The organism is Rhizobium beringeri (assembly GCF_004306515.1).
Taxonomy (GTDB): Bacteria; Pseudomonadota; Alphaproteobacteria; order Rhizobiales; family Rhizobiaceae; genus Rhizobium; species Rhizobium beringeri.
In genome coordinates, this window is record NZ_SILG01000001.1 from 1,435,077 (window position 1) to 1,547,711 (window position 112,635).

General features: G+C 60.5%; 112 protein-coding genes, 1 tRNA gene and 3 pseudogenes (1 of these 116 cut by a window edge). 59 read left to right on the top strand and 57 right to left on the bottom strand.

Annotated features, from left to right (window positions below):
* The 7 genes from secY to ELH03_RS07380 form a co-directional block, all read left to right on the top strand.
* A protein-coding gene (gene secY, locus ELH03_RS07350; RefSeq protein ID WP_018241644.1) for a preprotein translocase subunit SecY crosses the window boundary here: on the top strand, nt 1-7 show its 3' end. The gene continues 1,334 nt to the left of window position 1, outside the view; the window shows 7 of its 1,341 coding nt (coding positions 1,335-1,341); the start codon falls outside the window, past its left edge; the stop codon is at nt 5-7.
* The gene (locus tag ELH03_RS07355; protein WP_017963910.1) at nt 4-654 is read left to right on the top strand and encodes an adenylate kinase; all 651 of its coding nucleotides are present in this window, start codon (nt 4-6) and stop codon (nt 652-654) included. The genes secY and ELH03_RS07355 overlap by 4 nt, the downstream gene beginning before the upstream one ends.
* A 222-nt stretch (nt 655-876) precedes the next feature.
* The gene (gene rpsM, locus ELH03_RS07360; protein ID WP_003573772.1) at nt 877-1,245 is read left to right on the top strand and encodes a 30S ribosomal protein S13; all 369 of its coding nucleotides are present in this window, start codon (nt 877-879) and stop codon (nt 1,243-1,245) included.
* 133 nt (nt 1,246-1,378) lie between these two features.
* The gene (gene rpsK, locus ELH03_RS07365) at nt 1,379-1,768 is read left to right on the top strand and encodes a 30S ribosomal protein S11 (protein ID WP_003547577.1); all 390 of its coding nucleotides are present in this window, start codon (nt 1,379-1,381) and stop codon (nt 1,766-1,768) included.
* A gap of 97 nt (nt 1,769-1,865) precedes the next feature.
* A complete protein-coding gene (locus tag ELH03_RS07370) occupies nt 1,866-2,876 on the top strand; it encodes a DNA-directed RNA polymerase subunit alpha (RefSeq protein ID WP_003547579.1) in 1,011 nt (336 codons plus the stop codon).
* A gap of 123 nt (nt 2,877-2,999) precedes the next feature.
* Nucleotides 3,000-3,422 (top strand): 50S ribosomal protein L17, encoded by a 423-nt coding sequence (gene rplQ / locus ELH03_RS07375; RefSeq protein WP_003558556.1) that lies wholly within the window; start codon nt 3,000-3,002, stop codon nt 3,420-3,422.
* Nucleotides 3,423-3,505: 83 nt separating this feature from the next.
* Complete coding sequence (locus ELH03_RS07380; protein WP_128405223.1) at nt 3,506-3,925, top strand: ribosomal maturation YjgA family protein; 420 nt, start codon at nt 3,506-3,508, stop codon at nt 3,923-3,925.
* Nucleotides 3,926-4,034: 109 nt separating this feature from the next.
* On the opposite strand, the gene msrQ is transcribed toward ELH03_RS07380, so the two are convergent.
* Both msrQ and msrP read right to left on the bottom strand, forming a co-directional pair.
* The gene (msrQ, locus tag ELH03_RS07385; RefSeq protein ID WP_115156938.1) at nt 4,035-4,691 is read right to left on the bottom strand and encodes a protein-methionine-sulfoxide reductase heme-binding subunit MsrQ; all 657 of its coding nucleotides are present in this window, start codon (nt 4,689-4,691) and stop codon (nt 4,035-4,037) included.
* A complete protein-coding gene (gene msrP, locus ELH03_RS07390) occupies nt 4,691-5,638 on the bottom strand; it encodes a protein-methionine-sulfoxide reductase catalytic subunit MsrP (RefSeq protein WP_128405225.1) in 948 nt (315 codons plus the stop codon). The genes msrQ and msrP overlap by 1 nt, the downstream gene beginning before the upstream one ends.
* A 335-nt stretch (nt 5,639-5,973) precedes the next feature.
* Between msrP and ilvD the strand changes: the two genes are divergently transcribed.
* On the top strand, nt 5,974-7,812 hold the full coding sequence (gene ilvD / locus ELH03_RS07395; RefSeq protein ID WP_128411707.1) for a dihydroxy-acid dehydratase: 1,839 nt from the start codon (nt 5,974-5,976) through the stop codon (nt 7,810-7,812).
* Nucleotides 7,813-7,982: 170 nt separating this feature from the next.
* Here ilvD and ELH03_RS07400 read toward each other — a convergent pair whose 3' ends face one another.
* Nucleotides 7,983-8,336 carry a lysozyme inhibitor LprI family protein gene (locus ELH03_RS07400; RefSeq protein WP_130658783.1) on the bottom strand — a complete coding sequence of 118 codons (354 nt, stop codon included), beginning with the start codon at nt 8,334-8,336 and terminating at the stop codon, nt 7,983-7,985.
* Between the two features lie 23 nt (nt 8,337-8,359).
* On the bottom strand, nt 8,360-8,740 hold the full coding sequence (locus ELH03_RS07405; protein ID WP_128411705.1) for a YkvA family protein: 381 nt from the start codon (nt 8,738-8,740) through the stop codon (nt 8,360-8,362).
* A gap of 256 nt (nt 8,741-8,996) precedes the next feature.
* Here ELH03_RS07405 and ELH03_RS07410 point away from each other — a divergent pair, with 256 nt between their 5' ends.
* Both ELH03_RS07410 and ELH03_RS07415 read left to right on the top strand, forming a co-directional pair.
* Nucleotides 8,997-10,400: a DegQ family serine endoprotease gene (locus ELH03_RS07410; protein WP_130658785.1), complete on the top strand. Its 1,404-nt coding sequence runs from the start codon at nt 8,997-8,999 to the stop codon at nt 10,398-10,400.
* The gene (locus ELH03_RS07415) at nt 10,397-11,713 is read left to right on the top strand and encodes a replication-associated recombination protein A (protein ID WP_130766212.1); all 1,317 of its coding nucleotides are present in this window, start codon (nt 10,397-10,399) and stop codon (nt 11,711-11,713) included. Before ELH03_RS07410 ends, ELH03_RS07415 begins: the two co-directional genes overlap by 4 nt.
* Nucleotides 11,714-11,727: 14 nt before the next feature.
* Here ELH03_RS07415 and ELH03_RS07420 read toward each other — a convergent pair whose 3' ends face one another.
* The 5 genes and pseudogenes from ELH03_RS07420 to ELH03_RS37310 form a co-directional block, all read right to left on the bottom strand.
* Complete coding sequence (locus ELH03_RS07420) at nt 11,728-12,036, bottom strand: DUF1883 domain-containing protein (protein WP_130658787.1); 309 nt, start codon at nt 12,034-12,036, stop codon at nt 11,728-11,730.
* Nucleotides 12,037-12,168: 132 nt separating this feature from the next.
* Nucleotides 12,169-12,431, bottom strand: a pseudogene (locus ELH03_RS37865) (hypothetical protein).
* Nucleotides 12,432-12,457: 26 nt separating this feature from the next.
* Nucleotides 12,458-12,664, bottom strand: a complete 207-nt coding sequence (locus ELH03_RS07430; RefSeq protein ID WP_128405203.1) for a hypothetical protein — start codon at nt 12,662-12,664, stop codon at nt 12,458-12,460.
* 35 nt (nt 12,665-12,699) lie between these two features.
* Nucleotides 12,700-13,674 carry a 4-hydroxy-tetrahydrodipicolinate synthase gene (gene dapA / locus ELH03_RS07435; RefSeq protein WP_130766213.1) on the bottom strand — a complete coding sequence of 325 codons (975 nt, stop codon included), beginning with the start codon at nt 13,672-13,674 and terminating at the stop codon, nt 12,700-12,702.
* 7 nt (nt 13,675-13,681) lie between these two features.
* Nucleotides 13,682-13,828, bottom strand: a complete 147-nt coding sequence (locus tag ELH03_RS37310) for a hypothetical protein (RefSeq protein ID WP_164902198.1) — start codon at nt 13,826-13,828, stop codon at nt 13,682-13,684.
* A 147-nt stretch (nt 13,829-13,975) separates the two neighbouring features.
* On the opposite strand from ELH03_RS37310, the gene ELH03_RS07440 reads away from it, so the two are divergent.
* Complete coding sequence (locus ELH03_RS07440; protein WP_197729986.1) at nt 13,976-14,971, top strand: alpha/beta fold hydrolase; 996 nt, start codon at nt 13,976-13,978, stop codon at nt 14,969-14,971.
* A gap of 42 nt (nt 14,972-15,013) precedes the next feature.
* Here ELH03_RS07440 and ELH03_RS07445 read toward each other — a convergent pair whose 3' ends face one another.
* Entirely contained in the window at nt 15,014-16,018 is a 1,005-nt protein-coding gene (locus tag ELH03_RS07445; protein ID WP_128410342.1) for a ketopantoate reductase family protein, read from the bottom strand.
* Nucleotides 16,019-16,166: 148 nt separating this feature from the next.
* Nucleotides 16,167-17,018: an oxidoreductase gene (locus tag ELH03_RS07450; protein ID WP_128405199.1), complete on the bottom strand. Its 852-nt coding sequence runs from the start codon at nt 17,016-17,018 to the stop codon at nt 16,167-16,169.
* Between the two features lie 126 nt (nt 17,019-17,144).
* Here ELH03_RS07450 and ELH03_RS07455 point away from each other — a divergent pair, with 126 nt between their 5' ends.
* The gene (locus tag ELH03_RS07455) at nt 17,145-18,032 is read left to right on the top strand and encodes a LysR family transcriptional regulator (RefSeq protein WP_128405198.1); all 888 of its coding nucleotides are present in this window, start codon (nt 17,145-17,147) and stop codon (nt 18,030-18,032) included.
* A gap of 169 nt (nt 18,033-18,201) precedes the next feature.
* Entirely contained in the window at nt 18,202-19,176 is a 975-nt protein-coding gene (locus ELH03_RS07460) for an alpha/beta hydrolase (RefSeq protein ID WP_197729783.1), read from the top strand.
* A 40-nt stretch (nt 19,177-19,216) separates the two neighbouring features.
* On the opposite strand, the gene ELH03_RS07465 is transcribed toward ELH03_RS07460, so the two are convergent.
* From ELH03_RS07465 to ELH03_RS07475, 3 genes are all read right to left on the bottom strand, one after another.
* Nucleotides 19,217-19,834, bottom strand: a complete 618-nt coding sequence (locus ELH03_RS07465) for a carboxymuconolactone decarboxylase family protein (RefSeq protein ID WP_018072637.1) — start codon at nt 19,832-19,834, stop codon at nt 19,217-19,219.
* Nucleotides 19,835-19,897: 63 nt separating this feature from the next.
* Nucleotides 19,898-21,433 carry a sensor histidine kinase gene (locus tag ELH03_RS07470; protein WP_128405205.1) on the bottom strand — a complete coding sequence of 512 codons (1,536 nt, stop codon included), beginning with the start codon at nt 21,431-21,433 and terminating at the stop codon, nt 19,898-19,900.
* Between the two features lie 159 nt (nt 21,434-21,592).
* Nucleotides 21,593-23,560, bottom strand: a complete 1,968-nt coding sequence (locus ELH03_RS07475) for a helix-turn-helix domain-containing protein (protein WP_128405541.1) — start codon at nt 23,558-23,560, stop codon at nt 21,593-21,595.
* A 117-nt stretch (nt 23,561-23,677) separates the two neighbouring features.
* On the opposite strand from ELH03_RS07475, the gene ELH03_RS07480 reads away from it, so the two are divergent.
* Nucleotides 23,678-24,922, top strand: a complete 1,245-nt coding sequence (locus ELH03_RS07480) for an MFS transporter (RefSeq protein ID WP_128405542.1) — start codon at nt 23,678-23,680, stop codon at nt 24,920-24,922.
* The gene (locus ELH03_RS07485) at nt 24,919-26,310 is read left to right on the top strand and encodes an amidohydrolase (RefSeq protein ID WP_128405543.1); all 1,392 of its coding nucleotides are present in this window, start codon (nt 24,919-24,921) and stop codon (nt 26,308-26,310) included. Before ELH03_RS07480 ends, ELH03_RS07485 begins: the two co-directional genes overlap by 4 nt.
* 66 nt (nt 26,311-26,376) lie before the next feature.
* On the opposite strand, the gene ELH03_RS07490 is transcribed toward ELH03_RS07485, so the two are convergent.
* Both ELH03_RS07490 and ELH03_RS07495 read right to left on the bottom strand, forming a co-directional pair.
* Complete coding sequence (locus ELH03_RS07490; protein WP_128405544.1) at nt 26,377-26,781, bottom strand: Imm6 family immunity protein; 405 nt, start codon at nt 26,779-26,781, stop codon at nt 26,377-26,379.
* Between the two features lie 37 nt (nt 26,782-26,818).
* Nucleotides 26,819-27,010 (bottom strand): hypothetical protein, encoded by a 192-nt coding sequence (locus ELH03_RS07495; protein WP_128405545.1) that lies wholly within the window; start codon nt 27,008-27,010, stop codon nt 26,819-26,821.
* A 165-nt stretch (nt 27,011-27,175) separates the two neighbouring features.
* Between ELH03_RS07495 and ELH03_RS07500 the strand changes: the two genes are divergently transcribed.
* The 12 genes from ELH03_RS07500 (at nt 27,176) to ELH03_RS07555 (ending at nt 43,229) form a co-directional block, all read left to right on the top strand.
* Nucleotides 27,176-28,225, top strand: coding sequence for a LacI family DNA-binding transcriptional regulator (locus ELH03_RS07500; RefSeq protein ID WP_128410348.1), 1,050 nt, complete (start codon nt 27,176-27,178; stop codon nt 28,223-28,225).
* 5 nt (nt 28,226-28,230) lie between these two features.
* Complete coding sequence (locus ELH03_RS07505; RefSeq protein ID WP_128410349.1) at nt 28,231-29,844, top strand: acyl CoA:acetate/3-ketoacid CoA transferase; 1,614 nt, start codon at nt 28,231-28,233, stop codon at nt 29,842-29,844.
* Nucleotides 29,837-30,616 (top strand): enoyl-CoA hydratase/isomerase family protein, encoded by a 780-nt coding sequence (locus tag ELH03_RS07510; protein WP_128405548.1) that lies wholly within the window; start codon nt 29,837-29,839, stop codon nt 30,614-30,616. The genes ELH03_RS07505 and ELH03_RS07510 overlap by 8 nt, the downstream gene beginning before the upstream one ends.
* Entirely contained in the window at nt 30,616-32,136 is a 1,521-nt protein-coding gene (locus ELH03_RS07515) for an aldehyde dehydrogenase family protein (protein WP_128405549.1), read from the top strand. Before ELH03_RS07510 ends, ELH03_RS07515 begins: the two co-directional genes overlap by 1 nt.
* Nucleotides 32,137-32,324: 188 nt before the next feature.
* Complete coding sequence (locus ELH03_RS07520; protein WP_128410350.1) at nt 32,325-33,587, top strand: ABC transporter substrate-binding protein; 1,263 nt, start codon at nt 32,325-32,327, stop codon at nt 33,585-33,587.
* A gap of 124 nt (nt 33,588-33,711) precedes the next feature.
* Nucleotides 33,712-34,665, top strand: a complete 954-nt coding sequence (locus ELH03_RS07525; RefSeq protein ID WP_128412889.1) for a carbohydrate ABC transporter permease — start codon at nt 33,712-33,714, stop codon at nt 34,663-34,665.
* Entirely contained in the window at nt 34,662-35,606 is a 945-nt protein-coding gene (locus tag ELH03_RS07530) for a carbohydrate ABC transporter permease (RefSeq protein ID WP_128412896.1), read from the top strand. The genes ELH03_RS07525 and ELH03_RS07530 overlap by 4 nt, the downstream gene beginning before the upstream one ends.
* A 3-nt stretch (nt 35,607-35,609) precedes the next feature.
* On the top strand, nt 35,610-36,725 hold the full coding sequence (locus ELH03_RS07535; protein WP_130806664.1) for an ABC transporter ATP-binding protein: 1,116 nt from the start codon (nt 35,610-35,612) through the stop codon (nt 36,723-36,725).
* Between the two features lie 15 nt (nt 36,726-36,740).
* On the top strand, nt 36,741-38,246 hold the full coding sequence (locus ELH03_RS07540) for a GMC oxidoreductase (protein WP_128403050.1): 1,506 nt from the start codon (nt 36,741-36,743) through the stop codon (nt 38,244-38,246).
* A 42-nt stretch (nt 38,247-38,288) separates the two neighbouring features.
* Nucleotides 38,289-39,944, top strand: a complete 1,656-nt coding sequence (locus tag ELH03_RS07545; RefSeq protein WP_128403049.1) for a GMC family oxidoreductase — start codon at nt 38,289-38,291, stop codon at nt 39,942-39,944.
* 24 nt (nt 39,945-39,968) lie between these two features.
* Nucleotides 39,969-41,138, top strand: a complete 1,170-nt coding sequence (locus tag ELH03_RS07550; RefSeq protein WP_128412153.1) for a Gfo/Idh/MocA family protein — start codon at nt 39,969-39,971, stop codon at nt 41,136-41,138.
* 6 nt (nt 41,139-41,144) lie between these two features.
* Nucleotides 41,145-43,229, top strand: a complete 2,085-nt coding sequence (locus ELH03_RS07555; RefSeq protein WP_128412152.1) for an FAD-dependent oxidoreductase — start codon at nt 41,145-41,147, stop codon at nt 43,227-43,229.
* Between the two features lie 47 nt (nt 43,230-43,276).
* Here the strand turns inward: ELH03_RS07555 and ELH03_RS07560 are convergent, their stop codons facing one another.
* The 3 genes from ELH03_RS07560 to ELH03_RS07575 form a co-directional block, all read right to left on the bottom strand.
* Nucleotides 43,277-43,459 (bottom strand): hypothetical protein, encoded by a 183-nt coding sequence (locus tag ELH03_RS07560; protein WP_128412151.1) that lies wholly within the window; start codon nt 43,457-43,459, stop codon nt 43,277-43,279.
* Nucleotides 43,460-43,556: 97 nt separating this feature from the next.
* A complete protein-coding gene (gene xth, locus ELH03_RS07565) occupies nt 43,557-44,351 on the bottom strand; it encodes an exodeoxyribonuclease III (RefSeq protein ID WP_128403045.1) in 795 nt (264 codons plus the stop codon).
* Nucleotides 44,352-44,518: 167 nt separating this feature from the next.
* The gene (locus ELH03_RS07575) at nt 44,519-45,007 is read right to left on the bottom strand and encodes a hypothetical protein (RefSeq protein ID WP_128403044.1); all 489 of its coding nucleotides are present in this window, start codon (nt 45,005-45,007) and stop codon (nt 44,519-44,521) included.
* A gap of 287 nt (nt 45,008-45,294) precedes the next feature.
* On the opposite strand from ELH03_RS07575, the gene ELH03_RS07580 reads away from it, so the two are divergent.
* Complete coding sequence (locus tag ELH03_RS07580; RefSeq protein WP_128403043.1) at nt 45,295-45,819, top strand: hypothetical protein; 525 nt, start codon at nt 45,295-45,297, stop codon at nt 45,817-45,819.
* 27 nt (nt 45,820-45,846) lie between these two features.
* Here the strand turns inward: ELH03_RS07580 and ELH03_RS07585 are convergent, their stop codons facing one another.
* The 3 genes from ELH03_RS07585 to ELH03_RS37315 form a co-directional block, all read right to left on the bottom strand.
* A complete protein-coding gene (locus tag ELH03_RS07585) occupies nt 45,847-46,470 on the bottom strand; it encodes a response regulator (RefSeq protein ID WP_128403042.1) in 624 nt (207 codons plus the stop codon).
* A 2-nt stretch (nt 46,471-46,472) separates the two neighbouring features.
* On the bottom strand, nt 46,473-47,861 hold the full coding sequence (locus ELH03_RS07590; RefSeq protein ID WP_128412150.1) for a sensor histidine kinase: 1,389 nt from the start codon (nt 47,859-47,861) through the stop codon (nt 46,473-46,475).
* Between the two features lie 63 nt (nt 47,862-47,924).
* Nucleotides 47,925-48,101 carry a hypothetical protein gene (locus tag ELH03_RS37315; protein WP_164902643.1) on the bottom strand — a complete coding sequence of 59 codons (177 nt, stop codon included), beginning with the start codon at nt 48,099-48,101 and terminating at the stop codon, nt 47,925-47,927.
* 165 nt (nt 48,102-48,266) lie between these two features.
* On the opposite strand from ELH03_RS37315, the gene ELH03_RS07595 reads away from it, so the two are divergent.
* The gene (locus ELH03_RS07595) at nt 48,267-49,118 is read left to right on the top strand and encodes a class I SAM-dependent methyltransferase (protein WP_128412156.1); all 852 of its coding nucleotides are present in this window, start codon (nt 48,267-48,269) and stop codon (nt 49,116-49,118) included.
* Between the two features lie 63 nt (nt 49,119-49,181).
* On the opposite strand, the gene ELH03_RS07600 is transcribed toward ELH03_RS07595, so the two are convergent.
* On the bottom strand, nt 49,182-49,475 hold the full coding sequence (locus ELH03_RS07600; RefSeq protein WP_128403040.1) for a hypothetical protein: 294 nt from the start codon (nt 49,473-49,475) through the stop codon (nt 49,182-49,184).
* Between the two features lie 197 nt (nt 49,476-49,672).
* Between ELH03_RS07600 and ELH03_RS07605 the strand changes: the two genes are divergently transcribed.
* The 5 genes from ELH03_RS07605 (at nt 49,673) to ELH03_RS07620 (ending at nt 52,352) form a co-directional block, all read left to right on the top strand.
* Complete coding sequence (locus ELH03_RS07605; RefSeq protein ID WP_128403039.1) at nt 49,673-50,071, top strand: DUF1236 domain-containing protein; 399 nt, start codon at nt 49,673-49,675, stop codon at nt 50,069-50,071.
* A gap of 162 nt (nt 50,072-50,233) precedes the next feature.
* Nucleotides 50,234-50,401, top strand: a complete 168-nt coding sequence (locus ELH03_RS37320; RefSeq protein ID WP_164902642.1) for a hypothetical protein — start codon at nt 50,234-50,236, stop codon at nt 50,399-50,401.
* Nucleotides 50,398-50,979, top strand: coding sequence for a BA14K family protein (locus ELH03_RS07610; protein ID WP_128403038.1), 582 nt, complete (start codon nt 50,398-50,400; stop codon nt 50,977-50,979). The genes ELH03_RS37320 and ELH03_RS07610 overlap by 4 nt, the downstream gene beginning before the upstream one ends.
* Before the next feature lie 112 nt (nt 50,980-51,091).
* On the top strand, nt 51,092-51,406 hold the full coding sequence (locus tag ELH03_RS07615; protein WP_128403037.1) for a hypothetical protein: 315 nt from the start codon (nt 51,092-51,094) through the stop codon (nt 51,404-51,406).
* A 61-nt stretch (nt 51,407-51,467) separates the two neighbouring features.
* Nucleotides 51,468-52,352, top strand: coding sequence for a hypothetical protein (locus tag ELH03_RS07620; RefSeq protein WP_128412148.1), 885 nt, complete (start codon nt 51,468-51,470; stop codon nt 52,350-52,352).
* A gap of 30 nt (nt 52,353-52,382) precedes the next feature.
* Here ELH03_RS07620 and ELH03_RS07625 read toward each other — a convergent pair whose 3' ends face one another.
* Nucleotides 52,383-53,276, bottom strand: coding sequence for a LysR family transcriptional regulator (locus tag ELH03_RS07625; RefSeq protein WP_128403035.1), 894 nt, complete (start codon nt 53,274-53,276; stop codon nt 52,383-52,385).
* A 159-nt stretch (nt 53,277-53,435) separates the two neighbouring features.
* Here ELH03_RS07625 and ELH03_RS07630 point away from each other — a divergent pair, with 159 nt between their 5' ends.
* Nucleotides 53,436-54,449 (top strand): L,D-transpeptidase family protein, encoded by a 1,014-nt coding sequence (locus tag ELH03_RS07630; RefSeq protein WP_128403051.1) that lies wholly within the window; start codon nt 53,436-53,438, stop codon nt 54,447-54,449.
* Nucleotides 54,450-54,480: 31 nt separating this feature from the next.
* Here the strand turns inward: ELH03_RS07630 and ELH03_RS07635 are convergent, their stop codons facing one another.
* Entirely contained in the window at nt 54,481-55,272 is a 792-nt protein-coding gene (locus tag ELH03_RS07635) for a phenylalanine 4-monooxygenase (RefSeq protein WP_018241701.1), read from the bottom strand.
* Nucleotides 55,273-55,395: 123 nt separating this feature from the next.
* On the opposite strand from ELH03_RS07635, the gene ELH03_RS07640 reads away from it, so the two are divergent.
* Entirely contained in the window at nt 55,396-55,857 is a 462-nt protein-coding gene (locus ELH03_RS07640) for an Lrp/AsnC family transcriptional regulator (RefSeq protein ID WP_128412147.1), read from the top strand.
* A gap of 38 nt (nt 55,858-55,895) precedes the next feature.
* Here ELH03_RS07640 and ELH03_RS07645 read toward each other — a convergent pair whose 3' ends face one another.
* The gene (locus ELH03_RS07645) at nt 55,896-56,375 is read right to left on the bottom strand and encodes an Lrp/AsnC family transcriptional regulator (RefSeq protein ID WP_128403033.1); all 480 of its coding nucleotides are present in this window, start codon (nt 56,373-56,375) and stop codon (nt 55,896-55,898) included.
* Between the two features lie 129 nt (nt 56,376-56,504).
* Between ELH03_RS07645 and hppD the strand changes: the two genes are divergently transcribed.
* From hppD to ELH03_RS38620, 6 genes and pseudogenes are all read left to right on the top strand, one after another.
* Nucleotides 56,505-57,614: a 4-hydroxyphenylpyruvate dioxygenase gene (gene hppD, locus ELH03_RS07650; protein ID WP_128412146.1), complete on the top strand. Its 1,110-nt coding sequence runs from the start codon at nt 56,505-56,507 to the stop codon at nt 57,612-57,614.
* A 66-nt stretch (nt 57,615-57,680) separates the two neighbouring features.
* A complete protein-coding gene (gene hmgA, locus ELH03_RS07655; protein WP_128403031.1) occupies nt 57,681-59,042 on the top strand; it encodes a homogentisate 1,2-dioxygenase in 1,362 nt (453 codons plus the stop codon).
* 40 nt (nt 59,043-59,082) lie between these two features.
* Nucleotides 59,083-60,108: a fumarylacetoacetate hydrolase family protein gene (locus tag ELH03_RS07660; RefSeq protein WP_128412145.1), complete on the top strand. Its 1,026-nt coding sequence runs from the start codon at nt 59,083-59,085 to the stop codon at nt 60,106-60,108.
* On the top strand, nt 60,105-60,737 hold the full coding sequence (gene maiA / locus ELH03_RS07665; RefSeq protein ID WP_128403029.1) for a maleylacetoacetate isomerase: 633 nt from the start codon (nt 60,105-60,107) through the stop codon (nt 60,735-60,737). The genes ELH03_RS07660 and maiA overlap by 4 nt, the downstream gene beginning before the upstream one ends.
* A 64-nt stretch (nt 60,738-60,801) precedes the next feature.
* Nucleotides 60,802-61,014 (top strand): annotated as a pseudogene (locus tag ELH03_RS07670) (hypothetical protein); the annotation flags it as partial.
* Between the two features lie 81 nt (nt 61,015-61,095).
* A pseudogene (locus ELH03_RS38620) lies at nt 61,096-62,364 on the top strand (patatin-like phospholipase family protein).
* Nucleotides 62,365-62,625: 261 nt separating this feature from the next.
* Here the strand turns inward: ELH03_RS38620 and ELH03_RS07680 are convergent.
* Nucleotides 62,626-66,441 carry a vitamin B12-dependent ribonucleotide reductase gene (locus ELH03_RS07680; protein ID WP_128403028.1) on the bottom strand — a complete coding sequence of 1,272 codons (3,816 nt, stop codon included), beginning with the start codon at nt 66,439-66,441 and terminating at the stop codon, nt 62,626-62,628.
* A gap of 121 nt (nt 66,442-66,562) precedes the next feature.
* Between ELH03_RS07680 and ELH03_RS37325 the strand changes: the two genes are divergently transcribed.
* Nucleotides 66,563-66,844, top strand: coding sequence for a hypothetical protein (locus ELH03_RS37325; RefSeq protein WP_164902102.1), 282 nt, complete (start codon nt 66,563-66,565; stop codon nt 66,842-66,844).
* Nucleotides 66,845-67,135: 291 nt separating this feature from the next.
* Here the strand turns inward: ELH03_RS37325 and ELH03_RS07690 are convergent, their stop codons facing one another.
* The 4 genes from ELH03_RS07690 to ELH03_RS07705 all read right to left on the bottom strand — a co-directional run bounded on the left by ELH03_RS07690 (nt 67,136) and on the right by ELH03_RS07705 (nt 70,426).
* Complete coding sequence (locus ELH03_RS07690; RefSeq protein WP_128412144.1) at nt 67,136-67,726, bottom strand: hypothetical protein; 591 nt, start codon at nt 67,724-67,726, stop codon at nt 67,136-67,138.
* Between the two features lie 296 nt (nt 67,727-68,022).
* Nucleotides 68,023-68,517 (bottom strand): xanthine phosphoribosyltransferase, encoded by a 495-nt coding sequence (gene gpt / locus ELH03_RS07695; protein ID WP_128403025.1) that lies wholly within the window; start codon nt 68,515-68,517, stop codon nt 68,023-68,025.
* A 181-nt stretch (nt 68,518-68,698) separates the two neighbouring features.
* The gene (locus tag ELH03_RS07700; protein WP_128403024.1) at nt 68,699-69,541 is read right to left on the bottom strand and encodes a universal stress protein; all 843 of its coding nucleotides are present in this window, start codon (nt 69,539-69,541) and stop codon (nt 68,699-68,701) included.
* Between the two features lie 108 nt (nt 69,542-69,649).
* A complete protein-coding gene (locus ELH03_RS07705; protein WP_128412143.1) occupies nt 69,650-70,426 on the bottom strand; it encodes a competence/damage-inducible protein A in 777 nt (258 codons plus the stop codon).
* Between the two features lie 300 nt (nt 70,427-70,726).
* Between ELH03_RS07705 and wrbA the strand changes: the two genes are divergently transcribed.
* Nucleotides 70,727-71,323, top strand: a complete 597-nt coding sequence (gene wrbA / locus ELH03_RS07710) for an NAD(P)H:quinone oxidoreductase type IV (RefSeq protein WP_017993703.1) — start codon at nt 70,727-70,729, stop codon at nt 71,321-71,323.
* Between the two features lie 217 nt (nt 71,324-71,540).
* Nucleotides 71,541-71,625 (top strand) — tRNA-Leu (locus ELH03_RS07715).
* Between the two features lie 288 nt (nt 71,626-71,913).
* Here ELH03_RS07715 and ELH03_RS07720 read toward each other — a convergent pair.
* The gene (locus ELH03_RS07720; RefSeq protein ID WP_128403022.1) at nt 71,914-72,348 is read right to left on the bottom strand and encodes a VanZ family protein; all 435 of its coding nucleotides are present in this window, start codon (nt 72,346-72,348) and stop codon (nt 71,914-71,916) included.
* 137 nt (nt 72,349-72,485) lie between these two features.
* Between ELH03_RS07720 and ilvA the strand changes: the two genes are divergently transcribed.
* The 4 genes from ilvA (at nt 72,486) to ELH03_RS07740 (ending at nt 77,139) form a co-directional block, all read left to right on the top strand.
* Nucleotides 72,486-73,736, top strand: coding sequence for a threonine ammonia-lyase (gene ilvA / locus ELH03_RS07725; protein ID WP_128412142.1), 1,251 nt, complete (start codon nt 72,486-72,488; stop codon nt 73,734-73,736).
* Nucleotides 73,737-73,773: 37 nt separating this feature from the next.
* Entirely contained in the window at nt 73,774-74,100 is a 327-nt protein-coding gene (locus tag ELH03_RS07730) for an HlyU family transcriptional regulator (RefSeq protein ID WP_128403020.1), read from the top strand.
* 236 nt (nt 74,101-74,336) lie between these two features.
* Nucleotides 74,337-75,608 (top strand): GGDEF domain-containing protein, encoded by a 1,272-nt coding sequence (locus ELH03_RS07735; protein WP_128403019.1) that lies wholly within the window; start codon nt 74,337-74,339, stop codon nt 75,606-75,608.
* A 337-nt stretch (nt 75,609-75,945) separates the two neighbouring features.
* Nucleotides 75,946-77,139 (top strand): MFS transporter, encoded by a 1,194-nt coding sequence (locus ELH03_RS07740; protein ID WP_128403018.1) that lies wholly within the window; start codon nt 75,946-75,948, stop codon nt 77,137-77,139.
* A 76-nt stretch (nt 77,140-77,215) separates the two neighbouring features.
* On the opposite strand, the gene ELH03_RS07745 is transcribed toward ELH03_RS07740, so the two are convergent.
* Entirely contained in the window at nt 77,216-77,992 is a 777-nt protein-coding gene (locus tag ELH03_RS07745; protein ID WP_128403017.1) for an SDR family oxidoreductase, read from the bottom strand.
* A gap of 108 nt (nt 77,993-78,100) precedes the next feature.
* Between ELH03_RS07745 and ELH03_RS07750 the strand changes: the two genes are divergently transcribed.
* Nucleotides 78,101-78,676 (top strand): TetR/AcrR family transcriptional regulator, encoded by a 576-nt coding sequence (locus ELH03_RS07750; protein ID WP_128403016.1) that lies wholly within the window; start codon nt 78,101-78,103, stop codon nt 78,674-78,676.
* A 48-nt stretch (nt 78,677-78,724) separates the two neighbouring features.
* On the opposite strand, the gene ELH03_RS07755 is transcribed toward ELH03_RS07750, so the two are convergent.
* Nucleotides 78,725-79,339, bottom strand: a complete 615-nt coding sequence (locus ELH03_RS07755; protein ID WP_128412141.1) for an FMN-dependent NADH-azoreductase — start codon at nt 79,337-79,339, stop codon at nt 78,725-78,727.
* Nucleotides 79,340-79,478: 139 nt separating this feature from the next.
* Between ELH03_RS07755 and ELH03_RS07760 the strand changes: the two genes are divergently transcribed.
* On the top strand, nt 79,479-80,447 hold the full coding sequence (locus ELH03_RS07760; RefSeq protein ID WP_128403014.1) for a LysR family transcriptional regulator: 969 nt from the start codon (nt 79,479-79,481) through the stop codon (nt 80,445-80,447).
* Between the two features lie 41 nt (nt 80,448-80,488).
* On the opposite strand, the gene ELH03_RS07765 is transcribed toward ELH03_RS07760, so the two are convergent.
* The 4 genes from ELH03_RS07765 to ELH03_RS07785 form a co-directional block, all read right to left on the bottom strand.
* On the bottom strand, nt 80,489-82,477 hold the full coding sequence (locus tag ELH03_RS07765; protein WP_128412140.1) for a bifunctional 2',3'-cyclic-nucleotide 2'-phosphodiesterase/3'-nucleotidase: 1,989 nt from the start codon (nt 82,475-82,477) through the stop codon (nt 80,489-80,491).
* Nucleotides 82,478-82,734: 257 nt separating this feature from the next.
* On the bottom strand, nt 82,735-83,139 hold the full coding sequence (locus tag ELH03_RS07775) for a PilZ domain-containing protein (RefSeq protein ID WP_128403012.1): 405 nt from the start codon (nt 83,137-83,139) through the stop codon (nt 82,735-82,737).
* A gap of 85 nt (nt 83,140-83,224) precedes the next feature.
* Entirely contained in the window at nt 83,225-84,106 is an 882-nt protein-coding gene (locus ELH03_RS07780; RefSeq protein WP_128403011.1) for a DMT family transporter, read from the bottom strand.
* Between the two features lie 72 nt (nt 84,107-84,178).
* Entirely contained in the window at nt 84,179-84,640 is a 462-nt protein-coding gene (locus tag ELH03_RS07785) for an Lrp/AsnC family transcriptional regulator (protein WP_018241729.1), read from the bottom strand.
* A 156-nt stretch (nt 84,641-84,796) separates the two neighbouring features.
* Here ELH03_RS07785 and ald point away from each other — a divergent pair, with 156 nt between their 5' ends.
* Nucleotides 84,797-85,915: an alanine dehydrogenase gene (gene ald, locus ELH03_RS07790; protein WP_130806666.1), complete on the top strand. Its 1,119-nt coding sequence runs from the start codon at nt 84,797-84,799 to the stop codon at nt 85,913-85,915.
* A gap of 16 nt (nt 85,916-85,931) precedes the next feature.
* Here ald and ELH03_RS07795 read toward each other — a convergent pair whose 3' ends face one another.
* Together ELH03_RS07795 and ELH03_RS07800 are read right to left on the bottom strand one after the other, a co-directional pair.
* Nucleotides 85,932-86,435: a DUF1203 domain-containing protein gene (locus ELH03_RS07795; RefSeq protein ID WP_128403010.1), complete on the bottom strand. Its 504-nt coding sequence runs from the start codon at nt 86,433-86,435 to the stop codon at nt 85,932-85,934.
* Nucleotides 86,436-86,709: 274 nt separating this feature from the next.
* Nucleotides 86,710-87,777 (bottom strand): IS110 family RNA-guided transposase, encoded by a 1,068-nt coding sequence (locus tag ELH03_RS07800; RefSeq protein ID WP_130806668.1) that lies wholly within the window; start codon nt 87,775-87,777, stop codon nt 86,710-86,712.
* 206 nt (nt 87,778-87,983) lie between these two features.
* On the opposite strand from ELH03_RS07800, the gene ELH03_RS37330 reads away from it, so the two are divergent.
* Nucleotides 87,984-88,220, top strand: a complete 237-nt coding sequence (locus tag ELH03_RS37330) for a hypothetical protein (RefSeq protein WP_164902161.1) — start codon at nt 87,984-87,986, stop codon at nt 88,218-88,220.
* A gap of 30 nt (nt 88,221-88,250) precedes the next feature.
* Here the strand turns inward: ELH03_RS37330 and ELH03_RS07805 are convergent, their stop codons facing one another.
* From ELH03_RS07805 to ELH03_RS07820, 4 genes are read right to left on the bottom strand one after another with little or no spacing between them, the layout of a single operon-like run.
* Nucleotides 88,251-88,811, bottom strand: a complete 561-nt coding sequence (locus ELH03_RS07805; RefSeq protein WP_017963991.1) for a GNAT family N-acetyltransferase — start codon at nt 88,809-88,811, stop codon at nt 88,251-88,253.
* 5 nt (nt 88,812-88,816) lie between these two features.
* Nucleotides 88,817-89,686 carry a 3-mercaptopyruvate sulfurtransferase gene (sseA, locus tag ELH03_RS07810; RefSeq protein ID WP_128404503.1) on the bottom strand — a complete coding sequence of 290 codons (870 nt, stop codon included), beginning with the start codon at nt 89,684-89,686 and terminating at the stop codon, nt 88,817-88,819.
* An 18-nt stretch (nt 89,687-89,704) separates the two neighbouring features.
* Nucleotides 89,705-90,442, bottom strand: a complete 738-nt coding sequence (locus ELH03_RS07815; RefSeq protein WP_128404504.1) for an alanyl-tRNA editing protein — start codon at nt 90,440-90,442, stop codon at nt 89,705-89,707.
* Between the two features lie 6 nt (nt 90,443-90,448).
* Complete coding sequence (locus ELH03_RS07820) at nt 90,449-91,486, bottom strand: cysteine synthase A (RefSeq protein ID WP_128404505.1); 1,038 nt, start codon at nt 91,484-91,486, stop codon at nt 90,449-90,451.
* 226 nt (nt 91,487-91,712) lie between these two features.
* Here ELH03_RS07820 and ELH03_RS07825 point away from each other — a divergent pair, with 226 nt between their 5' ends.
* Together ELH03_RS07825 and ELH03_RS07830 are read left to right on the top strand one after the other, a co-directional pair.
* Nucleotides 91,713-92,372: a ChrR family anti-sigma-E factor gene (locus ELH03_RS07825; RefSeq protein ID WP_197727725.1), complete on the top strand. Its 660-nt coding sequence runs from the start codon at nt 91,713-91,715 to the stop codon at nt 92,370-92,372.
* Nucleotides 92,373-92,471: 99 nt separating this feature from the next.
* Nucleotides 92,472-93,305 carry an SDR family NAD(P)-dependent oxidoreductase gene (locus tag ELH03_RS07830; RefSeq protein WP_128410335.1) on the top strand — a complete coding sequence of 278 codons (834 nt, stop codon included), beginning with the start codon at nt 92,472-92,474 and terminating at the stop codon, nt 93,303-93,305.
* Here the strand turns inward: ELH03_RS07830 and ELH03_RS07835 are convergent, their stop codons facing one another.
* The 5 genes from ELH03_RS07835 to ELH03_RS07855 form a co-directional block, all read right to left on the bottom strand.
* Entirely contained in the window at nt 93,306-94,565 is a 1,260-nt protein-coding gene (locus ELH03_RS07835) for an SAM-dependent methyltransferase (RefSeq protein WP_128404507.1), read from the bottom strand.
* A 96-nt stretch (nt 94,566-94,661) separates the two neighbouring features.
* Nucleotides 94,662-95,513, bottom strand: coding sequence for a DUF1365 domain-containing protein (locus tag ELH03_RS07840; RefSeq protein WP_128410334.1), 852 nt, complete (start codon nt 95,511-95,513; stop codon nt 94,662-94,664).
* Nucleotides 95,510-96,841: an NAD(P)/FAD-dependent oxidoreductase gene (locus ELH03_RS07845; protein ID WP_128410333.1), complete on the bottom strand. Its 1,332-nt coding sequence runs from the start codon at nt 96,839-96,841 to the stop codon at nt 95,510-95,512. The genes ELH03_RS07840 and ELH03_RS07845 overlap by 4 nt, the downstream gene beginning before the upstream one ends.
* Complete coding sequence (locus ELH03_RS07850) at nt 96,838-98,289, bottom strand: cryptochrome/photolyase family protein (protein WP_128410332.1); 1,452 nt, start codon at nt 98,287-98,289, stop codon at nt 96,838-96,840. Before ELH03_RS07850 ends, ELH03_RS07845 begins: the two co-directional genes overlap by 4 nt.
* 152 nt (nt 98,290-98,441) lie before the next feature.
* A complete protein-coding gene (locus ELH03_RS07855) occupies nt 98,442-98,759 on the bottom strand; it encodes a hypothetical protein (RefSeq protein ID WP_128410331.1) in 318 nt (105 codons plus the stop codon).
* Nucleotides 98,760-98,972: 213 nt separating this feature from the next.
* On the opposite strand from ELH03_RS07855, the gene ELH03_RS07860 reads away from it, so the two are divergent.
* Both ELH03_RS07860 and ELH03_RS07865 read left to right on the top strand, forming a co-directional pair.
* Nucleotides 98,973-99,290 carry a hypothetical protein gene (locus tag ELH03_RS07860; protein ID WP_128410330.1) on the top strand — a complete coding sequence of 106 codons (318 nt, stop codon included), beginning with the start codon at nt 98,973-98,975 and terminating at the stop codon, nt 99,288-99,290.
* Between the two features lie 118 nt (nt 99,291-99,408).
* Entirely contained in the window at nt 99,409-100,086 is a 678-nt protein-coding gene (locus ELH03_RS07865; protein ID WP_128410329.1) for an HAD family hydrolase, read from the top strand.
* Nucleotides 100,087-100,123: 37 nt separating this feature from the next.
* Here ELH03_RS07865 and ELH03_RS07870 read toward each other — a convergent pair whose 3' ends face one another.
* The 8 genes from ELH03_RS07870 to ELH03_RS07905 form a co-directional block, all read right to left on the bottom strand.
* Nucleotides 100,124-102,781 carry a nitrate reductase gene (locus ELH03_RS07870; RefSeq protein ID WP_130766216.1) on the bottom strand — a complete coding sequence of 886 codons (2,658 nt, stop codon included), beginning with the start codon at nt 102,779-102,781 and terminating at the stop codon, nt 100,124-100,126.
* Entirely contained in the window at nt 102,782-103,117 is a 336-nt protein-coding gene (gene nirD, locus ELH03_RS07875; protein ID WP_128404515.1) for a nitrite reductase small subunit NirD, read from the bottom strand. It abuts the gene before it with no gap.
* 4 nt (nt 103,118-103,121) lie between these two features.
* Nucleotides 103,122-105,572, bottom strand: a complete 2,451-nt coding sequence (nirB, locus tag ELH03_RS07880; protein ID WP_130658829.1) for a nitrite reductase large subunit NirB — start codon at nt 105,570-105,572, stop codon at nt 103,122-103,124.
* 16 nt (nt 105,573-105,588) lie between these two features.
* A complete protein-coding gene (locus ELH03_RS07885; protein ID WP_128404517.1) occupies nt 105,589-106,857 on the bottom strand; it encodes an MFS transporter in 1,269 nt (422 codons plus the stop codon).
* A 481-nt stretch (nt 106,858-107,338) separates the two neighbouring features.
* A complete protein-coding gene (locus tag ELH03_RS07890; RefSeq protein ID WP_197727726.1) occupies nt 107,339-108,619 on the bottom strand; it encodes a CmpA/NrtA family ABC transporter substrate-binding protein in 1,281 nt (426 codons plus the stop codon).
* Nucleotides 108,620-108,653: 34 nt separating this feature from the next.
* Entirely contained in the window at nt 108,654-109,241 is a 588-nt protein-coding gene (locus ELH03_RS07895; protein ID WP_018241751.1) for an ANTAR domain-containing response regulator, read from the bottom strand.
* A gap of 172 nt (nt 109,242-109,413) precedes the next feature.
* The gene (locus ELH03_RS07900) at nt 109,414-110,043 is read right to left on the bottom strand and encodes a glutathione S-transferase family protein (RefSeq protein ID WP_128404518.1); all 630 of its coding nucleotides are present in this window, start codon (nt 110,041-110,043) and stop codon (nt 109,414-109,416) included.
* A 7-nt stretch (nt 110,044-110,050) separates the two neighbouring features.
* Complete coding sequence (locus ELH03_RS07905) at nt 110,051-110,416, bottom strand: ArsR/SmtB family transcription factor (protein WP_128404519.1); 366 nt, start codon at nt 110,414-110,416, stop codon at nt 110,051-110,053.
* A gap of 219 nt (nt 110,417-110,635) precedes the next feature.
* Here ELH03_RS07905 and ELH03_RS07910 point away from each other — a divergent pair, with 219 nt between their 5' ends.
* A complete protein-coding gene (locus ELH03_RS07910) occupies nt 110,636-111,478 on the top strand; it encodes an ABC transporter substrate-binding protein (protein ID WP_128410326.1) in 843 nt (280 codons plus the stop codon).
* A 15-nt stretch (nt 111,479-111,493) separates the two neighbouring features.
* Complete coding sequence (locus ELH03_RS07915) at nt 111,494-112,624, top strand: LLM class flavin-dependent oxidoreductase (RefSeq protein WP_128404521.1); 1,131 nt, start codon at nt 111,494-111,496, stop codon at nt 112,622-112,624.
* Nucleotides 112,625-112,635 lie beyond the last annotated feature (11 nt).

Sequence of the window (112,635 nt, forward strand, 5' to 3'; positions counted from 1 at the left end):
GCGATGAGACTTATCCTTTTGGGGCCGCCGGGCGCGGGTAAGGGAACCCAGGCCCAGCGGATCGTGGAAAAGCACGGCATTCCGCAGCTTTCCACGGGGGACATGCTGCGTGCAGCGGTTAACGCCGGCACGGATGTCGGCAAGCGCGCGAAGGCGGTTATGGACGCCGGCAAGCTCGTCTCGGATGAGATCGTCATTGCCATCGTTTCAGAGCGCATCGATCAACCCGATTGCGCCAACGGCTTCATTCTCGACGGCTTCCCCAGGACGCTCGTCCAGGCTGATGCCACCGAGGCGATGCTGAAGGCAAAGGGTCTCGGCCTCTCTGTCGTCATTGAATTTCGTGTCGATGATGACGAGTTGATCCGACGTGTTGCCGGTCGCTACTCCTGTGCACAGTGTGGCAGCGTCTATCACGATACCGATAAGGTTCCGGCTGCTGAGGGCGTCTGCGACAAGTGCGGTTCGACGCACTTCAAGCGCCGTCCCGATGACACCCCGGAGACCATGACGGCTCGGCTGCAGGTCTACTACAAGGAAACCTCGCCGCTGATCGGCTATTACCATGCCAAGGGCAAGCTCAAGTCCGTGGACGGCATGGCAGAGATCGATCAGGTGACGGCCGAGGTCGAAAGCATTCTTTCCAAGCTTTAAGGCTTTGAAAATAAACTTGGCGGAACGGTTGCTTTTCAGCAGTGATTCCGCTAAACACCGCGCCAACTCGCGACATTCCATGCGATCGGCGCGGATTTCCCAGGGAAGTCCGGGTGCGGTCGTTTTGACATGTTACGGACGTAAATCTGAACGGGCGGTTCTCAAGAGCCGCATAACGAAGCCCACTTGCCGGATGGCAACTGGAATGCAAGGAGAACAGGCGTGGCACGTATCGCTGGCGTCAACATCCCGACTGCGAAGCGCGTTGTTATCGCGCTGACCTACATTCACGGGATCGGTCCGAAATTCGCACAGGAAATCGTCGAAAAGGTCGGTATCCCGGCCGAACGTCGTGTGCATCAGCTGACGGACGCAGAAGTCCTTCAGATCCGCGAAGCCATCGACCGCGACTATCAGGTTGAAGGCGATCTTCGTCGTGATACCGCGATGAACATCAAGCGTCTGATGGACCTCGGCTGCTACCGCGGCCTGCGTCATCGCCGCGGCCTTCCGGTTCGCGGTCAGCGCACGCACACCAATGCCCGCACCCGCAAGGGTCCGGCAAAGGCAATCGCTGGCAAGAAGAAGTAATTTCCGGGAAACCGGGGTGGGGAGGCTGGCGGTCTGCGCCGGCCTCTTTTGAGTTTGGAGCGGGACCATATAGGCGCCGTTCCGGTGTAGCCGCTGGCATTACGGCGGTGAAGAGATCAACGAAAGGAATACCATGGCTAAGGAAGCCGTCCGCGTTCGCCGTCGCGAGCGCAAGAACATCTCGTCGGGTGTCGCTCACGTCAACTCGACCTTCAACAACACGATGATCACCATCACCGACGCGCAGGGCAATGCGATCGCCTGGTCGTCGGCTGGCGCCAAGGGCTTCAAGGGCTCGCGCAAGTCGACCCCGTTCGCCGCCCAGATCGCTGCCGAAGACTGCGCCAAGAAGGCCCAGGAGCACGGCATGAAGTCGCTGGAAGTCGAAGTTTGCGGTCCGGGTTCGGGTCGTGAATCGGCTCTGCGCGCGCTCCAGGCTGCAGGTTTCATGATCACGTCCATCCGCGACGTGACCCCGATCCCGCACAATGGCTGCCGTCCGCGCAAGAAGCGCCGCGTCTGATCATCGCTCTCGTCACCGGTGAGCGCCTTCGCGCTCCCGGTGGTTTTCAAGCTCGGTTGCCACGATTGGATGGTGGCAACGAACGGAAGGCAAACTCATGATTCAGAAGAACTGGCAGGAACTGATCAAGCCGAATAAGGTGGAGTTCTCTTCGAGCTCGCGCACCAGGGCGACGCTTGTTGCCGAACCGCTGGAGCGCGGCTTCGGCCTCACCCTCGGCAACGCGCTTCGTCGCGTTCTGCTCTCCTCGCTGCGCGGTGCTGCCGTCACGGCGGTGCAGATCGACGGCGTGCTGCATGAATTCTCCTCGATTCCGGGCGTCCGCGAAGACGTGACGGACATCGTGCTCAACATCAAGGAAATCGCCATCAAGATGGATGGCGACGACGCAAAGCGCATGGTCGTGCGTAAGCAGGGCCCTGGCGTTGTCACGGCTGGCGACATTCAGACGGTCGGCGATATCGAAATCCTCAACCCCGAGCATGTCATCTGCACGCTCGACGAGGGTGCCGAGATCCGCATGGAATTCACCGTCAACAACGGCAAGGGCTACGTTCCGGCCGAACGCAATCGTGCGGAAGATGCTCCGATCGGTCTCATCCCGGTCGACAGCCTCTATTCGCCGGTCAAGAAGGTGTCCTACAAGGTTGAAAATACCCGCGAAGGACAGGTTCTCGACTACGACAAGCTGAACATGACCATCGAAACCGATGGCTCGATCACCGGCGAAGACGCCGTCGCTTTTGCGGCGCGCATTCTCCAGGATCAGCTTGGCGTCTTCGTCAACTTCGACGAGCCGCAGAAGGAAACCGAAGAGGAAGCAGTCACCGAACTCGCTTTCAACCCGGCTCTCCTGAAGAAGGTGGACGAACTCGAACTGTCGGTCCGTTCGGCAAACTGCCTGAAGAACGACAACATCGTCTACATCGGCGACCTCATTCAGAAGACCGAAGCAGAAATGCTCCGCACACCGAATTTTGGTCGCAAGTCGCTGAACGAAATCAAGGAAGTTCTCGCTTCCATGGGCCTGCACCTCGGCATGGAAGTGCCGGCATGGCCGCCCGAGAACATCGAAGATCTCGCCAAGCGTTACGAAGACCAATACTGAGAAAACAAAAGGCAGGCTCTTTCGGCTGCCTTTCCCCGTCAAACAGCAGGCCGATCGCCTGCATGTGCCAGGAAACGGCAGGCCCACTTAGCGTAAGGGCACCTGCATTAAAGGAGAATAGCAATGCGCCATGGTAAAGCCGGCCGCAAGCTGAATAGAACTGCAAGCCACCGCAAGGCGATGTTCGCCAACATGGCGGCTTCGCTGATTACCCACGAGCAGATCGTCACGACCCTGCCGAAGGCCAAGGAAATCCGTCCGATCGTCGAGAAGCTCGTCACCCTCGGCAAGCGCGGCGACCTGCACGCTCGCCGTCAGGCGATCTCGCAGATCCGCGATGCCGCTGTCGTCTCGAAGCTGTTCGACACGATCGCAACGCGCTACGCCACCCGCAACGGCGGCTACCTGCGCATCATGAAGGCCGGCTTCCGCCAAGGCGACAATGCCGCCATGGCTGTGATCGAATTCGTGGACCGCGATGCCTATGCCAAGGGCGCAGCCGACAAGGCCCGCGTCGCTGCCGAAGAGCAGGCTGTCGCCGCTTAATCTTCCGCTCCGGCGGAAACAGAACAGCCGGGCTGCAAAGCCCGGCTGTTTTTGTTTCTGATATAGTGACGGGACCGGCTCCATTGCGCAAAATCATTCAGACTCGCTCTCCGCAGCTCCTTCGTCTGGCCGCCCTGTTTCTCGTTATCGTTCTCGGGCTGGTGCTCCGCAGATTTGGCTATGCGGCCGATCTGCCTTTTATCGTCGTCAAATATGGTGGATCGGCACTCTGGGGAGCGATGGTCTATCTGCTCGTGGCGCTCTTTGTCGTGAGGTCACGGCCGGCAGCAATTGCTGTCACGGCGCTGTTCATAGCGATCTCAGTGGAATTGTTCCGGCTTTATCACACGCCCTGGCTCGACGCCTTTCGGCTGACTACGGCGGGCGCCCTGCTGCTTGGCCGGGTATTTTCGCTTTGGAACATGCTGGCTTATGCAATCGGCATAGCTGCGGCCTGCGCCTTCGATCCCGCACGTCGGGCTGCATTGCGTGCTCGCCGCTAGAGCGCCGCGCGTCTTTTCAGACGCGCTAAGGACGCTCTATCACTTTGAATCTGCGCATAACCCCGAAAATCGATTCCGATTTTCGGGGTTATGCGCTAAACCTGCCGTCTCACGAAACAGACGCTACTGCGCGATTGCGCGTCCGCCCTTTGCCCTTCTGCCTGTTGCGTGCGATCGGCCGGTAGGAGCGGTAGAGGATGAGCGCGATGATCAGCCCGACATAGATATATTGCTCGAGGTCGAGGATCTTGGTCGAGAGCGCGAAGTGCAACGCCCCGCAGGCGGCGATGATATAGACGAGGCGATGTAGCCAGATCCAGTTCTTGCCGAGGCGGCGGATCGAGAGATTGTTGGATGTCAGCGCCAGCGGAATGAGCATCGCAAGCCCGGCCATGCCGAACATGATGAAGGGGCGCTTCAGTACGTCGTTGATGACGGCGGAAATATCCATCGCCTGGTCAAGCACCATGTAGACGGTGAAATGCATCAGCGCGTAGTAGAAAGTCAGCAGGCCAAGCGCGCGGCGATAGCGCAGATAGTTCCAGCCGAAGAGCTCACGGGCAGGGGAAACGGCAAGGGTCAGGATTAGGAAACGGATCGTCCAGATGCCGAGGAAGAGCTCGAAGGTCTTGACTGGATCGGCGCCGAGCTGATCGGTCGCTCCGAGATAGAAAGTCCAGGCCGCAGGCACGAGCCCGACGACATAAAGCAGCCAGACGGAGGCGGGTTGCCAGCGCTTCGGGATGGCGAGCGACAGTTCCGCCATCAGAAATTCGCCTTCAGGTCCATGCCGGCATAAAGGCTTGCCACCTCGTCGGCATAACCGTTGAAGGGCAGGGTGGGGTGGCGGCTGGCGCCGAAGAAGCCGCTTTCGCCGATGCGCCGTTCGCTCGCCTGGCTCCAGCGGGGATGGTCGACCGCTGGATTGACGTTGGCGTAGAAGCCGTATTCCTGCGGATTGGTGACCTGCCAGGTATTCTTGGGCTGCTGGTCGGTGAGTGTGATCCTGACGATCGATTTGATGCCCTTGAAGCCGTATTTCCACGGCACGACGAGCCGGATCGGCGCGCCGTTCTGGTTCGGCAGCGTTTCGCCATAGAGCCCGACGGCAAGCAACGTCAGCGGATGGCGCGCCTCGTCCAGGCGCAGACCCTCGACATAGGGCCAGTCGAGCGACTGGAAGAAGCCTTTCTGCCCAGGCATCTCCTCCGGCCGCACGACAGTTTCGAAGGCGACGTATTTGGCGCTGCCGAGTGGCTCCACCTTGTCGAGCAGCGATGCCAGCGGAAAGCCGTCCCAGGGGATGACCATTGACCAGGCCTCGACGCAGCGCATCCGGTAGGTGCGCTCCTCGATCGGGAATTCCTTCATCAGCGCCTCGAGGTCGAAGGTACCTGGCTTGTTGACCATGCCGTCGACCTTGACCGTCCAGGGCAGCGGCTTGAAATCGCCGGAAAGTGCTGCGGGATCGCCCTTGTCGAGGCCGAACTCATAGAAATTATTGTAGGTCGTGACGTCCTTGATCGGCGTCGCCTTCTCGTCGACCTTGTATTTGCTCTCAACGGCGGAGAGGGCCGCAGCGCTCGCCTTGCCGGCGCTGTAGAGCGCCATGGCGCCAAGTGCTGCCGCGCCGAGGAATTCACGACGGCGCACATAGATCTGGCGTGGCGTGATCTCTGATGACGCGATCTTCGGTGGGCGATAGCTTGGCATGTCGAAATCTCCTGGGCGGATTTCTGCAATATAGTCTTTAAACGACCCGCCCGCATGTTCGGATGAGTGTCTAAGCCTTGAATATCACAGAGGTGAAGCCAATTTTTTGTGTTCGGCCGTGATGGAATAGGCTGTAACGAAACGTCGCGCCGTAGCGTATATGATCGATGGGCCTCCTGGCGCTTGGCCCATGGCGTACCGGATTTGGCCTTCACGGTAGTGACAGCCCCCGTCGATTGGATTAGGACAATTCCAAAAAGCAGCGTTTGCCCGGCCTGCAGGCTCCATGCCGCCCGGCTTCGCCTGATAATTCCGACACGTTGAGGAAGACACCGATGCCAGTTTACCGTTCCAGAACCACGACCCATGGCCGCAACATGGCGGGCGCCCGCGGCCTTTGGCGCGCCACGGGCATGAAGGATTCGGATTTCGGCAAGCCGATCATCGCGGTGGTGAATTCCTTCACCCAGTTCGTGCCCGGTCACGTGCACCTGAAGGACCTCGGCCAGCTCGTTGCCCGCGAGATCGAGGCGGCTGGCGGTGTCGCCAAGGAATTCAACACGATCGCCGTCGATGACGGCATCGCCATGGGTCATGACGGCATGCTTTATTCGCTGCCCTCGCGCGAGCTCATCGCCGACAGCGTCGAATACATGGTCAATGCCCATTGCGCCGACGCCATGGTCTGCATCTCCAACTGCGACAAGATCACTCCCGGCATGCTGATGGCGTCGCTGCGCCTCAATATCCCGACGGTCTTCGTCTCGGGCGGTCCGATGGAAGCCGGTAAGGTCGTGATGCACGGCAAGACGCATGCACTCGACCTCGTCGACGCCATGGTTGCCGCAGCCGATGACAAGATCAGCGACGAGGACGTCCAGACCATCGAACGCTCGGCCTGTCCGACCTGTGGTTCCTGCTCCGGCATGTTCACGGCCAATTCGATGAACTGCCTGACGGAAGCCCTCGGCCTGTCGCTGCCCGGCAACGGCTCGACGCTTGCCACCCATCTCGACCGCAAGCGCCTCTTCGTGGAGGCCGGTCATCTTATTGTCGATCTCGCCCGCCGTTATTACGAGCAGGATGACGTCAAGGCGCTGCCGCGTACCATTGCCTCCAAGCAGGCCTTCGAGAATGCCATGACGCTCGATATCGCCATGGGCGGTTCCACCAATACGGTCCTGCACATTCTTGCCGCCGCCCATGAAGGCGAGATCGATTTCACTATGGCCGATATCGACGCGCTGTCGCGCCGCGTGCCGTGCCTGTCGAAGGTCGCCCCCGCCAAGAGCGATGTTCATATGGAAGACGTCCATCGCGCCGGCGGCATCATGTCGATCCTCGGCGAACTCGACAAGGGCGGTCTCTTGAATCGCGATTGCCCGACCGTGCATGCAGAAACGCTGGGCGACGCGATCGATCGCTGGGATATCACCCGCACCAACAGCGAAACTGTCCGTAAATTCTATCGTGCCGCCCCGGGTGGCATTCCCACCCAGGTCGCCTTCAGCCAGGAGGCCCGCTGGGACGAACTCGACACCGACCGCGAAAACGGCGTCATTCGCTCGGTCGAGCATCCTTTCTCCAAGGATGGTGGTCTTGCCGTGCTCAAGGGCAACCTTGCGATCGACGGCTGCATCGTCAAGACCGCTGGCGTCGATGAATCGATCCTGAAATTCTCCGGCCCCGCCCGCGTCTTCGAAAGCCAGGATGCCTCCGTTAAGGCGATCCTTGCCAACGAGGTCAAGGCCGGCGACGTCGTCGTCATCCGCTACGAAGGCCCGAAGGGCGGCCCGGGCATGCAGGAAATGCTCTATCCGACCAGCTATCTGAAGTCGAAGGGCCTCGGCAAGGCCTGCGCGCTCATCACCGACGGCCGCTTCTCCGGCGGCACCTCCGGCCTCTCGATCGGCCATGCCTCGCCGGAAGCGGCAAATGGCGGCACGATCGGCCTGGTGCGCGAAGGTGACATGATCGACATCGACATCCCCAACCGCACCATCAGCCTGCGTGTCAGCGAGACCGAACTCGCCGCACGCCGCGCCGAGCAGGACGCCAAGGGCTGGTATCCCACAGAAGTGCGCAAGCGCAACGTCACGACCGCCCTGAAGGCCTACGCGGCCTTTGCAACGAGCGCTGATCGCGGCGCCGTGCGCGATCTGAACGCCCGCTGAACAGCTTCAGCCTACGACCCGCTGATTAAGAGTCAGCGGCTCTACCGACCGGTCGCTTCAGAGCATGATGCCGAAAAGTGTGAGCGGTTTTCGGACGACATCATGCTCTCACTCTATAATGTAGAACAGGATTCAGATTTTAGGCCGACCCGGCCTAAAATCATCCTGTTCTAGAGCGGCCGGTTGATGTTTTTATAAGTCTCGCCGAGCTGCTTCAGCCGCTCGTCATAGGTAGCCTTGATGCAGGCCGCATCCGCCCCGCATTCCTGCCGTTTCTTCAGCCAGGTTGTCTGTTCGTCCTGCAATGTTCCGCGCGAACCCATCGCCAGCAGGCCGGAGAGCAGCTCGAAGGTCGTCACCATCTTCACGTCGGCATCGTTGAGCGCACGGTTGTCGCAGATCGCTTTTTCATCCGGCTTCAATTCCTTAGCATCGCAATCGAAGCTTGCTGCCTGTGCCAGGTGCGATGCAATGAGCAGGATCGCAAAGCCGAGGGCCGCTGTCGTCGTTCTTGTCGTGATCATTCATATGTTCCTATTGCCGCCGGTCAGGCGAGCTTGCGCAGTGCCAGAGCCAGGAAGATGATGCAGATGAGCCATACGGCAAGGATGAAGATCAGTCCGACCCGGCCAGAGGGACGCTCGATGCGCCTTGTCGCCTCCGTGCGAAGCTCGTTCATCACCTCTGCCGGAACGAGCCGGATCGCCAGCATGATGCCGAGCGGCAAGATGAGGAGATCGTCGAGATAGCCGAGGATGGGAATGAAATCGGGGATGAGATCGATGGGCGACAGCGCGTAGGCGGCAACGGCGCCGGCCACGACTTTGGCATGCCACGGCACGCGGGGATCGCGGGCTGCAAGCCATAGGGCCACGATGTCACGCTTCAGTGACTTCGCCCAGTTTTTGGCTTTTGATATCAGCTGCATGGCCAATCTTCCTGAATCAAATTCATAATGACTTCAACCGGTTTCCAAGACGTCCCCTTGCCTTGTTCTTCCATGCTTCCGCCCTCTTTCCTTTCTAGCGTCGGGCCGCAGAACAGGATGATTTTAGGCCGGTCGGCCTAAAATCTGAATCCTGTTCACAATTAAATAGTTAGAGCATGATGTCGTCCGAAAACCGCTCACACTTTTCGGCATCATGCTCTAAAACGTTCCTCAAGAGGATTCAAAAGGGATACCCATGCAAGGCCTGTTCAAGCGCGCCTCCGTCTCGCTATTCGCTCTCATGCTCGTTCTGCCGGCTGCGGCCCATGCGCAGACGGCAAAGACCGTACCCGAGAGCCAGATGCAGATGCAGCTCTCCTTCGCGCCGCTCGTCAAACAGACGTCAGGCGCCGTCGTCAACGTCTATGCGGAAAAGATCGTTCAGCGGCAGTCGCCCTTTGCAGGCGACCCTTTCTTCGAGCAGTTTTTCGGCCAGCAGATGCCGAACCGTTCGGAGAAGCAGTCATCGCTCGGTTCCGGCGTCATCGTTGAGGCGAACGGCACTGTCGTGACCAACAATCACGTCGTCGAAGGCGCCGATGACATCAAGATTGCGCTGTCGGATGGCCGCGAGTTCCCCTGCAAGGTGGTGCTGCGCGACGACCGTGTCGATCTCGCCGTGCTGAAGATCGACACCAAGGAAAGCTTCCCGACATTGCCGATCGGCAATTCCGACACGGTCGAGGTCGGCGATCTCGTGCTGGCGATCGGCAACCCCTTCGGCGTCGGCCAGACGGTGACCAGCGGTATCGTCTCAGCACTTGCCCGCAACCAGGTGGTCAGGAACGAATTCGGCTTCTTCATCCAGACCGATGCCTCGATCAATCCCGGCAATTCCGGCGGCGCATTGATGAACATGAAGGGCGAACTGATCGGCATCAACACGGCGATCTTCTCGCGCGGCGGCGGCTCGAACGGTATCGGTTTCGCCATCCCTGCCAATCTGGTCAAGGTTTTCCTCACTTCTGCCGATGCCGGCGTCAAATCCTTCGAACGGCCCTATGTCGGCGCGAGCTTCGATGCCGTGACCTCGGAAGTGGCTGAGGCGCTGGGGCTGAACAAGGCCCGCGGCGCGCTCGTCGTCAAGGTTTCGGAAGGCGGGCCGGCGGCCAAGGCCGGGCTAAAGGCCGGAGAAATCGTCACCGCCGTCGACGGAATTTCCGTCGAACATCCGGATGCGCTGCTCTACCGCCTGACGACGGCGGGTCTCGGCAAATCGGTCAACCTCACCGTCGTCGAGAATGGCCGCGAGGAGCAACTGCCGCTGACGCTCGCCCGTGCCCCGGAAACCTCGCCGCGCGACCAGCGCACGATCGGCGGGCATACGCCGTTTACCGGCGCCGTCGTCGAGAACCTGTCGCCCCGGGTCGCCGACGAGCTGCGCATGCCGCCGGAATCGGCAGGCGTCGTCGTATCCGAGGTGAAGGACGATTCGCCTGCTGCCCGTCTCGGCTTCGAACCGAAGGATATCATCGTCTCGATCAACGGCACGGATGTGAAGTCGACCAGCGAACTGTCTCAGATCGCCGATAGCGACCCCGGCCTCTGGCGGGTCGAGATAGAGCGCGACGGCCAGCGCATCCGGCAATTTTTCCGATGAGCAACGATCTCTTCGCGCCGCGTGTTCCGGAGGAGGTCGCTGCCAGGCGGCCGCTTGCCGACCGGCTGCGGCCGAAGACGCTTGCCGATGTCACCGGTCAGGAACACCTGACCGGTGAGGATGGCGTGCTGAAAAGGATGATCGAAAACGGTTCGCTCGGCTCGATGATCTTCTGGGGTCCGCCCGGCACCGGCAAGACCACGGTGGCACGGCTGCTTTCGGGCGAGGCGGGCCTGGCCTTCGAGCAGATATCGGCGATCTTCTCCGGCGTCGCCGATCTGAAGAAGGTGTTCGAGACAGCCCGTTTGCGGCGTATGGACGGCCGTCAGACGCTGCTCTTCGTCGATGAGATCCATCGTTTCAACCGCGCTCAGCAGGACAGTTTCCTGCCCGTCATGGAAGATGGCACCGTCATCCTCGTCGGCGCCACCACCGAGAACCCATCCTTCGAGCTCAACGCCGCTCTGCTGTCACGGGCCCGTGTGCTCACCTTCAAGTCGCATGACGAGGAGAGCCTCGAGGAACTACTGAAGCGTGCCGAGGCGATCGAGCAGAAGCCGCTGCCGTTGACGGAGGATGCCCGCGTCAGCCTGATCCGCATGGCCGACGGCGACGGCCGCGCGGTGCTGACGCTCGCCGAAGAAGTCTGGCGTGCGGCGCGCGAAGGCGAGAGCTTCGACACGGAAGGCCTGACGCGCATCGTCCAGCGCCGTGCCCCGGTCTACGACAAGGCGCAGGATGGCCACTACAATCTGATCTCGGCGCTGCATAAATCCGTACGCGGCTCGGATCCCGATGCCGCGCTCTACTATCTCGCCCGTATGTTCGATGCCGGCGAGGATCCGCTCTATCTCGGCCGGCGGCTGGTGCGCATGGCGGTGGAGGATATCGGTCTTGCCGACCCGCAGGCGCTGGTGATCTGCAATGCCGCCAAGGATGCCTATGAGTATCTCGGCTCGCCGGAAGGTGAACTGGCGCTGGCCCAGGCCTGCGTCTATCTCGCCACCGCGCCGAAGTCGAATGCCGTCTACACCGCCTTCAAGGCGGCAAGCCAGGCGGCAAAGCAGAACGGCTCGTTGCTGCCGCCGAAGCATATCCTCAATGCGCCGACCAAGCTGATGAAGGGCGAGGGGTACGGCGAGGGTTATCGCTACGATCACGATGAGCCGGATGCCTTTTCCGGCCAGGATTATTTCCCGGAGAAGATGGGCCGCCAGATCTTCTACGATCCGCCGGAACGCGGCTTCGAGCGCGATATCCGCAAGCGGCTGGAATGGTGGGCGAAGCTTCGCAAGGAGCGCAATCCGCGCTGAAACCTGGCGAAACGTCAGGAGGCGCGGGGCGTCTTCTGATTTGCCGGGGCGGCGATCACCTTGACGGACGATTCCGCCAGCCCGTGGTGACCTTCCATATCAACGACGACATGCCAGTGGCCGCTTTCCGGAACGGCGATCTTGACCGGTGATTTGCGTGCCACGCCGCCGATATATTTGAAATCGAGAACCTCGGTGAATCGCTGGAAATTCGGCGCCGTCATCAGGCGGACATTGTTCACCGCATTCAACGACACCTCGATGATCGTTCCGGCGCGTTGTTCCTTGAGATCGTAATGGGTGAAGCGGAAATTCGGTTTCATCGGTCTCGCGGCGTCTGAAGTCTCTGCGCCAGGATTTTACCAGCATGCCGGTTAAGGAAAAGTTGGAAATCGGCTCTTCAGCTTACGTCTTCGTGCTCCCGCCGGGTGAAAACGGCGGGAGCACGGTAAGATTTAGTGCATATTCGCGGTACCGCGCGCAAAGGGCGCGAATTCGAGCACCATGCCTGCGGCCGCCCTATGGATATCAGCCGGGGGGCAGTTGCATTCCCCTGCAGCGAAATGGAGGGCGGCCGCCTCATTGATGAAGAGCCCGCCGACGAGGCCATCGCGATCGTGGACGATCCAGCGGCCGCTTCTGTCGCGGCCGACGGTGAGCGGGCAGAAGGCGAGGGCGCTGCAGAAGGCAGGCTGCGGCGTTGCTGTGCGTTTGCCATTGTGATGATCCTTCGGTCCTGATGGTTCAGCGGGAGATGAGGTTGAAGGTCATCTGCACCAGCCCGGCACAGGCCATCGCTGCCGCAAGGCGGGGCGCAATGGCGGCAAGGCCGGAGAGCATCGGATAGGAGGGATCGGCGGCGAAGGTGCTGAGGTGGCTGCGTTGCAGCGGGTCGCTCTCGGCACTCGGTTCAGTCCGGTATGACATCGGTTTGTCCTTTCGAAGTCTCACGCAACCGCCGCTCGATGGTGCGGCGGTGTCACACCTCAAAAGATAAGCCAGGGCGGATAGGGTTTCCATTTGGCGTCCAAGACAAAAATATAAAGGGATAGCGTCGAGCCCGCGCTGCTTTCGTCAAGGAAAGGCGCAAGCGCCGCGCCGATGGCCAAACACAGATCCGGCTCGGCGGCGACAAGCGGAAGGCGAAGCTCGGCCTTCAGCCCGCGCACCAGCCGCAGTGCACACTTGATCCTCGCCGGATCGCCCTCCGGCCCGAGCGCTGATATCAGTGGCAGCAACCGGTCCTGCAGCGAATGCGCGGCCGAAAGGTTCCCGGCCCGGGCCGCCTGCTGCATCGAGGTGAAGAGCCGCGGCACCACATTGGCGCCTGACGAGATCATGCCGTCGCCGCCGGCGATGGTGAAGGCGAGCGCGGAAGGATCGTGCCCGGAAAAGAAGCGGAAGCGCTGCCGCAGGATGGCCGAAAGGCCGACGAAGCGAGCGATGTCGCCCGAGGCGTCGCGGATGCCAAAGATTCCCGGGATGGAGGCCAGTCTGCCAAGCGTTTCCGTCGAAAGATCGCTCGCCGTCTGCGCCGGCGCATGGTCGACGATGACAGGCAGTCCGCTCGCCGCCGCCACCTGCTCGAAGTGGTGTACGATGCCTTTCTGCCCAGGCTTGGGATAATAGGGCACGGTGACGAGTGCTGCAGCGGCGCCGAGCGCTTCCGCCTCACGGGTGAGCGCGATCGTGCTTTCGGTGGAATTGGTGCCGGTGGCGGCGATGACGGGGACGCGGCCGGCCGCAGACCGATTGCTGAGGTTGATCACCTCGGCGCGTTCCTGCGGCGAAAGCGTCGGGCCTTCCCCCGTTGTCGAGCCGACGACTAGCCCGTCGACGCCGCCGAGGATCTGCCATTCCACAAGCGCCCGAAGCGCCGACCTGTCGAGGTCGCCATTGTAGAACGGCGTGACAAGGGCGGTGATCGCACCGGCAAGACGCGGCATTCTCGCCGTTTCCATAGTGACCTCAGAGCACGCCGAGAACGACATAGAGTTCGACGCAGGCGAGCACTACGCCGAAGACCATCAGCGCCTGGGCGGTGCGCTTCTCACGCATCTGCCGGCTGCCGTGGGTGATCCTGTATGGACGAGGGGGCCGAAAACCGAAGGACATGACATTTCGCATGGCATTTGACCTTTGCAGTGATGGCGAAAGGCTACTGCCGCTTGCGATAGGAAATCCATTCGGGGCGGGGCACGAAAATATAGGAATGGCATAAAGGCCGATGCGAGAAATTTCGAAGCGCGGTGTCGGAAAAGCATGATCGCCGCCGTCCTTGCGGTATCGACGCAAACACGGAGCAAGGACATGTCGAAAATGACGCTGATTTCGATGATCGCAACGGCTGCCGCATTCCTGGCCGCGCCCGATATATCAGGTGCTGACGGTGGCACGCCGGCGAGCGAGGACAACAAGGCCGTAGCGCCGATCGTCAGGAAGGGAAGCGTGCCGGTCAACGGCATCGATTATTATTACGAGATCCGTGGAGAGGGCGAACCGCTGCTGCTCCTTCACGGCGGCCTTGGGCAGATCGAGATGTTCGCGCCCGTCATGCCTGTTTTCACCGACCACCGGCAGGTGATTGCCGTCGATCTGCAGGGCCATGGCCGCACCCCGCTCGGTAAGCGGCCGATCGAGCTTCCGGCCATCGGCGCCGATCTCGCGATCCTGGTGAAGCAACTCGGCTACGACGAGCTCGACGTCTTCGGTTATTCCTTCGGCGGCGGGGTGGCGCTGAACATGGCGGCGAATGCACCTGACCGGGTGCGCCGGCTGGTGATACTCTCGGCGCCCTATGCGCAGAACGGCTTCTTCCCGGAGATGCTGCCGCAGCAGGCGGCCGTCGGCGCCGGTATGGCCGACATGATGAAGGACACGCCGATGTTCCTCTCCTACAAGGCGGTGGCGCCTGACGTTTCCGAATTTCCGAAGCTGCTCGACGCCATGGGCGCACTGATGCGCGAACCCATCGACTATAGCGATGCCGTCGCCAAGCTCACCATGCCGGTTATGCTGATCTATGGCGATGCCGATATGATCCGGCCCGAGCATATGGTCGACTTCTACCACAAGCTCGGCGGCGGTCTGCGCGATGCGGGCTGGATGCGGGAAAACATGTCGAAGAACCGGCTGGCGATCCTGCCCGATCTCACCCACTACGAGACTTTCGCCTCGCCCCTTATGGCGAATATGGCAATGACCTTCCTCGATGGCGGCGGCAAGGCGCCGAACTGGGCCGAGCAGGTCGGAAAGTAAGTGAAGGCGGCCGGGCTTTCCCGGCCGCCTTTCCCTCTGCGATCAGCTGCCGCGCTGGTTTTCCCGATCCAATTGCGTCACCAGCGCCAGGATCGTTTCCGAGACCGGCGTCGGCACGGCACTCAGGCGTCCGAGCGCCACCACCATGCCGACCAGCGGCGTGATTTCGAGCGCCTTGCCGCCGATCAGATCCTGCAGCATCGACGTGCGTACGGCGCCGATATGGCGCGATTGTTCGAGCCGCTGCTCGACGGTCATGCTGAAACGCGCGCCCAAGGCCTCGCCGACGGCGCGGACCTCGTTCATCACCTTGCCGACTGTGGTCGAAAGTGCTGGATCTGCCATAATGTCGGTCATCAGCGCCCTGGTCAGCGCGCTGATCGGGTTGAAGGCGGTATTGCCCATCAGCTTGCTCCAGATCTCGTCGCGGATAACAGGCGTGGTCGTGATGTTGAGGCCGGCGTCGGTCAGTACCGCGGCGATCGCCTCGAGATCGGGCGAGATCTCGCCCGAGGGCTCGCCGAGCACGAAGCGGCCGTTGTTGGCAAGCTGGATCTCACCGGGATTGATCACCTCTGCGCCTTGATAAGCGACGCAGCCGATGACCCGTTCCGGCCCGATCAGCCGCCAAAGCCTGCCGCCGGGATCGAGCTCGTCGAACTGCAGCTCGGCATGCCGGCTCTGGGTATCGCGGTGAAAATACCACCACGGAATGCCGTTAAGGATCATGACGACGCGGGTACCTTCCTTAAGGAGGCTTGTAATGCCTTCGGCAGCGGGTGCCAGCTGATGCCCCTTGAGGCCGGTAATGACGAGATCCTGCGGCGGCAATGTCTTGGGATCGTCGGTCGCGATGAGGCGGACATTGAGCGGCTTTTCCGCATTGGCTTCGCGCAGGCTGAGACCGTTGTCGCGGATGGCGTCGAGATGGGCTCCACGCGCGACGACGGAGATGGTGGCGTCGTTTCCGGCTTGGCTCGCAAGCTTGACGGCGATAGCGCCGCCGAGTGCGCCAGCGCCATAGATGCAGATGGACTTGATGGACATGCTCGCCTCTTCATGGTGGTGATCGAACCTAGATCTAGGTCATTCCCGGCGTGAGGCGAATGCTAATTTGCCGCATCATGCGTTTTCCTGCGGTCACAGCGGCGCTGCCGCCGCATCCCGAGATCTGGGATGCGGCGGGCAGTGCCCTTCAGGCCAAGTCCGTTGCATCGCTTGGAAAATCCGTGGACAGAGCGAGCTCGCGCCAAGCGGCAAGTTCCTTTTCGACGCTGGCATGCTGCTGCTCGATGACGGCCACCGTGTCGCTGCCGAACGGCATCCGCAGCGGCGGATTGGCCGAGTTGACCATCGTCATGATGCCGGTGGCGAGCCTGGCGGGATTGCCGGGCTGGGCATGGTTGGCGTCGGCGGCGAAACTGCGCATGTTGCCGGCCGGCGTGCCTTCGTAATCGGCGATGGAGGCCGGGCTGATCGCCAACGACGTGTCGGCGAGGAAGTCGGTGCGGAAGAAGCCGGGCTCGACGATCGTCACCTTGATGCCGAAAGGTTCGAGTTCGGCGGCCATCGATTCGGACAGGCCTTCGACAGCGAACTTCGTCGAGCCGTAGACGCCCCAGCCGGGATAGCCGAAGTAACCGCCGATCGAGGAAAAGTTCAGGATGTGGCCGGAGCGCTGGCGGCGCATATAGGGCAGCACGGCGCGCGTCACCTTCAGGAGCCCGAAGACGTTCGTGGCATAGAGCCTTTCGATCTCTTCGGCAGTTGCTTCCTCGACAGCGCCGAGCAGGCCGTAGCCGGCATTGTTGGCGAGAACATCGATGCGGCCGAAGCGGGCGATGCCGGCAGCCGCAGCCTCTTTCGCCTGCGTCTCGTTGGTGACGTCGAGGGCGACGGCAAGTAGGTTCGGATGATCACCGAACTGCTCGGTCACGGTCTTCGGGTTGCGGGCGGTGGCGATGACGGCATCGCCTGATGCAAGGGCTTCCTTGGTCATCAGCGCGCCGAAGCCGCGGGATGCACCAGTGATGAACCAGACTTTCATGACGAATTCCTCTCGATAACTGTTCGGTTGGCGTCGCATCTCTTTGCTGACGGGTTGAATTTGACCGAAAATCTGTTGCTGTATAAGATTTGTTATTCTTGAAACTATGATGAGTGAATTTCAGTAATGAGAGCCACCGAACTGTCCGAACTTGCGGCCTTCGCGGCTGTCGCGCGGCATAAGAGCTTCCGCAAGGCGGGTGAGGAGCGGGGCGTCACCGCTTCCGCAATCAGTCATGCCGTGCTCAATCTCGAAGACCGGATCGGCGTTCGCCTGCTCAACCGCACGACGCGCAGCGTCTCGCTGACCGAGGCCGGCGAACTCCTGGTCTCGCATCTCGATCCGGCCTTCGGCGAGATGGCAGCAGCGCTCGATGCCCTGAACCGCTACCGCGATACGCCGTTCGGCAAGGTGAGGATTAATGTGCCGAACTCGATCGGCCCCTTCGTCATCGGCCGCATCATCGGCCCGTTGCTCAAAAGCAATCCCCATTTGCAGCTGGAGATCAACGCGACCGACAGGCTGGTCGATATCGTCGAGGAGGGCTTCGATGCCGGCATCCGCTTCGGCGAGCGCGTCACCGAGGGCATGATCGCGCTGCGCATCAAGCCGCGCATCCGCTTGGTCGTCGTCGGTTCGCCCGCCTATTTCGAGACCCGGCCGAAGCCGACGATACCCCACGAACTCAAGCGCCATCTCTGCATTCAGAACATGTTTCCGTCAGGTGCGCGCTATGCATGGGAATTCGAGAAGGATGGCCAGACCGTCAGCTTTCAGCCGACCGGACCGCTGTCGCTCGACGACCACGAACTGATGATGCAAGCAGCACTCGGCGGTGTCGGCCTTGCCTATATCTGGGAGCCGCGCGTGGAGAAGGCGATCGCCAGCGGCGAACTGATTAAGGTGCTGGACGACTGGTCCCAGCCGGAGGAACCGCTCTATCTCTATTATCCGAGCCGTCGCCACATGTCGGCAGGCTTCAGAGCAGTCATCGACGCGATGAGAGCCGAGTAAAAAGGTCGGGATTCGCATCCGTCACCCTTTTGACTCCGACGCGTGAACTGGCCAAAGATACTGCCATGGCCGTCATGGCCCGCATCATCGGGAGAGGTTGATGAACCGTCGGATTTTGCCAACTGCCAATCGAAGAGGACCAAAGCGGCCCAGCGGTCTGTTTCCCGCGTTGGTTGCGCTGATGCTGCTCGCCTCGGCGGCGGCCGGGCGAGACATCGGACCGCAAAGCCAAATCTCGCGCGAGCAGGTCGAAAAATTCATCGGCCTCTGGAAGGATCACTTTGCCGGCGCCGATAGCCTGCAGCAGCGGCGGACAGCCTTCAGGACGCTGATGGAGACGACGCCGGGGCCAACGCGCATCCAGGTTCGGCAAGTCGATGCCGACGGCGTCGATGCCGAGTTGATGTGGCCTGCCCGTCTTCATCATCCGATCGGCCAAAGGGTGATCCTCTATGTTCATGGCGGCGGCTTTTCCAGCGGCTCGATCCGCACGCACAGCCTGCTCGCGGGATCTCTCGCCAAGGCCGCGTCCAGCGACGTTCTTCTCGTCGAATATCGGTTGATGCCCGAATATGCTTATCCCGCGCAGATCAACGACGCACTGACGGCCTATCGTTGGCTTCTCGACAACGGCTATCGCAACGAGAACATCGTCGTCGCCGGAGATGGCGCCGGCGGCAATATCGCGATCGAGACGGTGCTGCGGCAGATGCAGGCGGCGAAACCGCTGCCGGCGGCCGTAATTGCCCTGAGCCCCATCACCGATCTTGCCGCGACGGGCGGCTCGATGACATCAAATGCCGGAAACGACCCACTGCTCGGCAAGGCTGAGATCGAGACGCTGCGCAAGACCTATCTCCGCAGCCGGTCTCCGACCGATCCCCAGGCATCACCGCTCTATGCCGACATGGCCGGCTTTCCACCGCTGCTGCTGCAGGTCGGCTCCGGCGAAGTGCTGCTGGATGATACGCTACGGCTCGCCGACAAGGCGCGCCAGGCGGGAGTGGATGTCACCACCGAGGTCTGGCCGGGCATGCCGCATCAGTGGCAGCTGTTTCCCTCGCTGCTCGACGATGCCGATCGGTCGAGCCAGAATATCGCCGAGTTTGCGATCCGGTATTTTGCGGACAAACCGCAGGAATAGGGGCCGCAGGACCAGGCGTCCTGGCGCCTCCGTTATCACATCATTGCGCGCGAGACGGTGACGGCGCCAGGGGCCGCTCGACCTCTCGGCCGACGCTGAGCGTCTTTCGCACATTCGGCTCCAGCCGCTCGATATAGGCATGGTCGGGTGCAGCACCCAGCGCATCCAGCATTTTCGAGAAGAAACACCGGGCCGCTGCCGCAGCCGTGACGTCGAAGACATCGGCATCGCTCAGCCCGTGTTTCTTCAGGCCGTCTATATCCTGCTGCGTCACCGACGTCGCATCGCGCGCCACCTTGGCGGCAAAGGCCATGATCGCGCGCTCGCCGGCATCGATCGGCGCCTTCTCCGTCTCGTTGACAACAGCCGTCAGCCCGTCGCTGGTGAAACCCTCGCGCAGCAGCACCGAGCCGTGCGCCAGCATGCAATACGAGGATTTAAGCTCCTTGGCGGCCGCCAGCGTCACCAGTTCGTAGCGCCGCAAGCTCATATGGCCGCGAATGCTCGAAAGCAGCGCTGCCCAGCTCTCCATCACCTCAGGCCGATGGCCGAAGGCCCGGTACATGTTCGGCAGATAACCATAATTCGCCTCGGCCGACGCATACATCGACGTCGTCTTCTCGCTGGCGGATGCATTGGGGGTGTGAATGAAAGCCATGGCATGATCCTCCTCTATTGTGAGAAGGATAGGGTAGATATGCAGGACAGCAATCCTGAAACATCAGGCAGCGTCATTGGTCGCGGAAGCGTTACCACTTCTCTTGATGGGAAGGGTTATGGTAAATGTCGATCCGCATCCTCTTGCGCTTCGAACCTCTATCGAGCCGCTATGCAGTTCAACGATCTGCTTCACCAGGTTGAGGCCGATACCCGTTCCGGCAATCCCAGTCGAGGTCCGGGCACGAAAATAGCGCTGGAACAGCCGGGGCACGTCTTCTGGATCGATCCCCACCCCGTCATCGCTGATGGAAACTTTAACGTTTCCCGTCTCTGTCCATGCCGTGACGCGAATTTCGGAGGTTCCAGGCGCGTATTTGACGGCATTGGAAAGCAGGTTGGTAAAGACCTGTGCCAAAGTGCGGGGATCGGCATCGATGAACTCCGGCAGCCCATCGATGTCCAACACAAAGCTGTGCGACTTTGCGATCGTCGACTGCCGATCACAACAGGTTTTTATCAATGATCTCAATGCGCAGGCGTCGTAATTGATATCGATCTTGCCGGTATCGAGGCGTCCCGCTGACAGGATGCTCTCCATGAGATCGACAATCCGGTTCACCGATGCGCGGATTTGATCGACCTTGTCGCTGAGAAATTCGGGCTCGATCGCCCCCCTTTTTCGCAGCAGCCGCTGGGCAGCGGCGTCGATGATTGCCAGCGGGGTCCTGAATTCATGGGATGCCATCGCCACGAATTGCCGCTGTAATTCGTTGATGTTCCGCTCCTGCGCCAGCATGCGCTCGAGTTCCCGTGCCTGGCGCTCGACTTCCGCCGTGCGGCTTTGCACTGTTGCTTCGAGCTGATCGTGATGCCGGCGCAACTCTTCGGCAAGTCGAACGGTCTTGGTGACGTCCTCATGGGTGGCCACGTATCCACCGTTTTGCATCGGATTGTGGGTGATCTTGATAACGCGCCCATCGGCCAGGACGATGTTCTGGCTGGCCGGCGCACCGCGGGCTGTCGCTTCAAAGACCACGTCAAAATAGGTAGTGGTATCGGCCGGGCCATTTCCCTCCCGGCTACGATAGGCCAGGATATCCACAAGCGGCGTTCCCGGTTGCGTCAGAAGGTCCGGCAGATTGTACATCCGCGCGTAGGAGGCGTTGCACAATATCAGGTTCTTGGTCGAATCGAACATGCACAGCCCATGCGGCATGTTGCTGAGGGCTGCGTCGAACCGGCGATGTTGTTCGGTGAGGCTGTCTTCGACCCGAATGAGAGTCGAGATGTCTTCGTAACTGAGGATCCAGCCTCCATCCCTCGATGGGGCGCAGGTCAACGAGACCATCCCTCCGTCGGAAAGGGCAAACTGAGACGTGGGCCGTCCACCGACCGTCGACCGCCGGGATGCCACCGCACGGCAGTCTGCGGTGCCCGGCAATCCGTCGATATTCATGCCTTTGCGGATGGCTCCTTGCGGAAGGCCGAGAATATCAAGCGTGCGTGAATTGAAAGCCGTCACCGTACCTGCAGGATCAAGCAGAACAATGCCCTGAGGCAGGCTCTCCAGAATGGATTCAAACGAGTGTGACATCATCCGGCCCTGCTTCAGATCTGGCGCGTTGCACGTATCCGTAGCATTCGTCAGAAACGATAAAGTTTCGCTAATGTCTATCGGCGGGAATTGCTCGACGGAAACCTGGAGCACACGCCTGATCCGGAATTCTTCTGTCGTTTGCGATAGGCGAACCAGCGTTCAAGCGGAAGCTGCTTTGCTTCTGCCGGAAGGCTGCGGCGAACCGTATGTCGACTTCAGATGGAACGCCAGGCTGAGCAGCAGATAATCGTCCTTGTTGTCAATGTCCTTGCCCATCAATAGCTGCGCCCGCTGCAGCCTTTGATAGAGGGTGTTGGTGTGTATGCCGAGGGAGGCCGCTGCCTTGGACGCTGATTTTCCGCTCTCGATGTAGATTTCCAGCGTCCTTAGAAGGGCGCCGCCGTTTGCTTCATTCTCGAAGGGAGCGAGTATCTGATCTGCGAATTCGAGGATATCAGCAGCGGATTGTTTGCGTAGCAGTCTGTCTATGCCGGTCTCGCTGTGCATGAGGATGCCCGCCCGATGCCGCATGCTCATGAGATGCGCGGCCTCGACAGCCTGGACGGCGGCTTCGGGATAACGATGGGGCGCGCTTTGAATCAGGCTCGCCCCGCAACACCATCCCGCCGCAACCGCCTGGTCGCCGATGGATTCCAGGTTCGTCCTCAGGGTTTCCTCGGTGGCAGCGCAGAACAGCAGGAAGACGCCTTCGTCCGTATAGAACGACAGCTGGTTGCGGATCGTCGCCGCCTTCAATGCCTGCTGCAGCGTTCTCTGCAGGAACAGGCTCTGGTTCTGGGCGCTCTGCTGCTCGTGCCTGACAAAGATGATCTGGCAGTACTTCCTGATCTGAAAGCCGAACCGGACGGCTCCGCCGGACGTGACGAGATCATCCCTTCCCAAGGCCTCGAAGTGCTTCCGTCTCTTGCTGTTGAGGATTTCGTCCTGTGACGCGCTGCGGACAATTTCCAGCGCGACGAAAGCGGAAACCACGCCGAGGATCGCAGCGCAGTAGCTTGCATTGTCGCCGCGCTCGAAATGGAAGGTTCCGACGACGTCGTCGGCGACACGGACGGGATGCACGAGGACGACCTCCGTGGTCTTCGGCTCGTTCCATTCCTTGGAGCCGAACGTCGTTCCAAAAATATCGGCGTAGTGGAAATCGATGCCGTAATGCGTCGCTATTTCCTCGAGATGTTCGCCGAGGGGCCGGTGGTGCGTGAAGATGGAGAGGATGTCGTTATGGGCCGAGAGCGAGCGCGCCAGCTCCGCATTGCGCTTTTCGATCTCCAGCCGCATCCGGTTGATGCTTTCATTCGATCGGACGGCCAGCTCGTAGGCCTGCGACTTCTTGTAGGCGATGGCAAGCTGCGTCGCCACGGCTGCAAGCAGGCTTACGCTGAATTCACCATAGGAGGACCCCTCCCGAAAGGACATGACCGTCAGCGTTCCCAGCGTCGTCGTGTCCGTCCTGATGGGAACGCAGATAAGGCTATGAGAGAGCCGCTGTTCGGACAGGAAGCGAACGTTCGGCGGACGCAGGTTCGCATGAGCGTCCCTGATATCGTCGGGCGAGTTCAGCAGGACGGGCGTTCCGGTCGAGAACACGCTGCCGGAGATCGATTCTTGAGGCGTGGTGCGATAATTGTAATAATCGTCGTCGAAGCCGACCTGCGACACCGGAATGAGGAGACCCGACGCCTCGTTGTAAAGTCTCAGTACGCCAGCATCGCTCTCGGCTATCACACTGAGCGTCTGCTCGATCGCGTTCATGTTGATCTCGTTCGGATCGAGAGAATCGAGGACATTGCGATTGATGGCATTCATGGCCTGGACCGCGCGGTTCTGAAAGCGGATGACTGCGCTAAGCACTATCTTCTGTAGGCGGGCGAAGACGGTTTCATAGTGGGCGCCGGGAATCCGCACCTCGCAGACGGCCCCTGCAAAATAGGAAATATCGGCGGTCAATATGGCATCGTCTTCGTCGCGGCGGTGGCTGAAGGTGATTGTAGGTTCCGACGCGTCGGTGTCCGGAATCGTCGGTCGACCCGAAGCTCGCCGCCAGCTTACGAGCGGTCGGCTCGACAAAAGCAAAAGCGAACTCTCGATTTCGTCCATGATCGTCATATGGCGGCCCTGTGTCTTTTCACACAAATAAACCGAGTGTGATGTGTGTTTCAACATCCAAAAACGGCTGCTCACATATTAAGCATGTTTTATAAACGCTCAAAAGGGGAGCATTCCATGCTTAGTCAAATCAAGCGCAGGCACATCATTGTCGCGATGTTGTTCATCTGCTGGGTCGTCGGGTTCCTCGACAAGACCGCGATCAACATCGCCATCATTCCGATCGTCGACGAGTTCCACCTGACCTCCGAACAGTCCGGGATGATCATCAGCGCATTCTTTCTCGCCTATTCTCTGACCCAGCTCGTCGGAGGATATCTTGTCGATCGGCTGGGAACCCGCTCGGTCTTGACCTCAGCGGTCGGCATCTGGTCGCTCGGAACGATCGCGTGCGGCGCCGTCGGTTCCGCCATGGGGCTCGCCGTGTCGCGCGCTCTGGTCGGAATGGGCGAGGCTGTCTTCCCGGCGGGAAGCTCCGTCGCCATAACCGAGAACTTCAAAAAGGAGAGCATGGCCAGGCCGAAATCGGTCATTCAGTCGGGAGCGTCCGTGGGCTTCGCCGTAGGCTCGCTGGTAACCACGGCGTTGATCGCCTACTTCAACTGGCGAGTCATGTTCGTCACCCTCGGCCTGGTCGGACTGGTTCTTGCAATTGCGCTCTATCTGGTCATGAAACCCGTGGTCGGCGCGGGTTCGATCTCCGCCGGCCCGAAGACGGGAAAGTCGGAAAAAGCCCGGATCACGGCTCTGCTCAAGAACGCACTGACCTGGAAGATCGCTCTCTGCTACTTCTTCACCAACATCGTGTTTTGGGGTCTCCAGTCCTGGCTCCCGTCCTATTGGGTGAAGGTCAAGGGCATGAGCATGATGTCGATGGGCGCATATTCGGCGATCCCGCCGACGCTCGGCTTCCTGTCCTTCCTGTTTTGCGGCTGGCTGCTCGACCGCTATTTCCACAAGAAGGAAAAGTACCTCATCTGCATCGGCGCCCTGGTGTCGGCGGTGTTCATCTATCTGATGGCCAACGCCACATCCATCCCGCTGGCCTTCTTCTATCTCACAGTTTCAAACGTCTTCCTGAATGCGATCTCGATCAGCGTGTTCGTGACGATCATGAAGCACTACCCCAGTCACTCAGTGGGGACCGCGACGGGCCTGATCAATTCCCTCGCTCAGATCGGATCCTTCGTCTCGCCGACAGCGATCGGAGCCATCCTGCACGCCACAGACCAGAACTATCAGACAGCCTTCCTGGCGATGATCGGCTGCGCTGTGGTGACCTTCGCCGTGGCGGCGACGCTTCCGACCGGAAGCAAGGACGAACTGGTCGCCGATCAAGCAATTCCAGGACTGGTGAAATGACATATATCGACATCATCGAGCGCGTGGTCACCGACAAGGCGGAAGGGCTGCAGTCGGCAGCCAATGAAATCTGGTCCTTCGCCGAAATCCGATATGAAGAGTACAAGTCGGCCGCACTGCTCGCCGACGTTCTCGAAGCGGAGGGGTTCGCCGTCGAGCGCCGAGCCGGCGGCATCGAGACGGCTTTCGTCGCAAGCTATGGCGAGGGACAACCCGTCGTGGCGATCCTGGGCGAGTTCGATGCGCTTCCCAATCTCAGCCAGGAGGGCGACGTTGTTGGATACAAGCCCGTCGTCCCCGGCGGTAACGGTCATGGATGCGGACATAATCTGCTGGGTGTCGGCTCCCTGGCCGCCGCCATGGCGCTTAAAGCCTGCAAGGACGAGCTCGGGCTTGCCGGTACGGTCCGCTTCTACGGCTGTCCTGCCGAAGAAGGCGGCGGCGGAAAGGCCTTCATGGCCCGAGAGGGATTGTTCGATGGCGTCGACGTCGCCTTCACATGGCACCCGTGGGATGAGAACCTCGCCTACCATGCAAGAATGCTGGCGACGAACCAGGTCTACTTCACTTTCCGTGGTGTGAGCGCACATGCGGGCTTCGAGCCCCATCTCGGGCGAAGCGCGCTCGATGCAGTCGAGCTGATGAATGTCGGGGCAAATTTCCTGCGCGAGCACATCGTCCAGGACGGCAGAATTCACTATGCGATAACGGATACCGGCGGAAAGGCGCCCAATGTCGTGCAGTCGCAGGCCGAAGTACTCTACAAAGTCCGCGCGCCGCTGATGGATCAGGTGCGGGACATCACCGAACGGGTCAAGGACGTGGCTCGCGGAGCGGCTCTGATGACGGGAACGGAGGTCGAAATCACCTTCGATGCAGCCTCTGCCGACCTCATACCGAACGCCACGTTGGCGGGTGTGCTTCACCAGGAGCTCGGCAAGATCGGCGGAGTGTCCTTTTCGAACAGCGAGAAGGAGTTCGCAGCGGAGATCCAGAGGACTTTTCCGAGGGACGTTCAAGCCCGCATTGAAAAGCGCGGGACGATCCTCTCCGAACATGTCAACGAACTCGTAGAAAAGCCAACCTTTCTGCACGGTTCGACCGACGTCGGCGACGTCAGCTGGATCGTTCCCACCGGACAGGTCTATATGGCGACATCAGCCTACGGAACACCTCCACATAGCTGGCAGATGGTTGCGCAGGGAAAGACCTCCTATGCCCATAAGGGAATGCTCCAGGCCGGCAAGGTGATGGCCGCCGCCGCCGCCAGGTGTCTCCAGGACAGCGAGTTGATCGGCCGGGCGAAGCAGGAGCACGTTAGGGAACTCGGAGGCGCTTCTTACAAGCCTCTCATTCCGCTCGAGACGAAACCGATGAAGGTCCGCTAGGCAACGCGGACGGTTATGTGAGCCATGAAATAATTACGGCGAGGAACGGCGAGTGGCGAGTGGACTTCAGCCGAGTTTGGCCAATTGCTCGTCTAGAAGGTCAAGGCTGTCCTCTCCGACCTCGTTGACGTCACTCGGCATGGGCTCACCGGTCTCCTGGTAAACAAGCCAGGCGACGTACATGGTTGCCGTCGTCAGCGCGTTCCAGCCGTCTTCGCTGGGCTTTCCGACCGCCTCGGAGAGCCGACGGAGCGTCCCGCGCTCATCGTCGCTGTAGACGAGATCGGTGAAGTCTCGGCCACTCAGGCGTCCGCCACCACCCCAATTGCGGATTGCCGCCAAGGCGGCCTCTGCTTCGGGGGCGTAAGGTTCGGTGTGCTCGATTTGCGTGACCAAAAACGCGGCGACGGCTGCCAAGCGCCGTGCTTGTTCGCGTGGCGGCAGAAGGCTCAGCTCGGCGCGCAATTTCATGTCACCATGGTCTCCACTGGGCTTGTTACAACGTCTGTTAACACAGAATAGAAACCCTTCCTGCTTTTGCCAGAAGGTCCGCCGATTGGGCCGCATTGATCGCTTCGACAGAAATACCGGGCGAGCCTGAATCTTCCACATTTTTGCTGCCAATGCATCGGTCGGTCGTGCACCACGCACGATTTTGCAGGTCGAAAAATATCGACAGATGCCTCTCAGTCATGATCATCTTTAGATCGTTCCAATTTAAAGGATGAGATTTCGGCAATCGGGGAGGCGGAAATTTGCCGCAGATGCTCCTAATTGATAACAGTATGTATAAATTTCACTTGACAGAATTGGAACGTTCCAAATATTTAAGGCGATCGCTCGATGTTGGCGCCGGGAGGAAGATGTGACAAAGGCGCGGGTAACCGTCATTGACATTGCGAAGGCCGCAGGCGTCTCCAAATCGACGGTTTCGCTGGTGCTTCAGGGCTCCTCCCTGGTCAATGAGGGGACGCGTGCCAAGGTCAATGCGGTGATGCGCGAACTGGGCTACGTCTACAATCGCGGCGCAGCCAATCTTCGCCAAGCCAGTGCCAAATCGAGGATCATCGGGGTCGTCGTGAACGACCTGACGAACAGCTTCTTCGCGGAACTGGCGGTCGGCGTCGATGTGGTCGTTCAGTCGGCCGGATTCGTGCAGTTCCTGTCTAACACCAGCGAGAGCATCGACAGGCAGCGCGAGGTTGTCGCATCGATGCGGGAACATGGCATTTCGGGGCTCATCGTGTCGCCGGCGCGCGCCACCGATGCCGCAGATTTCAAACCACTCGTCGCCGCAGGGATTCCGGTGGTGGTCGTCGTCAGAAACCTGCCTGGTGCCAAGGTCTCGTCCGTCGTCTCCGACAACCGGGCCGGCATGATGTCGGCGGTCAAGCACCTGTCGGAGCTCGGTCACAAGCGCATCGCTTTTCTCGGCGGCTTTCCCGACACCGCTGTCTTCGACGACCGCCTTGCCGGTTACCGAAGCGGCATAGAGGCAGCCGGGCTCGACTATCACCAAGAGCTTGTCATCTCGTCGGCGCCTTCGCGAGCCGGCGGGGTAGAGGCGATCGGAAAAGCAATCGCTCTTGCCGATAGGCCCACGGCAGCCGTCTGCTTCAACGATGCCGTAGCCTTTGGTGTTTGCGATGGATTGCGTGCGCGCCGTCTGGAGCCCGGCTCCGACTTCGCGGTCGTGGGTTTCGACGACGTCATCGAGGCTCAGGCGGCGGTTCCCGCGCTCACGACGGTTTCGGTCGATCCGCAGGGCATTGGGCGCCGCGGCGCGCAGCTGCTTCTCAAGCAGATCAATGCGGGCAAGGCCGAGGCGGAGACGGTGATAACAGCGGTTCGGCTGGTTGTTCGCGAGAGCTGCGGAGCCCGCAAGAGCATAAAATCGAAACAGGACTCTGAGTAACGCCAATGAAGAAGCATCTCACCCCGACCGAAGCCGCCGCGCAGATCCCGGATGGCGCTGTTGTAACGGTGTCTTCCTCGAGCGGTCTCGGTTGCCCGGACCTCATGCTGAAGGCGATTGGCGAACGTTTCGATGCGACCGGCCACCCTCGTGATATCACGACCCTTCACCCCATCGCCGCCGGCGACATGAGCGGCATCAAGGGTGTCGATCATATCGCCAAGAAGGGCCTGCTCAAGCGCATCATCGGTGGTTCCTATCCGTCCGGTCCATCGTCATCTGAGCCGCCGCTGATCTGGCAAATGATCACCAACAACGAAATCCCGGCCTACAACATTCCCTCGGGTATCCTCTTCGATATTCATCGCGAGGCCGCCGCGAAGCGGCCGGGCGTTCTGACCAAGATCGGCATCGATACATTCGTCGATCCCGAGCGGCAGGGTTGCGCGATGAACGGCCTGGCTTCGGAGCATCCGGTGGTCAAACGCGTGCGCTTCGAGGACGACGACTGGCTGTTCTTTCCCTCGATCATCCCTGAGGTCGCCATCATCCGCGCCACCACCGCCGACGAGCGCGGCAACCTCACATACGAACATGAAGGCGCCTATCTCGGCGGCCTCGATCAGGCGCTTGCCGCACGCAACAACGGCGGCATCGTCATCGCGCAGGTCAAGCGGATCACCAAGGAAGGCTCACTGAAACCCCATGACGTCCGGGTGCCTGGAATGCTGGTCGATTATGTGATCGTCGATCCGGAACAGAAGCAGACGACGCAGACGCAATACGATCCCGCGATTTCGGGGGAGATCTTCCGCCCGCTCGATAGTTTCAGCGTTCCGGAGTTCAATGTTCAGAAAGTCATTGCGCGTCGTGTCGCGCAGGAACTTCAGGCGGGAAGCTGCGTCAATCTCGGCTTCGGCATATCGGCCAACGTGCCACGAATTCTGCTGGAGGAAGGGCTCCACGGCGCGGTCACCTGGGTCATCGAGCAAGGCGCGGTCGGTGGGGTGCCGCTGCTCGACTTCGCCTTTGGCTGCGCCTCCAACGCCGACGCCTACATGCCGTCTCCCTATCAGTTCACCTATTTCCAGGGTGCAGGCTTCGATGCATCGCTGCTGTCCTTCCTCGAGATCGGCAAAGACGGTTCGGTCAACGTCTCCAAGCTTTCCTTCCGGCCGCATGTGACGGCTGGCGCCGGAGGCTTCGTCGACATCACGGCGCGGGCGAAGAAGATCGTATTCTCAGGCATGTTCAATGCCGGAGCGAAGCTTTCGATCGCCGATGGAGCTCTTCTCATCGAGAAGGAAGGCAAGCTGAAGAAGCTCGTGAACGCGGTCGAACATGTCACTTTCAGCGGCAGGCGCGCGATCGAGCAGGGGCAGGAGATCACCTATGTCACCGAGCGGTGCGTGATGAAGCTGACGCCTGGTGGTATCGTCCTCACCGAGATTGCGCCCGGCGTCGATCTCCAGTCTCAGATCCTCGATCAGTCGGAATTTCCGCTGGTCATCGCGCCCGACATGAAGGTCATGGACGCCGCGCTCTTCCGGGAAGCAAACATCAGCCTGTCGCTTCCAGCCAAAGGGGCACGGACGCTGGAGGGCAGCTTCCATGGTTAGCGGAACAGTCAGAATTGACGTCGATGGACATGTTGCGACGCTGACGATTTCTCGTCCGGAGAAGCTGAACGCGCTCGACCTCGACATGCTCAAGGCGTTGGCAGACGCGGCCGACGAGGTGGAGGCCAACGCCAATGTGCGCGCTGCCATTCTCACAGGCGAAGGAAAGGGCTTTTCCGCCGGAGGCGATATCAAGGCCTGGGGCGGAATGTTGCCTCAGGAGTTCGGTCATCTCTGGGTTCGGCACGGCCACCGTATCTTCGAAAGGCTGGCGACGCTCAGGGTGCCGCTGGTCGCGGCTCTGAATGGCCATGCCCTCGGAGGAGGGCTTGAACTTGCTGGGGTTGCGGACATTCGCCTCGCCGAGGAACAGATCAAGATCGGTTTGCCGGAGACCGGCCTTGGAATGGTTCCGGGCTGGTCCGGGACCCAGCGTCTTGTGCGCCGGTTCGGGGCGCAGGCTGTCCGGCGTATGGCCTTGGGCGGCGAGATATTCACCGCCGAGGAGGCACGCCTGCTCGGGATCGTAGACGCGGTTGTTCCCACAGGAAACGCGCTCGCCGCCGCCAGGGAATATGCGCAGCGGATCGCCGCAAGGGGGCCGGCTGCGACCGAGATCGCGAAGTTGATGATCGCATCGGCGAACGGCGAAGACAATGGAACCGCGGTCGAAGCCCTCGGCTCGATCCTCGCTGCGAAGACCGGCGATCTGAAGGAGGGCGTCGCATCATTCAGCGAGAAGCGCCCGGCAACGTTCAAGGGAGAATGGTAATGACGGTTCTCGTCAACCCCACCGCGCTCAGCGACCACAAAGCGCGTGATTTCAAGATGCTCATCGATGGCAGATGGGAGGCTGGTGCCTCCGATCCGATCGAGCGTGTCGCGCCGAGCCATGGTGTCGTGGTCAGCCGGTTTCCGACCGGCAGCAAGAAGGACGCCGAGCGTGCGATCGCTGCGGCACGCAAGGCCTTCGACCTCGGGCCGTGGCCTCGGATGACCGCTTCCGAACGTTCCGCCATCCTGCTTAAGGCTGCCGATTTGATCGCGGCGCGTGCAGAGGAGCTGGCATTTCTCGATGCTATCGAGGCAGGAAAGCCGATCACGCAGGTACGGGGAGAAATTGCAGGCTCCGTTGACATTTGGCGCTATGCGGCGGCTCTTGCTCGCGACCTCCATGGTGAAAGCTATAACACGCTCGGCGATGGCACACTCGGCGTCGTCTTGCGCGAAGCGATCGGCGTGGTGTCGATCATCACGCCTTGGAACTTTCCGTTCCTGATCGTCGGCCAGAAGTTGCCGTTCGCCTTGGCCGCTGGCTGCACGACTGTCGTCAAGCCCTCGGAGCTGACCTCAGGATCGACGCTGGTGCTGGGAGAGATCCTGCAGGAGGCCGGCATTCCGGATGGCGTCGTCAACATTGTCACCGGCACGGGACCAGAGGTCGGCGCGGTCATGACGTCTCATCCCGACGTCGACATGGTGTCCTTCACCGGCTCGACCGGTGTCGGAAAGCTGACGATGTCGAATGCCGCACAGACGCTGAAAAAGGTCTCGCTGGAACTGGGTGGGAAGAACCCGCAGATCGTGTTCCCGGATGCCGATCTGGATGCCTTCATCGATGCCGCGGTCTTCGGCGCATACTTCAATGCCGGCGAGTGCTGCAATGCCGGCTCGCGGCTGATCCTGCACAAATCAATCGCTTCCGATGTCGTCAAGCGGATTGCCGAATTGTCGAAGGCAGTGAAGGTCGGCGATCCGCTCGACCCTTCGACGCAGGTCGGCGCCATCATCACGCCGCAGCACCTGGAGAAGATATCGGGATACGTCGCCGGCGCGAGGAGCAGCGGTGCCCGGCTTGCCCATGGCGGCGAGACGCTCGACCTCGGCATGGGGCAGTTCATGTCGCCGACGATCCTCGAAGAGGTCACCCCTGATATGGCCGTGGCGCGCGAGGAAGTCTTTGGTCCGGTGCTTTCGGTCCTGACATTCGAGACATCCGCCGAAGCCATCAAGATTGCGAATTCCATCGAATACGGCCTGTCGGCCGGTGTCTGGAGCCGCGATTTCGACACGTGCCTGACGATCGGCCGATCGGTGCGGGCGGGCACGGTCTGGATGAACACCTTCATGGACGGCGCCTCGGAACTTCCCTTCGGCGGTTACAAGCAAAGCGGCCTTGGTCGCGAACTCGGCCGCCATGCGGTCGAAGATTACACCGAGACCAAGACACTCAACATGCATATCGGCAAACGCACCAGCTGGTGGATGCCGCAGACGGAAAAGCTGGCCTAACGCATCGGCCCGAAAATCGGAATCGATTTTCGGAAAGCACGATGTGTAGATTCAAAGTGTTACAGCGTCCTTTGCGCGTCTGAAGACGCGCGGCGCTGTAACGGCAACGAGACTACGCCCGGGGAGGGCGGGTGATTGGTGCGGGAATGGGTCCCGCATCTTCCAAACTTGAACTGGGAGGTTCTTCGATGAACAGGTTTTTGACCACGACCGCAATGATCGCATTGGCTCTGGCGGGCGCCAGCGTGTCCGCACGCGCAGCCGACGTGAAGGAAGTACAGATGCTGCACTGGTGGACGTCAGGTGGGGAGGCAGCGGCGCTGAACGTATTGAAGCAGGATCTTTCGAAGGAAGGTTTTGCCTGGAAGGACGTTCCGGTTGCCGGCGGTGGCGGCGATGCGGCGATGACGGCGCTGAAGGCGATGGTTGCGGCCGGCACCTATCCGACAGCCTCGCAGATGCTCGGTTATACCGTGCTCGATTATGCCCAGGCCGGTGTCATGGGCGATCTGACGGAGACGGCGAAGAAGGAAGGCTGGGACAAGTCGGTTCCGGCAGCGCTGCAGAAGTTCTCGGTCTATGACGGCAAGTGGGTTGCTGCCCCTGTTAACGTCCACTCGGTCAACTGGCTGTGGATCAACAAGGCTGTGATGGACAAGATCGGCGGCACCCAGCCGAAGACCTTCGACGAGCTGATCGCACTGCTCGACAAGGCCAAGGCCGCTGGCGTCATCCCGCTCGCCCTTGGCGGCCAGAACTGGCAGGAAGCGACGATGTTCGATTCCATCGTGCTGTCGACCGGTGGTCCGGAGTTCTACAAGAAGGCCTTCAACGACCTCGACGAGGAATCGCTGAAGTCCGACACGATGAAGAAGTCCTTCGACAATCTGGCGACGATCATCAAATATGTCGACCCGAACTTCTCGGGCCGTGACTGGAACCTGGCAACCGCCATGGTCATCAAGGGTGACGCGTTGGTGCAGGTGATGGGTGACTGGGCCAAGGGCGAATTCGTCGCCGCCAAGAAGACGCCGGACACCGACTTCCTGTGCTACCGCTTCCCCGGCACCGACGGCAGCGTGGTCTACAACTCCGACATGTTCGGCATGTTCAACGTTCCCGACGACCGCAAGGCTGCCCAGGTGGCGCTGGCGACGGCAACGCTGTCGAAGAGCTTCCAGTCGGCCTTCAACGTCGTCAAGGGTTCGGTGCCGGCCCGTACCGACGTTCCCGATACCGACTTCGACGCTTGCGGCAAGAAGGGCATCGCCGACCTGAAGGCAGCCAATGAAGGCGGCACGCTGTTCGGCTCGCTGGCGCAAGGCTATGGCGCACCGCCGGCGATCGCCAATGCCTATAAGGATGTCGTCTCGAAGTTCGTCCACGGCCAGATCAAGACCTCCGACGAAGCCGTCAAGCAGCTCGTCCAGGCGATCGACGACGCCCGCTGAGATCACTGTCGACTAAAAATGCTTCCCCGCCTGCTGGCGGGGAAGCTTCAGGCTCCGCGATCATACGGGATGATCATGCAGGGCCGATTGCCCGGACGATCATGCAGGCAGGAGATGACATTCCATGAGCACCGTTGCGACCACCGATCCGGTTTTGACGCCGAGGCAATCGACGGGGATCTCGTTGAGGGGCCGGCTGCAGGATGCGCTGCCGAAGATCGTCTTGGCGCCGAGCTTCGTCATCACCATCATCTTCGTCTACGGCTTCATCGTCTGGACGGCCTATCTGTCGTTCACCAATTCCAAGACCTTTCCCTCCTATGCGCTGACCGGCGCGCGCGCCTATCAGCGGCTGTGGCGCTGGACCTTCGAGAGCGATCCGCCGTCCTCCTGGTACACCTCGATCACCAACATGGCGATCTTCGGCTTCCTCTATATCGGCATCTGCCTGGTGCTCGGTCTCTTCCTCGCCATCCTGCTCGACCAGAAGATCCGCGGCGAGGGGCTGCTGAGGCCGATCTTCCTCTATCCGATGGCGCTCTCCTTCATTGTCACGGGGGTTGCCTGGAAATGGTTCCTCGATCCTGGCCTTGGGCTGGAACAGACGCTGCACCATTTTGGCTGGACGAGCTTCCACTTCGACTGGATCAAGAACAAGGACTTCGTCATCTACACCGTCGTCATCGCCGGCGTCTGGCAGGCGTCGGGCTTCGTCATGGCGATGTTCCTGGCGGGCCTGCGCGGCATCGACGGCGAGATCATGAAGGCCGCCCAGATCGACGGCGCCTCGCCATTCCAGCTCTATCGGCGCATCGTCATCCCGCTGCTGCGGCCGATCTTTCTGTCCGCCTTCATCGTGCTCGCCCATATGGCGATCAAGTCCTATGACCTGGTGGTGGCGCTGACCTCGGGCGGTCCCGGCGGCTCGGCCTGGCTGCCGTCCAACTTCATGTACGAATACACTTTCAAGCGCAACGAGATGGCCGTCGGCTCGGCCAGCGCCATCATCATGCTGATGACCATCTCGGCGATCATCGTGCCCTATCTCTATTCCGAACTGAAGGAGAAGGCGCGATGAGCAGCGTGACGTCTCCGACAGCAACCTCGCAGAACAGCAACAACACCCGCTGGATCGGCCGCACCGTCATCTACGGCCTGCTGCTGGTCTTTGCCGTCCTCTACCTGATGCCGCTCTTCGTCATGCTGACGACCTCGTTCAAGACCATGGACGAGATCCAGAACGGCAACATGCTGGCGCTGCCGCAATCGCCGACCTTCGATCCCTGGATCAAGGCCTGGGGTGAGACCTGCGTGGGGCTCACCTGCGCCGGCATCAAGGGCTACTTCTGGAACTCGATCAAGATGGTCGTGCCGGCTGTCGCGATCTCCACCATCATGGGGGCGCTGAACGGCTATGTCCTCACCAAATGGCGCTTTCCCGGCCACACGCTGGTGTTCGGGCTGATGCTGTTTGCCTGCTTCATCCCGTTCCAGTCGGTGCTGCTGCCGATGGCAACGATCCTCGGCAGCCTCGGCCGCTTCGGCGCCACACTGCAGAATGCCACGGGCTGGAACTTCGGCTTCGGCAATCCGACCGTCAATCTGGTCTTCGTCCATGTCGTCTATGGCTTGGGCTTCACGACGCTGTTCTTCCGCAATTTCTACGAGGCCTTTCCGACCGAGCTGGTGCGGGCCGCCCAGGTCGATGGCGCCAGCTTCTTCCAGATCTTCCGCCGCATCATGCTGCCGAACTCGCTGCCGATCATCGTCGTCACGGTGATCTACCAGTTCACCAATATCTGGAACGACTTCCTGTTTGCCTCTGCCTATGCCGGCACCGGTGAATCCATGCCGATGACGGTGGCGCTGAACAACGTCGTCAACACCTCGACCGGGGTGGTCGAATACAATGTCAACATGGCGGCTGCGATGATCGCAGCCGTGCCGACGCTCATCGTCTATATCCTCGCCGGCCGCTACTTCGTGCGCGGTCTGATGGCGGGCGCTGTCAAAGGGTAATCCATGGCCTTCCTCGAAATCTCCGGTCTCAGAAAGCGCTTCGGCGCCGTCGACATTCTCAAGGGGATCGACCTCGAACTCGAAAAGGGCGGCTTTCTCGTGCTGGTCGGCCCGTCCGGCTGCGGCAAGTCGACGCTGCTCAACACCATTGCCGGGCTGGAGACGATCACCTCTGGCGATATCAAGATCGACGGGCGCGACATCAGCGGGCTGCATCCCTCCAAGCGCGACATCGCCATGGTGTTCCAGTCCTATGCGCTCTATCCGAACATGACGGTGGCCGGCAACATCGCCTTCGGCATGGAGATCCGCGGTGTGCCGAAGGAGGAGCGTGTCAAGGCGATCGGCCAAGTCTCCGACATGCTGCAGATCGGTCATCTGCTTGACCGCAAGCCGAGCCAGCTCTCCGGTGGCCAGCGCCAGCGTGTCGCCATGGGCCGGGCGCTGGTGCGCAATCCGCAGGTCTTCCTGTTCGACGAGCCGCTCTCCAATCTCGATGCCAAGCTGCGCGTCGACATGCGCACCGAGATCAAGCGGCTGCACCAGCGCATGGGCACCACCTTCGTCTATGTCACCCATGACCAGATCGAGGCGATGACGCTGGCGACCAAGATCGCCGTGCTGAAGGATGGCGTGCTGCAGCAGTTCGGCACGCCGGCCGAGATCTATAACAGCCCCTCCAATATCTTCGTCGCCGACTTCATGGGCTCGCCGGCGATGAACCTGCTCAACGCCACCGTCGAAAACGGCGCCGGCGGGCTCGAAGTCTCGCTGGAGCGGCCGAATGCCGCCCCGCTGAGGCTCCCCGTCATCTCAGGCAATGACGGCCTGACCGCCTATACCGGCAGACAGGTGATCTTCGGCATCCGGCCGGAGGCCTTGACCGATCCCGATGGCGCCGACCGCAAGGCGCGCTCGCTGACCGAGGGCGATTGCCTGATCGAGGTGGTCGAACCGGCCGGCTCCGACACCTTCGCCGTCACCAAGCTCGGCGGCAAATCCGTCGTCGCTCGCCTGCGCGCCGATACCGGCATCGCTCCAGGACAAAACACCCGCCTCGCATTCAATCTCGATAAGGCCGTCTTCTTCGATCCCGAGAGCCAGGCGCGGATCGGGTGATGGCCAGGTGCTAACATGAGCAGTTCACCTGACATCGTCATCATCGGTTCAGGCGTCGGCGGCGCCACGGTCGCGGCCGGCCTGGCCGTGACAGGTGCGCAGATATTGATCCTCGAAGCCGGCGAGCATATCGCCGACCTTCCGGTCAACCGCGACCAACGCGCGATCTTCCAGCGGGGACATTTTCGTCCGAAGGAAACCTGGTATGAGGCGAACGGCAAGGGGTTCAATCCCGGCAATTATTACAATGTCGGCGGGAATTCGAAGTTCTATGGCGCAGTATTGTCGCGCTATCGCAGCCAAGATTTCGAAGTGATCGAGCACCGGGAGGGTGTGTCGCCGGCCTGGCCGTTTCCGTATGAGGTGCTGGAGCCGTGGTATTGCCGGGCGGAACGCATGTACCAGGTCCGCGGCAGTCTGGGCGAAGATCCCACGGAACCGTACCACTCGGCGGCCTACGAGTACCCGCCCATCCCGGACGAGGCGCCGATTGCCGATATCAGGGCGCGCCTCAAGCAGAAAGGCCTGCATCCGTTTTCCCTACCGCTCGGCCTGGATCTTGACGCCTGGCTCTCCAAAGCACGCACGCCCTGGGATGCGCATCCAAACGCACGCGACGGCAAGATGGATGCCGAGACCGCAGCCCTCTCAGTAGCGCTGAGACACGAGAACGTGCGGCTTGAAACCAATGCACGTGTGACGAGGCTCGACACGGGAGCGGGGAGCCGGATCGACCGGGTGACCTACATCAAGAACGGGCAGACGGTGACTGTTTCGCCTGAGATCGTGATCCTCTCCGCTGGGGCGGTCCAATCATCAGTGCTTTTGCTGCGTTCGAAAAACGACCGCTTCCCAAAGGGGCTGGCGAACTCTTCCGACCAGGTTGGCCGCAACTTCATGAATCACAATGCGTCCGCCGTCATCGGGGTCTCTCCGCGGTTCAGGAATACCTCCATCTACCAGAAGACGTTTGCTTTCAACGACTTCTATCTCTCCGACGGGGAGGGTGGACCACCCCTCGGCAACGTGCAGCTCCTCGGTCGCATCTCTGAAAAGGTTCTCAAAGGCTCTCTGCCGCAGGCTCCGGAGTGGCTTCTGCGCTTCATCACGGGCCATGCCATCGACTTCTATGCGATGAGCGAGGACGTTCCCAATCCCGAAAGCCGCGTCAAGGTGGATGGAGATCGGATTATTCTCCAATGGCAGCGAACCAATTGGGACGCCCATCTCGCACTTGTCGCCAAGCTGAAGGCTATACTGAAGTCGATTGGATTTCCGATCGTGCTGTCGAGACCCTTCGACAAGCGCACGCCCTCCCATCAGTGCGGAACGATCCGGATCGGAAACGATCCCGCGGCTGCGCCGCTCGACGCGTATTGCCGGGCTTATGATCACGAAAACCTCTTCGTCGTCGACGCGAGTTTCCTCCCGACATCGGCTGCGGTGAATCCCGCGCTCACCGTGGCCGCCCAAGCGCTGAGAGTGGCAGATCACATCGCATCGAAGGACTTGCAGGCATGAGACGCGCGCTGGCAGACCGAACGGACAAAATAGGACAGTAAGATGGGTTTCGACTATATCATCACCGGCGCCGGGCCTGCAGGATGCGTGTTGGCAAGCCGGCTGAGCGAAGATCCCGATGTCAGCGTACTCCTGCTTGAAGCGGGCGGAGGCGACTGGAATCCGCTCTTTCACATGCCAGCGGGCTTCGCCAAGATGACCAAAGGCGTCGCCAGCTGGGGTTGGGAAACCGTTCCTCAGAAACACATGAAAGGCCGCGTGCTTCGTTATACGCAGGCGAAAGTCATCGGCGGCGGCTCGTCCATCAACGCACAGCTCTACACGCGCGGAAACGCGGTGGATTATGACCTCTGGGCCCGCGAAGACGGCTGCGAGGGCTGGGACTACCGTTCGATCCTTCCCTATTTCAAACGCGCGGAGGACAATCAGCGCTTCGCTGACGACTATCACTCCTATGGCGGTCCGCTGGGTGTCTCGATGCCGGCTGCGCCGTTGCCGATCTGCGACGCCTATATCCGCGCAGGGCAGGAGCTCGGCATTCCCTATAATCACGACTTCAACGGACGCCAGCAGGCCGGAGTGGGATTTTATCAGCTCACGCAGCGCAACCGCCGCCGGTCGTCGGCTTCGCTCGCCTATCTCTCGCCGATCAAGGACCGGAAGAACCTGACGGTCCGGACGGGCGCGCGCGTCGCGCGGATCCTCCTGGAGGGAGGCCGTGCGACAGGCGTCGAGATCGTGACCTCGCGCGGCTTGGAGATCGTGCGCGCCGAACGCGAAGTATTGGTTTCGTCGGGCGCAATCGGATCGCCGAAGCTGCTTTTGCAGTCCGGCATAGGACCGGCCGATCATCTGCGGTCGGTGGGCGTCAAGGTGCTCCACGATCTGCCGGGTGTCGGCGGTAACCTCCAGGATCACCTGGATCTTTTCGTCATCGCCGAATGCACGGGCGATCACACCTATGATGGCGTCGCAAAACTCCACCGGACACTTTGGGCCGGGATTCAATACGTCCTGTTCCGGACCGGTCCTGTCGCCTCGTCGCTCTTCGAGACCGGCGGCTTCTGGTATGCCGATCCCGAAGCCCGTTCTCCTGATATCCAGTTCCACCTTGGTCTGGGTTCAGGCATCGAAGCGGGTGTCGAACGGCTCAAGAATGCCGGTGTCACGCTTAACTCAGCCTATCTGCATCCGCGCTCGCGGGGGACAGTCCGTCTGTCATCCTCGGACCCGGCCGCCTCTCCATTGATCGACCCCAACTACTGGTCCGATCCCCATGACAGGACGATGTCCCTGGAGGGGCTCAAGATCGCCCGCGAGATCATGCAGCAGGCGGCGCTGAAGCCCTTTGTCATGGCCGAAAGGCTTCCCGGACCGAAGGTCATGACCGACGAACAGCTTATCGACTACGGCTGCGCCAACGCAAAGACCGACCATCATCCAGTCGGCACCTGCAAGATGGGGAGAGGGCCTGACGCGGTTGTCGGGCTTGATCTCAAGGTCCATGGCCTTGAAGGCCTCAGGGTCTGCGATTCATCCGTCATGCCGCGCGTGCCGTCATGCAATACCAACGCGCCGACGATCATGGTCAGCGAAAAGGGATCGGACCTCATCCGGGGCTTGCCGGCACTTGCCCCCACCATCTTCGCCTACGAACGCAACGATGCGAGGCCTCGGGCCCGCACCGAAATCCGGTAAGCCATGCCGAGAGGAGAGACGACAATGTCTGAAGTCAGAGTTGCAGTGCTTGGCGCCTCGGGCTGGATGGGAAAGGTCCACACGATGGCGTATCAGACCTTTCCGCATTTCTTCGGAGTGTCGGACGGAACGGCACGGATCGTCGCTCTTGTCGAAGGTCCCTCGAAGACAGCCGGTGATCTTTCCCACAGGGCGCCGGGTGCAAGAATTCTTCAGGATTGGAATCTCGCGGTCGCGGATCCGGATGTCGATCTGATCGATATCTGCCTGCCTGACCACCTTCACTACCAGGTGGCCAAGGCGGCCTTGCTGGCCGGCAAACATGTCTATTGCGAGAAGCCGTTGGCAAACACCGCCGCCGAGGCGCGGGAACTGGCCGACATCGCCCGGGCGAAGGGTGTCATTACCCGCGTTGGACACGCCTTTCCTCGCAATCCCGTCCATGATCTGGCGAAAGACGTCATTCAATCCGGCGAAATCGGCGAGATCAAGCTGTTCCGCGGCTGCCAGCACGTCGACATGTATGGCGATCCGAGCGCGCCCTTTATGTGGCGCGCCGACGGAAAGCTTGCGCCGACCGGGATTGTCGGTGATACCGGTTCGCACATCTTCAGCTTCATGGATTTCCTGGTCGGCCGCGTCAGTTCGCTGATCGCCGACAATCTCATTGTGACGCCGCGTAGGCCTGTCGTCGAGGGCCTTGCCTATGGCGAGCAAGTGAAACTGTCAGGCAATGAGTCCTGGGCTGATATCACCAATCCCGATGCGACGAACCTGCTGTGTCGGTTCGAGAACGGCGCCGGCGGGATCGTCGATTTCAGCCGTGTCGCGACCGGCCGCAAGTTCATGCAGACCTACGAAATCTATGGAACGAAAGGCAGCATCGCCTATACCTATGACGAGATAAACCGGCTGCGCTTCTACTCCAACGACGACCGGACGGGGCGGCGCGGTTTCCGGGAGATCGACGTGGGTCCGGAGACCCCCACCTTCAGGGCTTTCCTTCCTCTGCCGAATTTCGGCCTAGGCTACAATGAAAGCAAGATCATCGAGGTGGCCGAGGTGATCCGCTCGATCGTTGCAAACAGGCCGATGTGGCCGACATTCGATACCGGCCACCACATCTGCCAGATCGTCGACGCATGCATGGAGTCCTCCCGGCAAAAGCGCTGGGTCGACATCCCGCTGGGTTGAACGCCAATGACCATAGACGTTCCGCAGGAAATTCTTGACGCACTGACCGATGTCGACATGCCGTGGCTTCCAACCGAGCCAGCCCCTTCGGAAGTGATCCGGCTCGCCGACGTCGAGGTGCCGATCTATCGGGCTGGTTGCGTCGTTGTCGGATCCGGCGCGGCAGGTCTGCGAGCCGCGGTGGAAATGAAGCGGCGTGGCGATGCTGTCATCATCGTCAGCCAAAGCGCGTGGGGTGGAACCTCGGCCTGTTCGGGATCCGATAAGCAGACCCTTCACACTGCAAATACGGCGGATCAGGGCGACAATTACAAGGCGATGGCCCGAGCCATCCGCAGCGGCGGCGCAATGGACGAGGATACGGCCTATGTCGAGGCTGTGGGTTCGTCGCGGATGATGGCGTCGCTTCAGTTCCTGGGTCTGGCGCTGCCGCAGGATCGGCTTGGCGGGACGCTCAGATATCAGACCGACCATGACGAGGTCGGCCGCGCCACCAGCTGCGGCCCGCGCACCTCGCGCCTGATGGTCAAGGTGCTGGCCGAGGAGGCGATCCGGCTCGGAGTGCCGTTCTATAACCAGACCACCGCTGTAAAAATCCTCACCGGGGGCGATGGCGCTGACCGCCATGTTGTCGGCATACTCGCCATGCGCGCCAGCGACCGCACGGAGGAGAACCCGCTGGGCACCGCGCTGTTCGTCAGTGGCGTGATCGTGCTCGCCGCAGGCGGGCCGGGCGAACTTTATCGCGACAGCGTTTATCCCAACGGTTGCTTCGGCTCTCTCGGATTGGCGCTCGAGGCAGGCGTCGAGCTCGTCAACCTGACCGAAAGCCAGTTTGGGATCGGCACGCGCAGGGAAGGGTTCCCATGGAATCTGTCCGGCACCTACGTCCAGGCGATCCCGCATATCTACTCGCTCGATAGCGAAGGCGCCGAGCACCACTTCCTGGCAGAATATTACCGCAGCACGCAGGAGCTGGCGTCGAATGTCTTCCGCAAAGGCTATCAGTGGCCATTTCACGCGACGCGCATGCTCGACTTCGGGTCAAGCCTGGTCGACCTTGCCATCTCTAGCGAAACCGCCGCAGGGCGGCGCGTCTTTATGGATTTCAATCGCAATCCCCTATCCGTGCCGGGCGATCTGCCGTTCAGCCTGGAAAGACTGGATGAAGACGTCCGCGAATATCTCGGCAAGGCCGGCGCCGACCAGGACATGCCGATCGATCGTTTGAAGCATATGAACCCGCTCGCGATCGAGCTCTACCGCCGCTACAAGATCGATATTGCCGAAGAGCCGCTGGAATTTGCGGTCAACAATCAGCACATGAACGGCGGCATCATGGTCGATACCTGGGGCCGCAGCAATCTCGGTGGCTGTTACGCGATCGGAGAAGCGGCGGGCACCCACGGCGTGACGAGACCGGGTGGAGCGGCGCTCAATGCCGGGCAAGTCTTCGGCACCCGGGCGGCCGAGCACATCAGCGCGAGCCTCAGGGCGAAGAGGCACCCCACGGGGGATATAACCGATATCGCAGAGGCGGGCATCGCCGACCTCTTTGCCGGCCTTCGCAAGGAGAGCGCGCTCACCGTCAAATCAATCCGCTTGGCAGTGCAGGCACGAATGAGCGAGAAGGCTGGCATCATCTGCGATCAGGAGGGCGTAGGCCGAGCCTTGATCGAAGCGCGGAAACTGAACGCTGAAATTCGCGCCGGCGGCATTGCCTATGGTCGCGCAGCGGAGGCGGTTCGAGGCGTGCAATGGCGGCATATGGCGCTCGCCTCGGAAGCCGTGCTCAGCGCGCTTGATTTCTTCATTCGCAATGGAGGAGGCAGCCGTGGCGCGCGCGCAATATGCGATGCGGAGGGCGAATCTCTACCGCTTGCGAGCGCAGCGCCGTTGCAGGATTATCGTTTCCGGAAGGAACGCGAAGCGCATCGCGAGGAGCAGATCGTCGTTCGGCTTGATGGCGATGAGATCAGGCTTTCAACGCGTGCGAACCGCACGCTGGATGAAAGCGCCAGGTCCTTCTTCGAGCGAGACTGGCCAGCCTGGCTGACAGGCCGCATCTACGATCTGGGCGCAGACGAATGAGGCGATGCCAGTGATAGGATTGCCTTCGAGAAGGGCAATCCGCTCGATCAATCCGGATTCGCAACGGGAGGGGGAACCCGGACGCGCTCGGTATTGTCAGAGCCTTCGGCGATGGCTTCCTCGCTTCTGCGCACCCGCCTTGGCGGATCCTTTCCTTCGATCGGCTTCGGCGACAACTGATCGTCGGCCTGGATCTCGTCGGTGTTCAGGTAGTTCTTGCTTTCGTTCATATCGGTCACTTCGGTTGGATAATTGCGGGGCAGGTCCTTCGCATCCGCGCTTTAAAAGCTAACTCTCGGCGACATGACAGGTTCCCTCGCCCGCCGCTCATAGGTCGGCTTCCGCCTCGGAAACGTCGAGCTCGATCATGACCGGCGCGTGATCGCTCGTATGCTCCCAGCCGCGTGGCTTTCGCCGGACGGTCGCCGATCGAAGCCACGGGGCGATTGCCGGACTGAGCAGGAAGTGGTCGATCCGAAGCCCTGCGTCACGTTCGAAGCTGTTCCGCCAGTATTTCCAGAAGGTGTAGATCCGCTCCTCTGGATGCAGCTCTCTGACGGCGTCGGTCCAGCCCTGGGCGACGAGATGAGCATAGGCCTTGCGCACTTCCGGTCTGAAAAGCGCATCGTCCAGCCAGCGTTCCGGTTTGTATACGTCGATCTCCGTCGGCATCACGTTGAAGTCGCCGGCGAGGATCGAAGGCACCCCGATATCGAGGAGTTCGATGGCGTATTCGTGCAGGCGACGGAACCAGCGAAGCTTGTAATCGAACTTTGCTCCTGGGAACGGATTTCCGTTCGGAAGATAGAGGCATCCGATCAGGATACCGTCGACGACAGCTTCGATATACCGGCTGTGGGTATCATCAGGATCGCCGGGAAGACCGCGCCGCGTCAGGGTCGGGGTTTTGCCCTTCGCCAGGATGGCCACCCCGTTCCAGGATCTCTGTCCGTGCCAGACGGCGCCGTAGCCGGCCCGTTCGATCTCCTTTCGTGGAAACCCGGCGTCGTCTGTCTTCAGTTCCTGGAGGCAGACCACATCAGGAGCGTCCTCCTTGAGCCAGCGCAGCAGGATCTGCAGCCGTCCATTAATGCCGTTGACGTTATAGGTTGCGATTTTCACGATGCCCTCGGAAATCGAAGCACAGACGGGCTCTAGAAGCGCGCCTGGGTTTCCGCCTCAGGAAATCCCCGCCCGCAATCGTCCCAATCGTCCCAATAGAGGCGGCTCTCCACACCGTAATGTCCCGCCGGTCGAATCCTCTCGGGGTGCGACTGTCACTTGGCTCCTCAACGCGTCGCACCGAAGACGAAGGCGATGCCGGCGACGATCGCGACCGCTGTGAGCGGCTGCCGGCGTATGCGATCCTCGAGGTCGTGGACGAATGTGCGAGCCTCCGCCTTTGCCAGGCGGGCTGTTCCAGAAGCCAGATCCGAAGCGGATTCGGCCACACGACCGGCTTCTTTCTGAAGCGCGCGCATTTCCTGGCGATCGACATCGGAGGAGCGGGCAGTTTCACCGGTCGAGCGCAGGGTTTGATCCACGAGCGGAAACTCGTCCTCCAGCTTGGTGGGATCGGGCTCTCGCTTCACGCGCTCAGCCGCCTCGACGTCGCTGCGGCCGGCGGGAATTGAGGTGTGGGTGGCTGACACCGGATCGGACGCCGGAAAGGTGTCCTCGATTGCTTTGTCGAGTTCGCCTTTTCGGGTCTGCTTCCGCTGCTCTGCCTGCTCTTTTCGCATGGACTGGACTGCGGGGGATTCATTCGGGTTTGCCATCGGGGTTTCCTCTGTTGCACTTCGACAAACAAAGCGACGACGAAGGGAGAAGTTCCATAGAAATGCTTCCTCGCCTCACAGAGCAGCAGAGATGGAGAAGCGAGTAACTCTGGGCTTGCGATCGCTCGGACTTTTCTGGACGCCGAGTATGGCAATCAAGTAAGCCGGACCAAAGTCTTGCCGGCGCCTACTACCTAGGTCGGTTGCAATCTGTCTTCGGAACAGCGAGAAATCTTATGCGTCATATATTGCCTGGGAAACGGCGAACGGACGAACGAGGCCATGGCATGAATATCCGGAAACGCGATTTTCTGAGATTGAGCGGCAGCGCGGCCGTCGCCATCGTCGCTGCCGCATCACCAGCCACATTGAATCTCGGCGGTTTCCTTCCTGTTCTGGCGGTGGAACGCGCGCAGGCAAAAGACGGCAACAATGGGAATGGCAACGGTGGTGGGAACGGCAACGGTAATGGGGGAGGGAATGGCAACAGCGGCGGCACCGGCAACGGGGGAGGGAATGGCAATAGCAATGGTGGTGGCAGCAGCAACAGCAGCAATGGCTCAGGGAATGGCAATGGTGGGAGTTCCACCAGCAGCACGGGATCCTCTTCCTCTTCTTCAGGGTCGTCAGTAGGATCGGGAACGAGAGCGACGGCAGCGTCCGATGGCTCGATCGACGTCCGTCATTCGAATGGCATCACTGAAGTCCTGCAGCGCGGTCGATACATTATGAAGGACTCAAAGGGCCGGACGATCATAAATCGACAGGCGACGGCCAACGATGCCCGCCGGCTGAGCCGCTTTCTTCGCTAAAGCGTGATAGTCGGGCAATAACTGCTTTCAGCGCCGTTCGCGCCATTGCAGAGCCGCTTCAGTCCTGTTCGAGGCACCAAGCTTGCTCAGAATCTGGGTCATATGGTGCTTCACCGTCTTTTCCTGCAGGCTGAGACGCAAGCCGATATGCTTGTTTGACAAGCCTTGGGCGACAAGATCCATCACCTCGCGCTCCCGTGGCGTCAGACTGTTTTTGTCGGAGGTTCCGCCATGCAGCGAATTCTCCATGACCTTTGCAGACATCGTCGGCGAGATATATCGCGAGCCACGCAGGACGGTTTGGATTGCTTCGGCGAGGCCACGCGAACCGACACCTTTCAGAACATAACCCATCGCGCCCCGTTGCAGAGCTCCCAGCAAGGTGTCCACTTCCTCGGATACCGTCAACATCAGCACTTTCGTTGTGGGGCTCCGCGCCAGGACGTCACTGATCGCAGACAGCCCGCCGCCGGGCATCGAGACATCGAGAAGCATGATGTCGGGGTGGTTGTCCGAGGCGATCATCGCCGCGTCGTCACTACTGGCTCCCTCACCAACGACGATAAAGCCGCTGATCTCCGACAGGCTGCGCGTTACACCCTCTCGAAAAAGCGGATGATCGTCCACGACGCCGATGGTGATTGATGTCATCGCTACTCTCCCACTTCCATTGGCTCGAAGATCATGGTCACGATCGTTCCTTCTTCGCCTGTCTTGATGTCGAAGGATCCTCCCAGGCTGTCGACGCGCTCCCGCAACCCCACGAGGCCGAGGCTCGTTGGTCTCACCTCGGTCGGATCGAAGCCGTCGCCGTGATCGCTGACTTCGACACGAACATGACCCTTGCGCGAGACAGCGCTGACGGCCTGCTGAACGCCGCCACCGTGGCGGTAGGCATTATTCAGGGCCTCCTGAATGAAGCGATAGATACAGATCTTCACGGCAGGAGGAAGTTCCGGTCCATCTTCGTCGACCATCGTTTCTACGAGCGTTTCGGTCTTATGTTGATGCGCGTCGACGATCCGCATCACGATCTCGCTGATTGACGATTTCTCGATCTGCGGAAGCACCAGCCCGCTGCAAATATTGCGGATCTCCGTCATAGCCTCAGCAAGGCTCGAGCGTATCCAGGCAAGCTCCCTTTCACGCGCTTCGGGCTGGGTGGACGCATTGATCAACACGTCGCTGTCTAGCCTCAATGAGGCATAGGCGATGTGCTGGGCCGGACCGTCGTGCAGATCGGCACCGATGCTGCGCAAATAAGTTTCGTTCAGCGCTGCCGCCCGCTGGGAGGCGCGCTGCAGCCGTCGTTGGAGCCCGCGGTTTTCTGTTAACAGTGCAGACAGTTCATCGACCCGTTCTTTGAGATCCTTGCGCTGCGCCTCTATTGTGCGGCTACCGCGGAACACCAGGACTGAGAGGACAAGGAAAAAGGTCGCAGTCAGAGCGGCGACAGCGCCCCAGCTCCGGAGCCTTGCATGCGCCAGACTATCCCCTAGTCCTTCTGCTGTCTCGTAGAACTCGAGGACGGCAACCGCCTGTCCGGACCATGGCTGGAGCACAGGGTTATAGATTTCCATGAGCGGCTTGCCGAGCGCGCGCTCGTTGTCGCTTTCCGGATCGCTGGCAATCTCGTAGCGCGCGACGAGAGATCCTGCGAATGCCCTCTGCAGCTTGTCGCTTACCGCAAACTTCCTGCCCACCAGCTCCTTCTCGTTCGAGTAGAGGATGGTGCCGTCGCTTCGCCACAGCTTGAACGAAACAAGGCGCTTGCCGAGCGCGCCCTGACCGAGTGTCTCGTCCAGAGCTTGAGCACTCGCTTCATCCAGCAATGACTCTGTTTGCATATCGGGAAGTAGCGGCGCGATCACGCTGTCCACATAAAGCGCCGTCGCTGCGCCTGAGTTGTGGATGACGGCCTCCTCTATCAGGTGGCTTACAAAAAAACCCACCACGAACATGGCGGCGATCGATATGAGCCCACCCGCGATGAAGAACTGGGAGGCGAGCGAGCGGGCATTCCAGCGGCGAAGCCAATTCATTTTGATACCGGCAAGAGACTTGTCGACTAACCTACCGCGTCTTTAGAGTTTTTCCAAACAGCGTCAGGGCACATTCCTGGTGTCGAAGACCTCGGCGCCTCTTATGCTCTGGGTCAATCCGACGGTATCGCCTGATATGGCTGCGCCGAAGACGTAGAGAAGGGCGGCCAGAACGATAACAAGGGCGAAGACGGACGCGTTACAGGCGTCATTCACTCGGGATCTATGACGCTGGTTCATGTTCGGATCTCCTTCAGTATCGTTCGAAACGGCACGAGTCCGATGCGCGTTCCACCTCAGGGACTTCGGTCGGAGGAGGTTGGGACCAAGGTCTGACCCCGTAGACATCAGCAGATTCAGGCATATTTCCTGGCCGACCGACTTGGGTTTGGAGGCTTGTGTGTGATGATTTCCATGGACTTCGAAGGCAGCGCCCGCGCCGCATCTGTCGCTTCTCTCCAGCCGTTCGAGGAAGGCGTCGCCGAATTTTACGATAGCTATCTCGTGCCGATTCTCTTCGAGCCCTATGCCTCGGAGATGGCGATCGTCGCCGAGAAATTGAAGCCGGGCAGCGTTCTCGAGGTCGCTGCAGGGACAGGCACCTTGACACGTGCCCTGCGGGCGACGCTTGATCCTGCAACGGAGATCGTTGCCACCGATCTCAGCCAGGCGATGATTGACGTTGGCGCACCATCGCTGACGATGTTGCGGACTCACTGGATGCACGCGGATGCGCAAAATCTCCCGTTCGCGTCCTCGATGTTCGATCTTGTCGTCTGCCAGTTCGGCGTGATGTTCTTTCCTGATAAGCTGAGGGCTTATGGCGAGGCTAAAAGAGTGTTGCGCAGCGGCGGTCGTTTTCTGTTCTCGACGTGGGATTCAATCGAGGCCAACGACTTCGCAAGATGTGTGGACGAATGCCTGGGAAGCCTCTTCCCGTCGGATCCGCCGGATTTTTTCAGGCGCTTGCCATATTCCTACTTCGACCCCGATCCGATCAAGGCGCAACTGACTTCGGCGGGGTTTGACGCGGTATCCTGCGATCGGGTCGCATCGACGTCAGTCGCGGCCACCGCGCGCGAGGTGGCTACGGCGTTCTGCCAAGGCACTCCGCTCAAGGGAGAGATCGAACGGCGGGCGCCGGAGGAGCGTATGTCGGAAATCGTCGCTCAGGTGGCCGAGCGCGTGGAATCGCGCTACGGAGCCCGTCCTTGCGGCGGCATGAGCGCGCTCATCGTCGCCGGCCGCGCACCATAAGACTCCGTGGCGCAGGCTGTCGTCTCAATCAGGCGATTCCGTCGGCCGGAAGGTCCAAAAGATCTATCCGCCCGGGTATGACGGCTCGTCGGACTTCAACGGGTGCGCGTAGGAGGCTTCCTCTATCGCGCGGATGACGTGCCGCTCGATCACCAAACAGGTTTCGTCGTACTCTAGCACCAGGTTCGGATTGAACCGTCGCCTTCGAACGGAGTCGCGGGCTTCGACTGCCATCTGATAGGCTTCGAAGAGTTCGAACTGCCAGGGGTCGCGCGCTTCCATGATCAACTTCCGCATATGCGGCAGGCGCATTGCCAGGCGCCTGCGTCCGGCTTCCCGGCGGTTGGATCGCGCCATCTCCTTCGATCTCCTGCTTATGCCGCGATTATGCGGCTTCTCGATCTTGAAATAGCGTCGGCAACGGGCCTTGGAATGGGTTTGGGACCAAAGGCCGGGATCGATCAGACTGAGGTCTGAGGCGTGGAACGACCTTGCCTCCAGCTAGTTGGTTGGCAGCGGTCGCGAAGGCCGCTCTCAAACAGAAGGAGGAAAAAATGCTCTCCAAGCTTATCGTCGGTGCGGCAACTGCCGCGACCCTCATGTCGGGCGTCGCATTCGCCCAGTCCTCGACCGTCAACGGTGCGGCCGGTGGCGCGATCACTGGGGCGATCGTCGGCGGCCCCGTTGGCGCTGCTGTCGGCGGCGTTGCCGGCGCAGTCGTGGGTACGGCGATCGATCCGCCGCCGCAAAAGGTCATCACCTATGTCCGCGAGGCTCCGGCACCATCGGCGCGCGTGGTCGTGAAGGAGAAGGTTGTCGTCGGCCAGCCCCTGCCGGCGACGGTTGTCGTGACGCCTATTCCGGATGACCCGACTTATGCTTACGCGGTGGTCAATGATGAACGTGTCATCGTCGAACCGTCGTCCCGCAAGGTGATCCAGGTTATCAAGTAATCTGATCCTACACGCGGCCTCCGCCGCGTCCTCCATCCGGAAATCATCGCTCAAAGTCCGGGAACCGCCGCACGACCGACGGCAGCGTCTTCGTGCGGCCAAAAACAGCCGATGCCCCCGGCGGCGACCTCCGCCGCCGGAGCGCCAACGAGGAGAGGACCCATGATCTATTCCGAAGAGAAATCCCGTGGTCTGGCCTTGCCGCTGATCGCCATCCTGCTGGCAATCGCCGGCATTCTCGCCGTGCTTGTCGCCACCGGCGGCCGACATAGCAGTGCCGCCGGCCGCGTCTGGGTTCCACAGGCTCAACAGCAGGGGTCGGGACGATGAAAGCCATCGCATCCGTTGCCTTCGGCATCGTAAGCTCGGTCGGGGCCTGCGTCGCTGCCGCATCTGTCGCATCCTATGTCGTGGCGGATTCCGAGCCTCACGCCTTCAAGGAGCTCGCAGCGCGCGATCTATGGACGACGACGCCGGTGAAAGTCGATCCTCGGCAGCAGCACTATGAACGAATTGCGCCTCTCTATTCCAGCTATGTGACCGAGGCGTCGGCCAGCATGGCGTCAGCGGCGAGGCCGGATTCGGCTCGCCCGCCAGCCGAACTTCAGACCCCGCAGCCCAGACTTTCGGCCGCGCATCTTGCCTGGTGTGGGGAACGTTATCGCTCATTCAATCCCGCGACCAACAGCTATCGGTCCTATAGCGGTGAGACCCGCGAATGCTCTTCGCCGTTCCAGCCGACTGTCGCCGAGGCCGATGAAGGCGTCGGCTCGAAAGTGAATGCACAGGCGGCAGCCCGGTGCGCCGCTCGCTACAAGTCGTATCGACCGGAAGACAATACGTATCAACCATGGGAAGGACCACGGCGCAGCTGCGACATGTCGGATCTCGTTGCGACGAGCAACTGATGTGGTCGCATGGTGCCTACCCAATTGCACGACCTAGTCACCCGGACTAAAGTCCGTGTTGCAAACGCTACGGTTGTGATACCGGGTTGTATTAGAGTGTTGGAGATCAGGGATGGCAACGGCGCTGATAACAGAAATCCAGCAGGCGCAGACAAGGCTTCCGCTCTTGAGCCGAGCGGACCGGGGAGCCCTTATCATTCGCATCCTCCGCGAGCTGAAGACGCATCGGCGGGAGGTTCTCGCAAATGTGCCGGCCGAGCGCTGCGTTTGGATCGACAGGCTGATTGCGTCCGTGTCCTCGACGATACCGGAAATCGTCAACATGCAGGACGCCGAGTTCAATCGTGTCTTGAACGAGTTCGAAAAGCTGATTGCGACGCTCGATGACATCTCGCATGCCGAGAAACGGTCGAAGACAATTCACTGAGAGGGTCGCCAGCCGAGCGCCTCATTGGAAACCGATCGCTGCGCGTGAGCGTTCTCCTTCCATGACCGAAACGAAATCCGCCGCTGATCATGACAAGGCGCCGTCCGTCGAAGACGGTGCGAAGCCCGGCGTGGACATTTCTTTCCCTTACGACAGGATGACCGTCGAGCAATTCCGAAGACGCTTCCCCCGTGCCCGCTGGAGCGATGCCCGCAAGGCCTGGTTCGTTCCCGGGCGGACGGCGTCCCGCCGCATCGGACGATGGCTTGCCGAGATCGAGGCCGAGGCCGACGCCCATGCGGATGCGAAGGGACGCGACGCCTTCGCCTTCGATCCCATCGGCAGTCCATATCTTGAACTCGGCAAGGCAGGCTTCCGAATCCGCACGCCTTATTCGAAGACCGTTGTCGACGAATTGCGCGAGGTGCCATTCTCACGGTGGGACGGCGATCTCAGGATATGGCACGTTCCTTTCCGGTCCTATGAGGAACTCCGACGCAGATGGCTCGATATTGAGGCAGCGGCTCGCAGAAACGAGCCGGAGGAAAGACGACGTCGGGCCGAGGAGCGGAAGGGGACCGAACAGGATATGCGCAGCAAACTCCGCTCTGCGGAACGAAAGCGTCACCGTTACCCGCTTCAGAGCGACGACCTGCCGCCGATAGGGCGTCCCGTGGTCACCGCCTATGGAATCGTCGTTTTTACCGAAATCTCAGGCGAACTGGTCGACCCGGATGTCGTTGCGGACTTTTATCCCGGCGTTACCGAGGATCACGTCTGGGGATGTTGGCGGGTGCCCACATTCGAAGAACTCATCCGCACCTGGCCCGCGAAAATGCTTCCGGTTCAGAACGCCGAGTGGTGGCTGCCGACGATCGAGGAACTGAGGCCGGCCCGTCGCACGGCAAGATCGCGCGAAACCAGGAAATACGCGAAGACGCCGTGACAGCTGCTTGCCGTTGCCTCGGTTCCGATCTCAGGCTCGGTGGCGCAGGGCGTCCACGAGCGCCACGAAAGCCGGAGAGGACTGCCTTCTGCTGGGATAGTAGAGATGGTAGCCATCCCAGGGTGGCGAAAAGGCTTCCAGCACGCGTCTAAGACGGCCCTCCGCGATATGAGGAAGAGCGACGTCTTCCGGTACGTATGCCAGGCCAAGTCCTTCCAGCGCCGCTTCCACACTCTGATAGGAGTTATTGAAGGCAAGCTGTCCCTCGACCCTGATCCTGATCTCTTTCCCGTTATCTTCGAACTCCCATGCCCAGAAGCCGCCATATGTGGGCAGGCGTTCGTTGATGCAGTTGTGGCGAACGAGGTCCTGCGGATGCTCCGGAACCCCCTTGCCGTCGAAATATGAGGGCGCGCCGACGACGGCAAAAGGGAAATCAGGCCCGATGCGTGTCGAGATCATGTCTTTCGCCACCTGCTCCCCCATCCGGACGCCCCCGTCGAAGCGCTCCGTCACGATGTCGGACAGCCCGTTTTCGCGTATCAGCTCCACCTTGATGTCAGGGTTGTTCGGTAGGAAGCGCTGGAGCTTCGGCCAGATGATCCACCTTATTGCGTGGTCTGATGCCGTGATGCGGATGTTCCCGGCTGGCTTTTCCCTGAACTCGGTGATGGTTTCAAGTTGCGCCTCGATCTCATCGAAGTGAGGCCCCACGCCTAGGAACAACCGTTCTCCAGCGTCGGTGAGCGACACGGCCCGCGTGGTACGGGTCAGAAGCCGGATTCCGAGCCGCGTCTCGAGCTGGCGGACAATGTGACTGAGCGCCGATTGAGACACGCCCAGCTTCGCAGCCGCTCGCGTAAAGTTCTTCTCCCGGGCGACCGCCAGAAAGGCCATCAGGTCGTTGACGCTCTCGCGTGGCATTCACGAGCTCCTTCGGATCAAATGGCGGTTGTACCGAATTTGCTGAGGCTGGACATTGAAATCATCGTGAACAGAAGCCGGCGGTTCCCTGAAAACGTCGCTGTCGCCGAAATTCTCCAGCCGCTCTCGCGCAGTGGAACAAGTTCCGGCTCCAGCCATTTGTTGTCCATGAAAACAGCCCTGCCGATGTCGCTGCTCGCTCTCACCATCTCCATTGGCGGCGCCGCCGCGCGGGAGCTCCGACCCGAAGCAATCAACAACGCTTCGATTGCTTCCATTGAGGCAGAGAAGCCCAAGCCCGCAGATCCAGACCCGGCGATCGTCCGCCTTCAGGTCCTGCTCGATCGTGCAGGCTCGTCTCCAGGCGAGATCGATGGCCGATACGGCGAGAACGTCAACAAGGCCGTGGCCGGTTTCGAGGCTATGAACAAGCTTCCTGTCGATGGGAGGCTGGATCCAGAAGTCGTCTCCCGCCTGGAAGGCAATGCCGCCATCGTTGCCCCGATCGTTGAAAGCTATGTCGTCTCGGCAGAGGATGCCAAGGGTCTCGTTAACAGGATCCCCGAAGACTATGGCGAGAAGGCGAAGATGGAGAGCTTGGGGTATACGAGCGTTGCCGAGAAGTTATCCGAGCGGTTCCACATGGGTATCGATCTGGTAAACGCGCTCAACCCGGGTTCGCAGTTCGCTCCGGGCGATACGGTGTGGGTCGTGACCCCCGGTCCTCCACGGGAAGGAAAGGTCAAGAAGATCGAAGCCAACAAGAAGACGGGGCAGGTGCTGGCCTTTGCCGCGGACGGATCACTGCTTGCAGTCTATCCCGCGACGATCGGCAGCGAAGACAATCCGGCGCCATCAGGGAAGCACAAGGTCAAGGGCGTCGCGAGGATGCCGGTCTACAGATACGATCCAAAGCGCAACTTCAAGCAGGGAAAGAACGACAAGGTCCTGACGATCCCGAAAGGGCCGAACGGTCCTGTTGGTACGGTCTGGATCGATCTAACCGAGCCGACCTATGGAATCCATGGGACACCGGAACCGAAGCTCATCGACAAGGTTGGCTCCCACGGTTGCGTGCGGCTGACGAACTGGGATGCCGAAGAACTGGCCGGCATGGTCAAGCCCGGTGTCTTGGTGGACTTCGTCAGTCGAAGTTCAGCCACGCCGAAGTGAGGCCTGTGCCTGCAGCCTGATCGCCAATAGTTCACGACGCTTTGGCCTCGAAGGCCGGGGCGAAATCACCCAGCGATTTTGCCTTGAGGATCGTGGCCTCGATATCCTGCTCCACGATCGCTTCAAGATCGGCGAAGCTGTCGATGACATAGTAAATCGGCTGGAGGATATCGATCCGGTAGGGCGTCCTCAGCACGCTCAGCAGATCGAACGGCCGGAATTCGCACGCCTTGCCTTCCATTGCCGCCTTCGCCTCACTTGGCGATGAGACGATGCCTGCGCCGAAGCAGCGGCGACCCTGCGGCGTATTGATCAGGCCGAATTCGACAGTGAACCAGAAGATGCGGAACAGATGCCATGAATAGCCCTTGCCGAGGCGGACGGCCGTTTCGCCAAAATGCCGGACGAAATTGGCATAGCTCTGGTTGGTGAGCATGGGGCAGTGGCCGAAGACCTCGTGGAACAGGTCCGGTTCCTCGATATAGTCGATATGCTCGCGACGGCGCAGGAAGGTTGCAAGCGGGAATTTGCCTTGCGACAGAAGTTCATAAAAGCGCGACGGCGGAATGAGCGCCGGCACGCCTTCCACACCGAAGCCGGTAGTCTCGTTCAGGCGTCTGTTCACGTCGAGAAGCTGCGGCACCTTATCGGGCTTCAGCCCCAGCATTTTGACGCCGTCCAGATATTCGCGGCAGGCGGTATCGGCCAGCAGTTTCATCTGACGCCGGTAGAGTTCACCCCATATCGCATCTTCGTCAGGAGTGTAGTCATACAAACCGTCCGGACCGGGCAGTTTGGCGGTGTAGCTGCTTTCCTTGGTCATAGGCTGATCCTCCCAGGCACGGCGCTATTCCTGCCATTATGATCCGAGTTTGGAGGATTTTCTTTTCTTTCATGCTGGCTATTGCCATAGTGATGGCAAATCTTCCCGAATGTGATACGGAAAATGAAAGAACCTGGGAATTTTCGCCACAAGCTTCTGCAACTCGTCCAGGCCGACGGCAGCCTTTCGCTGGCAGACCTGGCGGAAAAGGCCGGCATGTCGCAGAGTTCGGCCTGGCGGAAGATCCAGGAGCTGGAAGCCGACGGCGTCATCCGCAAGCGTGTGACGCTGCTCGATCCTGGCAAACTCGATCTCAAGCTCTGCGTCATCGCGCATGTGACGCTGGAGGATCACCACGAAGAGGCCGTCGCGTCTTTTGCTTCGGTGGTGCTGGAGCGGCCGGAAATTATGGAATGTTACGCCCTATCCGGCGCCTTCGACTACATGCTGAAGATAAGGGCAAGGGACGTAGAAAGCTACGAAGCCTTCATGACCCGCTATCTCATGCGCAACCCGCATGTGCGCACCGTCGTCTCGAGCTTTGTGCTGCGCGAGCTGAAATTCTCGACCGAATTGCCGCTCTGATTTAGATGCGCCTGCGCAGGGCGATGTTTGTCGCCATGTCAATGGCCCGGCATGAGCACCGGAAAGCCTTCGAATGTCTTCAGCGTGTCGAGCACGATCGACGTCTTCACATGCTGCACCGACTCGTGGGGCAGCAGAACGTCGTTGACGAATTTCGAGAGGTCGGCGAGCCCGCGGGTCGCGACCGTCAGATGATAATCCATTTCACCGGTCAGCGCATAGGCTTCGAGAACTTCCGGCAAGCCGTTGATCAGTTGCGAAAATCGGCGGGCATTGTCTCTGTTGTGGGTCGCAAGTGTCACGGAAATGACCACCAGCATATCCAGACCCAGCTTCTGCCGATCGAGGTAGGCGCGGTAGCTCAGGATATATCCCTCAGCCTCCAGTCTCGTCCTCCGCCGCGAGCATTGCGACGGTGAAAGCGCGATCCGCTCCCCCAATTCGTTGTTCGTCAGCCTGCCGTCCTTTTGAAGTTCCTGGAGCAGGCGCAAATCCAATTTGTCGAGCGGTTCATCCATTGCGCGAAACCTCCAAAACACTCACGGATCGTGCATAATCTCTTCCCGGAGCATGAAGAATGCAAGAACTTTGCACGCGTTTTGGGTCACACTTTGCATAGAAATGCAATCTCCTCTGGAGGAAAGAAAATGGGTCCCTTCCCACATGATGCGCCGCCCTCGGAAATCACCGCCGACAATCCGGCCGGTACCGACGGCTTCGAATTCGTCGAATTCGCCCATCCCGAGCCCGAGAAACTGCGCGAGCTCTTCACACGCATGGGCTACGTCGTGGTCGCCAGGCACAAGACGAAAGACATCACCGTCTGGCGACAAGGTGACATCAACTATCTGCTGAACGCCGAACCCGGCAGTCATGCCGCCCGTTTCGTCGCAAATCATGGCCCCTGTGCGCCATCGATGGCATGGCGCGTCGTGGACGCCAAACACGCCTTCGATCACGCGGTGTCAAAAGGTGCTGTTCCCTATGAAGGGGACGACAAGGCGCTCGACGTCCCGACAATTGTCGGCATTGGCGGCTCGCTGCTCTATTTCGTCGAGACCTATGGGGCAAAGGGATCGGCTTATGAAGCCGAGTTCGACTGGTTTGGCGAGCGCAACCCGCATCCCCAGGGGATCGGCTTCTATTATCTCGACCATCTGACGCACAACGTCTTCCGCGGCAACATGGACAAGTGGTGGGATTTTTACCGCAACCTGTTCAATTTCAAGCAGATCCACTTCTTCGATATCGACGGCCGCATCACCGGTCTGGTGAGCCGCGCCATCACCTCGCCCTGCGGCAAGATCCGCATTCCGCTGAATGAATCGAAGGACGACACCAGCCAGATCGAGGAATATCTGAAGAAGTACCGGGGCGAGGGCATCCAGCACATCGCCGTTGGAACGGAGGATATCTACGACGCCACCGACAGGCTGTCCGACAACGGCCTGCGCTTCATGCCGGGTCCGCCGGAGACCTATTACGACATGTCCTATGAACGCGTGAACGGTCATAGTGAACCGGTCGAACGCATGAAGAAACACGGCATCCTCATCGATGGCGAAGGTGTGGTGAATGGCGGCATGACGAAGATCCTGCTGCAGATCTTCTCCAAAACAGTCATCGGCCCGATCTTCTTCGAATTCATCCAGCGCAAGGGCGACGAGGGCTTCGGCGAAGGCAATTTCCGCGCTCTTTTCGAGTCGATTGAGGCCGATCAGATCAAGCGTGGTGTCATCGGTACTGCAGCGGAGTAAACTCTAAAGCGCTGCGCGTCTTTTCAGACGCGCGACGCTGCGGAGTTTTCGGGGAGGAGTTGAGCAATGGACCAGACATCGATCCAGACGTCCGACGGTGAAGCCGCGACGGCAAACAAGCTGAAATATATGCCGGGATTCGGCAATGACTTCGAAACCGAGTCGCTGCCCGGCGCCTTGCCGCAGGGCCAGAACAGTCCGCAGAAATGCAATTACGGCCTTTATGCCGAGCAGCTTTCCGGCTCGCCGTTCACCGCGCCGCGCGGCACGAACGAAAGATCCTGGCTTTATCGCATTCGCCCGAGCGTGCGTCATACCCGCCGCTTCTCCAACGCGTCTTATCCGCTCTGGAAAACCGCGCCGTGCCTGGACGAACATTCGCTTCCGCTCGGCCAGCTTCGCTGGGATCCCATCCCCGCACCCTCGGAGAAGCTGACGTTTCTCGAGGGGGTGCGGACCGTCACGACGGCAGGCGATGCCACCACCCAGGTGGGGATGTCAGCCCATGCCTACGTCTTCAATGAGGACATGGTCGACGACTACTTCTTCAACGCCGACGGTGAACTGCTGATTGTGCCGCAGCTCGGCGCCATCAAAGTGTTCACCGAAATGGGCATCATGGATGTCGAGCCCCTGGAAATATGCCTCATCCCGCGCGGCATGATGTTCAAGATTCTGAAGGGCGGCGAGCAGACGGTCTGGCGTGGATATATATGCGAGAACTACGGCGCGAAATTCACCCTGCCGGACCGCGGACCGATCGGCGCCAACTGCCTGGCAAATCCGCGCGACTTCAAGACACCCGTTGCCGCTTTCGAGGATAAGGAAACGCCTTGCCGCGTGCATGTGAAGTGGTGCGGAAAATTCTATGTCACCGACATCGGCCACTCGCCCCTCGATGTGGTCGCCTGGCACGGCAATTACGCCCCGTTCAAATACGACCTGCGGACATTTTCTCCGGTCGGCGCCATCAGCTTCGACCATCCCGATCCGTCGATCTTTTCGGTACTGACCGCGCCCACCGAAGATGCCGGCACGGCAAATGTCGATTTCGTGATTTTTCCGCCGCGCTGGCTGGTCGCCGAACACACCTTCCGTCCGCCTTGGTACCACCGCAACATCATGAGCGAGTTCATGGGCCTGATCCACGGCCAATATGACGCCAAGGAGGAGGGCTTCGTGCCGGGCGGTATGAGCCTGCACAACATGATGCTTCCCCATGGGCCGGATGCGCTCGCCTTCGAAAAGGCATCCAACACCGAACTCAAGCCCGTGAAGCTTGATCACACCATGGCCTTCATGTTCGAGACCAGGTACCCGCAGCAACTGACCAAATACGCAGCCGAACTGGAAACGCTGCAGGAAAATTACCTCGAATGTTGGGACGGCCTGGAACGCAAATTCGACGGAACCCCCGGGCTCAAGTGATGCATCAAGCAAAGACACCCTCCGGCACTGGAATCAAGATATGAAGCTTGCGACCTTGAAGGACTCCACGAGGGACGGCCGGCTCGTCGTCGTTTCCCGCGACCTGACCCGCTGTTCGGAGGTCGGTCACATTGCCCGGACCCTGCAGGCGGCGCTCGACGACTGGGAGCATGTGGCTCCGAGACTTCAGCTGATTGCCGAAGGCGTCGAGACCGGAGCCCAGCCGACGATCCGGTTTCACGAACATGACGCTACGTCACCTTTGCCGCGGGCCTACCAATGGGCCGATGGTTCCGCTTACGTCAACCATGTCGAACTGGTGCGTAAGGCGCGCGGCGCCGAGATGCCTGCAAGCTTCTGGACCGATCCGCTGATCTATCAAGGCGGGTCGGACGCTTTCCTCGCGCCGCGCGATCCGATCGTGGCGGTTGACGAGGCTTACGGGATCGACATGGAAGGCGAGGTCGCGGTCATCACCGGCGACGTTGACATGGGTTGCAGCCCGGAAGCGGCGCGCGGCGCCATCCGCCTGCTGATGCTCGTCAACGACGTGTCGCTGCGCGGTCTGATCCCGGGCGAACTGGCAAAGGGATTTGGTTTCTTCCAGTCGAAGCCGGCATCGGCATTTTCTCCGGTCGCGGTGACGCCGGACGAGCTCGGAGAGGCCTGGGACGGCGGCAAGCTACATCTTCCGCTGCTGGTGAGCTTGAACGGCAAGCCATTCGGCAAAGCCAACGCCGGTATCGACATGACCTTCGATTTTGGCCAACTGATCGCCCATGCCGCCAAAACCCGTAACCTCCTGGCCGGAACGATTATCGGCTCGGGAACAGTGTCCAACAAGCTCGACGGCGGCCCCGGCAAGCCGGTGGAAGAGGGAGGAGACGGCTACTCCTGCATCGCCGAACTCAGGATGATCGAGGCCATCGACACCGGATCCCCGAGGACTCCCTTCATGAAGTTCGGGGATCAGGTCCGCATAGAGATGAAGGATAAGGCCGGTCATTCGATCTTCGGGGCGATCGAGCAGACTGTCGAAAAATACCAACGGGCCGACCCGCGATGAACGAGGTCGTTCTTTACGACTACTGGCGATCATCGGCGAGCTATCGCGTCCGCATCGCGCTCAATCTCTTGGGCATCGATTATAAGACCGTGCCCATCAACCTGCTGGAGGGCGCGCACAGGACGCCGGACTATCTCACGCTCAACCCGCAGGGCTTCGTGCCGACATTGGTGATCGACGGGAAAACACTGACCCAGTCGCTGGCAATCATCGAATATCTGGCCGAGCTTCGGCCGGAATGCGGATTGTTGCCACCTGACATTGCCGATCGCCAGAAAGTCCGCGCCCTTGCCTATGCGGTCGCCATGGACATCCATCCGATCTGCAACTTGCATGTCGTGTCGCATCTGATGACCATGACGGATAAGGCCGATGCCCGCGAGGAATGGATGAAGCATTTCATTGCCGACGGACTGCGCAAACTGGAAGCCACGATCGGCGAATTTGATGGAGCATTCAACTTTGGCGACAGGCCGACGATGGCGGATCTCTGTCTGGTTCCACAGGTCTACAACGCCCGCCGCTGGGGAGTAGATATGACCGCTTTCAAAGGCATCGTCGATATCGACGCCAAATGCGCCAAACTGCCGGCATTTCAGGCGGCGCATCCTGACCGCGTGAAACCGTAGCTTCATTGCGATAAAACTCGGATCAAGTCCGAGGACAGGAATGAGGGAGCAGAGAGCGTATAGCAATCGGTTGATCCATCAGTGGACAGGACTGGACGACATCTGCCGCGGCCGCACCGATCGCTACGGCATCGAGACGGAGCGGGCCTGCAAACGACGCGATCAGATCGGTCCGCTGCTCGATCGCGTCGACTGGTGCTATGGCCATAACGATGGACCCGAGAGCGATAAGATGTGGCACAAATGCGATGCCAATTCCAACAGGTATGAAGAGTAAGGATCGCCGGTCCACGGGCGAGGTGCGGTAGTCTGAAGGACGGGATCTGTGGGAAATTCATATTTTTGAGTGAGGCCGAGCATGTCAGAAGACGACCAACCCGACGAAAACACGGTCTTGTCGGGACCCGGCGAACCCGAGAAGCCTGTGGAGCGCTATCAACTCGGCCTTTGCCTTTCGGGCGGAGGCTATCGGGCCATGCTTTTCCATGCAGGATCGCTTTCCAGGCTCAACGAGGCCGGTCTTTTGGCGAAGCTCGACATGATTTCGTCGGTCTCGGGCGGATCTATCGCATCCGGCCTGCTAGCCTATGTGTGGCCACGGCTGATCTTCGAGAACGAGGTCGCCGTCAACTTCAAGACTGAATACCTCAATCGCATTCTGGCCTTCAGTCAGGTGTTCGCGGATGGGCCGTGCTTCCTGAAGGGCGTGTTCAACCCCTTCTCGAGCGCGGCGGAGGAAGCCGCTAAACTCTACGAGCGGCATCTCTTCGACGGAAAATCACCAAGCCTGAGCGATCTTCCGAGATCGCCTTGGTTCGTATTTTGCTCCAGCAATCTCAGCACCGGTTCACTCTTCCGGATGTCGAACCGCTATCTCGCGGATTACAGGATCGGGGTGTCGTTTCATCCGACACTTTCGCTCGCGACCGCGGTTGCCGCTTCGGCGGCATTCCCGCCCGTGCTGTCACCGCTGCGATTGGACCTGTCGCAGTTTTCCTGGAAGAGGGAAAAGCTCGATGATACCGTTGGCGAACCGGTTGCTCCGGGCAGGGCAATATTGAGCGACGGCGGCGTTTAAGACAATCATGGTATCGAGCCGGCGCTGAAACGCTGCGACTGCCTGCTTGTCAGCGATGCCGGGGCGCCTTGGCGATCCTCGAGCCGCGGATACTGGAACTATCTCTCCCAGCTCAAGCGCGTTCTCGATACGACCGACAATCAGGTGCGGTCGTTGAGGCGCCGAGACCTGATCGGTGGCTTCAAGGCCGCAAAACAGGCTGATAGGCTTGGCCTCGACGATCTCGCGAAATCGGCTCTGCGCGCGAGAACGCGCGGCGTCTATTGGTCGATCGACAGCAAGGACGTCGAGCTCAAGCCCTACGCGTCCTACACGCTGCCGCCGTCGTCGGTCGTTCCCTCGGAGGTCGGCACCTATCTCCATTTCCTGGGTGCGAAGGAGACGGAGCATCTGACGAACTGGGGGCACTACGTGTGCGACGCGATGCTCAACCGGTTCTATCAATCGCCCTTGGCTCCATCGTCCGGCCCGCCATTGGTTGCCGGAAGCGTGAAGCCGGCTTGGGCGGCGAGGGCCAGCAAGCGCCTGTTCGACTTTCTTCCCTTTTAAACGAAGGCCGGGGGCCGGCTAAAGCGAGGCCAGCGGGATCCGGCGAGATTGCCCCAGCAGTCGAAAATCCTACATTAAGCCTGAGGAAGAACGAACGTATCGCCCGGTACGATGATCGGCTGTTTTTGGCTCCCTTCGGCCGCGAAGCTGAAGGGGCCTCAAAGTTCCAATTTCAATATTGTTTATGAAAGTATGAGAGGCCCGGTTGCCCGGACCTCCCACGATATTTTTAGAGCTGAAGAAAGAATAGGAAGAGCCTACTCAGCTGCACCCACTCGTTGCACCGCAGGTATCGCACTTCTCGCAGGTGCCATTCCGCACCATCGTGAAGTTCTGGCACTCCGAGCACATGTTGCCGGTATAGCCCTGCATGATCGAGCGCTGGCGGCGTTCGGCTTCCCGCTTCTTGGCCTCGGATTTCGCCGTTGCTGCGTCCGCTGCCGCCTTGTCGGAGAACAAGGCCGTTGCGTCGCTGGTGAGTTCCTCGGTCACCTCTTCGGCGATCTCTTCCGCCAATTCCTTGGCGCGCTCCTCGTAATCGCGCTTGAAGGCGACGATTTCGGAGGTGGAGACGGCAATCGTCGACTCCAGCTTGCGGGCAGCGCTGCCTGCAAAGGCAGTCACAGTGCCGGTGGAGGCGGCGCGGGCAGGGGCGGCGGTGGCCGCACCCTTGGGTTCGCCTGCCTGGCGTTCGCCGCCGGTGCCGGACACCAGCGTCGGCTTGTAGCCGCGGGTCCAGCCGGTGGAGAGCAGGTTGGTCTTGCCTTCCTGGATGCCCTTGCCGAGTGCCGTGTTCGAGAAGTCCGACGTATCGACATGCGCCAGGTCGTGGCGGCCGAGATAGGAGACGGCAAGCTCGCGGAAGACATAGTCGAGGATCGAGGTGGCGTTCTTGATCGCGTCATTGCCGATGACCATGCCGGCCGGCTCGAACTTGGTGAAGGTGAAAGCCTCGACATATTCTTCGAGCGGCACGCCATATTGCAGGCCGAGCGAGATGGCGATGGCGAAATTGTTCATCATCGCACGGAAGGCAGCGCCTTCCTTGTGCATGTCGATGAAGATCTCGCCGATGCGGCCGTCGCCGAATTCGCCGGTGCGGAGATAGACCTTATGTCCGCCGACGGCGGCCTTCTGGGTATAGCCCTGGCGGCGGTTCGGCAGCTTCTCGCGTTCGCGGGAAACACGCTCGATCACCCGCTCGATGATCTTCTCGGTGACGGTGACGGCCTGGGCGGCGAGGGGCGCCTGCAGCAGTTCCTCCAGCGCATCCTCGTCGTCTTCGTCCTCGATCAGCGAGGAATTAAGCGGCTGCGACAGCTTCGAGCCGTCGCGATAGAGCGCGTTGGCCTTGAGGCCAAGCTTCCAGGAGAGCATGTAGGCGTTCTTGCAATCCTCGACGGTCGCCTCGTTCGGCATGTTGATCGTCTTGGAAATCGCACCCGAGATGAACGGCTGGGCAGCCGCCATCATGCGGATATGGCTTTCCACCGAGAGGTAGCGCTTGCCGATCTTGCCGCAAGGATTAGCGCAATCGAAGACCGGCAGGTGTTCCGCCTTGAGGAAGGGCGCGCCTTCCAGCGTCATCGCGCCGCAGACATGGATGTTGGCGGCTTCGATGTCCTTCTTCGAGAAGCCGATATGGTCGAGCAGGCTGAAGCTCATGTCGGCGAGCTGTTCGTCGGAAACCTTCAGCGTATCCTTCAGGAAGTCGGCGCCGAGCGTCCACTGGTTGAAGACGAACTTGATGTCGAAGGCGCTCTTCAGCGCGGCATTGACGGCTTCGACCTTTTCGTCGGTGAAGCCCTTGGTCTTCAGCGTCGACGGATTGATCGCCGGCGCCTGGTTCAGATTGCCGTGGCCGACAGCATAGGCTTCGATCTCGGCGATCTGGCTTTCCGAATAGCCGAGCGTGCGCAGCGCGTCGGGCACGGCGCGGTTGATGATCTTGAAGTAGCCGCCGCCGGCGAGCTTCTTGAACTTGACGAGGGCAAAGTCGGGCTCGATGCCGGTGGTGTCGCAATCCATGACGAGACCGATCGTGCCTGTGGGCGCGATGACCGAGACCTGGGCATTGCGGTAGCCATGCTGTTCACCAAGCTCGAGCGCCTTGTCCCAGGCCGATTTGGCGTGGGCGACGAGATCCTGGTCTGGGTTTTCCGAATGGATCAGCGCGACCGGGTTGATCGACAGCGCTTCATAGCCGGAGCTCTCGCCATGCGCCGCACGGCGATGGTTGCGAATGACTTTGAGCATGCTCTCGCGGTTCGGCGCGAAATTCGGGAACGGGCCGAGCTCGGCAGCCATTTCGGCCGAGGTCGCATAGCAGATGCCGGTCATGATCGCGGTCAGCGACCCTGCGATGGCGCGGGCCTCAGTGGAGTCATAGGGAATGCCTGACGACATCAGCAGGCCGCCGATATTGGCGTAGCCAAGGCCGAGCGTGCGGTATTCGTAGGAGAGTTCGGCAATGCGCTTCGACGGGAACTGCGCCATCATGACCGAGACTTCGAGCACGACGGTCCACAGGCGAACCGCATGTTCGTAATCGGCGATGTTGATGCGCTTGGTGGCCTTGTCCTTGAACTGCAGCAGGTTCAGCGAGGCAAGGTTGCAGGCCGTGTCGTCGAGGAACATGTATTCCGAGCACGGGTTCGAGCCGCGGATCGGGCCGCCGGCCGGCGAAGTGTGCCAGTCGTTCATCGTCGTGTTGAAATGGATGCCCGGATCGGCCGAAGCCCAGGCGGCGTAGGAAATGGTTTCCCAGAGATCGCGGGCCTTCAGCGTCTTCATCACCCGGCCGTCCTTGCGGGCGGTCAGGTTCCATTCGCCATCATTCTCGACGGCGCGCAGGAAGTCGTCCTTGATCGAGACGGAGTTGTTGGAGTTCTGGCCGGATACCGTGAGGTAGGCTTCCGAATCCCAATCCGTGTCGTAGGTCTTGAATTGGAGATCCTTGTAGCCCTGGCGGGCGAACTGGATGACGCGCTGGACGTAGTTCTCGGGAACCTGGTCCTTCTTGGCGGCGCGGATTTCGCGCTTCAGGGCAGGGTTCTTGTTGGGATCGTAGCAATCGCCGTTGTCACCGCCTTCGCAGTTGAAGCAGGCCTTCATGATCGCCTTCAGATGCTTGGCGACGACCTTGGAGCCGGTGACGAGGGCTGCGACCTTCTGCTCTTCCTTGACCTTCCAGTTGATGTATTCCTCGATATCGGGATGGTCGATGTCGACGACCACCATCTTGGCGGCGCGGCGCGTCGTGCCGCCCGATTTGATGGCGCCGGCGGCGCGGTCGCCGATCTTCAGGAAGCTCATCAGGCCGGAGGAGCGGCCGCCGCCGGAAAGCTTTTCGCCTTCGCCGCGCAGCATCGAGAAGTTGGAGCCGGTACCGGAGCCGTATTTGAACAGGCGCGCCTCACGCACCCAAAGGTCCATGATGCCGCCTTCGTTGACGAGATCGTCCTCGACAGACTGGATGAAGCAGGCATGCGGCTGCGGGTGTTCATAGGCCGACTTGGACTTGGTCAGCTTGCCGGTGAAGGGATCGACGTAGAAATGGCCCTGGCCGGGACCATCGATGCCGTAGGCCCAGTGCAGGCCGGTGTTGAACCACTGCGGCGAGTTCGGGGCGACGCGCTGGGTGGCGAGCATATAGGCAAGCTCGTCCTTGAAGGCCGAGGCATCTTCCTCGGAGGAGAAATAGCCGCCCTTCCAGCCCCAATAGGTCCAGGTGCCGGCAAGACGGTCGAAGACCTGGCGCGCATCGATTTCGGAGCCGGTCTGCTCGTCCTTGGACAGGGCCTTCAGCGCAGCATCGTCGGGAACGGAGCGCCACAGGAAGGAAGGAACGTCGTTTTCCTCGACCTTCTTCAGCCGAGTGGGAACGCCGGCCTTGCGGAAATACTTCTGCGCCAGAACGTCGGTCGCGACCTGGGAGAACTGCGCGGGAACATCGATATTCTCGAGGCGGAACACGACCGAACCGTCAGGGTTCTTGATCTCGCTCGTCGCCTTGCGGAATTCGATATCCGCATAGGCGCCTTGGCCGGCCTTCGTGAAACGACGTTCGATGCGCATGGTCTTGACCTCGTGTTGGCGCCCGGTCCCCGCGACCTCGGCGCAAAATTCCTATCCGGCGGCACTTTGTCGTCGCGCAGCCAGTCTCGTTTCCGTATCGTGACAGGGGTGTCATCCGGAGATGACCTTCCTGTATCTTGTGGTGATGGTGGCTGCAAACACTAAATATAGTATTAACAGCTTATTATCGCCAGTCCCAATGTCACTTTTTTTGGAGGCTGAAAACCGCGCAAAAACCCTGTCAGGCCTGAACCGTTCCCGGTCCATCGCCCTGATTCTGCGTCCTAATTTTCAAAAGGGAACCGGGCTCGTTACCTCCGGTCCTGTCGCCGCCGCAACATCAGGAACAGTAAAGTTTGAAACAGCTGATTCCGTCAAGGGCTGGCTTTTAATTGATTGCTAACCACAACATGTTGTGGATGCGCCTGTGGAGATTGGGGAAAGCCGGGGAGCGCTGAAATTACAATGGCTTGCAGGTGTTGCCGGCTAAGGAAAAGGTCGGAACGGCAAAAAAGCGTCCTGCGGCAAATCTTGTGATGGCATTTCCGGCGCAAATGCGCATGGCGATTCGCAGAGGAAATCAGCGCCCTGAGAGCATGTCGCGCAAAACTGTAAAGCGGTTTTGCGGTAACGACGAGCGTTGGAAATAAAGACCTAAAGCGCGGGGAGCGAATCTGAAAGATTGCGACGCGCTTTAGAGCGCATCGATGGCGATGGTAGCGATGGCGACGCCAATCGGCCTGTTCTCTTCGTCCATGACGACGAAGCTCGCCTGCGTTTCGAGATTCTGGGTGGATTCGTTGCGTTCGGCCCGGTCGATGAAGATCTCCCGGGAGCTGTTGGCGAAGGTTCTGAGATATTTCTCCTCGTCGCCCTGCCAATAGTCGGCGGTGATGGTGCTCTGCCCGACATTCAGCCCATGCGAGTCAATGACGAAAAACTCGACGATCACCCCTTGCGAGGCGTCCTGCCTGGCTTTCAGATAGTGCGACACGGATTTGTCGAGCAGCAGCTTGACCATATGCAGGTGGTGCTGATCGACCTCCGACCGGTAGGTCTCGTCGAGCACGCGCATATCCATTTCGCTGACATTGTCGAATTTCGCGTTCTGCTCGGCAATGGCGTTCAGCACCAATGGCGTTTCCACTATTGGTCGGATCCGCTTCTCGACATAGTCGCGCACGAGGGGAATGTAGGCAGGCTCAGCGCGGACAGGCGCCAGCGGAAATAGAAAGGTCGCCAACCCGACGGTCACAACCGCTCCTATATGCCCCCACCGCGCCATCTTGCTTCCTTATATCGCATCGTTTGTTGCACGCTTTAAGCGCAATTTGACGCGATTCGCAGCTTCTTACAGCGCCGCGCGTCTTCTTTAGACGCGCTAAGGACGCTGTAACACTTTGAATTTCTGCATAATTTTATCCTTAAATCGATTCCGATTTAAGGAATTATGCAGTGTTTATGCGAATAAGATAAAATAGATGTGCAGATCCCGATAGCGGATTCAGAAAACCTCGCCGACAAAATCTGGAACAATTTCAAGTAGTAAATGCGAAGGTTGCGCGTTGCGATCGGTGGCGATCAGCGCGCGCCCTTGGCGATCGGCTCCTGATAGGTGAAGCCCATGTCCCAGGGGAAGTAGATCCAGGTATCCTGGCTCACCTCGGTGATGAAGGTGTCGACGGTCGGTACGCCCTTCGGCTTGGCATAGACGCAGGCGAAATGTGCCTTCGGCAGCATGGCGCGCACCTGTGCGGCGGTCTTGCCGGTATCCGTCAGGTCGTCGACGACGAGAACGCCTTCGCCGCCATTTTCCTGAAGTTCGGGCGCTATTCCCTTGAGCAGCACCATGTCCCCCTGGTTCACATAGTCATGATAGGACGCGACGCAGACGGTCTCGATCAGCCGGATGTTCAGTTCGCGCGAAATGATCGCAGCCGGAACGAGGCCGCCGCGGGTGATGCAGACGATCGCCTTGAACGTCTGATCAAGGCCGGCAAGCCGCCAGGCAAGCGCGCGCGCATCGCGGTGGAACTGATCCCAGGAAACGGGAAAGGCTTTATCGGGAAGGGACATCGGGCTGCTCCGCGGCATGAAAAAACGACACGCCGTTTGCCGGCGACCGGACGGGCTTGAAGCGGCGATTGGCAAAACGCAAATCGCGCAGCCGGAACTGCGCGAGATGGGGCCGAGGCTCGAAGCTGTCATCGGTCGCCGCAATTAGCGGGATTTGCCGGCAAAAGGCAAGAGCAGCCAATCAACGCGATAACAGGGTCAGCGCCGTCATCGATTGCAGCAGGGTCTTGGTCGTGCCACCAAAGATCATCTGCCAGAGCCAGGAATGCGTATAGGCGCCCATGACGAGAAGATCGATGCTGCTGTCCGAAAGCCTGTTTTCGATGACATGGGATGCGCTTTTGTCCACACTTTGCGCCGTCGAAAGCGTCGTCTTCACGCCATGACGCGCAAGCGTCGCGGCGATGTCGGCACCTGCGGTCAGCGGCGATTGCAGCGCCGTGTCGGCCGGATCGACCGAAAAGATCTCCACCTCGTCGGCGGCTTTGAGGATCGGCAGCGCGTCGAAGGTCGCGCGCGCCGCCTCCTTCGAGCCGTTCCAGGCGATAAGCACGCGCTTGATCGGCTTCGGCTGGCGGATGATATAGGGGATCATCAGCACCGGCCGGCCGCTTTCGAAGAGGAAACTGTCGACGTCGACGTGGCTGTCGGAAGGTCTGGCCGGGTCGGCCTGTGAGGCGATTAAGAGGTCGGCGCTGCGCGCACTTTCGATCAGCGGTGCGGAGCCGTATCCGGTTGATGTGGCAAAGCTGCGCCACTCGGAGGAAGCGCCTGATGCCTCCGCTTTCGCCCTGAAGATACGCTCGACCGCAATCGTTTCGCTATGCGCCATGTCCTGCAGCGCCTGCACGGCGACGGGATCGGGGATTTCCATCGGCGCCACCAGCGGCACGGCGGAGATGATTTCGGCATGCAGGCCGATCACATGGGCGCCGCTTTCAGCGGCCATGGCAAAGGCGAAATCGGCAACCGCGCCGCTATTGTCTGATGTATCGAGAATGGCGAGAATGGTTTTGTAAGACATATCAATTCTCCTTGCGCTGAAATGGCTTGCGCGAGGAAAGGAATGCACCGGACCGTTCTGCTGTTCCTTGATGGGGATCAAGGATGGTCCTGAGTTCCGGCGTTTCCCTCAAGCCTCGGCGGAATGGTTTTCGGCGATGTCCTTCCTCTGGCGGATGGCGTCGATCATCTCCCGGACTTCGGCGCCGGCCGCGTCGATTACCGCCTGCGAGCGACCGCGTACGACGATCTCGGTCGAGAATTTCTGGCCGACATAGCGCGGGTAGGAGCCGATGCTGGTTTCCGGATGTGCCTTCTGGATCGCGGTCAAGGGCGTGCCGATCTCGCCTTCGCCGTAAGGGCAGGCGATGGCGAGCGAAAGCACCGGCGTGCCGGTTCGAAGCGTCGGCAGCACATTGTCGACCATTGCCTGGAACACCTGCGGCACGCCGGCCATGACATGGACGTTGCCGATGATGAAGCCCGGCGCGGTCGAGACCGGATTGGCGATATGCACCGCCCCTCGCGGCATGCGCGCCATGCGTTGGCGCGCTTCGGTGAATTCCATCTCGCGGCGCCGGTACATCTCGGCAAGCAGCGTCATTGCCACTTCGTCATATTCGCAAGGCACGCCGAAAGCCTTGGAGATGGCATCGGCGGTGATGTCGTCATGCGTCGGCCCGATACCGCCCGAGGTGAAGACGTAATCATATTTGCCGCGAAGCGCGTTCAGCGCCTCGACGATCGCCTCCTCGTCGTCGGCGACGATGCGCACCTCCTTGAGATCGATGCCGGAAAGCGTGAGCAGATCGGCGAGATGGCCGATATTTTTGTCCTTGGTGCGGCCGGAAAGAAGTTCGTCGCCGATGGCGAGCATGGCGGCGGTGACGACGATGTCTTGGCTCATGGGATGTTCCGTGATCTGAGGCTGGTGAATAGGTAGTGCCGTTCGGCCGCTTTGCAAACAGCCAGAGCATGATGCCGAAAAATGCAAGCGGGCACAGCATTCAGATTTCAGGCCGAGCCAGCCGGAAATCTGAATGCTGTTCGGCGATAGGTTCATTTTTGCTGAAATGAAAACGCAAGTGAATTTTCGTCTACGGATGCTGAACACTGAGTTCTTCATGGCATGGCTGTGTTCGGATATAGGCGCTGATAGAACTCCCTCGGTCACGAAATTCAACCAGTGCTCCAAGGGAGATTGAAGATGGCGAAGGTTCTCGTCCTTTATTATTCGGCTTACGGCCATATCGAAACCATGGCCTACGCCGTTGCCGAAGGCGCGAAGTCGGCCGGTGCCGAGGTTACCGTCAAGCGCGTTCCGGAACTGGTTCCGGAAGACGTCGCCAAGGCTTCCTACTACAAGGTCGATCAGGCGGCTCCGATCGCCACCGTCGACGAACTGGCCGACTACGATGCGATCATCGTCGGCGCCGGCACCCGCTTCGGCACGGTCGCCTCGCAGATGCGTAACTTCTGGGATCAGACGGGCGGACTCTGGTTCGCCGGCAAACTCGTCGGCAAGCTCGGTTCGGTCTTCACCTCCTCGGCCACCCAGCACGGCGGCCAGGAATCGACCATCCTCGGCTTCATCCCCACCTTCCTGCACCAGGGCATGGTTGTTGCCGGCCTGCCTTACGCCTTCCAGGGCCAGATGGGCACCGAGGAAGTCAAGGGCGGCTCGCCCTACGGCGCTTCCACCATCACCAACGGCGACGGCTCGCGCCAGCCTTCCGAGATCGAGCTGGAAGGCGCGAAATATCAGGGCGCCCACATCGCCAAGCTTGCCGCCAAGCTCGCCTGATCTTCGGCACTGAAATGATAAAGGCGCGGCGGGCGTGAGGCTCGCCGCGTCTTTTCCGTTTCTCCCGCGACAGACCGGGCCCCTTGATCGGTCGCGGCTTTCCGGCGGAAAATGTGTGACGGATCATTCGGCGGTGCAACTGGCCAAGACAGGCATGATTTTTACGGCTTGCGGCTCTTCCCATCGCCCATGACGCAAGATATTGAAAACGCCGCAAGCGGGCGTGGCGAAACTGGTAGACGCAAGGGACTTAAAATCCCTCGGCCTTGGCTGTACGGGTTCGACCCCCGTCGCCCGCACCACCTTTATAATCCCGTTCGAATATGCTTGTATTATGCGTGTATATTGTGGATAAAAGCGCGCTATTGCTTGCATATGGCATTTTCGGTGCAAGGATTGCGCCGCGGCGGTGGAGTAAGTGTTGTCTTGTGGGAGTAAGACGATGGTTTACGATTGGAGTGGGGCAAGGACTAGGCGCATCCGCGTCTTCAAGACCAGTGTCGCGCTTGTTCTCGGAACTGCGATGGCCGCGATACCACTGTTCTTCTGGGCAGTGCAATTACGCGCTTTCTAGCCGATCCCGCTGATATTCAGCGTTCTGCGAACGGAAGGGCGTTTGGCGCCTTCGTATCGCGCCATTTGTTAATCACCCAGCCAGCCAGCAGACCGAGGGCTGTACCCATCGCCTTGATGCTCGCGTCATGCAGGCGCGGATGGCGGGTCGGCGCGAAATATTGCAGCCATTCGATGGCGAATGCGCCGACGATCAGCAGCACGGCCACCGTTTTCCATTGTTTCGGATAGGAAAGCGCGAAGGCGAGGCCGAGAAGTAGATAGGCAACCGCGCGGTCAACATCGACCATCGTGACTGTATCCGGCCTCTCTCCGATCGGCGAAACCGTGACGAAGATGATGAAGGCGAGCAGCAGCCAGGCGAGCGGTTTTGCGAATTTAAAGATCATCATAGCTTCATATAAGTGGCCGCCCTTTTCATTGACAGTTAAAATCAGTTCATGTGCCGCCAATTCGCGATTGGCTTAAGAAAGCCTTCTTCGGAGCGATCCGGTCCGGGAGCGAACCGGAAACGGCCGAAACGGGCTTTCTTTTGCCGGTTGGCCTGTGCCATAGCGGCGGTGGCTAATTGAGAGAATGGACCACGCCCGTGACGAAACTCGATGTCGAAAGCGCCGAAGAGGCGATGCGCAGCCTGTTTCCGGCAACGCCGCTGCAACTCAATGATCATCTTTCGGCCCGCTACGGGGCCGATATCTGGCTGAAGCGCGAAGATCTGTCGCCGGTGCGCTCCTACAAGATCCGCGGCGCCTTCAATTTCTTCCGCAAGGCGATCGGGCAGGGTGCTGCCGGCAAGACCTTCGTCTGCGCCTCGGCCGGCAATCACGCCCAGGGCTTTGCTTTCGTCTGCCGCCATTTCGGCGTGCCGGGCGTCGTCTTCATGCCGGTGACGACACCGCAACAGAAGATCGACAAGACCCGCATGTTCGGCGCCGAATTCATCACCATCCGGCTGTTCGGCGACTTCTTCGACCAGTGCTACCAGGCCGCGCGCGAACATGTGGAGGCAGTCGGAGGCGTCATGGTGCCGCCCTTCGACCATGCCGACATCATCGAGGGTCAGGCGACGGTGGCCGCCGAAATCATGCAGCAACTGCCGGAGGGCACGGTGCCGGACATGGTCGTCCTGCCGGTCGGCGGCGGTGGACTTGCTGCCGGCATCACCGGTTATCTCGACGGCACGGTGCCGAAATCGGCTTTCGTCTTCACTGAGCCAGCCGGCGCGCCGAGCCTTAAGCGCAGCATCGAGGCGGGCGCGGTGACGACGCTTCCCAAGGTCGACAATTTCGTTGATGGCGCCGCAGTGGCGCGCATCGGCGACCTGAATTTCGCGGCCCTTCGCGATTTTCCGACCGAGCAGGTGCAACTGATGCCGGAGAACGCCATCTGCGTCACCATTCAGGAGATGCTGAATGTCGAGGGCGTCGTGCTGGAGCCAGCCGGCGCCCTGTCGCTGACGGCGATCGCCGCGATGGACGGCCAAGCAATCCGCGGCAAGACCATCGTTGCCGTCGTCTCCGGCGGCAATTTCGATTTCGAGCGTCTGCCTGACGTAAAGGAAAGAGCCATGCGTTACGCAGGGCTGAAGAAATACTTCATCCTGCGGCTCGCGCAGCGCCCTGGCGCACTCCGGGATTTCCTCAATCTGCTCGGCCCCGACGACGATATCGCCCGCTTCGAATATCTGAAGAAATCGGCGCGCAACTTCGGCTCGATTCTGATCGGCATCGAAACCAAGGCGCCTGAGAATTTCGCCCGGCTGATCGGAAATTTCGAAGCAGCCGGCATGGGTTACGAGGATATTACCGAAAACGAGATCCTCGCCAACCTGATCATTTGACTTGGCGACAGCGATATCGCCGTGCTAAAGGCGGAGCATGGCTTCGTTCATTTCAAATATCTTTTCGATGTTCTCCGGCGGCAGCAAACCGGCGACGGAATCGGCAGGCCCTTCCGGCGAGCCGCAGCTTTACGGCGATTGCACGATCTATGCAGAGCCGCGTAGGGAGGGCAGCCAGTATCGCCTGGCCGGCCGCATCGAAAAGAAGGTCGGCGACGAGGTGCTGGTGCGCAATTTCATCCGCGCCGATCTGTTTACCTCCTCCGACGATGCGATCGAATGCACGGTGCGCAAGGCGCAGCAGATTATCGATCAGCATGGTTCGTCGCTCTTTGGTGACGGCGAGAAGCTTCGTCAGGTCTGAAATCGGGATCCGGGCATAGGTCCTTGATACCGGCTGTAACTATTCCTGTGTGTGATCCGGGTGCTCTCCAGCAAGCGCGTTCTCACTCACGCAATCTTAAAGGATTGCGGTGAAAGGTATCGCCTGCAGGATTTGCAGGACACCCCCGTGTTTGACTGTTTCGGACGATTGACCAAAGGATTCGTTGTCGCGATCACCGCGCCAGCAGGAGGCCGAACGTCCGGAGCCGAGGTCTCATGATGGAGACACTCAACCTCCTTCTCTTCGTCGTCGAAGCCATCGCCTATTTCGTGCTGATGGTGACGCTTCTGCATTTCCGTCATCGGCTCGGTCTCGGGGTTTTCCTGACGGCGCTCGGCGTCATGCATTTCATGGAGACCTATCTGGCGGCGGTCTTCTACGTCTCGCTGCCGTTTGGCGATGTGTCGCCGGGCTCATCGATCTTCTTTTCCGGCAAGCTGATGATGATCCTGATGCTTTACCTGCAGGAGGATGCGGCGACGGTGCGCCAGCCGATCTACGGCCTGTTCCTCGGCAACCTGCTCACCGTCGGTATTGCCTGGGTGCTGCAGTTGCACCAGCCGCTGCAGATGTCGACCAACCACACGCCTGACGTCGATTTTCTCAAGGAGATGGGCTGGCTGATGGTCTGGGGCACGGCGCTGCTCTATGTCGATTCGCTCGGCATCATCCTGCTTTACGAAAAACTCGGCGATTTCTTCCGCCGCCGCGTCGTCCTGCGTTTCCTGATTTCGGGCTTCGTGCTGCTGACCTTTGACCAGATCGGCTTCTTCGCCGCGCTGCATTACTTCCTGGATGTGCCGATCGCCGCATTCTGGGGCGGATGGAAGGCGAAAATGCTTGCCGTCTGCCTCTATGCGGCGATGTTTGCGATCTATGAGTATCGTGTTCGCCGTATCGGCGTAGCCGGGTCCGCACGCTCGATTAGCGACGTATTCGGCGACCTGACGTTTCGCGAGCGCTACAACGATCTTCTTGAGCGCACCGGCCGCGACATGCTCACTGGCGTCTACGATCGGACGCGCATGGAAATGGAAGCGCCGCTGATGCTGCTGGAGGCACTGAAGCAGGGGTTGTTCGCTACCGTCCTCATTATCGACGCCGATCACTTCAAGGATGTCAATGACGGCTACGGCCATCTCCAGGGCGACGAGGTGCTGAAGGCGATAGCCGCTCGGCTCGGTACGACGCTGCGTTCCAGCGACCGCGTTTTCCGCTTCGGCGGTGAGGAATTCGTTGCCGTTTGTCCGGGCACCGACCACGAAGAAGGTCTGTTGCTTGCCGAGCGACTGCGTTGGACGATCGCGACCAGCGTCAAAACGCCGGATGACAGGCCGGTCACGGTCAGTATCGGCGTTGCGACCGCCGATGAGGACGGCGTCGATTTCACCGCCGTGCTGACGGCTGCCGACGGCAGGCTCTACGCGGCAAAGAAGAGCGGCCGCAACTGCGTCGTCGGCCGCTCCGGCGTCGTGAAACTCAGTTAGCTCGGCTAACTCAGTTAGCCCGGCGAACTCAGTTAGCCCGGCTAACTGAGTTAGCCCGGCCAGCCCCATAGCTATTCCTCGAGAATTCGCATCGATGCTGATGGCGTGCGAGGTCGCGGACGTCGGGAGCGGGCTTCCTAGTCATCGATCGATACAGCGCGGCGGCCGGGGATGTTGAGGATGTTGAGGATGTTGCTTAAACCGAAACATCTGTCTATCGATCTATGTCTTTTCAATAGGTTATGAGCAATATAAAAACGGCTTGTTCGTAAAATGCAAACGTGATCTCCATTGCGGAAATATCCCAGATCAGTTTTCCTGCGAGGGGCGTGGAGACATGAGTGATTCAATTGCACGGAAGAAAGTCGATGGCGGCGAGTTTACCGCTTTGTGTATCGGAGGATTTCTTCTTTCGATCGCCTATGGCGTGACCTTTCTGATCCCGGTGCTGGTGGGCCAGCGTGGCGGTGATGAGGCTCTGGCCGGCCTGATCATTTCGGCTGCGACTGTCAGCACCGTCATTCTCGTGATTCTGTCCGGCCACATCGCGGATGCCATCGGTTCGGCGCGGGCGGTGGCTGTCTCGGGACTATTTCTTGCCGCGTCAGCGCTGGGATTTGCCATGATTCCCTCAGCTGGGCTGAGCCTGATGGCGGTCGGTTTCATCCTCGGCATAGGCTGGGGCACCTTCTATGCGCTCGGACCCATTCTGGTCGCCGCGATCGTCGAACCCGAACATCGGATCAGGTTTTTTGCTCTGCTTTCGGGATCGATGATGTCGGGCATCGGCGCCGGACCGATCATTGGCCGCATTGCCACAGGCTGGTCGATGCCGATCGAGGCGGCCTTCGCATTTGCGTTCCTTTCCAGTCTTGCTGGCGGTGCGCTTTACTTTTTGCTCCATATCCGGCTGACCAATGCCGGCAAGATTTTGCCTCATGTCAACAAGATCTCATTTGGCTCAGCGCGTCAGGTGATCGGCTCGCGGGCCATCTATTCCATCATTATGGTCGGTATCGGCGGCGCGATTTTCGGCGGGCTGTCCAGCTTTCAGACCAGCTACGCCAAGGCGCATGGGTTCGACTACTCCCTGTTCTTCATCGGCTTCATGTCCGCCGCGATTCTGAGCCGGCTGTTCGTGGCGGGATATGTGGTCAAGAAAGACCCACTCTATTCGCTTCTGATCCTGACAAGTCTGACGCTGGCATCGATCGTGCTGTTCCTGATGCTGACATCAAATCAGCTTGCCTATCTAGGAGGCGCAGTGATGCTGGGGGTGGGCTATGGATTGACCTATTCCGTCATCAACGGCCTGGCTGCAAATGAGGCTCCAGCTGGCCTTATGCCTCAATCGCTTCTGTTATTCTCGCTGGCCTATATCGTCGGCGTCTTCGGCTTTCCGTTGGTGGCCGGCAATCTGATCGTTTCCTCCGGCATTCAGACCATGCTCTGTGTACTGCTTCTGCTTGCCGTCCTGAATTTGGCAATCGTCCTGTTTCGTCTTGCCCACCGCGCGACGCGTCAGAGCTAAGCAGAGCGTCCCAGGAGAAAATAGAAACGAAATTGGCGCGGGGCCGGGCAAGTTTGACTTGCTCGGCCCGGCTCGCTCAGGCGGCGCGGAAGATCTTGGCGCCGGATGGCGCGCTCGTCATGCCGCCGTCGACGGTGATCTCGATGCCGGTGACATTGGCCGCATCATCCGAGGCCAGATAAAGCGCTGCCTTGGCGATTTCGTCGGCTTCGCTCATGCGGCCGAGCGGGCTCATGCCGCCGATGCGGGCCTCGAGCGCCGACATCGCGTCTTCCGTCTGGGCCATCGGCGACCAGATCGGCGTCTTCGTGCCGCCGGGCGTCACTTGATTGACGCGAATGCCGCGTGGCGCAAGCTCGGACGCCATATTGCGCGTCATCGCGCGGACCGCCGCCTTGGTCGCCGCATAGGCCGACCAGCCGGGAGCGCCGAGCACCGCATGCACGGAACCGTTGAGGATCACCGAAGCGCCGTCATTGAGATGCGGCAGTGCCGATTGCACGGTGAAGAAAACCGCCGTGAGATTGGTGCTGATGATCTGGTTGAACTGCGCCGGTGATGTCTCGCCGAGCGGCGTCGCCCCGCCGATGCCGGCATTGGCGAAGACGATGTCGAACTTGCCGACCTTTCCGGCGGCTTCCGCAAAGGCCTTCTCGGTGGCGGCGGCATCGGTGACATCGACCTTCAGCGCCAATACGCCGGCTCCCAGTGCCTTTTCGGCGGCAGCGAGCGTTTCCGGGTTGCGGCCGGTGATCACCACCCTGGCACCCTCGTCGATGAAGACCCTGGCGGTCGCAAGACCGATGCCGCTGTTTCCGCCGGTGATCAGGGCGACCTTGTTTCTTAGACGCATGATTCATGCTCCTCTTGGAATTGGCAACGATCTGGATTATGATCGTTATCTATAAGGATTATGATGATAATCTACATGAGTCAAGAGGCAGTGCCGGGGAGATTTCCGATGGGCCGTTCGCAGCTGGAAAAGCAGAAGACGCACGAGAAGATTGTCGAGACCGCATCGAAGCGGCTGCGCGAGGAGGGGCTCGAAGGTATTGGCGTCGCCGACCTGATGAAGGAAGCGGGACTGACCGTCGGCGGGTTCTACAAGCATTTCGCCTCCCGCGACGATCTGGTCGCCGAGGCGATCCAGTCCGCTTTCGATTCATGGGGACGCAAACTGGAGGCCGAGGGGGTGAACCCGGCGGAGATGACGGCTGCCGATGTCGCCGATCGTTATGTGAGCGCCTATCATCGCGACAATCCCGGTGAAGGCTGCCCTTTTGCCGCGCTGACCTCCGATATATCACGCAGCGGCGAGAAGGCGCGGGGGATTGCGACGGACGGGCTCAGGCGTAATTTCGCGTCATTGGCGAGCAAGGCCGCGGGAGCGGACGATCGCGAACGGCGGCGCAGGGCGATCATGGCCTTCGCGATGATGACCGGCGGGGTCGGCCTTGCCAGGATTTCGTCCGATGAGGAACTCTCGGCCGAAATCCTGGCGACGGTCCGGGATTTTGTCGCCGGTATCGATAAATGAAAAACGGCCGGCAAAAGCCGGCCGTTCCATGAAGCGTTGAAGAGCCGATCAGGCGGCCAGTGCAATTTCCTGGACGCGCGACTTGGCGGCGTCGATAGCCTTTTCGGCCGCTTCCGGACCGAAGGCCAGGCCTTCGACATAGATGGTCTCGATATCGGTGATGCCGAGGAAGCCGAGAACCGACTTCAGGTACGGTACGGCATGGTTCAAGGGAGCGGCCGGGCCCTGCGAGTAGACGCCACCCGAGGCGAGCACCACATAAACCTTCTTACCGGTTGCGAGGCCGACCGGGCCGCTTTCCGTGTACTTGAAGGTCAGGCCGGCGCGGGCGACGTTGTCGATCCAGGTCTTCAGCGACGAATAGATGTTGAAGTTGATGAGGCCGGTGCTGATGACGATGGTGTCGGCGGCAAGCAGTTCGTTGACCAGTTTGTCGGAGGTCTCGACGGCCACGGTTTCCTCAGCGGTACGGGCCTCGGGCGGCTTGCGGATCGCACCGGTGAAGAGGTCATCGATATGCGGCAGCGGGTTGGCGGCAAGGTCGCGGCGAACGACGACGCTGCCCGGGTTCTGGCTCTTCAGCTTTTCGGCGAGATCGACGGCGATCGGCGTCGACAGCGATTCGGCACGCGGGCTGGACGTCAGAAGAAGGATGGACGACATGGTGCATTTCCTTTCGAATTGAATTTGACGGCCCGTTGCTGGGAGGTGAGCCGCAGTCTCGATGAGGAAAATAGGTCTGGCCAGCTATCGAAAAAACGGTGATAATGTCGATCGAAACTATCGATGGAATGGATAGAAAATGCTGCCGAACCCGACTCTGGACCAATTGCAGGTGTTTCTGACCGTTGCCGAGACCGGCAGCTTCTCGGCCGCTTCGCGGGCGCTGAACCGTGCGCAGTCGGTCGTGAGCTATACGATCGCCAACCTGGAGGCGCAGCTTGAAGTGCCGCTTTTCGAGCGCTCCGGCGCGCGCCAGCCGAAGCTGACGGAGGCCGGCAAGGCAATGCTGGAGGATGCGCGGCGCATTCTGGGCGACCTGCAAGTCATGCGGGCGCGCGTCAAGAGCCTGAGGGAAGGGCTCGAAGCGGAGGTTTCCGTCGCCATCAGTGTCATGGTGCCCTCACGCGCGGTTGTCGACGTGCTCCGGGAATTCCGCGAAATGTTTCCCTCCGTTTCGCTGAGCCTCAACGTCGGCGAGCTCGGAATGGTCATGGATCTCGTCCTGAGCGGCAAGGCGACCATCGGAATAGGTGGTGCAATCGTCCAGCAGGACGATTCGATTGTCACGGAACGGATCGGTCATTCCTTCATGCTGCCCGTTGCCGCGCGCAACCACCCGCTTGCCGGGATCGCTCGGCCGCTGACGCTGGGCGACGTGCGCGAGGAAGTGCAGCTCGTCGTCACCGATGCGTCGGGCCGGACGAAGGGGCGCGATTTCAACGTTCTCTCCTACAAGACGTGGCGCGTCAGCGATATCGCAACGAAGCGCCAGCTCATCAAGGCCGGTCTTGGCTGGGGCGGCCTTCCGGCGCCGCTGATCCATGACGATCTCGTGAGCGGCACGCTCGTCCATCTCGATCTGGATGCCTACGAACAGGGAGAGTATCCGATATATTCGGTACGCCAGCTCGCCAACCCGCCCGGACCTGCCGCCACCTGGATGATCGACGCGTTCCGCACGCGGCTTTCCGCCTGCCCGCGCGCAGCCGATTTTCATGCGCAGATGGCGGAACTGTCTGAACCCGCTACGCCGCTTGCGGCCGAATGACGAAGGCGCGGACGCCGCGCCTTCCCCGACATTTCTTTCGCCTAAAGAACCAGCCTGAACTTTGAGAAACCGTCGGCCCCTTCGCCGGCATCCTCGATCTTCACGCTCTTGACCTCAGCGAGGAACTGCCTCGCCTTCGGGCCGCTTTCGAAGGTCGCGGTCGTGCCCGGGAGCGGCTTGAAGGTCCAGTTTGCGTCAGCCGACGGATTGATCGTGCCCTGATCATGGATATAGCGGACGATGACGTCGCGGTTGGTATCCGGCGCCTGGAAGATCACCTTATCAGCGGTGATCTCAGGGAAATTGCCGCCGCCGCCGGCGCGGTAGTTGTTCGAGACGACGACGAACTTTTGAGCCGGATCGATCGGCTTGCCATTGAAGGCGAGGTTTTGGATGCGGTTAGCGTCCGGATTGATCGGCTTGCCTGATGAATCATATTTCGGCGGCTGCGACAGGTCGATCTGGTAGGTGACGCCGTCGATCACGTCGAAATTGTAGGATGGGAAATCGTTGTTGAGCAGCGCCGCATCCTTCGAGCCCGCCTCGATGTGATTGAACATGCCGGCTGACATTTCGAGCCAGTTCTTCACCTGGGCGCCGGTGATGGCAACAGCCTGCACCGTGTTCGGATAGAGATAGAGGTCGGCGACGTTCTTGATGGCGATATCGCCAGCCGGAACGTCGGTATAGTAGTCGGCGCCGCCGCGACCGCCGGCCTTGAAGGGAGCCGCCGCCGAAAGCACCGGCAGATCCTTGAACTTGGTGTCGGCGAGCATTTGCTTGATGTACCAGGTCTGCGCCTGTGAGACGACCTGCACTGAGGGATCGTCGGCGACCAGCGCGAAGTAGGAGTAGAGCGGTGCGGACGTCTTGCCGACCGGGGTGCGAACATAGGTAAGTGTCGCCTCGTGCTCGGCCTTGGCGGCTTCGACCACTTCCTTCTTGTCGGCGTAGTCGGCAACCACCTTCTTTTTGTCGTCGCGATGGTAGATCGGCCGTGCTTCCGAGGTGAAATCGACGATCTTCCAGCTGTTGCCGTCCTTTTCGAGCAGCAGGTCGATAAGGCCGAGATGCGAGCCCCAGAAGCCGGCCATCACGGCGGGCTTGCCATGCAGCGTGCCCTTGACGGGATCGGCATTGGTGACGCCGTCCCAGCTCTTCGGGCCGGGGAAGACGAGATGCTGGTGGCCGGTGAAGATCGCGTCGATCCCATCGACGGCGGCGAGGTGCAGCGAGGCGTTTTCCATCTTTTCGGACGGTGCGCTGCCATCGATGCCGGAGTGCGATAGCGCAATCACGATATCGGCCCCGGCTTCCTTCATGGCGGGAACCCAGGCCTTGGCGGCCTCGACGATATCGCGTGTCTGCGCCTTGCCTTCGAGGTTCTTGATATCCCAGAGCATGATCTGCGGCGGTACGAAACCGATGAAGCCGATCTTGACGGGGCTTTCGTTGCCGGCGCCGTCCCTTATCTGCTTTTCGACGATGATGTAGGGCTTGAAGAAGAGATCGTCCTGCTTCGGGTCGGAGGCGAGCTGGCCCTTGGTCAGGTTGGCGCAGACGAAGGGGAAGTTCGCGCCTGATAGGACCTTGAACATGAAGTCGAGGCCGTAGTTGAACTCGTGATTGCCGAGCGTGCCGACCGTATAGCCGAGCGTGTTCATCGCCTTGATCACCGGATGGACGTCGCCGTCCTTCATACCGTGCTGATAGGCCATATAGTCGCCCATCGGATTGCCCTGCAGCACGTCGCCATTGTCGATCAGCAGCGAGTTGACGGCCTCGGCGCGGATGCCGTCGATGATCGTCCCGGTGCGCGAAAGGCCCATCGTGTCGTTCGGCTTGTCGGCGTAATAGTCATAGGGGAAGACGTTGACGTGAATGTCGGTCGTTTCCATCAGCCTCAGATGCGCCTGGTTGGCGCTAGCGCGGGCGCTGAAAGGATGCAGCAGCACCAGGGCGGAAGTGGCGGCGAGGCCGCCGAGCAGGGAACGGCGGCTCATTACGCCAACATCGAAAATGGAAGACATGGAAACTCTCCTTCAGGATCATGCATCGTCCGGCCCGTCAGAATTAGGACGATTTGGCGAGGAGTACACTGCGAAAATGACAGGACGTCAAAACAATCCGCCGGAAAAGCGTCATGGCTCTGAAGTGCAACTTATGGTACAGTTACTCGGCGCCAGGCTGCCGCGGACGTAAGGCCACGGTCACCCTCTGCGGTCAGTTTCAACTGTAGCCGTTGGAGCGATCTCAGCCGCTCCTTCGGCGCAAAGACCGGGCAACCTTACGGGTTTGGCGTCGATGTCGCTGAGTGAGGCGTCCGCTCGACGTTGGCGGCGGTTCTAACCAGCGGGCGTACTGCCAGTACTGGCCGCATTTCCTTATGGAAAAAGCGGAAATAGGAGGAGATCTGTGCCCGTGCATTCGAATTCACGTCGAACTGGATGCCGACGCGGCCATTGTGCTTCCAGCGGATGACGCCTTCGAGCAGCCCGAGGTTTTCGGCCTCGATGCGCACCTTGCTGCCGGAGGCGGCATGGAGCGGCCCTTTCATCTCCAGGGCGGCACCGGTTGGCGATAAGTTGAGGATGCGGGCATCCACCTGGCTGTTCAGATATTTGACATGGCCGAACACGCGGCAGCTTTTCCGGTCGGCCTTTCGGGCCGTGATTTTCAAGTTGCGGGTCATACTGTCTCCCTTGGTATAGCCGGGGAGCATAGCGCCGGAAAATTGAAATGGTTTTAGGGGCTTGGCTAAAATTGCAGTGAAACCGTCAATTGGCGGCCGCCGCTCTGCGTCCCACCACATGTTCGCGCCAGACGGTGAAGATGCCGGCGGCGACCACGATCGCCGAGCCGACGATCATGTTGAAGCTGAGCGTTTCGCCATAGATCACCATGCCGATGATAGAGGCGTAGACAAGTGACAGATAGGTCAGCGGTTGGACGGCGGCGGCATCGAGAACATCGTAGGCGCGGATCAGGAAATAATGGCTGGAGATGCTGGTCATGCAGACGAGCGCCATCCAGCCCCAGTCGGCCGGCGCCATCCAGCTCCAGTAGAACGGCCCAACCAGCGTCATCGTGACGCCGCCGACGACGCCGGTATAGAAGAAGCTGGTCATCGACGAATCGTAGCGGCTGACCAGGCGGGTGGCGATAACGTAGAAGGCGAAGTTGAAGCAGGAAATGACGGCGAGAAGCAGCTTGAGGTCGAAAAATTCGCCTTCCGGCTTCAGGATCAGCAACACTCCGAAAAGTCCGGCGCCGATCGCTGCCCACCGCCGCCACCCGACCCGTTCGCCGAGGATCGGCATCGCCAGCAGAGCGATCAGGATCGGCGTCGCGGAAAAGATCGCCTGTGAACGGGCAAGGCCGATCACGGCAAAACAGGTGATGGCCAGAACCACCTGAACCGCAAGCAGAACGCCGCGCGTCACCTGCAGGAAGGGGCGTTTGGTGCGGGCCGTCGCCTTGATCCCGCCGCGCATCTTCGACGCGAGGATGATCGTGAAAAGTGCGAAGGCCCAGTAGCGGATCATCGTCACGAAGATCGGCGGATAGGCTGTCGCCAGATGTTTCGAGATGGCGTCCTGCAGCGAAAAGATGGTGAGCGCCAACAGGGCGAAAATATAGCCGTGGGTCTTCGATGTCATGACTTGCCAATGAGCGGGAAACGCCCGCGCGCATCGAAAGTCTGGACAGGCTTTCGGCAAAGATGCAAGGCCTCAAAGGCCGACATTCGGCTTGTCGATGATTTCTCTGAGCGCGAAGCTGGAATTGATCTTGACGACGTGGGGAAGGGCCGACAGCCAGTCGCGGTGGATGCGCTCATAGTCCTCGAGATCACGGGCGGCGACCCTGAGGATATAGTCGTATTCGCCCGACATCAGGTAACAGACGAGCACGTTCGGACAGAGCTTCACCGCCGCCTCGAATTCCGCCAGCGTCTTGGCGAACTGGCCGGAGAGCGAGATATGCACGATGGCGATCATCTTGTAGTCGAGCGCCTTGTGTGAAAGCCGCGCATGGTAGCCGCCGATGACGCCGCTTCTTTCCAAGATATCAAGCCGGCGCGAACAGGCCGAAGGCGACAGTCCAATCCTTTCGGCAAGCTCGGCATTGGTCATGCGGGCATTGGCCTGCAGCGCCTTAAGAATCGCAAGATCGATGGTGTCGAGATCGGCCATTCGAAGAACCTTCGAAGAAAGATAGAAAGACTGCAATAATCGCCGAAAAATCGCGTCTTCGCAAATCGTCTTTGCAAGGACATTTCACTGCCTTGATGGTTGGATTCCTCATCTGAAAAATCCGCCGCCGCGGAGATAAAATTGAGAGGAACGCGCATGCGTGTCGGTTGCCCGAAGGAAATCAAGAATCATGAATATCGCGTCGGTCTGATGCCGGCTTCGGTGCGCGAATATGTTGCCCACGGCCACGAGGTCTGGGTGGAGACCAAAGCGGGCGTCGGTATCGGCGCTGATGATGCCGCCTATGCCGCGGCCGGCGCGAAGATCGCCGCCTCCGCCAAGGATATCTTCGAAAAGTGCGACATGATCGTCAAGGTGAAGGAGCCGCAGCCCGCCGAATGGGCGCAGCTCCGTGACGGCCAGCTTCTCTACACCTATCTGCATCTGGCGCCGGATCCCGAACAGACCAAGGGTCTCATCGCCTCCGGCGTCACCGCGATCGCCTATGAGACGGTGACCGACGAGCGCGGCGGCTTGCCGTTGCTGGCGCCGATGTCGGAGGTCGCCGGACGCCTGTCGATCCAGGCGGGAGCGACCGCGCTGCAGAAGGCCAATGGCGGCCTCGGCGTCCTGCTCGGCGGTGTACCCGGCGTGTTGCCGGCCAAGGTCGCGGTCATCGGCGGCGGCGTTGTCGGCCTGCATGCCGCCAGGATGGCTGCCGGCCTCGGCGCCGATGTCAGCATCCTCGACAAGTCGCTGCCGCGCCTGCGCCAGCTTGACGATATCTTCTCGGGCCGCATCCACACGCGTTATTCCAGCATCCAGGCGCTGGAGGAGGAAGTCTTCTCGGCCGATCTCATTATCGGCGCCGTGCTGATCCCGGGCGCTGCCGCTCCGAAGCTCGTCACCCGCGAGATGCTCTCCGGCATGAAGAAAGGCTCCGTCATCGTCGATGTCGCCATCGACCAGGGCGGCTGCTTCGAGACCTCGCATGCGACGACCCATTCCGATCCGACCTATGAAGTCGACGGCGTCGTGCATTATTGCGTCGCCAACATGCCGGGCGCCGTGCCGGTCACCTCGGCGCACGCGCTGAACAATGCCACATTGGTTCATGGCCTGGCGCTTGCCGATCGCGGCCTGCGCGCCATCGCCGAAGACAAGCATCTCAGGAACGGCCTCAACGTGCACAAGGGCCGCATCACCAGCAAGCCGGTCGCCGACGCACTGGGCTACGAAGCCTTTGCGCCGGAGAGCGTTCTGAACGTAGCGTAAGCTAGCTGACTCTAGGTTAGGCGCCAGCCTCCGCCAGGGCCGGCGCCTTTACCTTGTCGATCCGGCATTGGAAGCAGTTGTTGCGCGCTGAGCGCACATGCACATAGGCGATATCAGATCGTCCCAGCAACTCTTCGCCATAGGCTGGAATATCGCCGATAGCAGTCACCGCGCCGGTGCCGTAGACGATGCGGTCGTTCTCGCTGTAGCCGCGGACGATGAAGTCACGGCTCGTCGTCAGCACCGGAGGCATGATCTCTTCGGCGGTATAGCGTGCACAAGGCTGCTTGTGCAGGAAGATCGGGCCGGTTTCGGCATAGGGCTGCAGTTCGGGGAAGGGCCGGTAGGCGAAGACCAGCAACGCCTCGCCGGCATCGATATTCTGAAGGCAATGGCGGCAGGGATGACCGGGACCATCGGAAACGATCGTCTCGGGCAGCCTGTCATAGGCGTCGCAGCCGCCGTTCCAGAGGTGTTCGGCGTCGGTCGTCGGCATGGCAACAAAACGAATGGCGGTCATGGCAGATCTCCAATGAAAGAACTCAAGGGGCAAAACACCTGCATTTGGCGGCTTTTCCTTGGGTTCGGTTGGTTCTTGACCGGCGTTCGTGCCGATCGGCTAAAGTCTCTTCCTTCCGCTGGACAGGTTGTTTCCGTCCTTCGGTTCTTGAACCATTCTCCAATGCGTGACCTGATGCCGCTTCTGGCTTCGGTCACAGAGTGGCGTTCGGCTCCCGGTTTCCCATTCTCCTTGAGAAGCGCAGCCCAGTCCTGCCGGGCTCGCTAGACTGCCATCAGGACAACCGGGATATCGTCGACGCGCCTTCCATGGTGCTTTCGCCGCGCGGCTCGTAGGCGCGCTGGTCACGCAGGATCTGGAAGGTGATCGTCAAAAGCTTGCGCGCAATCGCCACCCGCGCCTTGTTTATTCCTTTGATCTTCAGATGCTCGTATTGGGCGCGCAGCTGTGGATCGCTGGCGATGGCAGGAGCGACGGCTTCGACGAAGGCCCAGCGCAGCCACTTGTTGCCCTGCTTGATGATCTTGCCGTGGAAGGTCTTGCCGCCGGAGGAATGGGTCGACGGCACAAGCCCGGCATAGGCGGCAAGCTTCTTCGAGTGGCGGAACCGCGATATGTCGTCGATCTCCGCATCGATCAGCCGGGCGAAGAACTCGCCGATGCCGGGGATCGTCTTCAACAGCTTGACGTTGGCATTGGCCTTGGTCATCGCCCGGATCGTTGCTTCCGACTGTTTGATCCGCATGTCGATGTCGCCGATGAAGGCGAGACCCTGGTCAATCTGGATGCGGTCGATCTCAGAGACGTTCACTTGAGCCAGCTGGACGCGGCCGGCCTTGCCAAACAGGTCGCCAAGCTTCTTCAATTGCGCCGTCTGCTCCGGATAGCGGTCGAACACCGTGACGATGCGGTTCTTGGTCATCGTGCGCAGGCGCACGTAAAACATCCGCTCGCGCAGCGCGACGCGAAGGTCCCGCGATCTCTCGCTTGGCGCCCAGGCTTCGGGTACCAGATCGGCTCTGAGCAGATGTGCCAGCACCGTCGCGTCGATCTTGTCGGTCTTGATCTTGGCGTCGGCGATCGCCTTGACCTTCAGCGGATGAGCGAGAACGACATCATCACAAATGTCGTCGAGCCAGTCGTACATCACCATCCAGTTGCGCGTCGCTTCGACAACCGCATGCGAGTTCTCCCGATAGCGTTCGAGAAACCCGCCGAGCGACTGTCGGTCGTTCTTCACCCGGCCGGATCTCAGCGTCTTGCCGCTGCTGTCCTGAACCACCAGGTGGCTGTAGGATTTGTGGTAGTCGACCCCGATATGGTATTCATAAGAGGCAGTCATGCTTCCAACTCCCTTATTGAGATCTTCGAAACCCCAATAGGATAAGCCGAAAGGCTGGAAGTGTGACTGTCCCTCGATCATCATCTGCATCTCAGTGATCCGTTCTCTCAACGGGCGCGGCCTCTTTCATGCCACCTCCTTTGTGATTGCCATGAAATGCACCTGGACGAGCGCGCAAGCCACCCGATTCTTGCCTGCGTCTGCATATGAGATCGCCGGGGAGCGAAAAGCGGCGTATCTTCTGTTCGAACGCTGTAAGGCGAAAGGAGAGCCCCTTGGCCGACGTCGATCTCGCGCTGCTGGCGCAACAGAATGCAGAAATACTGGAAGAGCTCAGGGCTCTGCGCCGGGAAGTGGCGGAACTGAAGGAACAGTCGGGCCGCACGCTCGATTTCGAGCGCCGCAACGACCCGCGCCGCCCGAACAGCCTGACGCAACGTTAGCCATCTCCCCTTACGTCAGGAAAGAAGCCGTCAGCTTTTCCGCGCTATCTCCAGAAGCTCCTTGTCGCTGAGCGGCCGGACAATGCCGGTGCCGGTCGAAACGGGGGAGAAGCCGTACATCTGGTACAGCTGCAGCGCACGCGGATGGTCGAGATTGTTGGTGGTGGTGGTGACCCGCTTCGGATTGAGCGACCAGATGGCATAGAGCGCCTGCAGCAGGAACCATTTGCCGATGCCGAGACCGAGCGCATGTTCGATCAGGCCGAAGTGGCTGAGCTCGATCATATCCTCGTCTTCGCAGAAATATTCGTAGAAGCCGGCGGGGGCGCCGTTCACGTAGAGAACGCTGATATTGTTGCGCTTGTCGTTCAGCGTCTCGGCAAGCTGCTCGTCGCTCATGCGCAACCGATCCACCCATTGCCAGCGCGCACCCACCTGCCGGTAGAGATAGCGGTAGAAGGGCAATGGGATCTCGGGAGCGCGCATGATCGCCGTCTGGATATTGACGGGCACCGGCATGCTTGCCTTCGGCGGCGCCGTCATTTCGAGCCGGGTGATATGAGCTTTCAGCGAAGCGGGTGTCTTCCCCATGGCGATCAGGCTTTGACCGGCGTCGGCGGACCGGTGACGATGGGCGTATCGTCACGGCTGCCCCATTCGCTCCACGAGCCGTCATAAAGCTTGTTGTCGTGATGGCCGAGCGATTCCAGCGCCAACGTGATGATGGCGGCGGTGATTCCCGAGCCGCAGGACGTGACGACAGGCTTGGACAGATCGATGCCGGCATCTTCGATCGTCTGCTTGAGTTCGGGCAGCGACTTGAATCGACCCTGGTTGGCGAAGACGCCGGACGGCAGGCTGCGGGCGCCGGGCATATGGCCGGAGCGCATGCCGGCACGCGGTTCGGGTTCGGCGGCTGCGAAGCGGCCGGCGCTGCGGGCATCGGCGATCTGCATCGCGGCGCTGGAAACGATGTCGCGCATCGTATCGAGCGTCACCACGCGGCTTTCATCGAAATTCGGCGTAAAGGTCGCCGGCACATGCTTGGGCGCCGTGGTTTCCAGCGGACGGCCCTCGGCCTTCCAGCCGTCGAGACCGCCGTCGAGAACGAAGACGTTCTTCGCGCCCATCACCCGGAACAGCCACCAGACGCGCGGCGAGGCGAACAGGCCGATGCCGTCATAGACGACGATCCGATCATTCTCGCTGATGCCGAGCCGGCCGACTTCGGCGGCGAAATAATCGGGCGAGGGGATCGTGTGCGGCAGCGATGTCGAATGATCGGCGATCTTGTCCTGATCGAAGCGAATGGCGCCGGGAATATGGCCGGCCGCATATTCGGCATCGGCATCGCGCTTCTGCGCCGGCAGATAGAAGGAGGCGTCCAGCACGCGCAGGTCAGCTTTGCCGAGCTCGGACTGCAGCCAGTCAGCCGAAACGACGAAACGGCTCTTGGTCTCACTCATTATGGTCTCCCTTGATGGTCAGGCTTCGTCGCTGGGCGTGCCGAAGCGGATGCGGAAGCGCCGGTTCTCTTTGCCCTTCTTCTCGATTTTGGCGATATGGATCCGGCCGACTTCCTGAGTCTCGGAGACATGTGTGCCGCCGCAGGGTTGGCTGTCAATCGAGGAGTTCTCGCCGATGCAGACGAGGCTGACGCGCCCGAGCCCCATCGGCGGGCGCACGTTCTTCGATTTGACGATGTCGGGATTGGCCGTAAGCTCCTCGTCGGTGATCCATTGCAGATAGACCGGATGGTTCTGCTCGACCAGTTCCATCAGTTTGGTCGTCACCTCGTCCTTGTCGATCGTTTCGGCCATGTCGAAGTCGACGCGGCTCTCCTCCTCGCCAACGGCAGCCCCGGTGATCGGATAGGAGCAGACGACGGAAAGCAGGTGGCAGGCCGTGTGCATGCGCATCAGCCTGTAACGGCGCGGCCAGTCGACATGCAACACCAGCGTCTCGCCGACCGCAGGCCGCGGCTCGTTTTCGAGCGGCACATGGATGATGACATCTTTGCTTGGACCATGCTTCGTCTGACCGAGCGCGATCTTAGTGCCGTCGGCACGTTCAAGCTGGCCGGTGTCACCAGGCTGGCCACCTGATGTCGCATAGAAGCAGGTCTGGTCCAGTTCAATGCCCCCGTCTTCGTGAATGGCGATGACGACCGCCTCGCACGTCGAGAGATAGAAGTCGTCACGATAGAGGGCATTGATGGGCATGGGCTCTCACACGGGTTCGTAGGGAACGTGGATATCGGGCGACTTGGCCATCCAGCCCGGAACGGGCAGCCCCTTCGAGGTGAGGAAATCCGGGTTGAAGAGCTTAGACTGATAGCGGTTGCCGTAATCGCAGAGAATCGTCACCACCGTGTGACCAGGTCCAAGATCCCGGGCGAGATTGACAGCGCCGGCAATGTTGATCGCTGTCGAGCCGCCGAGGCAGAGACCCTCGTTCTCGACAAGGTCGAAGAGATAGGGAAGCGCTTCGGCATCGGAAATCCGATAGGCGAAATCGGGCGTGAAGCCTTCGAGATTGGCGGTGATACGGCCCTGGCCGATGCCCTCGGTGATCGAGGATCCCTCCGATTTCAGCGCGCCGTTCTGGTAGAATTCATAGAGCGCGGCGCCGTCGGGATCGGCGATGCCGATCTTGACGTCTGCCTTGAAAGCCTTGAGGCCGGCAGCCACGCCTGCCAGTGTGCCACCGGAGCCGACTGAGCAGATGAAGCCGTCGACCTTACCGTCGGTGTCTTTCCAGATTTCCTTGGCGGTTGTTTCGATATGCGCCTGACGGTTGGCGACGTTGTCGAACTGGTTTGCCCAGATCGCCCCGTTCGGCTCGGTCTTCGCCAGCTGCTCTGCGAGCCGCCCGGACACCTTCACGTAATTGTTCGGGTTCTTGTAGGCAACGGCGGGTACTTCGACGAGTTCAGCGCCGAGCAGCTTCAGCGCGTCTTTCTTTTCCTGGCTCTGCGTTTCCGGGATGACGATGACGGTGCGATAACCGAGCGCCTTGGCGACCAGCGTCAGCCCGATGCCGGTATTGCCGGCCGTACCCTCGACGATGACGCCGCCCGGACGAAGCAATCCCTTCCGCTCTGCGTCATGGATGATGTAGAGCGCGGCGCGATCCTTCACCGACTGGCCGGGGTTCAGGAACTCCGCCTTGCCGAGAATGGTGCAGCCGGTCACCTCTGAGGCACCCTTGAGTTTGATCAGGGGCGTGTTGCCGATGGCTTCAAGGACGGAGGGGTGGAAGGTCATGGAATCTGCCTCTATTCGAACTCTTACTTTAGGAACGGTCTTTTCCCTTCACAAGGCTGAGTTGGCAAGAAAAGCTATTCCACACCTCTGTCGGACGCGATAAAATTTGGCTTTCCTCCCCCGAAATGACGCATGGCCCGCAATCCAGCGGTGTGAGGGGTGATCCGAAGATTGACTTTCCCCGTACGGATGACGACAAAGCGAAAACGGAGCGCGGCAACAGGGCGTGACCAAAACCGACATGGTTCACGAGCAGATCGACACGATCGATGCATTGATGGCGCATTATGTTGCCGGCTCCTTGCCCGAGCCGGCGCGTGTGCTGGTGCAGTCTCATCTCGAAATGAAACCCGATAATCGCAGCCTGGTGAACAGCCTCGAGCTGCTGGCCGGGGAGGCTCTGGAAAACGCGCCTGAACTCGCCATTGCCGATCGCGACGGGCGGCTTGCGGCGATCTTTTCCTCTGCGTCTCCCGTCCCGGCGCCGCAGACGGCCGCGCGGCCGGAAAATGCGCTGTTTCCTCAAGCGTTGCGCGCGCTCTTGGGCTTCGAGGCCGAGGATGTGCCCTGGCGCCGGCGATTGCCCGGTTTCAGGGAATATTCGCTCGACATGGACGGCTGCGAGGTCAGCCTGATGTGGATCCGGCCGGGCCGCGCCTTGCCGGCGCACACCCATAAAGGCATGGAACTGATCCTCATCCTCGACGGCGCCTTCAACGATGAACGCGGCCGTTTCGGTCCCGGCGACATCTCCATTGCCGACGAGACGGTCGACCACCGGCCGGTCGCCGAAAAGGACAGGCCTTGCATCGCCTTTGCCGTTTCGGACGGGCCGATCAAGCTCACCGGATCCTTTCGTCAGATGATCGGCGACCTGATCGGCTGAAAGCAGCCACAATGGTGTGATAGAGCCCTAAATCCGGGAGGAGCAGAGAAACTTCCGGACCTGTTTTCGTGTTGATCAGGCGGCCCGGAGGAACATGTCATGCGTGATTTCATTGCCCATCCCGAACATGGAATCGTCTGGATTTCGGGCGCGAGTTCAGGCATCGGCCGGGCGCTGGCGTTAAAGCTCGCCGCCGAAGGATACAAGGTCGCCGTCACCGCCAGACGTCACGAAAAGCTGGTGGAGCTGCAGGCCGAAGCCAGCGGCCTTTCCGGCGGCATTGTCGTTCTCGACGGCGACGTCACCGATGCCGAGGACATGGAACATGTCATGGCCTCCATCGAATATGAGCACGGGACGCTCGCCATGGCGATCCTCAATGCCGGCGTCTACCTGCCGGTCCACGCCGAGGACCTGAACCGCACCGATTTCGAAAAGAGCTTTGCCGTCAATCTTTCCGGCGTCGTCAACTGTCTGTTGCCCGCGATCCGCCATATGAAGGCGAAAGGGCAGGGACAGATCGCCATCGTTTCCTCCGTCACCGGCTATGGCGGTCTGCCGACAGGGGCAGCCTATGGCGCCACCAAGGCGGCGCTGATCAATATGGCCGAAAGCCTGAAATTCGATCTCGACAAGATGGGCATCCGCATCCAGCTCGTCAGCCCGGGCTTCGTCGATACGCCGGCGACGAGGAAAAATGCCTTTCCGATGCCGGCCCTGGTATCGGTCGAGGATGCCGCCCGGGAGATTGCTGCCGGGTTGAAATCGCAGGCCTTCGAGATCACTTTCCCGAAGCGCTTCACCACCATGCTGAAACTCGCGCGCCTGCTCCCTTATGGCTCTTATTTCGCGCTGGTGAACCGCATGACCGGCTGGCGCGAGCGGCCGCCATTGTCTGGTCACCGTCCGGTGACGCCGCATGCGGCGGAATGATCAACGGCGCGAGAACACGACCTGGCGCACATCGATATTGCGGGCGCGGAAGCCGGCCTCGCAATAGAACAGATAGAATTCCCAGAGCCGCTTGAAACGCTCGTCGAAGCCCATCGGGCGGATGCGTTCCCAGACCGACCAGAAACGCTCGCGCCATTCGGCAAGCGTGCGGGCGTAGTCGAGCCCGAAGCCGAAGTCCTTGACCAGTGACAGGTCGACCTTGCCGGCGAGTTCGGCCAAATGATTGCGCGTCGGCAGCATGCCGCCGGGAAAGACATATTTCTGGATGAAGTCAGGGTTGCTGCGATACTGGTCGAAGGATTCCGGCCGGATGGTGATGATCTGCAAGCCAGCCTTGCCGCCCGGCTTCAGACATTGACTGAGCTTGGAGAAATAGGACGGCCAGTATTTTTCGCCGACCGCTTCGAACATCTCGATCGAAACGATCCGGTCGTAGAGCCCTGCTTCATCGCGGTAATCCTGGAAGCGGAATTCCACGCGATCATCGAGGCCGGCCTTGTGGATGCGCTCCTCGGCAAAGGCGAGCTGCTCGCGGCTGATCGTTAGCCCCGTCACTTTGCAGTTCAGCTCGCTTGCGGCAAATTCGGCAAAACCGCCCCAGCCGCAGCCGATCTCCAGCACATGGTCGCCAGGCCCGATGCCCGTCGCCTCGGCAAGCGCCCGGTATTTGGCGTTCTGGGCCGATTGCAGATCGTTGGCGCCGGTGGAATAGAGTGCAGAGGAATAGGTCATGCTCGGATCGAGCCATTCCCTGTAGAAATCGTTGCCGAGATCGTAATGGGCGGAAATATTGCGCTTCGAACCCGTTTTGGTATTGGCATTCATCCAATGGCGGACGCGCTCGAAGAGGCGGCCAAGACCGCCCTTGCCATGCGCATAGCTGAACGCGGCCTCGCCGTTGACGAGGAAGAGTTCGAGGAAGGCGGCGATGTCCGGGCTGTCCCAATCGCCGTCCATATAGGTTTCGGCGACCCCGATCGTGCCGCTCGTCAGCGCCCGATAGGCAAGGTTCCAGTTGTGGAGGCTGAGCGCCGCCTTTGGCCCGGCCTTCTTGCCCTCGACCAGCAGCCTGCGGCCGTCGGGAAGGGTAACGGCAAGCGAACCGTGCTGCATATGCAGAAGTCCGCGCAGCGCCAGCTTTGCCTTGAAGGGCAGACCCTTCACCATGCGGGATATGTTTTCCCCCGTCAGCGTCACCGCGTCACGGGCCAGCAGATTCCAGTCCTGCGCCTTGCTCATTTCTCCTCCTCCTCCAGCATTTTTCTGCCGGTTAGGGACGAAGCACCCATGATGATACGCGCGGCCGCCCCCCGGCCATTGCATCGAACGCTAATGTCATTCCGCTGCTTCCGCAAGCGGGCGGGTTTGGCGGACGCTGACTTCAGGCGGGGGCGCCGGACGCCTGACGTAGCGCGCGCCCTTCAGCCACAATTTCAACGCTTCCCAATGGATGCCGGCGATGATCTTGAAGGTGAGGAAGGGGATGCGCGCCGTCAAGCCCAGCAGCGAGGCGCTGGTCAAAGGCACCTGCTGTCCGGAAAATGTCGCCGAGAGAAGCGGGCCTTCGCTGTCGGTTTCAAGGATGCGCCAGCGGATTTCGGCGCCGGGCGCCAGCATGCGGAAATGATAGCGCGCCGCCATGCCGATGAAGGGGGAGACGTGGAAGAGCTTGTCGCAGCTCTGGCGAAGCCCGCTTTCCCAAATCTCGCCATGGCCGACGGGGCAGATATAGCTGTGCCGCTCACCGAAGGTGTTGCGCACCTCATAGATCATCGCGACGACTGCGCCGCCGGCATCATAGGCGTGATAGACTGAGAGCGGATTGAAGACATAGCCGAGAATTCGGGGATAGCAGACGAGCAGGATCCTGTCCGCGCGGTCGAGCCCCGCCTTAGTGAGCAGCCGGTCGGCATAGGCGCGCAGTGATGTGTCGCTGGCACCGGCATGGTCCCTCTCGTGAAACGAGACGAGGTTGAGCCCATTGACGGAAAACAGCACCGATAACCCGCCGGCCTCATCCAGTCTGTCGAGATCGACAAGCAGCGAGAAGACGCGGTAGCGGAAGCGATGGCCGAACGGTTTCATCCGTTGATGCATGATCTCGCCGACATAGAGCGCGGCGGCGGCATCCGGTGGGGCACCGTTGGCTACCGCGTTCATGCCACGTTTTTCGCCGCGCCCTGTCATGCCGCCACGTCCGGTTGAGGTTCCCAAGTTCGGGCAGTCCGCCAGGGTATGATCCCGCCCAAGGCTTCTGCCGCCGCCAGGCCGGAAACGAGACCATCTTCATGGAAACCGTATCCCATCCAGGCGCCGGCGAAATAGCAATTGCTCTGTCCTTGAATGGTGACAAGCGCCCGCTGTGCGGCCATAGCGTCCGCCGAGAACTGCGGATGGTCATAGGTGAACTCGGCAAACACCTTATGGGGGTCCGGCTCGCGGTCGGGATTGAGGGTCACGAATAGCGGGAATTTATCGTCGATGCCTTGCAGCCGGTTCATCCAGTAAGTCACGGCGACATTCGCGTTTCCATCTTCACGGCTTGAACGGAGATAGTTCCATGAGGCCCAAACCTTGCGCCGCTGCGGCATCAGCGATTGGTCGCGGTGCAGGACGACGCGGTTCGGCTGATAGGGGATGGCGGCGAGCAACCTGCTTTCCAGGCCGGTGGCATCGGCGAGCAGGCGGGCTGTCTGATCGCTGTGGCAGGCGAAGATCACCTTGTCGAACGGGTGTTCGATGCCCGTCTCGTCGATGATCGTGACGCCGCGCTCGGAGCGGATGACGCTGCGCACGCCGCAGGAAAGTTTCACGCGTTCGCCGAGCGGCCGAAGCAGCCGGTCGAGATAGGTGCGGCTGCCGCCAGTCACTGTGCGCCACGGGTGCTGCCGGCGATAGATCAGCCGGTGATTGTCGAAGAAATTGACGAAATGCTCGGCGGGAAACTGCAGCAGGCGGGTTGATGGTGTCGACCAGATCGCCGCCGCCATCGGCACGAGATAGTTGTTGGTGAAACCGGGCGAGAAGCCGCGCCAGTCGAGATAATCGCCGATCGAGCGCGAGGCGAGATGGCCGGCGGCGCGATCTTCGAGGCAACTGCGGTTGAAGCGCAGAATCTCGCGGATCATCCATAGAAACGATGGCCGCAGCAGGTTGCGCTTTTGCGCAAAGATCGAGGACAGCCCGCCGCCGCTCCATTCCAGCCTGCCGCGATCGAGCGAGAGCGAAAAGCTCATATCGCTTGCATGCGTCGCAATGCCGAGCTCGGCAAATAGCGCCGTCAGATTTGGGTAATTCAGTTCGTTATAGACGATGAAGCCGGTATCGACCGCAATTTGAACCCCGTCGTAATCCACGTCGACCGTCGCCGTATGGCCTCCGGCCCGTGCTTGGCTTTCATAAAGCGTAAGGTCGTGCACCTGACACAGCGCCCAGGCTGCGGAGGCGCCTGAGATTCCGGAGCCGATGATGGCGATCTTCAGCCGGCGTGGAACGGGACGGAAGTGCGCGTTCATGCGGCATCCCTTGTTGCGTTGTATGCGGCGAGCGCCCGGTTGCGGGCGTTCGCGTGATCGACGATCGGTTTCGGATAAGTTTGGCCAAGCGCGATGCCGGCCTCGTCGAGCATGCTCTTCGGCGCCTCGAACGGCCGGTGGATGTATTTTGCCCCGAGCCCTCGAAGCTCCGGCACATAGGTCCTGACATAGTTGCCGTCGGGATCAAATTTTTCGCCCTGCAGCACCGGATTGAAGATGCGGAAAAACGGCGAGGCATCGGCTCCCGAGCCCGCCACCCATTGCCAGCTTGCGGCATTGTTGGCGGGGTCGGCATCAACAAGCGTATCCCGGAACCAGGCTTCGCCCCGACGCCAGTCGATCAGCAGATCCTTGATGAGGAAGGAGGCGACGATCATGCGCACGCGATTGTGCATCCAGCCATGGCGCCAGAGCTGGCGCATGCCGGCATCGACGATCGGATAGCCGGTCATACCGCGGCGCCACGCCTTGAAATCGTCGTCGTCGTTGCGCCATTCGAAGCCGTCGAAACGCTCGTTCCAGTTGTTCGAGGCAAGACGCGGGAAGTGGAAGAGTAGATGATAGGAGAATTCGCGCCAGGCGATCTCCTTGCGAAAATGCACGACATCGGCCGCTGCCACCCGTTTCGACAGGCCGCGTGTGGCATCCCAGATGCGGGCAGGGGAGATCTCGCCGAACGCCAGGTGTGGCGACAGCAGCGAGGTCGCGGGTCTCGCAGGATAGTCTCGGATTTCCTTGTAGCCGTCGAGCGCGTCTTCGATGAAGGCACGCAGCTTCTCATGCGCGCCATCTTCGCCGGGCGTCCAGAGATCGGTAAAATCGACCGCCCAGTCCGGTTTCGTCGGGAGCAGCTTCCAGCTTTCCAGCGCTTCTGATTTCGGAAGTTGCGACGCAATCCGAAGTTTTGCTGGCGCCTCCAGCGGCTGCTCCGGTTCGCCGCCGCCCTCCAGCGCGCGCCAGAATGGCGTGTAGACGCGATAGGGCGTGCCGTTGCCGGTCATCAGCCGGGAAGGTTCGTGCAGCAACTGGCCCCCAAAGCTTCTTGCCTCGATCGCCTGCTTTTCCAGTTCGTGCTTGATATGGGCGTCGATGGAGATTCCGGCTGGATCGTAGCGCCGGTTCCAAAAGACGGCTTCGGCACCGCTCTCCCTGATGAAGGCGCAGAGCACCTCGAGCGCTTCGCCGCTTGCCAGCACTAGCCGCCCTTGCTGCTCACGCAGCGACCCGTCGAGCGCTTCCAGCGAATGATGCAGCCACCAGGCCTGCGCAGCGCCCAGCGGACCGGTGCCTGCTGACTCCGGTTCGCTTATATAGAGAGGAATGACCGGCCGTCCGGAGCGATGGACGGCATGGAGAGCCCGGTTGTCGTCAAGGCGCAAGTCCTTGCGAAACCAGAGGATAACAGGTTTTGCCGTGTCCTTTGCCAATGAAGCCGTTCCGTTCGTGTTCTTTTCAACCTGCTATGGATGTACGGAACACACGGATCAAAAGTTTCATCCGGCGGGAAAAGCTTGCCATGGCATTCGACATAAAAAAGGCCGGCGTGAACCGGCCTCTTTTGAGAGCGGCAGTCTGTCGCTTAGTTGTCGTATTCGCGGCAGGCTTCGCTGATTGATGCGCCGCTCTGGCCGCCGCGCGTGTCGACGCCGGACATCTGTTGCGGCATGCCGGGGCATTCCATCGTCCTCGGCTGGCCGATACTCTGAGTCGTTGTCGGATCGACCGGTACCGGACGAATGCCGTTGTCATCGTTGGTGTAGTCGGATGAATAGGTACCCGAACTCGGATCAGTCGAGCCGCCATTCGTCGGCCCGACTGGATCGGGGTTCGACTGGGCAAAGGCTGACGATGCCATGCCGATCGCAAACAGCGAAGCGGCGATAAGGGACTTAGACATGGGATATCCTCCTTGGATTTTCATCTTGGATGACCCAGGGGTAACTGCCTGATGGAATCATTGTTCCGAAATTTGCCGAAAACCTGCATTCAAGCCTGGCTGCGTACCCGGCATGGTTATGCGTAAACCTTAACAGGCGATGGCGCTGGATCGGCGCCAGCGCATGTCCTACTTGCATGCGGAGATACTAAAAAACCGTGGCATGAGGCCGCTATGTTCATCTCCTTTCGCGAAGCCGCAGATCTCGGTCTCCAGATCGTACTTGCACTCACCTTGACGCTGAGCGGCATGGTGGTCGCCTCCTACGCCGTCAGGAATGACAAGGCTAAAATTTCCGCAATCGACGTCAGCCGTCCCTCGCTCTGGACCGCCGCTCCGATGCGCGTCGATCCGACTACGCAAGCCTACCTGCGCGCCGATGCTTCGGCCGCACTGGAACTCGCCGATGGTGCCGATGACCTCTGCCACGACCCGATTGGCCTCAGGCTTTCCTGCGACTTGATCGTCACTTCCGGTACGGCGGCCTTCTAGGCGAAGGCGGTTGGGAGGCGTTACCGCCATCCTCCCGAAAGCTTGCAAAACGCAATGATTTGCCGTTTCATCGAGACAGCGACCACCGTTCGACTCTTTCCCTGAAGGATTCAGCCTTTTGACTATGCCGATGCCCCGCGGCTTCGAGAAGCCCTATGCCGCCTTCCTGTTCGATATGGACGGCACCATCCTCAATTCGATCCATGCGGCCGAGCGTGCATGGAGTGACTGGGCAAGGCGCCATGGGCTCGATGTCGCCACCTTTTTGCCGAAGATGCATGGATCGCGCGGCATTGACACGATCACCCGGCTGAACCTGCCAGGAGTCGATCCCGAACATGAATCAAGACTGGTGACCGAGGCTGAAATCGCCGATGTCAGCGATGTCGTTGCCATTCCTGGCGCCGCGACCTTTCTGAGTTCATTGCCCCCGGATCGCTGGGCGATCGTCACCTCCTCGCCGTTGCACCTTGCTCACCGGCGACTGGAGGCAGCAGGCTTGCCGGTGCCGAGATTCATGGTGACGGCTGAGGACGTGAAGGTCGGAAAACCCGACCCGCAATGTTATATTCTGGGAGCCGAGCGCCTCGGTGTCAGTACTCAGGATTGCTTGGTCTTCGAGGATGTCGCAGCCGGCATCACTGCCGGCGAGGCGGCGGGTGCCGACGTTATGGTCATCACGGCAACACATCACCACAAGATGGAGACGCCGCACCCGACCCTCTCATCCTATGACGAGATATCGGTCCGCATCTCCCCCGATCACAGGATGCTGATCGTCCCGAACGCGGGCTGACAGTGCTCCGGCTGCGTCCTGCTTGCTTTTACGCGGTTCACTCCGCGGCTGCGGCAAGACAGCGATCGATGATCCTGCCGATTTCGCTGCGGCAGGAGCCGCAATTGGTTCCAGCGCTCGTTTCCTTGCCGACCTCCTCGACGCTCTGACATCCGCCGCGCACGGCAGCAGCGATCTGGTTGACCCCGACACTGAAGCAGGAGCAGACGGTTGCACCCGGATCCGGCCTGCCGGCGCCGGGACGGCCTGCAACGAGCGCAAAGCGTTTCCTGAGGTCGCCATGCGAGGCTGAAAGCTGCGAGATCGCCCAGTTGCGCGCGACGGCGACGGGCTCGCGGGCGAGAAACAGCGCGGCAAGCAGGACCTCGCCATCGAAGAAGGCGAGCCTGAGGTCGCCGGATTGCCGGTCGGCATAACCAAGCGGTTCGATCTCGGCCGGAATGGCGAAAACCGCGCGGCACCAGGCCGTCCAGTCTTCGACGTTTTCGCCGAAAGCAAGCTCCAGCCGCCAGCCGCCGGCGGCTTTTGCCAGCGCCCAATAGGCGGCGTCAGGCGTGGCGGGTTTTGTGGCGGAGACGGCGAAACCGTAATGGGTGGCGCGGAACGGCCGGACGGCGACGGCAACGTTCTTCGATGCCGGCTGGCCGGAAACAGGATCGGTTATCGGTGCGACCACGGCGTCGATCCGCGCTCTTGCGGCGAACTGGTCGTTCCAGTGCATCGGCGCAAAGATGCCGCCGCGTGCCTGACGATCGGTGACCAGCGCCCTAACGATTGCCTTGCCGTGCGGGCTGTCGATTTCGACGAGGCCGGCGCTGGATATACCGGTCTCGATCGCGTCGCGCGGATGGATTTCCGCAAAGGGTTCGGCGATATGGGCAGAAAGCCGCGCGCTCTTTCCGGTTCGCGTCATCGTGTGCCACTGGTCGCGGATGCGGCCGGTATTCAGCGTGAAGGGGTACTCGGCATTGGTGCGATCGGTTGCGGGCGGTTTGACCGCGACGAAGCGCGCCTTGCTATCGGGATGGAAGAAACCGCCCTCGGCAAAGAAGCGGGTGACGCCCGGTGCGGTCCCTGCGGCGTGCGGCCACTGAAAGGGCGATAGTTCGTCATAGGCGCCGCCGCTCATGCCGGCGCGCGCGCCGATGTCGAAATCGCGGCTGCCGTTATTTTCGAAGGCGGAAAGCGCGGCGTGCTCCGCAAAGATTGCGTCCGGCGCATCAAAATCGAAGGCGGCAGCAAATCCCATGCGGCGTCCGACTTCTGCAAGCTGCCACCAGTCGGCCCTTGAGTCGCCGGGGATGTCGAGAAACCGCCGTTGCCTTGAAATGCGCCGTTCGGAATTGGTGACGGTGCCATCCTTCTCGCCCCAGCCGAGCGAGGGCAGAAGCACATCTGCGTGCCGGGTCGTATCCGTCTCTTTCAGGATGTCCGACACGACGACGAAGGGACAGGCGGCGATCGCACTTTCGACGCTGTCGGCATCCGGCATCGAGACGACGGGATTGGTCGCCATGATCCAGAGCGCCTTGATGCGCCCGTCGGCCACGGCACGGAACATGTCGACCGCCTTCAGGCCGGGCTTTGCGGCGATGACGGGCGAGTTCCAGAAGCGCTGCACGCGATCCCGATCTTCCGCATTCTCGATCGCCATATGGGCGGCAAGCATATTGGCGAGACCGCCGACCTCGCGCCCGCCCATGGCGTTCGGCTGGCCGGTCAGCGAGAACGGTCCCATGCCGGGACGGCCGATGCGACCAGTCGCTAGGTGGCAGTTGAGGATTGCATTGACCTTGTCGGTGCCGGAGGAGGATTGGTTGACGCCCTGGCTGTAGCAGGTCACGACCTTAGGCGTCGTCTCGAACAGGCGGAAGAACTCCCTGATCTGCATGGTCGGCAGGCCAGTCCGTTCCAGGAGATCGTTGATATCAAGCGCGGCGGCCGCCGCAAAAGCTTCGGCGAAACCTTCGGTATGGGCGGCGATATAATTCTGGTCGATTGCCGGACTTGTCGCGAGATGGGCAAGCAGTCCCATGAACAGCGCGACGTCGCCGTCCGGACGGATGGCGAGGTGCAGGTCGGCAATGTCGCATGTCATCGTCCGGCGCGGATCGATGACGACGATCCGCATGTTTGGCCGCGCGGTCTTGGCGGCGGCAAGCCGCTGGTAGATGACGGGATGACACCAGGCAAGGTTGGATCCGGTCAGGACCACCAGATCCGCAAGCTCGATATCCTCATAGGTCCCGGGCACCGTATCGGCGCCGAAGGCACGGCGATGCCCCGCCACGGAGGAGGACATGCAGAGCCTTGAATTGGTGTCGATATTACCGGAGCCGATGAAGCCCTTCATCAGTTTGTTGGCAACGTAGTAATCCTCGGTCAGCAACTGGCCCGAGACGTAGAAGGCAACCGAATCCGGCCCGTGTTCGGCGATCGTTTCAGAAAAACGCCGGGCGACCAGATCAAGCGCTTCGTCCCAGTCGCTCCGTTCGCCTCCGATCTCGGGATGGAGAAGCCGGCCATCGAGGTCGATGGTTTCGGCAAGGGCAGAACCCTTCGAGCAGAGCCGGCCGAAATTCGACGGATGCTCGGGATCTCCTTTGACGCTGACTGCGCCGGCCTCGTCGATCGTGGCGAGAACGCCGCAGCCGACACCGCAATAGGGACAGGTGGTCTTGACCTCAGCCGCCATCTATTCCGCCGCCATCATCAGGCTTTCCAAGGCGATGAACAGCCTGCCGTCTTCGTTCAGCACCGGTATCGTCCGGACCTCGCCTTCGTCGGCGCCGAGCGCCTTGCCTGTTTCCAGCGAGATCACCCAGTTGTGCAGCGGGCAGGTGACCGCCTTGGCGTGGACGATGCCCTGGGAGAGCGGGCCGCCTTTGTGCGGGCAGTGGTCCTCGATGGCGAAGACCTCGTTTTCGGCCGTGCGGAAGACGGCGATCTTGCCCTGCGGCGTCTTCACGCAACGCGCCCCGCGCAGCGGGATATCGGAGATGTCACCGATTGCGATCCAGTTCATATCCATCTCCTTATTCTGCAGCCTGCGGATAGCCGATCGTCGCCATCGGCTTGAACTCGTGCTTGTCCTTGCCGGAGACACGCTCCGACCAGGGATCGACCTGGGCAAATTTCTGGCTGAAGACGAAGCGCTCGTAATAAGCCTTGCGCTTTTCGGCATCGCCCATGATCTGGCGGCGGATTTCATCCAGGCCGACGCGCTTGGCCCACTTGTAGATGCGCTCGAGATAGCGGGCCTGCTCGCGGTACATCTGCGTCAGTGCCACAATATGCTCCAGCGCCTCGTCCTCGGTCCGGACAAGCCCGAGGACCTCGGTGCCCTTGATGTCGAGACCGGCTGCGCCGGCGAAATGGATCTCGAAACCGGAATCCACGCAGATCACGCCGATGTCCTTGCAGGTTGCTTCCGCGCAGTTGCGCGGGCAGCCGGACACGGCCATCTTCAGTTTGGCCGGCGTCCAGGAGCCCCACATGAACCTCTCGATGCGGATGCCGAGACCGGTGGAATCCTGCGTGCCGAAGCGACACCAGTCAGAGCCGACGCAGGTCTTCACCGTGCGCAGACCCTTGGCATAAGCCTGGCCGGAGACGAAGCCGGCCTTGCCGAGATCGGCCCAGACGGCGGGCAGGTCTTCCTTCTCGATGCCGAGCAAGTCGATGCGCTGGCCGCCGGTGACCTTCACCATCGGAATCTCGAACTTGTCGACGACATCGGCGATGGCGCGCAGCTCGTTCGAATTGGTGACGCCGCCCCACATGCGCGGAACGACGGAGTAGGTGCCGTCCTTCTGGATGTTGGCGTGCACGCGCTCATTGATGAAACGCGACTGGTAGTCATCGGCATATTCGTCGGGCCAGTCGCAGACGAGGTAATAGTTGAGCGCCGGCCGACATTTGGCGCAGCCGCAGGAAGTCTTCCACTCGAGCTCCTGCATGACGGCAGGAATGCTCTTCAGACCCTTGGCCTTGATCAGGCGGCGGACATCGTCATGGCCGAGTTCGGTGCAGGTGCACATCGGCTGGACGGCAGCCGGGTTATAGCTGTCGCCGAGCGTCAGTGCCATGAGTTGTTCGACGAGGCCGGTGCAGGAGCCGCACGAAGCGGATGCCTTGGTATGGGCGCGCACGTCGTCGAGCGACGTCAGCCCTTTGCCCGAAATCGTCGAGGTGATTTTGCCCTTACATACGCCGTTGCAGCCACAGATCTCCGCGTCATCCGGCAAGGCTGCAACGGCCGCCATAGGGTCCAGCGGCGACCCTCCCTGATAGGCCTGTCCGAAGATCAGCGTCTCTCGCATCTCCGAAATATCGGTCGCTTTCTTCTTCAGGTCGTTGAACCAGGCACCATCAGCGGTCTCGCCGTAAAGCACGGTGCCGATGATCTTATTGTCCTTGAGCACCAGGCGCTTATAGACGCCGGCTGAAGCATCGCGCAGCACGATCTCTTCGCGGTCGTCGCCGTCGGCGAAATCGCCGAGTGAATAAAGCTCGATGCCGGTGACCTTGAGCTTGGTCGGCGTATCCGCGTGAACGAAGGCGGGCGAGCGATCGCCGGAGAGATGCGCGGCGGCGATACGGGCCATTTCATAGAGCGGCGCAACGAGGCCATAGACCATGCCGCCCACCTCGGCGCATTCGCCGAGCGCGAGAATATCGCCATCCGAGGTCTGCATGCCGGCATCGACGACGATGCCGCGATTGACCGCAATGCCGGCGTCCTTCGCCAGGCCGACACTCGGACGAATGCCGACGGCCATGACGACCAGTGTTGCCGGGATGATGCGGCCGTCGTCAAGCTCGATGCCCTCGACCTTGCCGTTGCCGACGATCGCCTTGGTATTGGCCTTGCAGATGACCTTGATGCCGCGTTCCTCGACCGCCTTCTGCAGCAGATAGCCAGCGGCGGGGTCGAGCTGACGCTCCATCAGGGTCGGCATGACGTGCAGGACGGTAACGTCCATGCCGCGCTGGGCAAGGCCGGCGGCCGCTTCCAGGCCAAGCAGGCCGCCGCCGATGACGACAGCCTTTTCGCGCGACTGAGCGGCAAGCAGCATCGCCTGCACGTCATCGAGATCGCGATAGGTGATGACGCCGGGCAGATCTTTGCCGGGAACGGGAATGATGAAGGGCACGGACCCGGTTGCGATCACCAGCTTGTCGTAGCTTTCGGTGACGCCGTGGTCGGAGGTGACGGTCTTGGCGGCGCGATCGATGTTGACGATCTTGTGGCCCTTGTAGAGCATGATGCCATGCTTGATATACCAGCCGTCGCCGTGAATGATGATCTGTTCGTAGTCCTTTTCTCCTGAGAGAACCGGCGACAGCATGATGCGGTCGTAATTGACGCGCGGCTCGGCATTGAAGATCGTAACTTCATAGCGACCCGGCGCCTGCTCGAAGAGGTGCTCCAGCATGCGCCCGGGCGCCATGCCATTGCCGATGATGACAAGTTTTTCGGTCATATTTCCAGGTCCTTGATCAGGTTGCAGCCAGGGGCGCCGAGTGCCCTTGGCGCGACAGTTGCTTGACGGACAGGTGCATCCAGATGAGAGAGATCACGACGATCGCGAAGAGCAGCAGGAAACAGCTGGACCAAAGGCCGGTCATGTCCTTGAGGAGGCCAAAGGCGATCGGAAGGATGAAGCCGCCAAGGCCGCCCATCATCCCGACGATACCGCCGACGGCGCCGACGTTTTCGGGGTAGTAGACCGGAATGTGCTTGTAGACGGCAGCCTTGCCGAGGCTCATGAAGAACCCGAGCACGAAGATGACGACGATGAAGATAACGGGGGTGATACCGAATGCCGGACCCGTCCCGACCCCAGAAGCAGCCGGAAGCGAAAGGATAAGGGTGGCCACGGCCGATACGGCAAGCATCGTATACATCACGCTGCGCGCGCCCTTCTTGTCCGACAGTACGCCGCCGAAGGCGCGGAAGATGCTGCCCGGAATCGAGTAGGCGGCCGCGATCATGCCGGCGGTTTCCAGGTTGAAGCCGTAGACGCCGACCAGGTAGCGCGGCAGCCACAGCGACAGGGCGACGAAGCCCCCGAAGGCGAAGAAATAGTAGAGCGAGAAGCGCCAGACCTGGACGTTCTGCAGCGGCGCGAATTCCTCCGCAAAACTCCTGGAGGCGACGCGGCGTTCGCGGCGGAGGCGGTAGGCCGGATCATCGGTCGTGGTGAACCAGAAGACGATTGCCATCAGCGCCAGACAGACGGCCCAGATCTCCGCAACCGCCTGCCAGCCCCATGCGAGCAGCACGAAGGGGGCGGCGAATTTGGTTACGGCTGCGCCAACATTGCCGGCACCGAAGATGCCGAGTGCGGTTCCCTGTTTCTCCGCCGGGAAGAAAGGCGAGACATAGGCGACACCGACCGCAAAGGAACCGCCGGCCAGGCCGACGCCGAGGCCGGCGATCAACATCTGCGTATAAGTCTGGGCGTAGGAGAGCAGGAAGGTCGCCAATGCGGCGGCCAGCATGGTGAGCGTGTAAACAAGACGGCCGCCATAGCGCCCCGTCCAGATGCCAAGAACGATGCGCACGAGCGAGCCGGTAAGGACGGGGGTGCCGACCAGCAATCCGAACTCGGCCTCGTTCAACCCGAGGTCCTGCTTGATGCGAATGCCGATGATCGCGAAGATCGTCCACACGGCAAAACAGAGGGTGAAGGCTACAGTGGAGATCCACAATGCTTTGGCTGGTTCGCCGGCCGACATGGGCTGTGCTTTCTCGATGACAGACATAACTTCTCCGGGGCCCGACAAGGTCGTGCCGATCCATCGCTGAGGGTTAAAACAAAAAGCCGCTGGTCAGGACGCGCATACACGAGGTGCGCGAAATATCCTGATCAGCGGCTTTGCTGGTGGCGCCCGCCGTTGGACGCCGAATTCTTGGGCCTTCTGGCCCATTTGCCTGGAGGCAATCCGTTGGCCGGATTGCTCAAGCTAAAACCTACCTCTTCAATCTGAAGAGCAATCTCTGTGTCTTCCGTGAGCGTCTATCGCGCGCTCATTCTGCGCTGATCGTCATTGACCGGCGCTATAAAGACCATGCAAACTGTGTGCCAGTTTGGTGGTATGCGGTCAAGTCACTGAATACAAATAATATTTTACGAAACGTGCCGCCTGCTTGTTTTTCAGGCCGCCACCCGCTCATGCAAATATTTTGTGCGCTTGTCGTGAGGCGGGCAGATGCTTGCTGGCGTTTTGTGCAGGCCGGCATCGGTTAGACCTCGTCGTCGGAAATGAAGGGGAGGGCGCTTTTGACGGCAAAACCTGCGACATAGTCCGGCAGCCTCGCCGGGTCGAAGACGTGGCCGTCCATGAAACGGTCGCCCACGTCACTGCCTTCGATGCGGATATCGGCATCTTCGGGTGCGTTATCGTCACCGAGAGCCGTGCGATAGAGATCTGGGCGGTAGGCGGATGCTGCGGCCCTTGCCATGTTAAGGCTGACCTCGGCCTGTCCCCAGCGGATCATCTGGCTGTAAATCCACAGCGCCTGGCTCGGCCGGGGATAATTGGCGAAGCCGGAATGGAACATGAAATAATCGGCGATGATGCGGCGGTTACCCTTTGCGTCGAGGCTGAATTCGCCGGCGAGCACACGGCGAATAATCTCGACGGGGGCAGCGATATAGCGCGGGTCGGCAAGAGCTGCCGCCAGCGCGTCGTGATTTTCCGGCCGGTCGCACCACTGGGCTGCCGCGTCGAGGGCCACGATCAGCCGGGAAACGGTTTCCGGATGGCTTTCCGCCCAGTCCGGCCGCATGCCGATTACCTTTTCCGGTGCCGACGGCCAGATATCCTGCTTGGCGGCAACGATGCGGCCGACGCCGCGCTCGGAAGCGACCATGTTCCACGGCGCACCGACGCAGAAACCGTCGATCGCACCGGCTGCCAGCGCATCCGAAGTCATGGGCGGCGGCACCACGACAAGCCTGACGTCCTTGTCGGGATCGATGCCGCCGGCCGCCAGCCAGTAGCGGAATTCGTAATTGTGCGAGGAGAAGGGATAGGTGACCCCGAAAGTCGGCAGCGGCTCGCCGCGGGCCTTCATTGCCGCCAATGTTTTTGCCAGGGCGCGGGCATTGTCGAGCGCGCTTGCCGTTTCCGGCAATCCTGCTTCATCCCGCATCCTGTCGAAGAGCCGAGTCGACAGCGTGATCGCGTTGCCGCCGCGCCCCAGCGAAAATGGCGTGATCGTCGGTGAGGGATTGGAGCCGAGGCCAAGCATGGAGGCGACGGGCATCGGCGACAGCATGTGGGCAATGTCGAACTGGCGGAATGCCAGGCGGTCACGCACATTCGCCCAGGAGACGTCCTTGACGAGGTCGAGCGTCAGGCCTTCCTTCCGCGCGAAGCCGAATTCTGCGGCCGCAATCAGCACCGATGCATCGACGAGCGGAATGAAACCGGCCCGCAGTACTTTCGGTCCTTCGTTGTTCACCCGCACGGGCGAGGGCATGTCGCCGCCGGAGTTGGAGGTCGTTGTCATCATATCCACTCCGGTTTCCTCCGGAAATTCATCAGGTCGGCCATTACATCAACAGCCCCGCGGCAGTGACGACGCTCTGGGCGATTTCCGACATCTTCTTCTTTTCGTTCATCGCTGTCTGGCGCAGCAGGGCGAAAGCCTCTTCCTCCGACAGGCCGCGCATCTTCATCAATATGCCCTTGGCGCGCTCGACCAGCTTGCGTTCCTCCAGCGCGGAGCGGGCATCGGCAAGCTCTCGCCGTAGCCGGTTGAAGGCATTGAAGCGGCTGACGGCCATGTCGAGGATCGGTTTGACCCGTTCCTTCTTCAATCCGTCGACGATATAGGCCGAGACGCCCGCATCGACGGCAGCCTCGATCGAGGCCGTGTCGGAGCGGTCGACGAACATGGCGATCGGGCGGCTGACCGTGCGCGTCAGCTGGAACAGATGCTCCATCATGTCGCGGTTGGGATTCTCGATATCGATGATGATCACGTCGGGCATCAGCGTTTCGATGATTCGCGCGATGCCGTTGACCTCGTGGACCACGGTGACGCGCACATGCCCTGCCTCGCGCAGTCCTTCTTCGATGATGGAGGCGCGTATGGCATTTTCGTCGATCACCAGAATTGTCAGATCGAGATGCGTCATTGTTCTATTCATGACGCACTGCAGCAATTTTGGCAAGGTGTTCGCCTGAAAAGTGTGCACAAATAGGTGTGCGCAAAAAATAATCAAACTGCCGCACTTTCGGGCGGAAGCAATACACCACGTAGCTTAGCCGGAGAAAACTGGCGAAGCATTGCTGACGGGCAAGGTCTCTTCAGGGCTGCGGTATTTCGGATGTGAAATGAGGAATGGCGTAACCGCGCTTGACCTGTGGCCGTGCGGCAAGCCTGAGATACCATCGCCTGACATAAGGGAAGGCGTTCAGGTCGATCTTGTGACGCTGAAACCGGGATACCCAAGGCCAGACCGCCATGTCGGCGATGGAATAATCGTCGACGAGATAGTCGCGGCCTTCGAGCCGCGCGTTCAGCGTCTCGTACAGGCGGCGGGTGTCCCTGCGAAAGAGATCCTCCGCGAATGGCGCTTCGCCGCTGTTGTAGGTCAGGAAATAATGGGCGTGACCGAGCGTCGGCCCGAAACCGCCCATCTGCCACATCAGCCATTCGATCGTGTGATGCCGGGCGGCACCCTGCCGCGGCAGGAAGCGGCCGGTCTTTTCGGCGAGGTAGAGCAGGATGGCGCCGGATTCGGCAAGCGTAATGCCGGTCTCGTGATCGATGATAACAGGAATCTTGCCGCCCGGATTGATGGCGAGAAAATCCTGCAGGAATTGCTCCCCCTTGGTGATGTCGATCGCATGGGGACGATAGGAAAGGCCAAACTCTTCGAGCGCGATAGATACTTTGAGCCCATTCGGCGTGATCCAGGTATAGAGGTCGATCATCCCAGGTTCAATCGAACATCATTTCGTCGACCGGCAGCTTCGTCATTCCGAAGCGCCCGGTGACATCGTCGAGGCCAGAGAACATGTCCCGCAGAGTTTGCACGATCGTCTCGACGCGCGGGTCAATGACGCGATAGACGATCGCCTTGCCGTCGCGGCGTCCTTCGATCACACCGGCCCCGCGAAGCTCGCTCAACTGCTGGGAAAGCGTCGGCTGGCGGATACCGAGTTCGTCCTCCATCGCCGAGACCGAGGCTTCCGTCTCCATGAGATAGCAGACGATCGCCAGGCGGTTGGCGTTGGCGATCAGCTTCAGCAATTCGCTTGCTGCGCCGACATCGCGGCAGACTCTTGAGGAAACGGGCTTCGTCAACGGTGTCGTCCTTGAAGGTTCTATAAAAAAGTAAAGTGACGGCGCTGAATTTTCAACTCCGGCTCGCTCACTTCGCTCGATCTGGTAAAAGATTTCATTGCCTATCGATTTTATGGGATTTCAAAGGTGATTTTCTCCTGCAGACGACAATCGCTTCCTCGCAATCAATTTATAAAAAAGTAAATTGACTGCTATGAGCCACCTTATCGGTCGTACAGAATGAAAATTGGTGTTCATCCCAATAATCTGCATCTTCGTCTCGCGCGGCTCTGGCCCGGCGCCTTCGCTGATCTGCAGCCGATATTCGTCTCCTATGCCGAAGGCCGTGATACGGCGGCGCTGCTGGAAAGTGGCGACATCGATCTCGGCGGCACCGGCTCGACGCCGCCGATCGAGGCGGATATGCGCGGACTCGGCGTCGAATATATCGCTGCCTCCGCGCCGCGCCCGGCCAACGGCGCCATCTTCGTCAGGAGCGACAGTCCGATCGGCTCCGTCGCTGAGCTAAAAGACCGCCGGATCTCGCTGATCGACGGTTCTTTTCACACCTATCTCCTGGCCCGCAGCCTCGAAGGTGAGGGGATGAGCCTGCCCGATGTCGAGCGGGTCGAAAGCGGCGCGCGCGATTCGCTCGCCGACCTGCTCGAAGGGCGCGTCGATGCCTGGGTCGCCATGTCGCCACGTCTCGAAAAGGCGCTCGAGCGCGATGACGTCAAGCCGATCGTCCGCCGCGGCGCGGCCATTCCCAACCGTTCGCTGTTCTGGACATTGGAGCGGAACGGCCTTTCGGCGGCGGAGATCCGGGCAATCGTCTCCGAGCTCAGCCGGATCGGCGTCGAGATCGCTGCCGATCCGCGTGCCGCCGCCCGGCTTCTTGCATCTGGCGACCGCGGCGGAACGGATTTCGACGCCTGGGAAAAGGTGGTGCGCTCGCGCGACTTCACGGTGTTTCCGATCGACGACGAGATCATTGCCGAACAACAGGAAGAGGCCGACACGCTGCTGCGCCACGGCCATTTCGACAAGGCCATCGTGCTGAAACGCCCGGAAACGACGAGATAACGAAGGAATCAGGCGATGAACGTTTTCTGGTACATGTGCGCGCCCGACGGCGCCTATCCCTGGCAGCCGGAAGGCTCACGTCAAGTCGACTACGGCTACTACAAGCAGCTTGCCCAGGCCTATGACCATTTGGGCTACACCGGCGCCCTGTTTGCGACGGGCGCCCACGACGTCTGGGTGCTGGCGAGTGCGCTGCTTGCTCACACCGAGCGGCTGCGTTTTCTCGTCGCCATCCATCCCGGCCTCGTCGCGCCGACATTGCTTGCCAAGATGGCGGCGACCTTCCAGGAATTTGCCCGCGGCCGGTTGCTGATCAATGTCGTCTCCGGCGACGCCAAGATGCTCGGCGCCTATGGGATGATGTTGCCGCATGACGAGCGCTATGACATGGCGGAGGAATATCTTCAGCTTTGGCACCGGCTCTTTGCCGGCGAGAGCGTCACCCATCAGGGCAAATATTTCTCGACGGATGGCGCCAAGCTGGCCTTGCCGGTCGGCGAAAGCATCGCACCGCCGCCGCTCTGGTTCGGCGGCTCGTCGGACAAGGCATTGGATGTCGCGGCAAGACATGTGGACACCTATCTCTCCTGGGGCGAGACGCCCGCCCAGATCGGCGAGAAGGTCGAAGCAGTGAAGGCACGGGCTGCCCAATACGGGCGTGAACTGGAATATGGCATCCGCCTCTATGTCATCGTTCGCGACACCGACGAAAAGGCCTGGGAAGCGGCGGCCGATCTCTATGGCCGCATGGACGACGCCGCAATCACCGCCAACCAGCGCTTCGTCGCAAGAAGCGATTCCGTCGGCCAGCAGCGCATGACCGCATTGCATGGCGGCCTCAAGCCCGAAAATCTGCGCGATCTCGAAGTCGCGCCGAACCTCTGGGCCGGCATTGGCTTGGTGAGGCCTGGCCCTGGCACGGCGATCGTCGGTTCGCCGGATACGGTTCTGCGCACGCTCGAAGCCTATCAGAAGGCGGGCGTCGATACTTTTATTCTTTCTGGCATGCCGCTGCTTGAGGAAGCCTATCGTTTCGGCGAAAAGGTGCTGCCGCGGCTCGATGTCAGCAGGGAGGTCTCGAAGGCGCGCAACTACACTTGGTCGACGCTCTTCGATCGCGATCTTTCGACCGTCAAGAATGCTTGATCCTCTCGCCA

Coding starts and splice junctions, on each gene's coding strand:
- hmgA (WP_128403031.1), top strand. CDS start 57,681: ATGGACCAGACATCGATCCAGACGTCCGACGGTGAAGCCGCGACGGCA.
- ELH03_RS07510 (WP_128405548.1), top strand. CDS start 29,837: ATGGTTAGCGGAACAGTCAGAATTGACGTCGATGGACATGTTGCGACG.
- ELH03_RS07805 (WP_017963991.1), bottom strand. CDS start 88,811: ATGGGGAAGACACCCGCTTCGCTGAAAGCTCATATCACCCGGCTCGAA.
- ELH03_RS07465 (WP_018072637.1), bottom strand. CDS start 19,834: ATGGCTTTCATTCACACCCCCAATGCATCCGCCAGCGAGAAGACGACG.
- ELH03_RS07560 (WP_128412151.1), bottom strand. CDS start 43,459: ATGAACGAAAGCAAGAACTACCTGAACACCGACGAGATCCAGGCCGAC.
- sseA (WP_128404503.1), bottom strand. CDS start 89,686: ATGAGTGAGACCAAGAGCCGTTTCGTCGTTTCGGCTGACTGGCTGCAG.
- ELH03_RS07490 (WP_128405544.1), bottom strand. CDS start 26,781: ATGAAATTGCGCGCCGAGCTGAGCCTTCTGCCGCCACGCGAACAAGCA.
- ELH03_RS07475 (WP_128405541.1), bottom strand. CDS start 23,560: ATGACGATCATGGACGAAATCGAGAGTTCGCTTTTGCTTTTGTCGAGC.
- ald (WP_130806666.1), top strand. CDS start 84,797: ATGCGTGTCGGTTGCCCGAAGGAAATCAAGAATCATGAATATCGCGTC.
- ELH03_RS07590 (WP_128412150.1), bottom strand. CDS start 47,861: ATGAATTGGCTTCGCCGCTGGAATGCCCGCTCGCTCGCCTCCCAGTTC.
- ELH03_RS07660 (WP_128412145.1), top strand. CDS start 59,083: ATGAAGCTTGCGACCTTGAAGGACTCCACGAGGGACGGCCGGCTCGTC.
- ELH03_RS07680 (WP_128403028.1), bottom strand. CDS start 66,441: ATGCGCATCGAACGTCGTTTCACGAAGGCCGGCCAAGGCGCCTATGCG.
- ELH03_RS07645 (WP_128403033.1), bottom strand. CDS start 56,375: ATGGATGAACCGCTCGACAAATTGGATTTGCGCCTGCTCCAGGAACTT.
- ELH03_RS07830 (WP_128410335.1), top strand. CDS start 92,472: ATGCGTGATTTCATTGCCCATCCCGAACATGGAATCGTCTGGATTTCG.
- ELH03_RS07400 (WP_130658783.1), bottom strand. CDS start 8,336: ATGATCACGACAAGAACGACGACAGCGGCCCTCGGCTTTGCGATCCTG.
- ELH03_RS07900 (WP_128404518.1), bottom strand. CDS start 110,043: ATGATCGACCTCTATACCTGGATCACGCCGAATGGGCTCAAAGTATCT.
- ELH03_RS07700 (WP_128403024.1), bottom strand. CDS start 69,541: ATGTCTTACAAAACCATTCTCGCCATTCTCGATACATCAGACAATAGC.
- ELH03_RS07530 (WP_128412896.1), top strand. CDS start 34,662: ATGAGCAGCGTGACGTCTCCGACAGCAACCTCGCAGAACAGCAACAAC.
- wrbA (WP_017993703.1), top strand. CDS start 70,727: ATGGCGAAGGTTCTCGTCCTTTATTATTCGGCTTACGGCCATATCGAA.
- ELH03_RS07855 (WP_128410331.1), bottom strand. CDS start 98,759: ATGTCTAAGTCCCTTATCGCCGCTTCGCTGTTTGCGATCGGCATGGCA.
- ELH03_RS07760 (WP_128403014.1), top strand. CDS start 79,479: ATGCTGCCGAACCCGACTCTGGACCAATTGCAGGTGTTTCTGACCGTT.
- ELH03_RS07625 (WP_128403035.1), bottom strand. CDS start 53,276: ATGCCACGCGAGAGCGTCAACGACCTGATGGCCTTTCTGGCGGTCGCC.
- ELH03_RS07545 (WP_128403049.1), top strand. CDS start 38,289: ATGGGTTTCGACTATATCATCACCGGCGCCGGGCCTGCAGGATGCGTG.
- gpt (WP_128403025.1), bottom strand. CDS start 68,517: ATGTCCCTTCCCGATAAAGCCTTTCCCGTTTCCTGGGATCAGTTCCAC.
- ELH03_RS07815 (WP_128404504.1), bottom strand. CDS start 90,442: ATGCCCATCAATGCCCTCTATCGTGACGACTTCTATCTCTCGACGTGC.
- ELH03_RS07800 (WP_130806668.1), bottom strand. CDS start 87,777: ATGACTGCCTCTTATGAATACCATATCGGGGTCGACTACCACAAATCC.
- ELH03_RS07580 (WP_128403043.1), top strand. CDS start 45,295: ATGAATATCCGGAAACGCGATTTTCTGAGATTGAGCGGCAGCGCGGCC.
- ELH03_RS07820 (WP_128404505.1), bottom strand. CDS start 91,486: ATGACCTTCCACCCCTCCGTCCTTGAAGCCATCGGCAACACGCCCCTG.
- ELH03_RS07635 (WP_018241701.1), bottom strand. CDS start 55,272: ATGACCAAGGAAAGCAGCTACACCGCCAAACTGCCCGGTCCGGACGGT.
- ELH03_RS07745 (WP_128403017.1), bottom strand. CDS start 77,992: ATGCGTCTAAGAAACAAGGTCGCCCTGATCACCGGCGGAAACAGCGGC.
- ELH03_RS07370 (WP_003547579.1), top strand. CDS start 1,866: ATGATTCAGAAGAACTGGCAGGAACTGATCAAGCCGAATAAGGTGGAG.
- ELH03_RS07765 (WP_128412140.1), bottom strand. CDS start 82,477: ATGTCTTCCATTTTCGATGTTGGCGTAATGAGCCGCCGTTCCCTGCTC.
- ELH03_RS07505 (WP_128410349.1), top strand. CDS start 28,231: ATGAAGAAGCATCTCACCCCGACCGAAGCCGCCGCGCAGATCCCGGAT.
- ELH03_RS07705 (WP_128412143.1), bottom strand. CDS start 70,426: ATGAGCCAAGACATCGTCGTCACCGCCGCCATGCTCGCCATCGGCGAC.
- ELH03_RS07575 (WP_128403044.1), bottom strand. CDS start 45,007: ATGGCAAACCCGAATGAATCCCCCGCAGTCCAGTCCATGCGAAAAGAG.
- ELH03_RS07870 (WP_130766216.1), bottom strand. CDS start 102,781: ATGGCGGCTGAGGTCAAGACCACCTGTCCCTATTGCGGTGTCGGCTGC.
- ilvD (WP_128411707.1), top strand. CDS start 5,974: ATGCCAGTTTACCGTTCCAGAACCACGACCCATGGCCGCAACATGGCG.
- ELH03_RS07910 (WP_128410326.1), top strand. CDS start 110,636: ATGAAAATTGGTGTTCATCCCAATAATCTGCATCTTCGTCTCGCGCGG.
- ELH03_RS07895 (WP_018241751.1), bottom strand. CDS start 109,241: ATGACGCATCTCGATCTGACAATTCTGGTGATCGACGAAAATGCCATA.
- ELH03_RS07455 (WP_128405198.1), top strand. CDS start 17,145: ATGAGAGCCACCGAACTGTCCGAACTTGCGGCCTTCGCGGCTGTCGCG.
- ELH03_RS07535 (WP_130806664.1), top strand. CDS start 35,610: ATGGCCTTCCTCGAAATCTCCGGTCTCAGAAAGCGCTTCGGCGCCGTC.
- ELH03_RS07735 (WP_128403019.1), top strand. CDS start 74,337: ATGATGGAGACACTCAACCTCCTTCTCTTCGTCGTCGAAGCCATCGCC.
- ELH03_RS07610 (WP_128403038.1), top strand. CDS start 50,398: ATGAAAGCCATCGCATCCGTTGCCTTCGGCATCGTAAGCTCGGTCGGG.
- ELH03_RS07915 (WP_128404521.1), top strand. CDS start 111,494: ATGAACGTTTTCTGGTACATGTGCGCGCCCGACGGCGCCTATCCCTGG.
- msrP (WP_128405225.1), bottom strand. CDS start 5,638: ATGCCAAGCTATCGCCCACCGAAGATCGCGTCATCAGAGATCACGCCA.
- ELH03_RS07730 (WP_128403020.1), top strand. CDS start 73,774: ATGGCTTCGTTCATTTCAAATATCTTTTCGATGTTCTCCGGCGGCAGC.
- ELH03_RS37320 (WP_164902642.1), top strand. CDS start 50,234: ATGATCTATTCCGAAGAGAAATCCCGTGGTCTGGCCTTGCCGCTGATC.
- ELH03_RS07440 (WP_197729986.1), top strand. CDS start 13,976: ATGATCGCCGCCGTCCTTGCGGTATCGACGCAAACACGGAGCAAGGAC.
- dapA (WP_130766213.1), bottom strand. CDS start 13,674: ATGGAAACGGCGAGAATGCCGCGTCTTGCCGGTGCGATCACCGCCCTT.
- ELH03_RS07470 (WP_128405205.1), bottom strand. CDS start 21,433: ATGATGTCACACTCGTTTGAATCCATTCTGGAGAGCCTGCCTCAGGGC.
- ELH03_RS07550 (WP_128412153.1), top strand. CDS start 39,969: ATGTCTGAAGTCAGAGTTGCAGTGCTTGGCGCCTCGGGCTGGATGGGA.
- ELH03_RS07525 (WP_128412889.1), top strand. CDS start 33,712: ATGAGCACCGTTGCGACCACCGATCCGGTTTTGACGCCGAGGCAATCG.
- ELH03_RS07615 (WP_128403037.1), top strand. CDS start 51,092: ATGGCAACGGCGCTGATAACAGAAATCCAGCAGGCGCAGACAAGGCTT.
- ELH03_RS07540 (WP_128403050.1), top strand. CDS start 36,741: ATGAGCAGTTCACCTGACATCGTCATCATCGGTTCAGGCGTCGGCGGC.
- ELH03_RS07405 (WP_128411705.1), bottom strand. CDS start 8,740: ATGCAGCTGATATCAAAAGCCAAAAACTGGGCGAAGTCACTGAAGCGT.
- ELH03_RS07585 (WP_128403042.1), bottom strand. CDS start 46,470: ATGACATCAATCACCATCGGCGTCGTGGACGATCATCCGCTTTTTCGA.
- ELH03_RS07640 (WP_128412147.1), top strand. CDS start 55,396: ATGAAAGAACCTGGGAATTTTCGCCACAAGCTTCTGCAACTCGTCCAG.
- ELH03_RS07415 (WP_130766212.1), top strand. CDS start 10,397: ATGAGCAACGATCTCTTCGCGCCGCGTGTTCCGGAGGAGGTCGCTGCC.
- ELH03_RS07555 (WP_128412152.1), top strand. CDS start 41,145: ATGACCATAGACGTTCCGCAGGAAATTCTTGACGCACTGACCGATGTC.
- ELH03_RS07410 (WP_130658785.1), top strand. CDS start 8,997: ATGCAAGGCCTGTTCAAGCGCGCCTCCGTCTCGCTATTCGCTCTCATG.
- ELH03_RS07840 (WP_128410334.1), bottom strand. CDS start 95,513: ATGACAGGGCGCGGCGAAAAACGTGGCATGAACGCGGTAGCCAACGGT.
- ELH03_RS07495 (WP_128405545.1), bottom strand. CDS start 27,010: ATGATCATGACTGAGAGGCATCTGTCGATATTTTTCGACCTGCAAAAT.
- ELH03_RS07450 (WP_128405199.1), bottom strand. CDS start 17,018: ATGAAAGTCTGGTTCATCACTGGTGCATCCCGCGGCTTCGGCGCGCTG.
- rpsK (WP_003547577.1), top strand. CDS start 1,379: ATGGCTAAGGAAGCCGTCCGCGTTCGCCGTCGCGAGCGCAAGAACATC.
- ELH03_RS07480 (WP_128405542.1), top strand. CDS start 23,678: ATGCTTAGTCAAATCAAGCGCAGGCACATCATTGTCGCGATGTTGTTC.
- ELH03_RS07750 (WP_128403016.1), top strand. CDS start 78,101: ATGGGCCGTTCGCAGCTGGAAAAGCAGAAGACGCACGAGAAGATTGTC.
- ELH03_RS07355 (WP_017963910.1), top strand. CDS start 4: ATGAGACTTATCCTTTTGGGGCCGCCGGGCGCGGGTAAGGGAACCCAG.
- maiA (WP_128403029.1), top strand. CDS start 60,105: ATGAACGAGGTCGTTCTTTACGACTACTGGCGATCATCGGCGAGCTAT.
- ELH03_RS07520 (WP_128410350.1), top strand. CDS start 32,325: ATGAACAGGTTTTTGACCACGACCGCAATGATCGCATTGGCTCTGGCG.
- ELH03_RS07845 (WP_128410333.1), bottom strand. CDS start 96,841: ATGAACGCGCACTTCCGTCCCGTTCCACGCCGGCTGAAGATCGCCATC.
- ELH03_RS07835 (WP_128404507.1), bottom strand. CDS start 94,565: ATGAGCAAGGCGCAGGACTGGAATCTGCTGGCCCGTGACGCGGTGACG.
- ELH03_RS07595 (WP_128412156.1), top strand. CDS start 48,267: ATGATTTCCATGGACTTCGAAGGCAGCGCCCGCGCCGCATCTGTCGCT.
- nirB (WP_130658829.1), bottom strand. CDS start 105,572: ATGACCGAAAAACTTGTCATCATCGGCAATGGCATGGCGCCCGGGCGC.
- ELH03_RS07485 (WP_128405543.1), top strand. CDS start 24,919: ATGACATATATCGACATCATCGAGCGCGTGGTCACCGACAAGGCGGAA.
- rplQ (WP_003558556.1), top strand. CDS start 3,000: ATGCGCCATGGTAAAGCCGGCCGCAAGCTGAATAGAACTGCAAGCCAC.
- ELH03_RS07780 (WP_128403011.1), bottom strand. CDS start 84,106: ATGACATCGAAGACCCACGGCTATATTTTCGCCCTGTTGGCGCTCACC.
- ELH03_RS07515 (WP_128405549.1), top strand. CDS start 30,616: ATGACGGTTCTCGTCAACCCCACCGCGCTCAGCGACCACAAAGCGCGT.
- ELH03_RS37325 (WP_164902102.1), top strand. CDS start 66,563: ATGACCTTCCTGTATCTTGTGGTGATGGTGGCTGCAAACACTAAATAT.
- ELH03_RS07445 (WP_128410342.1), bottom strand. CDS start 16,018: ATGTCCATCAAGTCCATCTGCATCTATGGCGCTGGCGCACTCGGCGGC.
- hppD (WP_128412146.1), top strand. CDS start 56,505: ATGGGTCCCTTCCCACATGATGCGCCGCCCTCGGAAATCACCGCCGAC.
- ELH03_RS07740 (WP_128403018.1), top strand. CDS start 75,946: ATGAGTGATTCAATTGCACGGAAGAAAGTCGATGGCGGCGAGTTTACC.
- ELH03_RS07755 (WP_128412141.1), bottom strand. CDS start 79,339: ATGTCGTCCATCCTTCTTCTGACGTCCAGCCCGCGTGCCGAATCGCTG.
- nirD (WP_128404515.1), bottom strand. CDS start 103,117: ATGGATATGAACTGGATCGCAATCGGTGACATCTCCGATATCCCGCTG.
- ELH03_RS07785 (WP_018241729.1), bottom strand. CDS start 84,640: ATGGCCGATCTCGACACCATCGATCTTGCGATTCTTAAGGCGCTGCAG.
- ELH03_RS07690 (WP_128412144.1), bottom strand. CDS start 67,726: ATGGCGCGGTGGGGGCATATAGGAGCGGTTGTGACCGTCGGGTTGGCG.
- ELH03_RS07420 (WP_130658787.1), bottom strand. CDS start 12,036: ATGAAACCGAATTTCCGCTTCACCCATTACGATCTCAAGGAACAACGC.
- ELH03_RS37315 (WP_164902643.1), bottom strand. CDS start 48,101: ATGAACCAGCGTCATAGATCCCGAGTGAATGACGCCTGTAACGCGTCC.
- ELH03_RS07860 (WP_128410330.1), top strand. CDS start 98,973: ATGTTCATCTCCTTTCGCGAAGCCGCAGATCTCGGTCTCCAGATCGTA.
- ELH03_RS07795 (WP_128403010.1), bottom strand. CDS start 86,435: ATGACCGCCATTCGTTTTGTTGCCATGCCGACGACCGACGCCGAACAC.
- ELH03_RS07620 (WP_128412148.1), top strand. CDS start 51,468: ATGACCGAAACGAAATCCGCCGCTGATCATGACAAGGCGCCGTCCGTC.
- ELH03_RS07605 (WP_128403039.1), top strand. CDS start 49,673: ATGCTCTCCAAGCTTATCGTCGGTGCGGCAACTGCCGCGACCCTCATG.
- ELH03_RS37330 (WP_164902161.1), top strand. CDS start 87,984: ATGAGATCGCCGGGGAGCGAAAAGCGGCGTATCTTCTGTTCGAACGCT.
- ELH03_RS37310 (WP_164902198.1), bottom strand. CDS start 13,828: ATGTCCTTCGGTTTTCGGCCCCCTCGTCCATACAGGATCACCCACGGC.
- ELH03_RS07775 (WP_128403012.1), bottom strand. CDS start 83,139: ATGACCCGCAACTTGAAAATCACGGCCCGAAAGGCCGACCGGAAAAGC.
- ELH03_RS07600 (WP_128403040.1), bottom strand. CDS start 49,475: ATGGCGCGATCCAACCGCCGGGAAGCCGGACGCAGGCGCCTGGCAATG.
- ELH03_RS07885 (WP_128404517.1), bottom strand. CDS start 106,857: ATGTCTGTCATCGAGAAAGCACAGCCCATGTCGGCCGGCGAACCAGCC.
- msrQ (WP_115156938.1), bottom strand. CDS start 4,691: ATGGCGGAACTGTCGCTCGCCATCCCGAAGCGCTGGCAACCCGCCTCC.